Source organism: Parabacteroides acidifaciens, assembly GCF_003363715.1.
GTDB classification, from domain to species: Bacteria; Bacteroidota; Bacteroidia; order Bacteroidales; family Tannerellaceae; genus Parabacteroides; species Parabacteroides acidifaciens.
The window spans coordinates 61,749-144,054 of sequence record NZ_QREV01000007.1 but is presented as its reverse complement, the minus strand read 5'-3'; the positions used below and the strand labels follow the sequence as shown (position 1 = coordinate 144,054).

General features: G+C 45.1%; 56 protein-coding genes. 20 read left to right on the top strand and 36 right to left on the bottom strand.

Translation table 11 applies throughout. The features are described 5' to 3' along the window. The first annotated feature begins 155 nt into the window (after window positions 1-155). Complete coding sequence (locus DWU89_RS05050) at window positions 156-6,599, top strand: YDG domain-containing protein (protein WP_147292091.1); 6,444 nt, start codon at window positions 156-158, stop codon at window positions 6,597-6,599. Between the two features lie 295 nt (window positions 6,600-6,894). Here DWU89_RS05050 and DWU89_RS05045 read toward each other — a convergent pair whose 3' ends face one another. From DWU89_RS05045 to DWU89_RS05035, 3 genes are all read right to left on the bottom strand, one after another. After that, window positions 6,895-7,191: a helix-turn-helix domain-containing protein gene (locus DWU89_RS05045; protein WP_244205854.1), complete on the bottom strand. Its 297-nt coding sequence runs from the start codon at window positions 7,189-7,191 to the stop codon at window positions 6,895-6,897. Further along, the gene (locus DWU89_RS05040) at window positions 7,178-7,501 is read right to left on the bottom strand and encodes a type II toxin-antitoxin system RelE/ParE family toxin (protein WP_115498575.1); all 324 of its coding nucleotides are present in this window, start codon (window positions 7,499-7,501) and stop codon (window positions 7,178-7,180) included. The genes DWU89_RS05045 and DWU89_RS05040 overlap by 14 nt, the downstream gene beginning before the upstream one ends. A gap of 80 nt (window positions 7,502-7,581) precedes the next feature. Further along, window positions 7,582-9,123 (bottom strand): sulfatase, encoded by a 1,542-nt coding sequence (locus DWU89_RS05035; protein WP_115498574.1) that lies wholly within the window; start codon window positions 9,121-9,123, stop codon window positions 7,582-7,584. A gap of 226 nt (window positions 9,124-9,349) precedes the next feature. Between DWU89_RS05035 and DWU89_RS05030 the strand changes: the two genes are divergently transcribed. Together DWU89_RS05030 and DWU89_RS05025 are read left to right on the top strand one after the other, a co-directional pair. Continuing rightward, on the top strand, window positions 9,350-9,712 hold the full coding sequence (locus DWU89_RS05030; RefSeq protein WP_115498573.1) for a BlaI/MecI/CopY family transcriptional regulator: 363 nt from the start codon (window positions 9,350-9,352) through the stop codon (window positions 9,710-9,712). A 5-nt stretch (window positions 9,713-9,717) separates the two neighbouring features. Next, window positions 9,718-11,064 (top strand): M56 family metallopeptidase, encoded by a 1,347-nt coding sequence (locus tag DWU89_RS05025; protein ID WP_115498572.1) that lies wholly within the window; start codon window positions 9,718-9,720, stop codon window positions 11,062-11,064. Window positions 11,065-11,083: 19 nt separating this feature from the next. Here DWU89_RS05025 and DWU89_RS05020 read toward each other — a convergent pair whose 3' ends face one another. Both DWU89_RS05020 and nadB read right to left on the bottom strand, forming a co-directional pair. Continuing rightward, entirely contained in the window at window positions 11,084-12,199 is a 1,116-nt protein-coding gene (locus DWU89_RS05020; protein ID WP_115498571.1) for a DUF4221 family protein, read from the bottom strand. A gap of 15 nt (window positions 12,200-12,214) precedes the next feature. After that, a complete protein-coding gene (gene nadB, locus DWU89_RS05015; protein ID WP_115498570.1) occupies window positions 12,215-13,789 on the bottom strand; it encodes an L-aspartate oxidase in 1,575 nt (524 codons plus the stop codon). Between the two features lie 202 nt (window positions 13,790-13,991). Here nadB and DWU89_RS05010 point away from each other — a divergent pair, with 202 nt between their 5' ends. The 6 genes from DWU89_RS05010 (at window position 13,992) to DWU89_RS04985 (ending at window position 19,501) form a co-directional block, all read left to right on the top strand. Beyond that, a complete protein-coding gene (locus DWU89_RS05010) occupies window positions 13,992-14,693 on the top strand; it encodes a TapB family protein (protein ID WP_115498569.1) in 702 nt (233 codons plus the stop codon). 138 nt (window positions 14,694-14,831) lie between these two features. Then, window positions 14,832-15,251 carry a PH domain-containing protein gene (locus tag DWU89_RS05005; protein WP_115498568.1) on the top strand — a complete coding sequence of 140 codons (420 nt, stop codon included), beginning with the start codon at window positions 14,832-14,834 and terminating at the stop codon, window positions 15,249-15,251. Between the two features lie 29 nt (window positions 15,252-15,280). Further along, a complete protein-coding gene (locus DWU89_RS05000; RefSeq protein ID WP_115498567.1) occupies window positions 15,281-15,661 on the top strand; it encodes a hypothetical protein in 381 nt (126 codons plus the stop codon). A 10-nt stretch (window positions 15,662-15,671) separates the two neighbouring features. Beyond that, a complete protein-coding gene (gene lpdA / locus DWU89_RS04995) occupies window positions 15,672-17,015 on the top strand; it encodes a dihydrolipoyl dehydrogenase (protein ID WP_115498566.1) in 1,344 nt (447 codons plus the stop codon). Window positions 17,016-17,375: 360 nt separating this feature from the next. Next, window positions 17,376-18,920 carry a glycine--tRNA ligase gene (locus DWU89_RS04990; RefSeq protein ID WP_115498565.1) on the top strand — a complete coding sequence of 515 codons (1,545 nt, stop codon included), beginning with the start codon at window positions 17,376-17,378 and terminating at the stop codon, window positions 18,918-18,920. 5 nt (window positions 18,921-18,925) lie between these two features. After that, the gene (locus DWU89_RS04985; protein WP_115498564.1) at window positions 18,926-19,501 is read left to right on the top strand and encodes an FKBP-type peptidyl-prolyl cis-trans isomerase; all 576 of its coding nucleotides are present in this window, start codon (window positions 18,926-18,928) and stop codon (window positions 19,499-19,501) included. Between the two features lie 66 nt (window positions 19,502-19,567). Here the strand turns inward: DWU89_RS04985 and DWU89_RS04980 are convergent, their stop codons facing one another. Then, a complete protein-coding gene (locus DWU89_RS04980) occupies window positions 19,568-20,155 on the bottom strand; it encodes a DUF417 family protein (protein ID WP_115498563.1) in 588 nt (195 codons plus the stop codon). 274 nt (window positions 20,156-20,429) lie between these two features. Here DWU89_RS04980 and DWU89_RS04975 point away from each other — a divergent pair, with 274 nt between their 5' ends. The 7 genes from DWU89_RS04975 to DWU89_RS04940 all read left to right on the top strand — a co-directional run bounded on the left by DWU89_RS04975 (window position 20,430) and on the right by DWU89_RS04940 (window position 28,671). Beyond that, on the top strand, window positions 20,430-20,915 hold the full coding sequence (locus DWU89_RS04975; protein WP_115498562.1) for a pyridoxamine 5'-phosphate oxidase family protein: 486 nt from the start codon (window positions 20,430-20,432) through the stop codon (window positions 20,913-20,915). Window positions 20,916-20,949: 34 nt separating this feature from the next. Beyond that, window positions 20,950-21,879, top strand: coding sequence for a serine O-acetyltransferase (locus DWU89_RS04970; protein WP_115498561.1), 930 nt, complete (start codon window positions 20,950-20,952; stop codon window positions 21,877-21,879). 94 nt (window positions 21,880-21,973) lie between these two features. Continuing rightward, a complete protein-coding gene (locus tag DWU89_RS04965; protein WP_115498560.1) occupies window positions 21,974-23,566 on the top strand; it encodes a THUMP domain-containing class I SAM-dependent RNA methyltransferase in 1,593 nt (530 codons plus the stop codon). Then, on the top strand, window positions 23,550-25,751 hold the full coding sequence (locus DWU89_RS04960) for a S9 family peptidase (RefSeq protein ID WP_115498559.1): 2,202 nt from the start codon (window positions 23,550-23,552) through the stop codon (window positions 25,749-25,751). Before DWU89_RS04965 ends, DWU89_RS04960 begins: the two co-directional genes overlap by 17 nt. A 19-nt stretch (window positions 25,752-25,770) precedes the next feature. Beyond that, the gene (gene purD / locus DWU89_RS04955; protein WP_115498558.1) at window positions 25,771-27,042 is read left to right on the top strand and encodes a phosphoribosylamine--glycine ligase; all 1,272 of its coding nucleotides are present in this window, start codon (window positions 25,771-25,773) and stop codon (window positions 27,040-27,042) included. Window positions 27,043-27,223: 181 nt separating this feature from the next. Beyond that, the gene (locus DWU89_RS04945) at window positions 27,224-28,237 is read left to right on the top strand and encodes a hypothetical protein (protein WP_115498556.1); all 1,014 of its coding nucleotides are present in this window, start codon (window positions 27,224-27,226) and stop codon (window positions 28,235-28,237) included. Continuing rightward, window positions 28,222-28,671: a YqaA family protein gene (locus DWU89_RS04940; RefSeq protein ID WP_115498555.1), complete on the top strand. Its 450-nt coding sequence runs from the start codon at window positions 28,222-28,224 to the stop codon at window positions 28,669-28,671. The genes DWU89_RS04945 and DWU89_RS04940 overlap by 16 nt, the downstream gene beginning before the upstream one ends. Here DWU89_RS04940 and DWU89_RS04935 read toward each other — a convergent pair whose 3' ends face one another. Beyond that, window positions 28,672-29,388, bottom strand: coding sequence for a DUF5036 family protein (locus tag DWU89_RS04935; protein WP_115498590.1), 717 nt, complete (start codon window positions 29,386-29,388; stop codon window positions 28,672-28,674). It abuts the gene before it with no gap. Window positions 29,389-29,519: 131 nt separating this feature from the next. Between DWU89_RS04935 and DWU89_RS04930 the strand changes: the two genes are divergently transcribed. Together DWU89_RS04930 and DWU89_RS04925 are read left to right on the top strand one after the other, a co-directional pair. After that, complete coding sequence (locus DWU89_RS04930; RefSeq protein ID WP_115498554.1) at window positions 29,520-29,699, top strand: hypothetical protein; 180 nt, start codon at window positions 29,520-29,522, stop codon at window positions 29,697-29,699. Between the two features lie 6 nt (window positions 29,700-29,705). After that, on the top strand, window positions 29,706-30,020 hold the full coding sequence (locus tag DWU89_RS04925) for a hypothetical protein (protein ID WP_115498553.1): 315 nt from the start codon (window positions 29,706-29,708) through the stop codon (window positions 30,018-30,020). Between the two features lie 8 nt (window positions 30,021-30,028). Here DWU89_RS04925 and DWU89_RS04920 read toward each other — a convergent pair whose 3' ends face one another. The 4 genes from DWU89_RS04920 to DWU89_RS04905 form a co-directional block, all read right to left on the bottom strand. Next, window positions 30,029-31,282, bottom strand: coding sequence for a S28 family serine protease (locus DWU89_RS04920; RefSeq protein ID WP_244205857.1), 1,254 nt, complete (start codon window positions 31,280-31,282; stop codon window positions 30,029-30,031). 309 nt (window positions 31,283-31,591) lie between these two features. Then, the gene (locus DWU89_RS04915) at window positions 31,592-31,894 is read right to left on the bottom strand and encodes a GIY-YIG nuclease family protein (protein ID WP_167451631.1); all 303 of its coding nucleotides are present in this window, start codon (window positions 31,892-31,894) and stop codon (window positions 31,592-31,594) included. 76 nt (window positions 31,895-31,970) lie between these two features. Continuing rightward, on the bottom strand, window positions 31,971-32,582 hold the full coding sequence (locus DWU89_RS04910; protein WP_115498550.1) for a polysaccharide deacetylase family protein: 612 nt from the start codon (window positions 32,580-32,582) through the stop codon (window positions 31,971-31,973). Window positions 32,583-32,584: 2 nt separating this feature from the next. Further along, the gene (locus DWU89_RS04905) at window positions 32,585-35,824 is read right to left on the bottom strand and encodes a glycosyltransferase family 117 protein (RefSeq protein WP_115498549.1); all 3,240 of its coding nucleotides are present in this window, start codon (window positions 35,822-35,824) and stop codon (window positions 32,585-32,587) included. 2,116 nt (window positions 35,825-37,940) lie between these two features. Between DWU89_RS04905 and DWU89_RS04895 the strand changes: the two genes are divergently transcribed. Continuing rightward, window positions 37,941-41,270: a DUF6383 domain-containing protein gene (locus DWU89_RS04895; RefSeq protein WP_147292090.1), complete on the top strand. Its 3,330-nt coding sequence runs from the start codon at window positions 37,941-37,943 to the stop codon at window positions 41,268-41,270. A 309-nt stretch (window positions 41,271-41,579) separates the two neighbouring features. On the opposite strand, the gene DWU89_RS21010 is transcribed toward DWU89_RS04895, so the two are convergent. From DWU89_RS21010 to DWU89_RS04845, 8 genes are all read right to left on the bottom strand, one after another. Next, window positions 41,580-46,547: a family 78 glycoside hydrolase catalytic domain gene (locus DWU89_RS21010; protein ID WP_244205853.1), complete on the bottom strand. Its 4,968-nt coding sequence runs from the start codon at window positions 46,545-46,547 to the stop codon at window positions 41,580-41,582. 324 nt (window positions 46,548-46,871) lie between these two features. Further along, window positions 46,872-48,164 (bottom strand): tyrosine--tRNA ligase, encoded by a 1,293-nt coding sequence (gene tyrS / locus DWU89_RS04875; RefSeq protein ID WP_115498546.1) that lies wholly within the window; start codon window positions 48,162-48,164, stop codon window positions 46,872-46,874. Window positions 48,165-48,262: 98 nt separating this feature from the next. Further along, window positions 48,263-48,976, bottom strand: coding sequence for a TatD family hydrolase (locus tag DWU89_RS04870; RefSeq protein WP_115498545.1), 714 nt, complete (start codon window positions 48,974-48,976; stop codon window positions 48,263-48,265). A 3-nt stretch (window positions 48,977-48,979) separates the two neighbouring features. Further along, complete coding sequence (gene yidD / locus DWU89_RS04865) at window positions 48,980-49,201, bottom strand: membrane protein insertion efficiency factor YidD (protein ID WP_208642453.1); 222 nt, start codon at window positions 49,199-49,201, stop codon at window positions 48,980-48,982. Further along, a complete protein-coding gene (gene rnpA / locus DWU89_RS04860; RefSeq protein ID WP_115498543.1) occupies window positions 49,201-49,587 on the bottom strand; it encodes a ribonuclease P protein component in 387 nt (128 codons plus the stop codon). Before rnpA ends, yidD begins: the two co-directional genes overlap by 1 nt. Next, window positions 49,577-50,344 (bottom strand): uroporphyrinogen-III synthase, encoded by a 768-nt coding sequence (locus tag DWU89_RS04855; protein WP_187574917.1) that lies wholly within the window; start codon window positions 50,342-50,344, stop codon window positions 49,577-49,579. The genes rnpA and DWU89_RS04855 overlap by 11 nt, the downstream gene beginning before the upstream one ends. Further along, window positions 50,341-51,069: a DUF4271 domain-containing protein gene (locus DWU89_RS04850; protein ID WP_115498541.1), complete on the bottom strand. Its 729-nt coding sequence runs from the start codon at window positions 51,067-51,069 to the stop codon at window positions 50,341-50,343. The genes DWU89_RS04855 and DWU89_RS04850 overlap by 4 nt, the downstream gene beginning before the upstream one ends. A gap of 168 nt (window positions 51,070-51,237) precedes the next feature. Further along, entirely contained in the window at window positions 51,238-52,674 is a 1,437-nt protein-coding gene (locus DWU89_RS04845; protein WP_115498540.1) for a Gfo/Idh/MocA family oxidoreductase, read from the bottom strand. 197 nt (window positions 52,675-52,871) lie between these two features. Between DWU89_RS04845 and DWU89_RS04840 the strand changes: the two genes are divergently transcribed. Further along, window positions 52,872-55,688 (top strand): M16 family metallopeptidase, encoded by a 2,817-nt coding sequence (locus DWU89_RS04840; RefSeq protein ID WP_115498539.1) that lies wholly within the window; start codon window positions 52,872-52,874, stop codon window positions 55,686-55,688. A 742-nt stretch (window positions 55,689-56,430) separates the two neighbouring features. Here DWU89_RS04840 and DWU89_RS04830 read toward each other — a convergent pair. The 17 genes from DWU89_RS04830 to DWU89_RS04750 form a co-directional block, all read right to left on the bottom strand. Next, entirely contained in the window at window positions 56,431-57,327 is an 897-nt protein-coding gene (locus DWU89_RS04830; protein WP_115498537.1) for a YitT family protein, read from the bottom strand. A 63-nt stretch (window positions 57,328-57,390) separates the two neighbouring features. Next, entirely contained in the window at window positions 57,391-58,521 is a 1,131-nt protein-coding gene (locus tag DWU89_RS04825; RefSeq protein ID WP_115498588.1) for a glycoside hydrolase family 43 protein, read from the bottom strand. Window positions 58,522-58,531: 10 nt separating this feature from the next. Further along, entirely contained in the window at window positions 58,532-59,416 is an 885-nt protein-coding gene (locus DWU89_RS04820) for a hydroxypyruvate isomerase family protein (protein ID WP_115498536.1), read from the bottom strand. A gap of 27 nt (window positions 59,417-59,443) precedes the next feature. Further along, entirely contained in the window at window positions 59,444-61,219 is a 1,776-nt protein-coding gene (locus tag DWU89_RS04815; protein ID WP_115498587.1) for a hypothetical protein, read from the bottom strand. 12 nt (window positions 61,220-61,231) lie between these two features. After that, the gene (locus DWU89_RS04810; RefSeq protein ID WP_115498535.1) at window positions 61,232-62,044 is read right to left on the bottom strand and encodes an alpha/beta hydrolase; all 813 of its coding nucleotides are present in this window, start codon (window positions 62,042-62,044) and stop codon (window positions 61,232-61,234) included. A 180-nt stretch (window positions 62,045-62,224) separates the two neighbouring features. Continuing rightward, window positions 62,225-63,415, bottom strand: a complete 1,191-nt coding sequence (locus DWU89_RS04805; protein WP_244205851.1) for a polysaccharide pyruvyl transferase family protein — start codon at window positions 63,413-63,415, stop codon at window positions 62,225-62,227. An 85-nt stretch (window positions 63,416-63,500) separates the two neighbouring features. Next, window positions 63,501-65,324: an FAD-dependent oxidoreductase gene (locus tag DWU89_RS04800; RefSeq protein WP_115498534.1), complete on the bottom strand. Its 1,824-nt coding sequence runs from the start codon at window positions 65,322-65,324 to the stop codon at window positions 63,501-63,503. A 70-nt stretch (window positions 65,325-65,394) separates the two neighbouring features. Further along, complete coding sequence (locus DWU89_RS04795; RefSeq protein ID WP_115498533.1) at window positions 65,395-67,080, bottom strand: RagB/SusD family nutrient uptake outer membrane protein; 1,686 nt, start codon at window positions 67,078-67,080, stop codon at window positions 65,395-65,397. An 18-nt stretch (window positions 67,081-67,098) separates the two neighbouring features. After that, window positions 67,099-70,353, bottom strand: a complete 3,255-nt coding sequence (locus DWU89_RS04790) for a TonB-dependent receptor (RefSeq protein ID WP_115498532.1) — start codon at window positions 70,351-70,353, stop codon at window positions 67,099-67,101. A 183-nt stretch (window positions 70,354-70,536) separates the two neighbouring features. Beyond that, on the bottom strand, window positions 70,537-71,586 hold the full coding sequence (locus DWU89_RS04785) for a FecR family protein (protein ID WP_115498531.1): 1,050 nt from the start codon (window positions 71,584-71,586) through the stop codon (window positions 70,537-70,539). Window positions 71,587-71,643: 57 nt separating this feature from the next. Continuing rightward, window positions 71,644-72,195 carry an RNA polymerase sigma-70 factor gene (locus DWU89_RS04780; protein WP_115498530.1) on the bottom strand — a complete coding sequence of 184 codons (552 nt, stop codon included), beginning with the start codon at window positions 72,193-72,195 and terminating at the stop codon, window positions 71,644-71,646. 273 nt (window positions 72,196-72,468) lie between these two features. After that, window positions 72,469-73,488, bottom strand: a complete 1,020-nt coding sequence (locus tag DWU89_RS04775) for an MBL fold metallo-hydrolase (protein ID WP_233547819.1) — start codon at window positions 73,486-73,488, stop codon at window positions 72,469-72,471. Between the two features lie 134 nt (window positions 73,489-73,622). Then, window positions 73,623-74,690, bottom strand: a complete 1,068-nt coding sequence (locus DWU89_RS04770) for a metallophosphoesterase family protein (protein ID WP_244205850.1) — start codon at window positions 74,688-74,690, stop codon at window positions 73,623-73,625. A 166-nt stretch (window positions 74,691-74,856) separates the two neighbouring features. Beyond that, window positions 74,857-76,749 carry a RagB/SusD family nutrient uptake outer membrane protein gene (locus DWU89_RS04765; protein WP_115498528.1) on the bottom strand — a complete coding sequence of 631 codons (1,893 nt, stop codon included), beginning with the start codon at window positions 76,747-76,749 and terminating at the stop codon, window positions 74,857-74,859. 31 nt (window positions 76,750-76,780) lie between these two features. Further along, the gene (locus DWU89_RS04760) at window positions 76,781-80,197 is read right to left on the bottom strand and encodes a TonB-dependent receptor (RefSeq protein ID WP_115498584.1); all 3,417 of its coding nucleotides are present in this window, start codon (window positions 80,195-80,197) and stop codon (window positions 76,781-76,783) included. A gap of 285 nt (window positions 80,198-80,482) precedes the next feature. Next, entirely contained in the window at window positions 80,483-81,460 is a 978-nt protein-coding gene (locus DWU89_RS04755; RefSeq protein WP_115498527.1) for a FecR family protein, read from the bottom strand. Window positions 81,461-81,531: 71 nt separating this feature from the next. After that, a complete protein-coding gene (locus tag DWU89_RS04750) occupies window positions 81,532-82,116 on the bottom strand; it encodes an RNA polymerase sigma-70 factor (protein ID WP_115498583.1) in 585 nt (194 codons plus the stop codon). Window positions 82,117-82,306: the final 190 nt, after the last annotated feature.

Sequence of the window (82,306 nt, the reverse complement as noted above, 5' to 3'; positions counted from 1 at the left end):
GAACGTTTTTGGTCGTCAAAATACAGAAAGTCACATTTGTTAACTGCTATTTGTATAAAAAGATAGTATAGGGTAAGTTAATAAAGCGATTATAGGGTAAAACATTTTATATCATTCAATAAACTCATTATTAATGCTTTAATTAAGAAAACGTTATGAAAAAGAGATTACTTATGTTGCTCGCAGCCTTTATGGCGGTGACGAGTGTGGGTTGGGTACGTGCGGACAATACCGTCTATTACACAATCGGGAGTGCCCCAGGGGGTACAGGTACACAAGGCGCTCCAATTACAGGTACGTCTTTGGAGACTCTTTTAACTGCCGTAAATGCCAATACCACTGCGGACAGTATTGTTATTAATCTGCCGGATGGTGAATACACGGTAACATCTGGAACTTCTTTTTTAATTACAAAACCAGGAGTTAGTATTATTGGTACTGATTCTAATAAGGTTGTAATAAAATCACCATTTGATATCATACTTTCCCAAAAAGGAAATATATCCTTTGCTTCTTTGCAAATTGCAGCGACTACAAGCGTAGGGAGAGGTTTAGTTGATATTAAATCCTCCAATACAACCGTTTCCTTTAGGGAGACAAAACTTAATATTGAAGGTGCAGGTACTGCTGATGGTGGTCCTACAGTTTGCTTTGGTATTGTTTCTCAAATTGACGTAGATAATAATACGGTGAATTTTATAGATTCCCACATGTATATGTCGAAAGGCTATGAGAGAGGCTTATGCTTTAGAGATGGAGCAGGACACACGCTTAATATGGAAAATAGTAAGATTAACGGGCCGTCAGGTGGATCGGGATATCCGTATGTAATTGGTATCGGTGCTTGGCCAGGAGCGACTTCGGAAACAAAACCTATTACTTATAACATCAAAAACTCTATAGTTGATGTGAATTATTATGCAGTTTTTACTAACAACCAAACGAATATCCCGATTATCGTTAATATTGACAAAAGTGATATTACAGGCTGGTCTTCTCTTTATGTACGGGGTGATGGGGTTAGCGATGCTTCTTTTAAACATTTAATTACGATAAAAGAATCGACAATGACAGGGCGTTCTTTTATGAACGGCCCAAGTGATGGTTTTGGTTCATTGGTATTTGAAGTTTGTCCGGATGTCGACTTATCTATTGATACAAAGTCTAAGATTATAGCAAAACATTTGAATCCTCAACAAGTTCCGGCTATAAAAATGGATTTAATGGATATACGTAAATCGAAGATGAATATTGATTTTGTCGCAAACGGCAATTCAAAATGTTTGATGCAGGCATTCAATACGGCTTATACTCCTATTGCTTTTAATAAAAAGAGCGATTCAAATGTAACGATCAATCATATTGAAAATGTAGAAATATTAGATGGAAACAATCAAAGCTATATTGAATTATATAGTTCAAACGGCAGCTTTGATAATGCTGTAGCTGATGTTACCAGTCTCTTATCTGTTATAGAAGATGGAGATAAAGCTGTTTTTCCGGAAGGGACTTTCGAATTACCGGAAATTCTTCAAATGGATAAATCAATCACCATTGAAGGAGCAGGTACAGATAAAACCATTATTAAGGGTCATATAGAGGTCGCTTCTAAAGAAAACACTACTACTACTCTTACCGCAAATAATCTTACTCTTATCGGTAATAATAATTCAGCGAAGCATGGAGTTATCGGAATGATCGGAAAAGGGAAAGATATTGTGAAACTGACTAATTGTAAAATTGATGCAATTAAGAACATAACTGCTCAAACGGCGGCAGTAGGTGTACGTATGGAATCGGTCGGTGCAGAACTGACTATGAAGGATACGGATATTGATGCTTATTATTATGGATTAGGTGTTCGAAACAAAGAACAAAAGGTCGATATCACGAATGGAACTGTTAAAGGTTGGGCTGCTATAATGACAAGCGCTGGTGGCTTAGAAACGGGAAACGGAACATTGGCAAGTACAGGTACGACTATAGATATAAAGAAAGCTGTACTGAAATCTGCTACTGTTTCGAATGAAGACTATGGAGTGGTCGTATTACAAGAAAAATACAATGGAGTGACACTTATGATTGAAGGTTCTACTTTAGAAGCGACAGATGAGAATAAAGATTCTAAAGAAATAGGTGTAAAAGCGTTGTCTGCATTGGATATTCGTTCTTATGGGAATAAGGTCACAGTTAAGAATAGTACACTTTCATCTCTTTATGGAGAGAATTATATTCCGCTCAAGGACGATACATTACATGCGGCTGTTGTTAATTTAGGGTGGTATGGTTCTAATGACCAATCTACGCCGGCAGATAATATAATTGAGATTATTGGTTCCCAGTTAAAAGAAAAACCAGGAGAGAGTCTTGTTTATTCATATCGGGAGAAAGCAGAGAAAGCTTATGACAAACTGACGATAAATGGGACAGATTATGATCCTGCTTCCGGACTTATCTGTTATGGCAAACAGGATTTGCAAAGTAAGATCGATAATGCGATCACAAATGAAACGATCCTGTTGCCGGTTGGTAAGTATGAGCTAAGCAAACAGTTGAATATTACAGCAGCTGTGACTTTACAGGGTACGATTACTGATAAAGATTCTACTATTTTTGTAGCTGCAAGTAATTGGACAGGTTCGGATGGTAGTAGTAAACATCTTATACATATCCCGTCAAATGGTGTAACATTGAAGAATATAGTGGTAGATGGATCCCAATCACCTGCGGGTGGTACCGGCAGTGGTATTAATGTCTATACAGCAACAGGGGTCACATTAGATAATGTAATCTCAAGAAACAATAAGGCAGCCGGTTTGATCGTAAACGGCTCAAAGGTTACTGCCACTAATTTCCGTACTTCAGGTAATGCTTGGTATGGTGTGAATGTGGATAAAGGCCAAGATGTCACAAGCGAACCTGTCTTTACGATCGGTTCAGGTTGTAACTTTGCAGAGGCGGTTGCTATTGTATCAGACAAAAAAGATGCTCCGGCCAGCTATGTTGTCGGTAACGGCTGGTTCAAAACAACAAAAGGTGAGGCTTCTGTCTGGATCAACGGTGCCACCACCGGTCTGAACTTCGCCATTACTTCTGTTCCTTCTTCCGTCATTTACGGCCAAGCTAATCTACCGTTGCTGACGAATGTGGACAGTGCTTATATTAAAGCAGGCAAAGTGAAGATTACTATCGATAACGAGGCTGTTGCAAAAATCAGTAAAGATTCTTTGCAGATATTGAAGCCGGGTAAGGTTAATCTAACTCTGGCTGTAGGTGATACTACGGTTGTTCAGCCGTTGGAAGTTTTGAAAAAGACTTTGACTATCACAGGCATCACGGCAACGACAAGAGATTATAATGGCAGTGATGAGGTTACTTTGGTTACGGACAAAATGGAGGTAAACGGCCTTGTAGGAGATCATACTGCTAAAAATGTTATAACTGCTCCGACTAAGGGAACTGCCCTTTCTGCAAACGCAGGCGTGCAGCCGGTGACAGTGACAGCCGCTTTGCAAGGTGATTATGGTGACTATTACGAGCTGGCAGATATAACTGGTGTGATGGATACGATTAAGAAAGTGAAATTGACTTATAAGACTGCTACTCCGAGTGCAGTTGACTTTGGCAATGTTAGCACGACTTTCACAGCAGCTTTGGCAGATGGAACAGCATTTGTAAATGGTGAAGGTGCAAGTGTTTTAGGTGGCACACTCCAATTTGATTGCCCGGCAACCAATACATCCCTGGCTGGTAAGTATCCTGTAATGCCTTACGGTTATACTTCCAATAATTACGAGATCTCTTATAAAGCAGATTCACTTCAAGTGAATGCCGTTAAACCGGTAGCAGAAATCACAAGCGTAACAGTAAATGGAGTAGGCGATAAGGCTTCTATCTCTGTTTTTGGCCGTATCTTGTCCAATGGTGGTACACCGACTGCTCAGTTAGAAGCTACAGTTACACCGAAAATAAATGGATCTGGATCTGGAACAACTGTAAAGGTTGCAAAGGACGGTACTTTCAAAGTGGAAAATATAGGACTTACTGCTGAAACGTATACGGTGGAACTTACAGTGGCTGCAAGCGGAAGTCTTGTTTCTGAAGTAGTAACTTCCGGAGAAGTAGATTTGAAAGCAGCCCTGCAAAATGTAAACTTCACATCGGTTCCTGCTCGTATGACCTATGGAAGTACAGCTGGTATAGCGGCTGCAAGCACAGAAGCTGATGCTAAGCTTGTTTATAGTATTACAACAGGTGATGCTATAAAGTTCAATTCTGATTCGACAGAAGTAGAAGCTGTGAAAGCAGGTGAAGCCACTGTTACGATAACGGCTACCAAAAGCGAGTATGTAACAGCTATCGCTAAACAAACGATTAAGGTTGAACCTAAATTAGTAACGGTAAAAGCTGTTGCAAAGGATAAGGTATATGATGGCAAACTTGATGCCGAAGTTTCTTTTACGGCTGAAGGTATTCTGGAAAAAGATGCATCGGTTACTCTTACTGCTACAGGTGTAACAGGAACTTTTACAGATAAGAATGCCAGTGAGAGTGCGAAGACTGTAATTCTTAAAGGCGAATGTAAGTTGAATAATGATAATGGTAACTATGTCTTGGTTCAGCCGGCTAATCCGACAGCCAAAATATCAAAAGCCAAGATTACTGCCATTTCTGCATCTGACGTGCAGCGTAGCTACAAAACAACTTCATTGTCTTATAAACTGAATGTTGAAGGTCTTGTAAATGGTGAGCTGATTAGTACGCCGGGCTTATATACCGGAACGATCAGCGTGCAGGAAGCATCAGGTAAGTATGCAATTGTTATGAACGGCGTTACATTCCGTAATTATGATTATACTGGTGTTACACCTGCCGGAGGTGATGTTAATATCATAAAAGGTGTTCCGACTGTTGTAACCTATAATAAGGGGGATAGTAAGGGTGCTGCAGGTATGGTTGTCGATAACGGTGGCTGGGAAAACCTTGGAACACCAGATATCGTCGATGCTACAGAAAGCGGAAAAGTATATGCGAAGTTGGAATATCCTGAAGGAACCGTAACCGGTAATATTATCATTAAAGAAAAGCAAGCTCCTCCTGTAACAATTGACTTAAAAGATGTTCCTTCTGTTTCTTCATATTCTCGCAGAGCTTTGAATACGAAAGCTGTTGGTAGCGGGCTTAGTTATAATGAAGAGAAAGCTTTGACGATAGCTGTAGATGGAGGTTATAGTTATACAGTGGAATCAACAACTCCTTCAGTACTTACTGTATATAAGAAGGAAGATACTGGTCCATATTATGTAAAAGGAACAGGTGTCGGAACAGGTGCTATCTTGATTAAGGTGGGCGATGCCGTTGTTTCTAAGACAATTGATGTGGCTCCTGCTATCTTGAATGTAGCTGTATCCGGCCAAAATAAAGAATATGACGGAACGACGACTGCCAATATCGCTCTACAATTGGATGCCGCTGAAGGCGCTTCTCTTGATTTGGAAGGTGTATCGTTCAATTATGCAAGTAAAGATGCCGGTAGCAGAAACATTCTTCCGTCAAAGGATATTATCCTGAAAGGGAATAATGCAGATAACTACCAGTTGAAGGCCATGTCCCTGAATGGTGAAATATCTAAACGTACGCTGACTGTAACCAGCCAGGTAAGTAAATATTATGATGGAACCAATGCTATTGATTTGACAGATTATTCTGCGACAGGATTACTGACAGAAGAAGCTGCTCCGATAATAAAAGCAACATTTACTGACGATGCCAATGTCGGTCTGAATAAGAATATCAACTTAGAGTTGAAAGGTAATAATGGTAACTATACTTTAAAAGATAATACATCCAAAGGTAATATTTCTAAATCCACGTTGGAGGCAACTTTGCCGGATAAAGCGACAGATGCAACTAATTTGAAGAATAATATTACATATGTAGTTCGTGAATCAGGTGAGACGGTTAAAGCTAATGCTGGTATTAACCAATATGTAGAAGTTACAGGTTCTAATCCATTCTCTGTAAAAGCAACAGATAATGACAATTGCGTTATCATTGTGAATAATGCAGCTGTAACTAAGTCTGACCCTGTTACTCCTCCTTCCGGTGGTGGTGACGAAGGCGATGAAACCGTTACAATCACTCTGGATGCAACAATAAAGACGTTGTCGCGTACTGAAGAGTTCGTGCTGAAAGCAACTGTATCTCCTTCGGATAAGACCGTGACATGGAGCAGCAGCGATCCGACGATTGCCAGTGTGACAGCTAACGGAAACAGTGCAACAGTGAAAGCCCTGAAGGTAGGTACGGCAACGATTACTGCTAAGATCGGTGATGTAACAGCCACTTGCGAAGTCACTGTAGACTTTGCTACCGGCCTTGAAGAAGCCCTTGCCAATACACAGGTATATGCAAAACAGGGTAGTATTTATGTGAATCCGATTCAGCCGCTGCAGCTGACGATTGTGAACATGCTCGGCAAGACAGTTTACAATGCACGCATCAGCAGCTATGCGCAAATACCGGTAACAAATGGCATTTACATTGTGAAATTAACCAATGCCGGCAATACGATTGTTACCAAGGTAAATGTATACTAATCCATATATAAGAGAGTTTTAGTATTGAATGAGAAAGGGCGTCCGAGAGGATGCCCTTTTTTTGTTGTCTTTCCTTTCCCTAACGTCACAACAAACCTTACCTAACAAAAGGGGATGTGTCAAAAGTCCTATTTATAGCGTCTGTGTCCTGGCGGGCTTGACCCGCCATCTCATACTAATCATTGTAAATCAGTACAGTATAAGGTTGCGGGTCAAGCCCGCAATGACACGCTAAAGCGTTAGAACTTACTTTTGACACATCCCCTTTACAAACTTTATACTTATGAGATTTACATCACATCGGACGCAATTCCACTGTCAATCCCATTGCTGCGGCTATGCGGTATAGGGTTGAAACGGTGGGTATGGTCAATCCTCGTTCGATTCTTGAAATATACCCTTTGTCTGCTCCGATACGCCTGGCGAGTTCTGCTTGCGTTAATCTTGCATTCTTGCGGGCATCCAACAGGATTTGAGCATTGTATTCTTCCCATGCTTTTTCTACGGCTTTCTCCCGTTCAGGAGTGCCTACTTCTCCAAATTCTCTTACGAGTTCGGCACTTACATCATAGATTTCATCATTCTTGCTCATAATATTCATTTTTTAATTTGATCGCTTTTTCTATTTCGCTATTAGGAGTTTTCTGTGTTTTCTTCTTGAAGCAGTTGAATAACACGACTATTGTATCTCCGTCATAAATGAAAAAGATACGAAACTCATTATGGCCATAGTTTACCCGAAATTCATAAATTCCGTCTCTTATGTATTTGATGTAATGGCTTGGTATCTTATCTTCTGTTTCAAATAGCAATAACGCTTGCCTTATTTTTTTGCGTTCTTGTTCTGACAGCTTAGACATAAAATCCGGGTAATACCCTTTATATGCGATTATCTTTTTCATGGGCAAATATATGAAATGTTATATATAAATACAACTTTGATTGATTCTTTTCTTTGTTTTGTTACTGTTTTTCGACTTCTTTATCTCTCATCCGGCCAAGGGCAACTCTTTCCCGTTGCCTTGAAGGAAGGGCGTTGGGCGTCTACCTGGCGGAGGTAGGAGCCGAGTTTTTGGGAGAGGCGTTTGACGATTTCGGGGTGGCGGCCGCTGAGGTCGTTCTTTTCGCTGATGTCGGCGGGGATGTTGAAGAGCTCTTTTTTGCCGGTGGCGTAGTAGTAGATCAGCTTCCAGTCGCCGTCGCGGATGGCACAGTTGAAGTTGATGCCCGGGCCATCATTGCCCCAGTTGTTCGGCATGTTCCAGTAGAGGCAACGGCCGTCGGAGGGATCGCCTGTGCCGGTGATCAGGGGGACGAAGCTGACGCCGTCGATGGGTTGCACCGTCTGGTAATCTTTTACGCCTGCCATTTCCAGGATAGTGGGGTAGAAGTCTTCTATCAACAGATATTTGTCGCAGCGGGTATCCGGTTTGGCTACACCCGGCCAGCTGACGATCATCGGTTCGCGTATGCCTCCTTCGCAAAGGGAACCTTTCCCGCTCAGCAGCGGATAGTTTTGCGTATGCAACGGACCGTCACGCCAGCCCGATTCGGAGGCCAGGCCGCCGTTATCGCTCATGAAGATGATAATCGTATTGTCTGCCTCGCCGTTCTTTTCGAGCCAGTCCATGAGGTCACCCAGGCTCTTGTCCATTCCTTCGATCAGGGTGGCGTAGGCGGCTTCGTGGTCGGTCATTCCTTTCTTTTTGTATTTGTCGTAGAAACGCATGTCCTTGTTCAGCGGGATATGGATGGCGTAGTGCGACATGTAGAGATAGAACGGCTGGTTGTACTTCTTCGCTTTGTCGAGGGCCTTGATCGCTTCGAGTGTCAGAGCTTCGGTGGCGAATGTTTCTGTGCCCCAATATTTCTCGAGGCCGGGGATGGACATGAGGGAGGTCGGGCGGCCGTCCTTCGTATGCCCGTAGTTCTCTTCGCCTAAATAGCTTGCCAGTCCACCGGCGGCATGGCCGGCAATGTTGACCTCGAATCCCCAGTGGTGCGGGTCTTCGCCCGGAGTGTCGATGGCTCCGAAGTGGGCTTTTCCGCAGTGTATGGTGTGATAGCCGCTATTTTTCAGAAGCTGGACGAACGAGGTGCCGACGAAGGTGTTGTTGGTTCCGAGAACCTGGCTGACACCGTTGTAGTTCCAGTCAGGGATGTCCAGCAGGCTGTCTTTGCGATCGGTTGTCTTGTCCTTCTGAAGTGTCCAGTTGGTGACACGGTGGCGGGCGGCGTTCGTTCCGGTGATCAGGCTGCAACGGGACGGGGAACTGATGCTGCTGGCATAGGCTTGTGTGAACATGACTCCCTGTCGGGCAATGCGTTCCATGTTGGGAGTCTCGTACAATTCGTTATAATGTGTCTTTTCTGTCCAGAAAGGTAGGGAGGTGTCTTCCCAGCCCATGTCGTCAACCATAAAGAGGATGATGTTGGGGCGTTTGGCGGGTTGGTCGGCAGCCTGGATGTTTCCTGATTGGAAGGCGGGAAGGAGTGTCAGAGGCAGTAAGATTCGTTTGTCCATCTTTTTTGTGTTTTTCGGTTTATATTCCTGTGTATGTTGCTTGTATGGCAAAGATACGCTTTGCGGAAGAAATGGAAGAGGCTTCTGTTTGCTTTAGTAAATATTTACGATTAAAGCAATATATATCCAATTATTGCTAAATATAGTAGTTTAACTATTAATCATAGTTGCATTATTGCTCTTTATAGTTATCTTTGGGTATTCATCAGTAAATAAAGAACGAAACATGAAGAAACTGACTCCCAAAGAAGAAGACATACTGGGCTATTTCTGGACGAACGGCCCTTTGTTCATCCGCGAACTACTGGATTTGCAGGAGGAGCCTAAGCCGCATTACAACACGCTTTCTACAATAGTTCGCGTGCTGGAGGAGAAAGGCTATATCGGTTATCGTCCGTATGGAAACACGTATCAGTATTATGCACTGGTTTCAGAGGATGAATATCGCAATAAGACATTGAAGAATGTGGTCAGCCGTTATTTTGGCGATTCCTATACACGTGTGGTTTCTTCACTGATAGACCGTGACGAGTTGTCGGTGGAGGAATTGGAGGAACTGTTGCAGCAGATTAAGAACCGTAAAAAATAAATGATATGACGGCCTTTCTTCTCTATATGATCAAGTCGACCTGTTGCCTAACGTTATTTTACCTCGGCTATAAGGCGCTGCTGAGCAAAGAGACATTCTTCCGCTTCAATCGGATCGTGTTGTTGGTGGGGATATTGGTTTGCATACTGCTGCCGTTTGTCGGGATACGGACGGCTTCGCCCGGTGCCCTGCAGATGCCGTTGCTGCAATTGGAGGAGATGGGAGAGGCTGTTTCCCGACAGGTGGAGGCTCCGACGGAGGCGGCGGATGTTGCGCAGGCATTTGTTTCCTGGGGAGAGTTGATTGTCTATCTTTATTTTGCGGGGATTGTGATCGGGACCGGTCTGGTGGCCCGTTCGTTTATCAGTCTGCTGTGGCTGATCAGAAGCGGGAAAAAGGTTCGCCGGGAACATTATACGCTGGTCTTGGTGAACAGGGCGGTGGCACCCTTTAACTGGGGACGGTATATTGTTCTTTCCTTAAAAGACTATTCCGACTATCCGGATGAGATATTGACACACGAGCTGGTTCATCTTCGTAAGCACCATTCGCTGGATCTGATTTATGCGGAGGTCATCGTGCTCCTGCACTGGTTCAACCCGGCTGCCTGGCTATTGAAGCGGGAACTGCAGGAGATTCATGAATACCAGGCCGATACCGGCGTACTGAAAAGTGGCATCGATGCAACAAAATATCAATTATTATTAGTGAAAAAAGCTGTTAGCGCGAGCTCCTACACCTTTGCTAACAGCTTTAATCACAGTAAAATTAAAAAACGAATTACTATGATGTTAAAAGAAAAATCAAACAGTTGGGCCCGGTTGAAGCTCGTGCTTCTAATTCCGGTAGCGGCATGCAGCATGCTTGCTTTTGCCCGCCCGGATGTGAACCGGGAGTTGACAAACTTAGTCCAGAGCGAAGGTACGACAATTTCTTCGACTGACCAATCGTACACCCGCGAATTATTCGACAGGGAGATCGACCGGTATATCGAACAGGCCGGTGGCGGTAAGCTCTCGGGTGCGGCAAGATTCGAGTTTATGAAGGCTCATGCGAGGAAGGCCGACTTCTTTATCAATGCAAGGGATCAGATACTTTATAATAATAAATTCGCAGAAATGTCTGAAATGCCTGCTCTGCTGAAAACGACTTTGTCCGAATCTTCCGGCGGTAAGCCTGTGATGATCTATTTTCTGTGCGACAAGCATACGAGTGATGCTGCAGTAGAAAAAGCATTGGAAATAGCAGGAAAAGCCTTTGCCGGATACCAGGCAACAGAGGCAGGAAAGAATGTCCCGACTCTGTTTTTCTTCGGAGATCCACGCAAAGATTATCCGCCGAAAGGGAAATGATGTAGAATCGTTGGCAGCTTTATTCTTCTGCCAATTCAAACATCCGGAAACTAAGAATATCATCGCTGAACTGCGGATTCAGAAAATGGCTGTCGGAAATATATACCCCTTCGGGACGTACGAACATGATTCCGGGATTATAAGTATTGTCGGGGAAGAGTGTTTCTCCGACAATACGGAAATCCTTGTCGAGAATGATGATGCTGAAGTTCTTGCGACCGAATTGGACGAGTTCCATCGACCGGACGCCTTTATCTAAAGTCGAAGGCGGGTAAGCGATCCGGTAATACACTTCCCGGTAGGGATCGTACAGCAGGTTGTTATACCAGGCGTTTACGCAAAAGTCTTCAGGGCTTGCGGTAAGCTCGTCCGGCAGTTGTACCTTATCGAAGTATTTACTTTTGACCGGGACTTTCCGTATCGAGTCGTGTCCGGGAGTGGCAACATAGATATTCTCGTCGTAATGGAAGGAGTAAACGAAACGTTCGCCGTCATAGCAACGGCTGTAACTGCCTTCCATGCCATATTTCTTTAGTTTCACTTCCGATCCGGGATAGTCGGGATAGTCGAAAGGGAGCGCTTTGCTCTCTTTTGTATCCATATCGATTGCAACGGTGACACGATCATGTTCGATCCAACGGTTCGGTTCGATACAGGTATATAAAGTGCGCCCGAGGCGTACCGGCAGTTGGGCGGCGGTGGCCATGAAACAGGATGAGTTATGTTCCGGGTAACTTTGTTTGTCGAGAAGCACACAGTCTTTATTGATGAGATACAGCTCATGTTCAACCCAACTGAAGACATAGATACTGTCGAGGTTCTGGATATAATAACCGAATGTTCTCCCGACACCGTTACTGCCTTCCCGGGGCGGATTTATTCTAAATGCTTGCTTCTGCTGCTTCAGGTCGTAGAAGTGGATCGTATTGTTATCATAATTCTGGAACGTAAAATACTCTTTTCCGTCTTTGTCTTTATAGATCGAATAGATATTGAAGTTGTTTTTCGTGTCCGGATCGATCGGGAAAGACAAAGTCTTATCTGTCTGCTTTAGTTGGCAGGCTTCATACTTCTTCTCTGTTGAACAGGCAACAGAGAAGAGTAAAAAGAATAATAATAAATAGGGCTTTTCCATAATAGAAAGATGTGTTTAGTCCTTCTTTACCGGAGGATAGTCAATCGTATAGTGCAAGCCACGGCTTTCCTTGCGTTCCATCGCCTGGCGCGTAATCAGGTAGCCAACGTTGATCATGTTACGCAATTCGCACAGCTCTTTGGAAGCCTTGCAACGCTTGAAGAGGCTTTCCGTCTCTTCGTACAGAATATCTAAGCGGTTCCAGGCGCGGGTCAGGCGGGTGTTGCTGCGGACGATACCGACGTACGATTCCATGATCTGGTTCACCTCCTTCATGCTCTGGGTGATCAATACACGTTCTTCGGTCGAGATCGTACCTTCGTCGTTCCATTCGGGGATATCGGTGTTGAAGTCGTAGCGTTCGAGGACACTCAGGATATGTTTGGCGGCTGCATCGGCATATACGACTGCTTCGATCAGCGAGTTCGACGCCAAGCGGTTTCCTCCGTGCAGACCTGTGCACGAACATTCGCCGATCGCATACAGACGGCGGATGCTGGACTGGCCGTTCAGGTCGACACTGATACCGCCGCACAGGTAATGGGCGGCCGGAGCTACCGGGATATAATCTTTTGTGATGTCGATGCCGATGCTGAGGCACTTCTTATAGATATTCGGGAAATGTTTCTTCGTCTCTTCCGGGTCCTTATGCGTCACATCTAAATAGACATGATCATCACCCCGGAGTTTCATCTCGTTGTCGATGGCACGGGCCACGATATCACGCGGAGCTAAGGACAGGCGTTTGTCATATTTCTGCATAAACTCTTTTCCGTCCAGCGTACGCAGAACGCCGCCGTAACCACGCATCGCCTCGGTGATGAGGAAGCAGGGACGGTCGCCCGGATGGAAGAGAGCGGTCGGGTGGAACTGGATGAACTCCATGTTCTTGACAGCGCCTTTGGCACGATAGACCATTGCGATACCGTCGCCGGTAGCCACTAACGGATTGGTCGTGTTGCGGTAAACGGCTTCGCAACCGCCTGTTGCCATGACCGTCACTTTGGACAGGAAGGTTTCCACCTTGCCGGTGTCTTCGTTCAGCACGTATGCGCCATAGCATTTGATGCCCGGCGTGTAGCGGGTGACAATGATGCCCTGGTGGTGCTGCGTGATGATCTCCACCGCAAAATGATGGTTGAATATCGTGATGTTAGGATGTCTCTTGATTGCTTCGATCAGGCTTAGTTGTATCTCGGCGCCGGTGTTGTCCTTGTGGTGCAGGATGCGGAACTCGGAGTGTCCTCCTTCGCGGTGGAGGTCGAACTCGCCGTTCTCCTTCTTGTCGAAGTTCACGCCCCAGTCGATGAGTGCCTTGATCTGGTCGGGAGCGTTACGCACGACCATTTCCACGGCTTCCCGGTCGTTGATCCAGTCGCCGGCAATCATTGTGTCTTCAATATGTTTGTCGAAGTTGTCTACCAGCAGGTTTGTAACCGAAGCGATACCTCCCTGTGCAAAGTAAGTGTTCGCTTCCTCCAACTCTGTCTTGCAGATGATGGCTACTTTCCCCTTATCGGCTACCTTCAAAGCGAGGCTCATGCCGGCGATACCGGAACCGATCACTAAGAAATCGAATTGTTGTACCATAGTTTATATCCTTTGTGGCTGACAAAGTTAGGAATTAACTTATTTGGTTGTACCTTGAAATGGCTGCTTTCGTGCAAAATAGTCCGTATTACCGATTCTTTTGATATTTTAAACTTCCCGGCGTAAACATCTCAGAAAGGAACCCTGTTCTATTGGGGCATTGGATATCCTGCTAATTATTAATACTTAAACGTTTTAAAATATGAAGTCTAAAGTAATATTGAGTGCGCTGGCCCTGCTGTTTGCAGCCGGTGCGATGGCTCAGGATTGTACGTTCTTTTTCCCGCAGACCAAAGGCACGCAGCTCGTGAAAAAAGGCTATGATGCAAAAGGAAACCTGCAGAGTGTGATGACTTACACCGTCGACGAAGTAAAAAACATCCCTTCCGGCCTTGAAGTGGAAGCCGATTACGTGTTCCGGAACAATGCCGGGACAGTCTACGACAAGGGCGACCTGGAGGCTTTCTGCCAGAACGGCGAGTTCTTTATGGACATGAAAGAAGTCCTCTCCAACCCGTCCTTTGTCTCCACCGTGCAGTCTGATGTGGAGGCGACAGATGCCGTCCTCAACTATCCGAGTGTGGCAAACGCTCCTTCCGGCAACGCTGACGATGTCTATTTCGATGATGCCTACATCCAGATCTATTCGAAGAAGAACCGTAAGAATCGCAAGAACGTGTCCATCTACGACCGCGAATATGTGACAACGGAACAGGTGACGACGCCTGCCGGCACGTTCGACTGCACGAAAATAAAGTATAAAATCAAATCCCGCTCTCCGAAAGAAACGATCGAAGGCTACGGATATGAATGGTATGCGCCGAATGTCGGTGTCGTCAAGAACGAACAGTATAACAACAACGACCAGTTGCAATATTATACTGTCCTCGAAGTCGTAAAGTAAAGAAAAGATATATTCCTTATTTGGAATTGTTTGACCGGTTTAAGTGGATGCGCTGTTACTGAGAAGTAGCGGCGCATTTTCTATTCCCCCGATCGCCAAAAGAAATAAAATGATTATCTTTCGCCAAAATTCAGGATAATGGACAGAGTCTTTAAATCGAAAGTTGGTTGGTGGTATCATCTGATACTGTTTGTAATGGCTGCAAGCACTGTTTTTGCTTTTGTCGGCGGCAAGTCTCCCGTCACGATGATCGTGCTGCTGCTGTTTACGTTAGAGTGCGTGCATATGTTGTTGTCGACCTGGTATAAAGTGACTGACGATGGTTATCTGATTGCCCATTGCAGCCTCTTCCCGGAAAAACGGATTCCCATTTCGGAGATCAGTGCGGTGGAAGTGACAGTCATGCCCGTTTCGAGTTATGCCCTGTCGCTGGACCGGCTGATTATTTATAAGGGAGACGCGCAATGGTTGCTGATTTCTCCGGTAAATAAACAGGACTTCCTCAAGCTGTTGCGGAAGCATAACCCGGAGATCCGGATAAAGGAGCCGATGATTTGATTCAGGTGGTAATGTAAATCTAATCGAGTATGAAAGCTAAGTTTAAAAGAGATTTCAGGAATCCCATGGTGTACTGGTTGATTGTGCTCGCGGTTGTATTATGGGGCGCATGTCAGTTTATGGGTATTTGGTATGGAGACTGGCTGAGAGCATTCCTTTGCAGTCTGAGCATGCTTGCTCCTTTATTTATAGCTTGTACTCCATACTATATTGCAGATACCGGCAACCTGAATGGCATCATCCAAATATCTTTTATCACTCGTATAGAACAGCTTAGAAAAGGCGGTTACCGCATCTTCTATACCTGGATGGAGAATGGCAAGGAGAGAAGTAGTTGCTTTTATCCGAAAGAAGGGCAAGCATTTATCGATAAATTATTAGAAATTAATCCCAATATAAAACTTAATTAAATCTGAGAACATGAAATACGATGTTGCCATAATCGGAGGCGGTCCCGCCGGTTATACAGCTGCTGAAAAGGCGGCTGCAGGTGGTTTGTCTACCTTGCTTTTTGAGAAGAACGCGTTAGGCGGTGTTTGTCTGAACGAAGGCTGTGTGCCGACAAAGACGCTGCTCTATTCTGCCAAAGTGTATGATACGATTAAACACGCGCCCAAATATGCGGTGAGTGCGGAGAACCCGACTTTCGATTTTGCGAAGATTGTCGCCCGTAAGAATAAAGTGGTGAAAAAGCTGACGGCCGGTATCCGCATGAAGATGAAGGAACACGGCGTGGAAGTCGTCAGCGGCGAGGCCGAAATAAAAGGACGTGCAGCCGACGGAACTATCTCTATCGCCTGCGGAGAAACGGTTTATGAAGCCGCCAACCTGCTGATCTGTACCGGTTCGGAAACCGTTATCCCGCCGATTCCCGGATTGGCGGAGACGGAATACTGGACAAGCCGCGAAGCCCTTCAATCTAAAGAACTGCCCGCATCGTTGGTGATTATCGGCGGCGGTGTGATCGGCATGGAGTTCGCTTCGTTCTTCAACAGCATGGGAACGGAAGTGCACGTGGTCGAAATGCTGGATAAGATTCTCGGCCCGATGGACAGGGAACTGTCCGAAATGCTACAGGCCGAATACGCCAAACGCGGCATCAAGTTCTATTTAGGACATAAGGTGACAGCCGTAAGTGCCGAGGGTGTGACGGTCGAGAAAGACGGCGAGACATTCGTCGTCCGGGGAGAAAAGGTCCTGTTAAGCGTCGGCCGTCGTCCCGTAACCAAAGGATTCGGCCTGGAAACACTGGCGCCCGAACCATTCCGCAGTGGCATCAAAGTGAACGAATATATGCAGACTTCCATTCCGAACGTCTATGCCTGTGGCGATATCACAGCCTTCTCCCTGCTGGCGCATACGGCTGTTAGCGAGGCGGAAGTGGCTGTCGACCATCTTTTAGGCAAGAACCGCGGCATGAGCTATAAGGCGATACCGGGCGTTGTCTACACCAATCCCGAAATAGCCGGTGTCGGCAAGACGGAAGAAGAACTGCAAGCCGAAGGAACTCCCTACACCGTAAAGAAAATCCCGATGGCGTTCTCCGGCCGCTTTGTTGCCGAAAATGAACAAGGCAACGGCGTTTGCAAGCTGATCCTGGCCGAAGACGAAACGATCGTCGGTGCCCACCTGTTGGGTAATCCGGCCTCCGAGCTGATCGTGATTGCCGGTATCGCCATCGAAAAAGGCATGAAGGCGGACGAACTGAAGGCCATTGTCTTCCCGCACCCGACCGTAGGCGAAATCATCAAGGAAGCCCTTTGATAAATGAGTTCCGTCGGCATGAAATAAAAAGTTTCAGCCGACGGAACTAAAGTTTCTTGCCCGTGAAACAAAAGTTTCATGCCGATGAAACTAAAGTTTCAGCCCGAAGGAACAGGTGAAACTTTTTCATCTGTTTTCTCCCGGCCGGGGAGAAAAAGGCATCTCTTCTGTGACGTTTCATCATAAATATCTTTATAAGCGGCTGAAAATGCTACAGATTACCGAAAAAATCATTTACTTTGCAACCTTAAATAATATGCCGATGTGCCAATGTGCTAATATGCCAATGAGAATTGGCAGGTTGCACGGGATGGTTTTGATTGGCATATTGGCAAATTGATTAATTGGCAAATTATTATTATGGCACAAGAAGATGTATTTAAGAAGTTAGTTTCGCACTGTAAAGAATACGGTTTCGTATTCCCCTCTTCAGAGATTTATGATGGTTTAGGTGCAGTCTACGATTACGGACAGTACGGCGTAGAGCTGAAAAACAATATAAAGAAATATTGGTGGGACAGCATGACACTGTTGCACGAAAACGTTGTCGGCATCGACTCCGCTATCTTTATGCATCCGACTATCTGGAAAGCATCCGGCCATGTTGACGCATTCAACGACCCGCTGATCGATAACAAAGATTCGAAGAAACGTTATCGCGCCGATGTGCTGATCGAAGACCATCTGGCAAAGATCGAGGAAAAGATGAATAAGGAAGTTGCCAAGGCTGCCAAGAAATTCGGCGACGCTTTCGACGAAGCCCAGTTCCGTGCAACCAACGGACGTGTACTCGAACACCAGGCTAAGTGGAACGAAATCCACGAACGCTATTCAAAAGATATGAACGACTCCAACTTCGAGGACCTGCGCCAGCTGATCCTGGATTGCGAAATCGTTTGCCCGATCTCCGGAACACGTAACTGGACGGATGTGCGCCAGTTCAACCTGATGTTCTCGACCGAAATGGGCTCGACTGCCGAAGGAGCTTCCAAGATTTATCTGCGTCCGGAAACGGCACAGGGTATTTTCGTGAACTTCCTGAACGTGCAGAAGACAGGCCGTATGAAGATTCCTTTCGGTATCGCACAGATCGGTAAGGCTTTCCGTAACGAGATCGTCGCCCGCCAGTTCATCTTCCGCATGCGCGAGTTCGAACAGATGGAGATGCAGTTCTTCGTTCGTCCGGGCGAAGAGATGGAATGGTTCAAGAAATGGAAATCGACCCGCTTGAAATGGCATCAGGCTATGGGATTGGGTAACGAGAAATATCGCTATCACGACCACGAAAAGTTAGCGCACTACGCTAATGCCGCTACCGATATCGAATTCGAAATGCCGTTCGGTTTCAAAGAAGTGGAAGGCGTTCACAGCCGTACGAACTTCGACCTGAGCCAGCACGAGAAGTTCTCCGGCAAGAAAATACAATACTTCGATCCGGAACTGAACCAGAGCTATACGCCGTACGTAATCGAAACCTCTATCGGTGTCGACCGCGTGTTCCTGAGTGTGATGGCCGGTTCTTACTGCGAAGAAACGCTGGAAAACGGCGAAACACGTGTCGTACTGAAATTGCCTGCAGCGCTGGCTCCTATCAAGTTGGCCGTATTGCCGTTGGTGAAGAAAGACGGTCTGCCCGAAAAGGCGGAAGAGATCGTCAATATGCTGCGCTTCGACTTCCGTTGCCAGTATGATGAAAAGGATTCTATCGGTAAACGCTATCGCCGCCAGGATGCTATCGGAACCCCGTACTGTATTACAGTTGACCACGATACTTTGAAGGATAATTGTGTCACGATCCGCTTCCGCGATACGATGGAACAGGAACGTGTCAGCATCGACAAGCTGCATGACATTATCACTGAAAAGGTAAGCATGAAGAATTTATTAAAAAAGATAATGGAGTAAAACGAATGAAGAAATACCTGCATATCGCGTTGATGTTGTTCTGTGTTCTCGCTGTCTCTTCCTGTAAGGACGACGATGATGACAAGAAGGCTGTTGAGCAAGAGGCTTATAAACTGGAACAGGAAGCTGCTTTCCAGGCAAAAATAAACGAAGGATACGAAAAATGGGCTTCAGAAGATAATGACGGTTTTGTCTTTGCCAAACTGATAAAGAAAGGGGATGGCAAACAGGCTTACTTCAATAGCCTTGTTTCGGTTTACTATAAAGGCTCTTTGACGGATGGAACGGTCTTTGACCAGAAGTTGCTTGAAGACGGAACTCCGTTTAATTGTGCAGTAAGTCCTTACTATAGTACTACAATTACAGATCCGGTTACAAGTGTTAAAACCCAATATGGTTCGGTTATTACCGGTTGGGGAGTCGCTTTGCAGCATATGGTTGAAGGTGATAAATACGAAGTCTGGATTCCGCAGCAATTAGCTTACGGTGCAAATGGAAGCGGTAGTATTCCCGGTTATTCGACTTTGATATTTGAAATAGAACTTGTCTCGGTAGATGTACAGGCCGTAAAGCCGAGTTAAGCTAAATATTTCTCTGGCTATAAAAGCAGAAAGGGAGTTCTTGTCAAGAGCTCCCTTTCTGCTTTATTATCTTTTCTGTTTCAGTATTCTCTGTGCACAGTCTGAAAGTAACACGATTGCCCCGGCAATAATCGCCGTGTCCTTTATCACCAATCTGCCGGCCCCTGTCAAAAGAGGGAAGCCATGTTCTCCGCTTCCGAGGTCCGGAACCCATACTTCGGGCGTTGTGACGAGGAAGGAAAGCGTTCCGATTGTCATGATGATTGCCAATCCTGCGCCGACCAAACCGATTTTAGGGGAGAAAATACCCAGGAACGTAAGAATGCCGATCACCATAATCAGGATGCCCAATCCGTGCGAGAATCCGTATGTATTGTTTTCCACATGCCACTGGTGTTTTGCCTCGTTGAACTCTCCTTCTTTCAGCTTATACTCTTTATATTCGGGAGCACTTTTCGTATAGAAGAAACTCATGAACGGGCTGTTGGCTACAAACGGAACGATGCCTTCCGCCTCATAGTTATAGAACTTCAATCCTCCGATCCAGACGAAAATGATCAGGATCGCAACGCGGATCAGGTTAATACCCAGCTTCTGAGTAGAAGCCGCCATGTTCAGAAATGTGTAGAATAAGTTACTTAATTTAGTCATCATGTCTTTGCAGTTTTTATGTGTTATCTTTTATAATGCAAAGTACGCCCTCTTTTGTCTTGTAGCAAATGGCAATTATGCCGTATAAGTTATCAATTTTCCCTAATCTGCGGTATATATTGGGGCTCACCCGATAATCATTGGGGATAAATAAGTTCATTATTTGCCAAATATGAAACAACCAAGCCTCGCAGGGGCGGTTCACGAATAAACCGGAAAGAATTGATGGAAACGATAAAAACTTGTATGTTTGTAGACAGAAAAACGGAAATAAAAGATGAGAACATTAGTACATACTGACAAAGAGTTGATCGAAGCGATCATTAAGAAATGTGATATTTGCTATGTAGGGTTGGCCGATACGGATGGAACGCCTTATGTATTGCCGATGAACTTCGGCTATCGCGATGGTGTTATATATCTGCATTCGGCACAGGAAGGGCGGAGTATCTCTATCCTGGAGCGGAATCCGCGCGTATGCATTACGTTCAGTACCGATCATGACCTGGTCTTCCAACATCCCGAAGTGGCTTGCAGCTACCGGATGCGTTCCAAGAGCGTGATCAGCTGGGGTAAAGTCCGTTTTGAAGAAGATTTCGATAAAAAGACGGAAGCGCTGGATATCATTATGAAACAGTATTCGGATAAAGAATTCCGCTACTCTGACCCGGCCGTGAAGAATGTAAAGATATGGATTGTCGAACTGGATGAGGTGAGCTGCAAGGAATTCGGGGCACCGCATGATAAATTGAGAATTAATTAGTACTTTTGTTGCCAAATATGATTATTGCTGAATAATGGGATTGCAAAAGCATAGCAAGGTATTGAATGATACAGTTGAGATGCTCTCGGATGAGGGATCTTACCAGCAACTGTTTCATGCCTATCGCGATGAAGAAGCGTTACCCTCGGGTGAAGTACTGGAAGAGATCATCGATCTATGCCGGGCAATCCTTTTCCCCGGTTATTACGGGAATGCACGTATCAGCAAGCAGACGATCCGCTTCCATACCGGTGTAAACATCGGGACATTGCATACCTTGCTTTCCAAACAGATTTATGCCGGGCTTTGCTTTGCCGATACCAATTGCACGACTTGCCCGGAAGAAAAGATATTCACCGAAGCGGAAAAGCTCTCGGAAGCTTTTATCCAGTCACTTCCTGAAATGCGCAGCCTGTTGGCAACCGATGCCGAAGCTGCCTTTAACGGCGATCCAGCCGCACAAAACATCAATGAGGTCATCTTTTGCTATCCCGGTTTCCGGGCTATCTGCAACTACCGTATTGCACACCAGCTGTACCGGCTCGGCGTCCCTTTCATCCCCCGCATGATTACTGAAATGGCGCATTCGGAGACGGGTATCGATATTCATCCGGGAGCACAGATCGGGCATTATTTCTCCATCGATCATGGCACAGGCACTGTTATCGGCGAAACCAGCGTGATCGGTAACCACGTCCGTATCTTCCAGGGAGTCAGCCTGGCAGGAGAGAAACTGCCGCCTGACGAGAACGGGAATGCGATACGCGGCGTCTCCCGCCATCCGGTTTTAGGCGATCATGTCACGGTCTATTCAAATGCCACTTTACTGGGGCGGATTTGTATCGGCGAGGGAGCGACAATCTGCGGAAATGTCTGGATCACCGAAGATGTTCCGGCAGGAGCGACGATTCAATTGACAATTGATAATGGACAATTGACAATTGGAAGAAACGAGAATGTATAAACTAATAATATAATTATTAACGAGCAATGAGACAAAGACGATTCGTTTTTTTTCCGGCAAATTGTCAATTGTCCATTGTCAACTGTCAATTACAATGAGCGAGACTTTTGAAATGGTGGCCAAGACCCTTTACGGGTTGGAAGAAATACTGGCCGGCGAATTATTATCTTTAGGTGCCAACGACATACAGATTGGCCGCCGGATGGTGTCCTTTACCGGAGATAAGGAAGTGCTTTACAAAGCCAACTTTTGTTGCCGTACGGCGCTTCGCATCCTGAAGCCCATTTATCACTTTAAAGCCAAAGACGCCGATACCGTGTACAAAGAGGTGAAGAAGGTGAAATGGGAAAACTACATATCGCTGGACAAGACATTCGCCATCGACTCGGTTATCTACTCGGAAGACTTCAACCACTCCAAGTTTGTTGCCTATCGTACGAAAGATGCTATCGTGGATTATTTCATGGAAAAGGAACAAAAGCGTCCTTCCGTCCGTGTGAATAATCCGGATCTGTATATCAATATCCATATCTCGCACAACGACTGTACGCTGTCTATCGACAGTTCGGGCGAGAGTCTGCATAAACGCGGCTATCGTGTAGACCAGACGGAAGCCCCGCTGAACGAAGTATTAGCTGCCGGCATGATCCTGAAAACAGGGTGGAAGGGAGAATCCAACTTCGTCGATCCGATGTGCGGTTCCGGTACGTTGCTGATCGAGGCTGCCATGATTGCGCTGAACATCGCTCCGGGTGTGCACCGCAAGGAGTTCGCTTTCGAAAAATGGATCGACTTCGATCAGGAACTGTTCGACCGTATCTACAACGACGAAAGCCAGGAACGGGAATTTACATTCAAATGTTACGGTGCGGATATCAGTCCGGCAGCAATCGAGATTGCCGAAAAGAACATCCGCAGTGCCGGCCTGATGAAATATATCGACCTGAAAGTCCAACCGTTCCAGCAATGCGCTGAAGCGCCGAATCCGGGTATCATGGTGACGAATCCGCCTTACGGCGAACGTATTTCAAGCCGTGACCTGTTAGGGCTGTATAATATGATCGGCGAACGGATCAAACATGTGTTTACGGGATATAAGGTATGGATCCTGAGCTACAAAGACGAATGTTTCGATAAGATCGGCTTGAAACCGAGCGAAAAGATGAAGTTGATGAACGGTTCGCTGGAATGCGAATACCGTTGCTACGACATATTTGAAGGAAAGAACAAGGACTATAAAAAAGCGTTGAACGAAGAAGGCGAAGCGCGTCCGTCAGGTTTCGAACGCCCGGATGTTGCCGGCAAACACTCTTTCGAACGCCGTCCGGATCGTCCTTCCGATCGCTCATCAGACCGTCCTTCCCGTCCGAACTTCAAGACTGACCGGTTGGACCGCCCCGACCGCCGTTTTGCAGCGGCACATGCCGAGGATGACAGCGAACGCGCACCGTTTGTACCGGGCAAGCGTTATTTTGGCGATGATCGGGCGGATGGCCGTCCGGCACGCAAGGATTTCGTTGCCAAACGCCCTGTCAAGAAACGTTTCAAAGACGATGAAGTCTTTGGGGACAAAAAGAAATTCGGGGATAAGAAGTTTGGTGACAGGAAATTCGGAGATAAGAAGTTCGGAAACCAATCATTCAAGAAACCATTTAAAAGAAGAGATGACGATGATCTCGAAGATTAAATATTTAGCAATATGTTGTGCCCTGGCACTTACAAATCCGCTGTCGATGATGGGACAAGATAAGCAGTTCACCTTGCAAGACCTGATACCGGGAGGAAAAACGCAGAGTCGTTTTGTGCCCCGCAGCCTGAAACAGTTGCAGTGGTGCGGAGATACTTATCTGTATGTCAGGGGCGACAGCATGATGAGCGGCGAATCGACCAAGAACGAAAAAGTGGCCTTCACTCGCCAGCAACTGAACGATGCACTTACGGCAGCCGGACAGCAGACAGTGGGAAGTATGCCTTATTTCTCGGTTCCCTATCCGGATCAGCCTGTGCTAACATTCAATGCCAAGCGCCATCGTTACCATTATAATTTTGCGGAAAACAAGATTCTGAATACTTATAAGTTGGATGCGTCATGGGCGGATTATGATTTCTGCCCGGCTAACGGCTACCTGGCTTTTACGGAAGGGAATAACCTGCGGATTCTTTCGCCCGACAACACTGTCGGGATTGTTACGGATGAAACGGCGGACGGTATCGTTTGCGGAAAGTCTGTCCACCAGAACGAGTTCGGTATCCATAAGGGGACTTTCTGGTCGCCCGCCGGTTCGGCTTTAGCTTTCTACCGGATGGACGAAAGCATGGTTACGGATTATCCGTTTGTTAATATTACAACCCGCTGCGCAACGGCTGAACCGCATAAGTACCCGATGGCCGGCATGAAAAGCCATGAAGTGACTGTCGGCGTCTATAACTTGGAAACAAAAAAGACCGTCTGGCTGAAAACGGGATTGCCAAAAGAGAAATACCTGACTAATATAGCCTGGAGTCCGGACGAGAAAAGCATCTATATCGCTGAACTGAACCGGGAACAGAACGAGATGCATCTGGTACGCTATTCCGCCCTGACAGGGGAAAAGGAAGCCGACCTGTTCACCGAAACGGATGAACACTACGTGGAACCGCAACATCCGGTTCTCTTCCTTCCTAACAACCCGGACCAGTTTATCTGGCAGAGCGAACGCGACGGATATAACCACCTGTATCTATATAATACGGAGGGCAAACTGCTGAAGCAGCTGACGAAAGGCGAATGGGTCGTAAAGGATGTATTAGGCTTCGATGCAAAAGGGAAAGCCTTGTATTTCTCCTCTACCAAACCGGCGCTGCTCAGTTCCTTCGGCTATGGCGATGCCTTATATGTCGGAACATCACGGTTAGATTTGAAAAAGGGAACATCTTACGAACTGACTTCGGGCGGTTTGCAAGGTGTGCACAGTACGCAACTCAGCGCATCCGGCAAGTATCTGATCGATAATTATTCCGCTCCCGCTATCCCGCGTGAGATTTCGATTATCGACGGGCAAAAGAGAGAAACCCTGCGGACGTTGCTGATGGCAAAAGACCCATACGAGGGTTATGCCATGCCGGAAATCGTCACAGGAACGATCAAGGCGGCAGACGGCGTGACTGACTTGAACTATCGCCTGGTTAAACCCGTCGGGCTGGATGAAACAAAGAAATACCCCACTATCGTCTATGTCTACGGAGGTCCGCACGCCCAGTTGGTGACAGGCGGATGGAAGAACGGTGTAGGCGGATGGGATATCTATATGGCACAACGCGGATATGTGATCTTTACGCTCGACAGTCGCGGATCAGCCAATCGCGGACATGCTTTTGAAAGTGTGATCCACCGGAACTTAGGTGTAAACGAAATGGCGGACCAGGTGAAAGGTGTCGACTTCCTGAAGTCTCTTCCATACGTGGATGCCGACCGGATAGGCGTACACGGATGGAGCTATGGCGGCTTTATGACAACGAACCTGATGTGTTCTTATCCGGAACTGTTTAAGGTAGGCGTTGCCGGAGGACCGGTGATCGACTGGAGCAACTACGAAATCATGTACGGTGAACGCTATATGGACCGTCCGCAAGATAATCTGGAAGGATATAAGAATGCCAACCTCAAACTGAAAGCCGGCAACCTCAAAGGACATCTGTTGTTGATTCACGGAGATATCGATCCGGTAGTCGTTTGGCAGCACAGCCTCGGCTTCCTGAAAGCCTGTGTGGATGCAGACACCTATCCGGATTACTTTGTCTATCCCCGTCACCTGCACAATGTGATCGGCAAAGACCGCCCGCATCTGTATGAGAAGATAACACGGTACTTCGACGATTACCTGAAGAATTGAAAATTAAGAATTAAGAAATATGAACATCTTATTACTTGGCTCAGGCGGCCGCGAACACGCAATAGCCTGGAAGATTGCTCAAAGCCCGAAAGTGGACAAGTTATTCATTGCTCCCGGTAATGCAGGAACAGCATTGGCAGGCACGAATGTAAATATTAAGGCAGACGATTTCCCTGCTATCAAGGAGTTTGCTTTGGCAAACAATATCGATATGGTAGTGGTAGGCCCGGAAGACCCGTTGGTGAAAGGGGTTTACGACTTCTTCAAGAACGATTCCGCCCTGGCCGCTATTCCCGTTATCGGCCCGTCTAAAGAGGGTGCACAGTTAGAAGGGAGTAAGGATTTTGCCAAGGCTTTCATGATGCGCCATCACATCCCGACTGCCCGCTACAAAAGTATCTCGGCAGATAATTTAGCAGAAGGCTACGCTTTCCTCGAAGAACTGCAAGCTCCTTATGTGCTGAAAGCAGACGGACTGGCAGCCGGCAAAGGTGTGTTGATTCTCGATACACTGGAAGAGGCGAAGAAAGAGTTGGGCGACATGCTGGGCGGAATGTTCGGCGATGCCAGCAAAACAGTTGTCATCGAAGAGTTTCTGGATGGTATCGAATGCTCTGTGTTTGTCATGACAGACGGCAAAGATTATAAGGTACTTCCGGTTGCCAAAGACTACAAACGGATCGGAGAAGGCAATACCGGCCTGAATACAGGCGGTATGGGAGCTGTTTCCCCTGTTCCTTTCGCAGATGATGTGTTTATGCAGAAGGTGGACGAGCGCATTATCCGCCCGACCATCGAAGGACTAAAAGCGGAGAATATCGATTATAAAGGTTTCATTTTCCTCGGCCTGATCAATGTAAAGAACGAGCCGATGGTGATCGAATATAACTGCCGCATGGGTGATCCGGAAACGGAAGTCGTGATGCTCCGCATCCAGAGTGACCTGGTTGAACTGCTGGAAGGCGTTGCAGAAGGCAACTTAGGAAGCCGCACACTGACACACGACCCGCGTGCAGCTGTAACCGTTATGCTGGTCAGCGGCGGTTACCCCGAAGCCTACGAAAAGGGCAAAGTGATCAGTGGCTTGGATAAAGTCCCGGCAGAAAACATCGTTTTCCATGCCGGCACAAAGGCAGCCGACGGACAGATCCTCACTAACGGAGGCCGTGTCATCGCCGTCAGCTCATATGGTGCCAACAAGGAGGAAGCCCTTGCCAAATCCTTCGCCGGTGCCAAAATCATCGACTTCGACAAGAAATATTTCCGTAGCGATATCGGATTCGATTTGTAATAAACGTTTGCTCGTATTTACCGGACGCAGACGGGCGCAGACTACGCAGAGGAACGCAGACTTATTTTCTTTTAAAACAATAAATGATCTGCGTTCATCTGCGTCATCTGCGATATCTGCGTCCGGTAATACAAACATAGCGAGTCTCCGCTAAATCATCATCTATCTAATTTCAACTAACATGAGAGTAGCATACAATAAATACACCCGCCGGTTTGACTTTTCCGCGCCGCAGACCTTTATTCCGGTTCTGCTGGCGTGTATGGTCTGCTGGGTGGTGAGTTATCTGTATTCCGTAGGCTATCCCGTCTATGGCGAGGTTTCGGCTACTCCTCTTTGGAACGCTATCTGCCAGGCATTGCCCGGCAAAGAATTTACCTACATCATCGGGATGGTACTGATGGCAGGAGGCGCTTTCTTATTACATCGCGCCAATTATGTCTTGGTGTTGATCAGGGAAAAGACGATGTTGCCGTTCCTTTTTTATATCTTATTCATCAGTACGAACCCGGATTTCTTCCCGCTGAAATCTACGTCGGTCGGCGTTTTCTGCCTAATCCTGGCGATTTACCAGCTATTCACCTCCTACCACGATCCGGAAGCGAGGGAAAAAGCCTACAGTGCTGCCCTGTTGATCGGTATCGGAAGCCTGCTCTGGATTCACCTGCTCTGGTTCCTGCCCCTGTTTTGGCTCGGGATGTACAACTTCCGTTCGCTGACGCCGCGTACATTTATGGCATCTCTGCTCGGTGTCGCCACCGTGTATTGGTTCCTGCTGGGCTGGTGCGTATGGCAACGGGATTTTACGCCGTTCACCATTCCTTTCCATACGCTTTTCAAGATGCACCTGTTGGCTACGGACGGGATTGTGCTGGTTGACTGGATCAGTATCATTGCAATCGCTTTCCTGACAATTGTCGCGTCTCTGAATATCGTCATGCACGATACGGAGGATTCACTGCGTTCACGCCAGTTTCTTGCGTTCCTGATTGCGATGTCGGTGTGGGCTTTCAGCCTTTATTTCCTCTATGAGCAAGTCTCGGAAGAATTTCTGGAAACGGCTTGTGTACCTGCTTCCATCCTGATTGCCCACTTCTTTACGGTAACGCGAAGGCGGATTGTTTTCTGGTCGTTTTATGCAACTGTGGTATTCCTGATTGCCACCTTATTCATTCGTTTATGGAATTTCTTATAGAATACGGATATATCGGCGTGTTTATCGCCTCGTTCCTGGCCGCTACCATCCTGCCGTTCAGCAGCGAGGTGGTTCTGACCGGCGTACTACTGGCAGGCTCGGCCTACTGGCCTTGTATGATTGCCGCGACATTAGGTAACTTCCTGGGAGGTATGAGTTGTTACTGGTTAGGTATGCTGGGGAAAGTCGAATGGATAGAGAAATATCTGAAGCTGGATGCCGTGAAACTCCAAAAGGTCCAGGACTGGATAAAAGGGAAAGGCTCTTGGATGGGCTTCTTTGTTTTCCTTCCCGGCATCGGTGATTTCATCGCCGTAGCGCTCGGTTTCCTCCGTGCCAATATCTGGATCGTTGCGATCTCGATGTTCCTCGGAAAGGCGATCCGATATTGGGTTTGGATGGAATTTGTTTACAAGGTACAGGGAATGTTCTGATTATTCCACTCTGACATATACTTTCGTATATACCTCGTTATGCCGGGCATAGATGACGTAGTTGCCCCGGAGATTATCGCCCCACGAGACCCACAGGCTCATCTTCAAAACACCGCCATTGGTCGAAATCTGGAAGATCTCTTCCAGACTGCTGTCGTAGTAAAACTCTGTGTTCTTGGGAAACTCACAGACGATTTCCTCTCCATAACCGTTGCGTACTGTCCCGATCATGCTGTCATAGGCAGGTAAACCTTCTGCCTCGGGATTGATCAAGGCAAACCGCACGACAGCGCCTATTCTTTTTTCCTCTTTCATGATCTCCGAATCGACATAGAACTGATAGTAGTCTCCGGCCAGCGCTAATGCGAACTTCCCCGACGGGAACTGCATTACAGCTTCTTCCACGAAAGCCTGGTAGAGATGGCCCGGCGTTACGGCGACCTGAGAGACCAACCCGTCGCCGACCTTGGGAGGAATGACTTTTCCCAATCCTTTCGACGTACCGATTTCGGCAATCAGGCATCTGTTTGTCTGAAAATTGTTTGCAGCATTAATGTAAATGTCTGAATTTCCCAAACGGGTCGTGCCGTTCTCCGCATCGAGCATGTTCAAAGTGGTTGCGTTATTGATTTCCGGGGTGGAATCGTCATCCGAACAAGAGAAAGCCGGAAGCAGGAACGCCATTAACAAGAACTGAAATAATAGATTCTTTTTCATCATTTTCTTTTTTTAATTAAAATCCGTTTTACAAGTGAGAAAATAGGTTCACAAATGTATCCATATTATTCCGAAATCAAAGAGGGTTACCATAAAAAGTTTATATCTTTGAACCATAAATATGATTTCATATGAAGAAACAAAAAACATATCAAACACCGCCCACCCGTTCATCTGTTAATGAACCGGCAGCGGTGTACCATACTGATCTTCCTTTCCTGTCAAGGGAAGAGGCCTTGAAAACCGGCATGCTTTTAGCGGAATCGAAAAGAATCTTATTTGACAAGATTCGTCAAGACTTCAAAAGATAATACCGCATGGATGTAATTATTGACCAAGCCGTCCATGATGCCATAATAGATTTCTATGAAGCTTCAAAACGTTTACATATCACGCTTGACGAAGAAACCATCTCCAAAAAGATGAAACGCATCTATGACGAAATTGAAAACCTCGGACTATACGCTACCGCTTATAATACAGCTCGCCTTCGTAAGGATTGGATTCAGAAAGGATATAAAGAATGCGTGATCGAGGATTTTCATTTTGCATACCAGGTTTATCAGGATGAAAATGGAAACGCTTTTGTATATGTCCATGATGCCTGCCACAGTTTTCTTTATCGAGAATAACACATTTGTTATTCCGCCAACCACTTATTGATCTGTGTCAATATTTTTTCTTTCATCTCTTCCGGCATGTTGCTGATGCGGGAACGGTGGCTGCCTCCGGGCTGGATGTAGATTTGCTCGTTTACCTTGCCTTTGAAGGTGGGGACACGGGTTGCGCTCCAAGGGTCCACTTCACCGTAGATGAATATCATTTTCGGATCATTGTCCTTCAGGAAATCATAGACTTTATGATAGAGTTCCGGACGGTATTCCACGCGGTCGACCAGTTCACGGGGTAGCATGATGCGGTTCAGGTAACCACGACTGCTGTCGATTGTCAGAAGCTTACGGAACGGCTTTGTGTCATAACCATAATAGCCCAATTCACGGGCTGCCTGGACGAAAAAGGAGATGTTCGGCTGGCCCTCGGCAAAATAATCGGGGCCGCTGATGTCGGCTAAGTGGTAAAACAATGTTTTCGTGTCGGAAGAAAGGGGCGGAATAACGTTGGTCGGCGTTCCCCACTGCCAGAGGGCAAACGGGTATTCGAGCACGCAATAGTCCAGCACTTCGGCCATCGGAATGCGAAACTCCAGCTTTTTATCGCGACAGAAAGTCTCCAACATCGGGACGATTTCGGCTTTACGCTTCAGGATTTCGGCTTGGAACGCTTCGATCTTCCGGCGGTCTTTCTTCGTACCGACTTTACGCAGGAACGGTTCGTGGCGGCCGTCTTCGACACCCCGGTTCAAGGGAGCGACATAAGGGACGGAGAAATCGACATCGTCAGGGAAATAGGCGCGATACAGGCAAGTGGTCTGCCCACCTTTGCTGATGCCGGTGCTGACCCACTTGCCGGTGTAGAGTTGGCGGAAGGTCCGATTGACGTTATGGAGGTCATAAGCCGAGTTCTCGGCTGTCAGGTAATCCCAGTTACAGGGTTCCGGAGTGGATTCCAGAAAATAACGGTATTCCACAAAGACCATATTGGCGTCGAGCAGCTTCGACAGCTCTTCCTGGTAGCGGGGATTGAGGGCGTATGCAGCGCCATAGCCTTCGGTCACCAAGATTGTGGGACGGTCGAAACCTACATGGGCGACGATCACGCGCTGGGTGAATGTCCCGGCAGCAGGGTTCTTATGATCGACCGGTTGGGTAATGCGGACGACATATTTCTCGGCGTAATAGTCCGATTCCAGTTTTTCGATGCCGCTGATACCTTTCAGAGCGGCCAGTTTTTCCTGTAATTCCTGTGCACTGCCGGCAAAGGCGATGCACAACATCAATAGGAATGTAATGCTTTTCAATAGACGTTTCATGGTATTTAATCTTTTAAAGTTATTTGTTACAATTATATCGAACTTACCTCAAGAACTGCACTCATAGCGTCTGTGTCCTGGAGAGTGTATCCAAATAAGTCCTAACGCTTTAGCGTGTCATTGCGGGCTTGACCCGCCAGGACAGAGACACTATAAATGAAACTTTTGACATATCTTCATGACACGCTAAAGCGTTAGAACTTACTTTTGATATATCCACAATGACATGCTAAAGCGTTGATGATTACTCTTGACATACCACTATATACCAATTCATATATCCCAATCCAAAGATAAATCTTTCCATTCAGGATTCATACTTATTACAAGAACGTTTTTCCATTCTCTTTTCCAATTCTTCAATTGTTTCTCTCGAGCAATAGCTTCTTCTATTTTATTAAACTCTTCAAAATAAACAAGCTTTGAGCATTTATATTTACTGGTAAAGCCAGAGATTAATCCACTTCTGTGTTTTTGCATCCGACGTTCCAAATTATTGGTTACACCCGTATAGAGAACATTTCCGTGTACATTGGTGAGCATATATACCCAATACTGATGTATGTTTTTAACCATTATGTTAGTATGAGGTGGCGGGTCAAGCCCGCCATGACACAAGAGCAATCTTATTATCTGTATTTATGAGGATGTCCTATTCAAACAACTTGAACTCATATCCCTGCTCCTGCAACCACTCGATGGCGCGAGGCATGGCTTCGCGCATGTTGCTTTCGGCTTTCAGCGAATCGTGGAAGACGATGACGGAGCCGTTGCGCGTGTAGTTTTTGACGACGTTGAAGACTCCGTTCGGCGTCATGTGCGGACTGTAGTCGCGTGTCACGACGTCCCACATGATAATCCGGTAGTGCTTCCTGAGAAAGACCACCTGCGGAAAGCGCATATGGCCGTGGGGCGGACGGAAAAGGTTACTCTTGATGTACTCGGCAGCCTTCTCGACATTCGCCAGATAATTCTTTGTCCAGAACCGTATCCCCTGGATATGGTTGAACGTGTGGTTACCGACACGGTGTCCCCGGTCGAGCACCATCCGGTAGGTCTCCGGATACTTCCGGACGTTGTCTCCTACGCAGAAAAAGGTGGCTTTCACGCCATATTTATCGAGTATATCCAATACCCAAGGGGTAATCTCGGGGATAGGGCCATCGTCGAAGGTGAGATATACACACTTCTTCTTAGCCGGAATCCTCCAGATTACCCCTGGAAACAGGACCCTGTAGAACCAGGGCGGTTGTTCTATAAACATATCTATTCTTTGCGCACCGACTCGTAAGCCATACGGTAGTTGTCAAACTCTTCCTGATATTTCTTACCGAATTCGGGGTTATAATGTTTGCTAATTAACAAAACCTGATTGAGAGTTGCCAGATTATAATACAGCTCAGATTCTATCGAAGCCATCTGCGCCGGGCTCAAGCGGTAGAACCAGTTGAGGTTGCGCATCGCATTATCGGCAATGGCAGTAAAGACTTCTTCCGCCTTCTCTTTCTGCCCTAACACATAATACAACTCTCCGGTTGAAACGGCCGAATAATCCAACGGGACATTTTCCGGCGGCAATACCTGCATGGACTTGTCCAGTACGGCCAGCGCCTTGTCGTTCTTGCCTTCTCTCACCAACGCTTCCGCCAGTTTGTTGAACAACATCGTACGGTAGCTCTTACACATACGCATGACGTTCTCGTCGATGTAAACGCCCGGTTTGTCTACGCCGCCCCATTTGAATTTGTTCATCACGTTGTCATACATCTTGTCGGTATTGACCGCTTTGTTGGCTTCCTTCGGAACGATCTGATAAGCCAGACCGGTCTGTTCGAAATAGCCGTCCAACTTGATGAACTGGTCGGAATTAACCGTGATGGCATAATAGATCGGACGTTCGAAGTTATTGGTCTGCAACATATCGAGGATCGTCAGTTCCTGTTTGCCCAAAGCGTTCTTGCCTCTCAGGTCGATCATCATCTGGCTGACCATTCCATCCGTATTACCACCCAACACTTTGGCTCCGGCAACCGAATCGACCTTATAATAAAGTCTGTCGGCCGGGATATAATCCAGTTCCTGGTTGATGCCCGGAATCTTCTTGAATTTCGGATCATCGCTACGGACAAAATTCAACGCCACATTCAGGTCGATCGAGTCTTTTGTCAGCGGGAATACATAGGCTGCATCGCGCGTTCCCTGGATATACTGGTCGCGTGTCCAGGTGATCGGCAGCGGAGCGGACTCGTAAGCCTGTTTCTTCATCTGGTCGATATACCAGTCTGTTTGCAAATAGCTGGTGTTACATACACGGACGTCGGTACGGACTCCTTCGACCTCCTGGGCATACCACAGCGGGAAGGTATCGTTATCGCCATTCGTAAAGATCACGGCGTTCGGCTCGCATGATTCCAGATAGTTTGACCCGAAATCACGGCAGACATAACGGCCTGAACGGTCGTGGTCGTCCCAAGTCTGACTGGCCATCTGGACAGGCACGAACAGGCAAAGCAGAGTTGCCACCGAACCGGCGATTACCGGATTCAGCTTGCCGTAGCGCTCCAATCCCTTTGCCAAGGCTGCAACACCAAACCCGATCCAGATACAGAAGGCATAGAACGAACCGGCATACGCATAGTCTCGTTCACGCGGCTGGTAGGGTGTCTGGTTCAGATAGAGCACAATGGCCAGACCTGTCATAAAGAACAGGAAGAATGTAACCCAGAAACTCTGGATACCCTTCTGTCCGGAATAAGCCTGGAACAACAGGCCCAGAATACCCAACAGCAGGGGCAGCATATAATAGACGTTATGTCCTTTGTTATTGATAATATCGTACGGCATATCCTCCTGCGGGCCGACCAATACCTCGTCGATAAACGGAATACCGGTGATCCAGTTACCGTTCAGCACTTCGCCATTTCCCTGGATGTCGTTCTGACGGCCGGAGAAGTTCCACATGAAGTAGCGCCAGTACATAAAATTCAGCTGGTAGGAGAAGAAGTAGCGCAGGTTTTCCGCAAACGTCGGTTTCATCACGCTCTTGATCTCACCGCAATAGTTGTACTTCACCGGCTGGCCTTTCACCTGCGCCCATTCCTTATAGGCCTCGATATGGCGCGCATCGGTACTGAACATACGCGGGAAGAGCATATTCAGCTCGTCTACATATTTATAATCCTGATCGCGACGGGAAACGTAGTAACGGTCTTTCTCGTTCTTGTCTTTCTTGACCACACGGCTCCAAGTCGGTTCGCCTTCCGTCGTAACGGGGACGCAATTGCCTCCCTGGTTCTCACGTTGTACTTCGGAAACATATGTCTGTCCGTAGATAAGCGGTGTCTTACCGTATTGTTCACGTGCCAGATAAGTACGCAGCGTGAAGATGTCGCTCGGTGCGTTCTGGTTCATCGGCGTGTCGGCTGTCGCACGGATCAGTGTCAGTGCATACGAAGAATAACCGACAACGACTACCATCAGGCAAACCAGAATCGTATTCAACGTCTTGATATCAACCTTTTTGCTCCAGAACAGATAAAGGCTCAAGGCTGCCGTCAGAATAACAGCCAGCACATACCCGCTACCGATAAACGGAATACCGATCAGTACGATCGACAGGATAAAGGCAATCTTCATCCGTGTCGGATGAACCTCATCGCGCATCGTTTCCCAGATAGACCAGATCAAGACACCGGCCACTATAATCATATAAGCGAATACTCCGGAATTGTAAGGCATACCTAATACGTTGACGAACAACAGTTCGAAATAACCGCAAACCTCGACCAGTCCCTGCACCACCCCATACATCATCAGGGCAACGATAGCAAAGGAAACCAGCAGGGCGACAAGCGTCCCCTTCATGGTCGGATTCGGGAATTTCTTATAGTAATATACCAACACGATAGCCGGAATACACAGCAAGTTCAGCAAGTGGACGCCGATACTCAACCCCATCAGGTAAGCGATCAACACGATCCAGCGGTCTGCATGCGGTTTGTCGGCTACGGCCTCCCACTTCAAAATCAGCCAGAAAACGACTGCCGTGAAGAGGGATGAGTAGGCATAAACCTCTCCTTCCACAGCACTGAACCAGAAGGTATCGCTGAAAGTATAAGCCAATGCACCGACCAGACCGCTACCCATGATAGTGATCATCTGTCCCAAAGAGGCTTCTTCGCCGTCTTTCACCATGATCTTGCGGGCAAGATGGGTGATACTCCAGAAAAGGAACAGGATAGTCAGCCCGCTAAACAAAGCAGACATCGAATTTACCATCTTTGCAACTGTGGCAGAGTCGGATGCGAGTTGTGTAAACAGATTGGCCGTCAACATAAAGAACGGCGCTCCGGGCGGATGCCCTACTTCCAGCTTATAAGCCGAAGAAATGAACTCACCACAATCCCAGAAGCTGGCAGTGGGTTCGATAGTCATCAAATAGACGGTTGAAGCGATTGCAAAAACAATCCAGCCCAACACGTTGTTGATCAATTTATACTTTCCCATACTTTGTATAAAGTGTAATAATTAATTGTCTTAATTCTGTATCCTCACACGGACAGTCGGCCGCAAAGGTAAGCATTTACGTTTAATACCAACGCCCTGATACGCTATAAATTGTGTGGAAGAGATTAGAAATATATTAAAGAATTGCCTGAATAACAGAATAAAATCTGAAGATTTGCCGACATTTGGATGACAGGATACTGACATGGCTGTCATAATCATCCTTTATTGTTTCAAATATAGTAAGTTTTGAACCTCCTGTAAATAAGGAAATATACAATAACCCCCATTTTCGACTGTTTTTCTATTTCGTCCAAAATCTTGATCGATTTTGGATTGACTTTTTCACGGTTTAAGCTCCCCTTTCTGACAAAAGGAAAAACGAGGTGCGCAGTCCGTTCCCAAAAGCGTGCAATCTGATTACCGAAAACCGGAAACGCCGTCAAAGTGATAAAGCTTAACTCCCGGAGAATCGAATATTTGAAAATAAAACGGACGGCGTTCCAAATATCGCAAGGAAATTCAGGGGCTTTTTTGCCTTAAAGACGGTCCTCTTTTCAATTACGACCGTCCAAATCGCCATTACGACCGTCCTAATCTTCGCGAGGTGCCGAGTGCACTACACATTAGCACGGTCGCAATGGCAAAGAGGACGGTCGTAATTGTTGAAAATGCTCGAAAAAGGCGAAAAAGGCCCTTTTTGAGGTCAAAAAAGCGGATTAACATTTGTTTTGTTTCGGATGTCTCTTGGACTTGAAAAATCTGTTTTATACAATAAGCCCCCCTGCCGCAGGCTCTCTTTTGCCGTTGATTTCAATCAACGGGTTGATAAGTTCCCGGCTTTGCCGGATTCCTCTGTGGGTTTCAACCCCTTTCAAATATCTACAGGCAATCTCTATTAAAGGGGCTGAAGCCCACAGAGGAAGAAGCTCTGCCTCTAAGCTCTAAAACCGTTCGTTGAAACGAAACGGCAAAAGAGAGCCTGCGGCAGGGGACTTATTGTATAAAACGCATTTTTTGAGCTCGAAAGGCACCCTAATTCAAACAAATGCCAATCCACTTTTCAGCTGTCAAAAAGGAGCTTTTTCCTATGATCCGGCACCTTATCGCTGCGAAGAGGGACTTTATCGCTCTGACCCGGAACTTTGTTGCCCCGAAGTCAGACTTCATATAGCACGAAGTCAACCTTCAGAGCGACGAAGCGTTACTTCAAGGCTATTTTCTGCGCACCTCACGGCAACATCCCCCCCCCAATTTCCTTGGGATATTTGGAACGCCTCCGTCTTCGTCCGCAAATATTCGATTCTCCGGGAGTTAAGGTTTATCACTTTGCCGGCGTTTCCGTCTTTCGGCAATCAAATTGTACGCTTTTCGGTATGGGCTCGGCACCTCATTTCGTTTGTTGTCATCCGAGCAGGTTAAAACAGTGAAAAGAGTCAATCCAAAATCGATCAAGATTTCGGACGAAATAGAAAAACAGTCGAAACAGGGGGTTATTGTATATTTCCCAATTTACAAAAGGTCCAAAACGTAAGAAATAATGAACCATCCCGTTCCCGCGCTCCGACGCGGGATCGCAAAGGAACTGCCGTATTTTGGACCGATAAATCATCATTTTTATTTCCAAAACCTGGGGGATATGTTGCATAAACGGTATTGTTTTGTCCTGTAACCCACCTGTTTTGGAAAATTATGGGCGTTTTCCCTTGTTGATTCGGAAAACCTATTTACCTTTGCAACGATTCCGTAGTGGGCAGCGGCCTACGGAGCGCGGGATCAATTACATATTGTAAGCATTTTACGAAGATTATTCCAAACATAAAATCTGGTAAATTTTTAGTCTAACGGAATAATGGACAGTAAAAGCTTGCGCTGACTGCGTATTATAGAATATCTACCATTTTAGATGGGTGGATTATATATAATCGTATAGGCGCGGGCTATTGTTCTATTATTGTTAGACGGGCTTACCAGAGCCTTATGTTTAATAATAGACAATAGATCCGCGTTTTTTTATGCCCGTTCATAATCATTCGCGGGGAGTTGTTCTCCCCTTCGTGAAATTAGTTGTTGGATTTTTAAACACTATTTTATTAACAATTAATTATTAATGATTATGAACAAGAGATTTTCTACTCTTTTGGCTGCCGCTCTGGTGGCCGGTGGATTGTCTGCAAATGTGATGGCGGCAGATATTGTCACTACAGATTTGAAAGACGGTCAGTTCATCCATTTGTCAACGGCAACTGGTGGAACCACTTACCTGACAATGGATGCTAAAGGTGATTTTTCAACAGTAGTAGCATCAAGCTGGTCTGGTAATATTGACAAATTGCTGGGTTCTCTTTGGCAGGTTAAGTTGATTCCTCATACAACTCAAGCTGGAACAACTTATACTTATTCATTAACAAACCGCTTGTCTGGCCAATTGTTGTCAGTTAAGTTGCAATCGGATGTCGATGGTGGCGGACGCTCTGAAAATATTACTGCTAATGAAAAAGGTGGTAATACAGAATGGGCTTATGCATCAGGTAATGCTTTGTATGCAATAAAGGGTGATACAGTCTTCACGATTGGAATAGGTAGTAATGTATTAACTTTTGGTGCAACAGAGGATACATCAGCTCCTTCCAATACTTCATTGTACATGGGTGCAGTTTCCACAGCAGCTGTAACATTGAAAGCTTCTGACTTCAACGCATTGGTAAAAGCAAATGCCGGTCGTTTGTTCTTCACTGACGAAAATGTGTCTTCTACAGAAAAGAATGTGTTGACGGCTAATAAGTGGGAAGCGGTTGATGCAAAAATGACTGATGGTGCATATGCAAGTGGTGGAACAGATGTTCTTTTCCTGACTAACGGTAAAGAATATAAAAACCGTATGAACAATGCTATGACTGCCGCAGATCAAACACAGAAAGAATATCTGTTGGTAGACTATAACTTCTACGATCCAAGCAAAGAATTTAATGTGTTGAAGGCTGATACAATTGCTGTAGAACCGACTTCTGATGCAGTTTCTAATTTCGATAAACGTACAGTTATAGCAAAACATCATCCGGCAACAGCAGCATTCACTGTAACTTATTACATTCCGAATGATTCTATGGTGATTGCTCCGGCTTATGTTCAGACTTCTATTCCTGTGGCAACTACTTTGAAGGCTATGCATACTGCGTTGCCTACAAATGGAAAAGTTACAGCTGTTGAAACAGCTGTCAATGCATTAGAAGCAGCTGTTGCTTCTTTCTATACAACTTATGATGGTACTCCAACATCAATGCCTGCAAAGGGAGATAAGTTTGCTGAAGCAGACTTTGCAACAACAGGTGGAGCTTGGCAAGCAAGTTCAAGTGAATCAACTATCACCGGTGAAGAATTAATCGAAGCTGTAAAGACAGCAATAAAAGGTATTACTTATTCGACTACAGCTGCAACAGAAAAACTGGAAAAAGCTTATGTGGCTAAAGTGAATGCTTATTTATCAGCTTTAAATGGTTTGGAAATAGCGGACCTTGCAACAACTGGTGGTCAGGCTGCAAATTATGCAAAAGTTTCTACTTCTGCCATCAAAGACGGTGCAAACTACGCAGATGGTTTGAACTCTCTGACAGTTAATGCCGTTACTTCAAAGCAAGTCGTAATCCGTAAACTTTCTAATACGAAAGTTCTGACGATCGGTGGAGATCCTGCTGTTGTTGCTAATGGTAACTTGGTTGCTACAATCAAAACATCAGACAAAGACGCAACTATCGGTGGTGACGCAACAATTGCTGAAGGTCTGTATTATGTGATCGACGCAATGAAAGAAGATGACGGTGCTGAAAACAAATATTACGGCCTGTACTTCGATGAAAGCCCGGTTAATGCTGCTAATTATGTAGCAAAAGCTCAGGCATTCAATCCGTATGCTCAGTTTGTTGTTACTAAAGCTGCCGGTGTAGACAAAGGTAATTACGCTATTGAAAACCGTGCAACAGCAAATGCTAAATGGCAGGGTGTAACTAACGTTGTTGATAAAGACAACAAGATCTACACAATCGGTAACGATACAATCCAATTAGTAGCCGCTGACGACGTAGACGAAGACAACGCTTATATCGGCTTCAAATATATCACAGCTAACGATGCAAAGAACAATAAGTTCACCATCACTTCTGCTGCTGAAATGCTGGCTGGACAGACGATCGTAATGGTAAAAGACTCCAGCTTGAAGATCGCTGAAGGCGAAATGCTGTTTACTTTGACTCCGAGTGAAGAAACTGAATATGGTGTAAACGAAGACTTGATCAATGTTTCTTACACGATCTACAACGATGCCGACTCAACTTATCTGGTGAAAGACGACGCGAGCGATAACTATCGTTTCATCCACGAATCCAACATCGCTCCTTCAGCTATCACTAAGTTCTACATGATCGCTGTCGATACTGATTCTACTTATGTTTTGGCTGACGGTTTAGACGATGCTACTAAAATGGTTATCAGTACTCAGTACAAGACTATCTCTGCTAAAGATTTGGACGAACGTAACGACATGTTCATCGTTAAACCGCAGGCTGCTCCTGCCTCTTACAAATCTCTGCCGAAACACGTACGCATCCAGGCTATCAACGGCGACTATGCTGCCGTTAACGCTAAGAACCAGGGCATCGCTGTCCGTGAAGGTGATTTGAAGGCTGATGCTTATGACAACTTAGACTTTATCTTCTGGTTGGATACAGCTCATTATGAAAATGCTGCTCCTTACACTTACTACATCACGAAGGGTGTAAAAGAAACAGAAGAAGTGGCTGCAAGCAGACTGTATATGTGGAACTCTTATGACTCTGCAAAAGTAAAAGATGCAAACAAAGAACTTCCGTATGTCTATGGTGCAGGTGCAAACCGCGTAATGTTCCGCACAGCTTCTATCATGGCACAGGATACACTGTTAGTTCCGACTATGGATGCTGCTGCTAAGATCGACACTGTATCTATCGCTGCTAAGCCTGCCGGTTCTGCCGATGGCTTGAAGCACAATGTTAAGGCAGGTGTTAAGAACTTCCAGTTCAGCTTTGAATTTGCAAGCAAAGATGCAGATAACGAATACAACATCGTATGCCAGAATAACAACGGTAAGAACTATGTTCATAACATCAACGGTGTATTGGCAATGGGTCCGAAAGAAGACGCAGTTGTCGTAAACGTTCTTAACGTAACTCCGGAAGACGAAGCTGCAACAGGTAACGAAACGATCAACGCTGAAGGCGTGAAAGTGATCGCTGCTAACGGTGGTGTTCAGATCATCGGTGCACAGGGCAAAAAGGTTGTTATCACGAACATCCTCGGCCAGACAGTTGCCAACACAGTTCTTTCTTCTGACAACGCAACAATCGCTGCTCCTCAGGGCGTAGTCGTAGTTGCTATCGAAGGCGAAGAAGCTGTAAAAGCAATCGTAAAATAAGAATGAATTTATAATCAAATAATTCTAAAAACCGACCGCGCGGGTTTGTAGAGACGGACGGCCGTCCGTCTCGATCAACACCAATTACCCTGTGACAGGCGAACAAGCGGTCAAGTTTAATATTAATAATACTAAAGTAATTGAATTAAAAGTTCAATGTAGTCGGTAGCCCTGTGAAGGACGAAAGCATACAAAAGATTAGTCCCGGAAGATGGTAACACTTCCGGGGCTTTGTCGTTTTATAGGGCTACCGCTTCTTTGTCCCTGTGTTTGGCGCGCTGTATGTCACAGTAAGGAAAACCGAACCGGTCATTGAGTCTTCACTTCATTTTTACCACCGGCAAGTTTTATCTCCTGTCCACCCCAGACGAATGTACCGGTCAGGGAGGCCGGCAAAGTGACCGTACCGGAAAGTCCTTTTCCGCTCTTCTTCAAACTGACTTCGATGATGCCTGCCGGATGAGGGATTTTTCCTTCGATTTGCTTCAACGATCCCAAATGAGGAGCGACACGCACCGAGCGGAATCCCGGTTCGGCCGGCTCCACACCACAGACGGTAGCCAGGAAATCATAGACAGGGCTTGCGCTCCAGGCATGACAGTCCGAACGGGTCGGTTCCGGGTTTTCCGCAAACGTAGTCAATCCGATTGCCAGCATATCCTGCCAGGGTTTCAACATTTCCGTGTAGTGGTCTGCCAATCCGACCTTTTTTAGAGCACGGAACAGGTAAAAGCGATAATAGAAAGTCGCCTGTATCAAAGAAGGGTCCGTATTCAACTTATTGAACAGCGCCTGTTGCTTCTCCTGCGGGACGGCATCCGAAAGGATGCCCATGATATTGGCGTGCTGGCTGTAACTTGCTTCATCCGGATCATCCGCAAGCATCTGTTTTCCTTCATTCCAACATTTATCCCAAGTATGACGACATAAGGATTGATAGACTTTTTCGTAAGAACGGGCCAAATCGGTTTCGCCAAATTCTTTCAGCAACTCGATCGCATCCTTCAAGGTATAAGCCAGTTGAAGGGAAAGAATGGAAGAACCACCTGTAATAGCAGCTTTATGAGTCCCGCCAAGCGGCTGGTCATTGTTCCAGGGCCACTGCTTCGGCCAGTCGATGAAGTTCCAGTGAGGCACCGGTCCCAGGATACCCGTTTCCGGATCGATCTTGCTTGTAAACCATTCTAACACGCTCTTGACACCCGGCATACAGTTTTTCACAAAAGCAGGATCATCCCTGTACATCCAGTAATCGTGCACCATATTAATCCAATAGAGCGAGAAAGGCGGGATGTATTGCGGCACCCGGCTCGGATAGCGGCTGGTCGTAATCCCCTCATACGAACGGGAATAGTCGAACATTTTGATCGCCTTCCGCATCAACCGGTCGTCCCCGTCGACATAGAGGGAAATCAATGCCTGGATGCGTGTGTCGCCCACATATTGCAGTTGTTCGTAATACGGACAATCGTAATAGGTTTCGTTCGCACACAACCGGGCTGTACGCCAACCGACCTCCCATATCTTCTGCAAATCCGGCTGGTCGCTGGCGAAGCTGCCATTCTCCTTGAACGGATAGGCGGTGTACATTCCATAAATATCCAATAACGTAAGCGGTTCCCCTTTCGTCTCGATTTCGATTTGCAGGTAACGGTAGGTACGGAACCACAACGGACGGAACACCCGGTCACGTCCTCCATCGGGATAGAATTTATCCGTAAATCCACCTACCTCGCGCCCTTCTATATCGTTGCGGTTTCCTTTCTGCCCGTCCTTATACAATGCTTCACTATACCGCATCCGTATCTCGCTGCCCTTGCCCCCCGACACTTTCAGTTCCGGATAAGCATTCGTCAGATAGGACTGGTCGATCAGCAGCGTGACTTTCCGGTTAGCCGGAACCGTCATCGGGGCGTTTCCCTTTAGAAATGCAGAAGAAACAGTCAATCCTTCCGAACGCCGGATTGTCTGCATCCGCACCAAGGAGTCTTCCATCAGAGGGATATCGCGCCGGCACAACACCCAGTCATACCCAGTCCCGACCCCGTAAGGCTGCCCGCGTCCCAACGACACAACCTCTTTCCATGCACTGTCATCATAGTCCGCCGTTTCCCAATTCCAAGGATATAAAGAGGCATCCACAATATCGGCGCAACCGACATCCTGCCGGTTCTCAACAGAAGGGGTATAGGCCGGATTCTGATAGACTTTCCAGCCCCGACCGGTATTGACAACCGCTTCACGGGGTGTATTTCCCTGCACAATCAGGCCGGTCTTCAACGTCATTTGCGCCCCCGGCGTATAACGTCCAGCATTCCAGACAATCGCGGCAAGCGTATTTTTTCCTTCTTTCAACAGAGAAGAGATATCTATCGTTTCAAAATACCAGTGGTTCAAATCTCCGCGTGCCGGTCCATAGCAGACAGGCGTCCCGTTCACAAAAAGCCGGTAACGGTTGTCCGCCGAGACATTTATCACAAAGGATTCCGGTTTGCTATCCAGCTGGAAGCTCTTCCGGAAATGATAAACCCCATAATCATAAAGAGAAACCTGTGGACAGGATATCCAGTTAGCATCCCATTTACGGGCCAGAAGAGAGGCATCGGGAGCCACTTCCCGCACACCATTATTATCCACTGCATAGCCAAAAGCCGTAAACCGATGAACTCCCGCCCCGATATCCGGATATTTCTTTCCATCGGGAAGGATAACTGTTGCAGTTGCATTCACCGGCACCTCGACCGTCAATTCAAATTTCCCCTCCTGGATCCGCCAGTCGGAACAGACCTGTCCATAAAGGGATTGATATGTGCCCCGGCAATAAGTAAGATCGCCTGCAGGTTGGGGAGCTATAATAATATGCTTCATCCCCGGCTTCGTTTCATCATAACGGATACCGGCAAGCGTATTATAGAACCAGGCTACCACGCTTCCGAACATAGGATGGCAACGGGAGGCTTTTCCTTCCCACCGTTCCCACAGGCAAGAGTAACGGTCGTCCATCACATAACCGAATCCCGGTATATCCCGCTGGTTCATCAAACGGAACGCGATATCGCTACGCCCGTTATCTGTCAGGACCTGCAACAATAAAGGAGTCGCCATAATTCCCGTATCGAAGTGATTCCCGATACTTTCCAGATGGGCAAGCAAGGCGTTGAACACAGCCTCCTTCTTCTCTTCCGGGACCATCCCGAAAGCCAGCGGAAAGACATCTGCCCCCTGCCTGCCTTCCCAATAATGATTGGTCACGGGATTGAAAAAGACGGCATTAAAATCTTGTTTAATCTTCGTACACAGCCGGTCAAAATATTGTTTGTCTTCTCCTTTTCCTAAAGCTGCCGCCACTTTCGACATCAAGGATGCCGAATGATAATAGTAAGCCGTATTAACCAGGGCCTCCGGAAGTTCCATCTTTTTCCCCGGTGCGCACCAATCCCCCAAGCACCAGCCGTCCGGCTCTTCCCGGACGACGATTCCCCGCTCATCCGTTCGTGTGCCGAGATAGGAAACCCATTGTTTCATTCCTCCATAATGCCGGCTTAGCAAAGCAGTGTCACCGTAATAGCAATAATAAGCCCAAGGCATAATCACATAGGCCGAGCCCCATGCCGGACCACCGCCACCGCCTCCAAACGGGGCGGTATGCGGGACATAGCCACTCTTTCTGTTCCGGGCATCTTCCATATCGTCAAACCATTTCCGATAGAATTGAGTCATATCGAACGAAAGAAGGGAACTTTCCACGACAACTTGTGCATCTCCGGTATAAGCCAAACGTTCCCGGTGCGGACAATCACTGCTGATACTGCCATGAAAGTTGTTCGTCTGCGTCCGCAGATAGACTTCGTTTATCTTGTTGAACAACTCATTCGAGCAACTGAAACTACCGGCAGGCTTCGCATCCGTATGTACAACCTTCGCAATCAGACTGTTTTCATCTATCTTGACCCGGCGGGATGTAACTTCGATATAGCGGAAAGTATGCCAGGTAAAACGCGGTTCCCATTGTTCTTTCCGGTTCCCCCGCAAGGTATAGGAGTCCACTTGTCCAAAATCATCATTCTCTTCTCCTACAAAACGGAGCTTGACCTGATCGCCGGCATTCCCCTCCACATTAATCTGCGCCCAACCGGAAACCATTTCCGGAAAAACAAACCAATAAGTGGAATCGGTTTTCTGTTCACAACGTACCGGTTTCAACGTCCTGACAACTCTGTCATAAGGGGCAAGCTGGGCATGTAAACGACCTGTCGGCGCTCTCATTATAAGAACATTCTTCCAGGAAGAATCATCATATCCGTTCCGGTTCCAGCCATCGAGTTCCAGGCGGGCATCATACACTTCGCCGGTAAATATGGCATCATGCAATAAAGGGCCGGCAGTTGTTTTCCAGCTACCATCCGAGCCAATCATTTCCGCCGAGCCATCGGCATATTCTATTTCCAACTGGCATAATAAACGAGGCGTATCGTACCACATACAGCCTTCCACCGTCCGGTCACGCTGGTTATACCACCCGTTTCCCAACAGGACACCGACCGTATTGTCTTCTTTCTGCAACAAAGAAGTAACATCGAATGTATTATAAAGAACCCGCTGTGCAGACTGGTCGTCAAAGAAATAAAGCATCTTCTTTAGCGGACGGCGATCATAGTTGGTAACGGCGGGAGCCAATACCTGATCTCCCACTTTTGTTCCATTGAGATACATCTCATAGAACCCCAATCCACAGATATAGGCTTTTGCCTGTTTGACCGGCTTGCTGATCCGGAATCCTTTACGGATATAGGGGGCGGGATAAGTCAAAGTCGAATCAGGGTAGCGATCTTCCTGACTTCCGATCCAACAAGCTTTCCAGTCGGAAGGTTCCAACAGCCCCATCGTCCATTTCCCCGTACCGCTCCACGAAGATGGTTTCCCTTTCTCATCCCAAACCATTACTTTCCAGTAAAGCGTCTGCCTCGATTCAAGAGATTTACCCTTATACTCGATCTGATTGGAAGATGAAGAAATCACTTTCCCGGAATCCCAGAAGTCGGCTTGCTTATCCGTAAGTAGCGATGGAGAGCTTGCCACCAGAATACGATAGGCTGTCTGGCTTTTTGCCTGTTCCGACGACTGTAACTGCCAACCCAGCAAAGGCTTTTCATTCTCTACCGCAATCGGCTCTTCCAGATATTCACACCGAAGATTACAGACGGACATTCTTTCCTGCCCGGAAACAGAAGCGGCAAATCCTAAAAGGAAAGAGAGTAGCAGACAAAAATACTTCATAACATTAAGATTAACTGAGTGTTCATGATATCAATCGTACAAATATATCGATATCTATCCATCTGTCACTTACAAATTTGGGAATTAAATATGCAGAAATGATACAGGAAAGGCATTCCTGTTGCCAGAAAAGAAAAAAGGTTCGAAACTTCCGTTCCAAACCTTTTTCTTTCTGTGTGTTGTCTCACGAGGATTCGAACCTCGACAGACAGAACCAAAAACTGTAGTGCTACCATTACACCATGAGACAATCCGGCGCTTTATTTAAAGCGATGCAAAGGTAAGAATAAAATCTTACCCTGCAAGCGTTTTTGTACGAAAATCTTATTTTGCAATCAGCAAATAGTAGTTCTTCTTGCCTCTCTGAACCAATAAATATTTCTCATCCAGCAGGGAAGAGCAGTCGATCACCATATCCTGGTCTGCCAACTTTTCCTTATTTACACTGACGCCACCGCTCTGAACAAGCTTGCGCATTTCACCTTTAGAAGGGAAAATGGCTGCTTTTTCAGTAAACAGGTCGATAGCCTTCACGCCGGCGCTCAGTTCGTCACGTGAAACCTCAAACTGGGGAACACCGTTGAACACATCCAACAAGGTCTGTTCGTCCAGGTGTTTCAAAGCTTCCGAAGTAGAGTTTCCGAACAGGATGTTGGAAGCCTCGACCGCAGCATCGTAATCTTCCTGGGAATGAACCATGACAGTCACTTCCTTTGCCAGACGTTTCTGCAACGGACGGAGATGCGGAGCTTCTTCCTGCTCTTTGATCAGGGCCTCGATTTCATCCTTAGGCAGATCGGTAAATATTTTGATGTATTTGGCAGCATCGGCATCGCTTACGTTCAGCCAGAACTGATAGAATTTGTAAGGAGAGGTATAACGACGGTCCAGCCATACGTTTCCGGACTCGGTCTTACCGAACTTGCCACCGTCGGCTTTCGTAATCAACGGGCAGGTCAAGGCAAACGCTTCACCGCCTAACTTACGGCGGATCAACTCCGTACCGGTCGTGATGTTACCCCACTGGTCGGTTCCTCCCATCTGCAGGCGGCAACCTTCGTGTTCGAACAGGTACATAAAGTCGTATCCCTGCAACAGCTGGTAAGAGAACTCCGTGAACGACATACCGACAGACGATTCGCGGCTCAGACGTTTCTTTACGGATTCCTTAGACATCATATAGTTAACGGTAATATGCTTACCGATATCACGGATAAAGTTCAGGAAAGAATAATCCTTCATCCAGTCGTAGTTGTTTACCAACTTAGCAGCATTAGGCGCGTCCGAATCGAAATCCAGAAACTTAGCCAACTGCTTCTTAATGCTATCCTGGTTATGACGAAGTGTCGCTTCATCGAGCAGGTTACGTTCAGCCGACTTCATTGAAGGGTCGCCGATCATACCGGTAGCTCCGCCGACCAGGGCAATCGGACGGTGTCCCGCACGCTGAAGATGTTTCAGCATCATAACCGACACCAGGTGACCGATATGCAATGAATCAGCCGTCGGGTCGATACCTACATAAGCAGAAGTCATCTCTTTTTGCAACTGTTCTTCTGTTCCGGGCATCATATCAGCAATCATGCCCCTCCATGTTAATTCTTCAACAAAATTCATCGTTTTAGATTATAGTATTAATTGAATGGCGGCAAAGGTACGACTTTATAATTGAAAATGGAGAATTGAAAATTGAAAATTAGGGGAATAAGAGGGATTTATGATAGATGCAGGACGGAATGGACGTTGTCGGAGACTTGCGCGGCAAACTGCTCCAACGGAAGATTCAGGGAGGCTGAGAGGTTATCGTAGACGGTGCGGATATCGATTTCACGGTCGTCGGTTTCGGCAAATAAACGGTCCGGCCAGGCTATGCGCACGGCTGCCGGATTGAAGTGCTCGCCGAAGGAGAGGTAAAAACCTTGACGGATCAGTTGCCCGGCCAATGCGGCATTACCGCGAAAACCGTGGATAACCCAGGGCATACGGGGCTTGAGCTCTTTCTTCAGGGCGATCAGCTCGTCCCAGGCTTTGACACAGTGGATGATTAAAAAGACACCGAGACTTTCGGCCAAAGCTGCCGATGCTTTGAAGACTTCCAGCTGACGCTCCAACGGCGCTTCCGCCAGCTTGTCCAAACCGGCCTCGCCGATTGCGACGGCACCCGGAAGCATGGCCTGCTGTTCAAGTCCGGCAAGCTGTTCCTCTACATTATATATATACCAGGGATGAATGCCGACGGAATGGAGTTCCCCCTTTCCCGTGCTTGACGCGGGATCGCTCAAACAACCGGCTGTATCCTCTTTTCCGAATGACGATATGGCCTTTTCCGGATGCGATCCCGCGTCGAGCGCGGGAACGAGGCAGTTGACAATCGCGACATCTTCCGGATGAACCGATGGGCGGTGAGTATGTATATCGTAATAAACCATTGCCTACGGAACAGGATCATAGCCGCTACCGCCCCAGGGATGACAGCGAAGAATACGTTTGACTGCCAGATACAGACCTTTTATGGGACCATGTTTCTTGAGAGCTTGCACGGCATATTCGGAACAAGTAGGTGTGTACCTGCACGATGCCGGCGTCATGGGAGAGATACAATATTTATAGAAATAGACCGGCAACAACAGAAGGGTGGTAAAGAAACGCTTCATTATTCTTTGTTGCGAAGTACATTCAATGCTTTCGTCATCGCTTTCTCTATATCGGCAAAAGGATGAATCTCCTTATCCAGATACAGGAATGCCACCAGCATACGCTTGTTTTTTTCTGTCAGCGGATCGATCAGGTCATATTTACGCACCCGGTAGGCCTCGCGCACCTGACGCTTGATCAGGTTTCGCTTGACGGCGCGTCTGAATTTCTTTTTGGGGACACTTATCATGATGGAGACGGGAGCCAACGCCTCCTCTTCCACCGGTAAATAAACGACCCGCAGTGGAAACGCTACAAACGATTGCCCTTTTTCAAACAACAGGTCAATGTAACGTTTCCACGACAGGCGCTCTTCTTTTGAAAGGGTGTACCTTCTATTTACCATTCTTTTTGTTACTACCCATCTCTTTTTTCAGATACAATTCCAGGGCAGCCGTCATCGACGGAGCTTCGGTAGTCGGTGCTTCCACATCCAGACGCAAACCGGCGTCTTTTACCGCTTTGGCTGTCGTCGGGCCGAAACATCCGATCTTTATATCTTCTTGCTTGAAGTTCGGGAAGTTTTTCAACAAAGAGGATATTCCGGAAGGACTGAAAAATACCAGCATATCATAGTCAAACTTCTCATCTTTCGAGAAGTCATTGCTTACGGTGCGGTACATAACAGCTTTCGTGTAGTTAATCTTCTTTGCTTCCAACATAGTCAACAAATCATCTTTATGCACGTCTGAAACGGGCACAAGATACTTTTCTTTTGCATGCTTGCCGATAACAGTAACCAGATCATCCAGCTTGCCGCTCTGTCCAAAAAAGATCTTACGCTTTCTATACACAATATACTTCTGCAAATATACTGCGATAGCTTCCGTCATACAGAAATACTTCATCGTTTCAGGAATAGTAACGCGCAATTCTTCACACAAGTGGAAGAAATGGTCGATTGCCGTACGAGCCGTAAAAACAACAGCCGTATGATCCAGAATAGAAATTTTCTGCTGTCTGAACTCCTTAGACGTAAGGGGTTCTACTTTGATGAAAGGACGGAAGTCGATCTCTACTCCATACTTCTCTGCGATGTCGAAATACGGGGACTTCTCGGATGCAGGCTTCGGTTGTGATACCAGCAACTTTTTGATGTTCAATGCCATAGAGTACTTGTCTCGATAAAGTTATACAAATAAACCATACCTTCGTACAAAAATACCAGAGGTAAAATTTCTTGGGTGCAAAGGTACAAACTAATATATAATAAACCAGTGCTTTTCTTGTGAAATATCCGTATTGTCTTATAAATTATTACAAAACGACACAAAATATAAAGAATACAAAACATAACTACAGGTATTGTCACGTGAGTCCCGACAAACACTAACCACAGCACCGGGACGTACAGAGAGACGCCCCAAATCCCCATTATGGCATTATAACTTGTTTTCCATAGCCGGTATTTATTCGGATCGGCAAACACGCTGCCCAACAAAAAGTAACAACTTTGCTTAAACTGATAGAACAGGAACAGCACGCAAAAGATCGTGCAGAATGTCCACAAGACTTCCCTCCATTCCACATAACTGACAATCCCGTATATCCGTCCGATGGCAATCAGGGCAATGCTGCAAAGAAATAAAACCTGGAACGTCATAAAGTTGCGGAAAAAGAAATCGCTTTTCCCGGCTACGCCATCAAACAGGTTCTGTCTTTCCTTCACCAGGAAAGCGTCTTTCAACATCTTCACAAACAGTTGGAAATTCAGCCGGAACACAAAGGCAAAAACAATAAACAGGAATAGGAGCAGCGAGAAGATCACATCGTCCACCAACTGCCCGTCCCATAACCGAATGCCCACGTATCCTTCAAATATACTCATGTTCCCTATGCGTATTACGGGTGCAAAGATAGATGACAATTGACAATTGACAGTTGACAATTGACAATTATTTCATCTCTGTACAAAAAAGAAAGGCAAGCTTACCCGACAAGCTTGCCTTCTCAAAAATAATCAACCGTTAATAATAACGATCTTAGAAACTATCTTTTAGATATTATAGTATTCTTCCCAACCCTGGCGCGGCATATCGCCAACCAGCATCTGGTTCATGACGGGATCGTTCACGATCTGTTTCAGGTCGCGGTCGAATACGATCTTACGGTTCATGCGCTGTGCCAATACACCCAAGCAGAATACCTGGCTCAACGGACCGGCGATATGGAACGGAGAACGGGTCTGTTCCTTACCCTGGCAAGCCAACAGGAAGTTTGCGTAGTGATTGGACGGACTCTTCTGATATTCAGGCAATGTCGGATTCATATCCTTAGCTACCTTATCAGGAATTACAGACAATGTGCTACCGTGAGAACCACCCTTGAATGTTAATGTCTTTGTATAGATTTCCTTACCCGGGTTCAGTTTAGTCAGCTGCAGTTTACCACCGGCAACAGTCGGGATATTCGGGTCTACATCCGAAGAACCATAGTTTTCAGGAACAGGAGGAATATTGTCCAAACCGTCATACCAGGTAACATCTACGCTCGGCATATCTTTTCTTTCCGGGAAACGGAAGAGGATACGGGAAGACATCGGATAGAAGAACGGATTGTGATCTTTCAGATACAGCGGGTTGATTTCCGTCGGCAAGCCGAGATCCAGGAATTGATGGGCCGTATCGAGGATGTGAGCTCCCCAGTCACCCAGCGCACCCATACCGAAGTCATACCAGCAACGCCACTGTCCCAAATGATAATCGTGGTTATATTCGTGGAACGGACGAACACCTAACCAAGTATTCCAATCCAATGTTTCGGGAACCGGTTCGCCCATCGGCATATGCTTGATGTTCGGGTTCCAGTTATGCCAGCGGCGCGGAGAGTTCATGTGAGCCGTGATAGCCGTTACGTCTTTGATCAGGCCGGCTTCTTTCCATGCTTTAAACTGGAAGTAGTTAGCTTCGGAGTGTCCCTGGTTACCCATCTGCGTAACGACACCGAATTTCTTTTCGGCCTTCATCATCAGTTCGATTTCCTGGAAGGTGCGGGCCATCGGTTTTTCTACATATACGTGTTTTCCATGAGCCATTGCCTCGATTGTGATCGGGAAATGGGCGTGGTCAGGCACACCGACTGTCACAGCGTCGATCTTATCAGCCATCTTGTCGAACATCTGGCGGAAATCCTGGAAGCGCGGAACCTTCGGGAACATGGAAATAAGTTTCTGGGTATGAGGTGCACCCATATCCACATCGCAAAGGGCTACGACTTCGCAAAGACCGGTTTTATACAGTTCTTGTGCGATCTCGCCTCCACGATTACCGATACCGATAAAAGCGATTCTTACTTTTTCGTTAGCGCTAACGAAAGGAACACCCGGCATTCCATTGGCTTTCGACGGAATCCAGAAAGAAGGAATTGCTGTAGCAGCAGAAAGAGCAAATGCCCGTTTCAGAAACGAGCGGCGTGAAATGTCATCTGATTTCATGGTAAATATATTAGATAAATTATTAATGTTTGCGTGCACATTAAAACAACAACCTCACAAAAATAGATATTTTTTTCTTACAGAAAAGCATTCTTCCCAGTTTTTTCCTAAATAAAGGCAAACGTTTTCAGTATTATGTCTGTTGTAATAAAAAACTGTTACATTTGTCGCCTCTTGACAATAAGAAAATAAGTGATATGAAGATCAGACAGATTCTCTCCATCGGATGTCTCCTTTGGATACTCGCCGCCTTCCAACTGGCAGCCCAGCAACCGCAGCTCCAGCCGTTACCCGTAGACCCGAAAGTCAGATACGGGAAGTTAGATAACGGACTAACCTATTATATCCGCCACAATGCGCAGCCGAAAGACCGCGCGGATTTCTTTATAGCCCAGAACGTAGGCTCCATCCTCGAAGATGAAAACCAGCGCGGACTGGCACACTTCCTCGAGCATATGGCGTTCGACGGGACCCTGAATTTTCCCGGCCATGGCATGGACGAGTTCACCGAGAGCGTCGGGATGCGCGGAGGCGAGAACTTCAACGCTTACACGAGCTTCGACGAAACAGTCTATATGATCATGAACGCTCCGGTCACACGTGAGAGCGTCGTCGACTCCTGCCTCCTGATCCTGCACGACTGGTCGGGCTTCATCACGCTTGCAGACACGGCCATAGAGAAAGAACGCGGCGTGATCCGGGAGGAATGGCGCACGCGACAGGACGCACAGGCGCGTATCTGGGAACAGCAGCTTCCGAAGATGTTCCCCGACAATAAATACGCACACCGGATGCCGATCGGGACAATCGACGTCATCAATAACTTCAAACCGGACGAGCTCCGGGCTTACTATAAGAAATGGTACCGTCCGGACTTACAGGGAATCATCATTGTGGGCGATATAGACGTTGACCAGGTAGAGGCCGCCGTAAAACGCATCTTCGCTGATATCCCCGCTCCGGTCAACCCCGCCAAGCGCGAATACACAGAGGTGGCGGACAACGACAAACCGCTTGTCTCCATCGCTAAAGATAAGGAGGCTTCCAATATCATCCTCTCCATTTTCTACAAGCATGACAAGATGCCGCGCGAATTGTATGCGACAGCCGCCGGACTGATGAAAGATTACATGGAAAATGTGATCGAAACAATGATAAACGAACGCTTTGCCGAGATGATGCAAAAGGCGAATCCTCCTTTTGTCGCTGCACAGGCTTCGGACGGCGACTTTATGATCGCCAAGACAAAAGGCGCCTTCACGGTTGCCGCCTTAGTAGAAGAAGGCGGCCTGAAAAGAGCGCTCGACGCACTCGTGACGGAGACGGAACGGGTGAAACGTTATGGCTTCACGGCCTCCGAATACGACCGCGCCCGCATCAATGTACTGAAACAATACGAATCGCTGTTCAACGACCGCGACAAACAGAAGAACCGTTCCTTCACCAACGAATATGTCCACCATTTTACCGACGGAGGTTATATTCCGGGCATTGAAACGGAGTACCAGCTGATCAGCGGAATCGCTCCGCAAATACCGGTTGAACAGGTCAACCAGTACGTAAAGGATCTGATCGGTGACAAAAATATTGTAATCGGCCTGACCGGTCCGGACAAGGAAGGCATGAAATACCCGACCGAAGCACAGCTGCTCGAAGACTTCATGCAGGCACAACAGCTACCAGTCGAACCTTACGAAGAGACGGTTTCCAACGAACCGCTAATTCCTGGGCTGCCCGCACCCGGACAGATCAAGGAGACGAAAACAGACCCGCTGTTCGGCGCAACTGTCCTTACACTCGGCAACGGCATCAAAGTCGTACTGAAACATACGGAGTTCAAGAAAGACGAAATCCTGATGACGGCAACCAGCCCCGGCGGCAGCACCTTGTTCGGGGCAAAGGACATCGATAACCTGAAGGTATTCAACGACGTGATCACGCTCGGCGGAGTCGGCAACTTCTCGGCAACCGACCTGAACAAGGTCCTGGCGGGAAAGAAAGTCTCTTGCTCTCCTTCCATCGGCCTGAATACGGAAAACGTAAACGGCTATGCCGCCCCGTCCGACCTGAAGACGCTGTTCGAACTGGTTTACCTCAACTTCACGGCGCCGCGCATGGACGAAGAGGCCTACACCTCTTTCGAAGGCCGTATGATCGCACAGTTGAAAAACCTGCAATTGAACCCGATGGTCGCATTCAGCGACACGCTGACAGAGGCCATTTACAAGAATAATCCGCGTGCAGCCCGCATCACGGCTGACGACTTCCGCAACATCAGTTACCCGCGCATTATGGAGATGTATAAGGAACGGTTTGCAGACGCTTCCGACTTCGTCTTTACGTTTGTCGGCAACATCGACATGGACAGCATCCGTCCCTACATCGAACAATACCTGGCAACACTGCCCGCCAAAGGACGCGTCGAGAAAGGCAATCCCGCCGAAGTCCCGGCCATCCGCAAAGGCGAGTATACGAATATCTTCAAACGTCAGTTAGAGACACCGAAAGCATCGGTTGTCAACTTCTGGTCCGGACAGATGGATTACAACCTGGAAAACATCCAGACGGCTACCATGCTGAAACAAATCCTCGATCTCGTGTATATGGAAAAGGTACGCGAAGACGAAGGCGGCACCTACGGCGTACAGACTTCCGCACAGATCTCTTCCTTCCCGGAAGGACAAACCTTCCTGCAGGCCTATTTCGATACGGACCCGGCCAAACGGGAAAGGATGAACGAGATCGTCCGCACCGAACTGACAAACATCACCGAGTCCGGTCCGCGTGAAGAAGATTTCAGGAAGAGCCAGGACAATATCCTGAAACGGCATGCCGAGAACCTGCAGGAAAACGTCTACTGGCTGACGACTCTGGACAATTATTATTTCCGCGGATTCAACGGCGAAACGCAATATGTCGAAACACTGCAAGGCATCACACCCGCCAAGATTCAGGCATTTGCCAAGAAGTTGATCGGACAGGGCAACCGGATCGAGGTGGTCATGGAACCGTAACACAACGGGGATGTGTCAAAAGTCCTATTTATAGCGTCTGTGTCCTGACGGGCTTGACCCGCCATCTCATCCTAAACAGATTTACTGTGATTAGGATGAGGTTGCGGGTCAAGCCCGCAATGACACGCTAAAGCGTTAGAACTTACCTTTAACATATCCCCTACAATCGTCCAAAAGATACCGTTTCCCATCTTCTGCTATCATCTTGCTTCAAATCCGCCCCCTCCGCTAACACGCCTTCTTACCCAAGCGCCCCTTCCAGCCTCCCCCGGCAGGCAATTTCCATTACATGCAGACCCATTTCCGATTACATGCCGATCCATTTGCCAACGGATGCCCACCCATTTGCCAAAAGACAGGCATCTTTTTCCACAAACATAAGCACTTTTTCCCCCGAAGGTACCTTCTTTTATACCCGAAAGCCACTGCTTTTATGCTAAGAAGTCACTATTTTCGGAGAAATAAGTGACTGTAACCGTGTTGTTTTCTCTGGAAGGCTTCTCCCGGCAGTCCTTTCCAGATTATCATTTTGCCGGATATCAGAACAGATAATGACCACGCCTTCCAACCGCATGCCTATGAAAACCGTTCCCCGAAGCAAAAAGATATCCGTTCTCCCATCCCGGTAGCAGAATGTCAAACCTTAAGTCCGCGAGAATCGATTATACAAAAAAATCCGGCAGATTCCCTGCTACACGCAAAGGAAACCCTGCCGGATTTGACTTTTTGACAATCTGTCAATTTATGATTTACTCTTTACTTTCAAATGGTCGAAGCCTTCGCCATACACACCGATAACGGCACTCTGGGAAATAAAGGCCCGCGGGTCGATATCATTGATGATCTGAAAGATCGTATTGGACTGGCTCTTTTTTGCCAACACGAACATCATCTTTACCGATTTCCCTGTGTAAAGCCCTGTCCCGTCGATCACAGTCACGCCACGGTGCAAGGCATTAATCTCCCTTCCGATCTCTTCATATTTATTGGAAATGATAAAGAACTGGACCGACTGGCGGGAGCTGTTGACCACCTGGTCGATCATGTAGCCGGTGACAAACAGCGTCACATAACCGTAAACCACCTTCTCCAAATCGTGCAACACAAAATAACTGGATGCAATAATAATCATATCGCAGAACATAATCATACGTCCCAGGCTGACATCCCGGTATTTGTTGACGATCGCCGCAATGATATCCGTTCCGCCCGTACTGCCGTTCGACGCGAAAGCGACACCGATACCGCCACCACAAAAGATAGCGCCCAGAATACAAGCCATAAAGGGCTGGTTCTGCAACAGTTGGAGTCCGGCAGTCAATTGTTGTATCACGGAAAGGAAAAACGTCAGAACAAAAACCGCAAACACTGTCTTCACGCTGAACTTCCATCCTAAGATCTTCAACGAAAGCAACAGTAAAAAGCCGTTAATGGCAAAGTAAGTGTACTGTACGGGCAAACCTGTCCCCCAGTAAATAATAGAGGCGATACCCGGAACAGCTCCCGATGGCAAATCGTTCGGCAACAGGAAAACAGTCCATCCTATACCGTACAAAATCATACCTAAGGCAATGCCCAGGTAATCCTTTAATTCTCTAACCGAAAAAGGGTTAGACTTAATTGACAATGTTGGTTTCATTCTTGTTTGTTTTATGCGGCTGCAAAAGTAGTGAAAGTTTGAATGCAGCCGCACAAAACATATCTAATATTTCCAGCTATCCTTCCATTCGATAACAGGCTGATCACCTTCGAAGCGGATAGGGAGCCAGATGTAGCGGCCGTCTATGGCGTTTTGGGGTGTCCAGCGGTCGCCCATATAGATGAATTGTCCGGGTTTTCCGGGAACAGGCAGCACATATGTGCTCTGTGAATGGAAAGAGGTTTCCGAATCGGCGCCCACAAAGGGATTGGCCAGCTCTTCCCAAGGTCCCCAGATAGAGGAAGCGACAGCGGAACGTCCCGGATTCGGCGCCCAACCGGTGCAACCGGACATGATCAGGTAATACTTGCCGTCTTTCTTGAACATGGCAGGCGCTTCCATAAAGCGACCGACAAAGAAGCGGGCGTAGTTGCCGGAACAGGCCGTGTAATCGTCCGTCAGTTCGGAAATATGCAGCGTGCTGTTATCCTCCGAAGCATAGATATGATAAGCCTTCCCGTCATCGTCTACAAACAGGTTCATATCGCGTGCCATCTGTCCGTTCTCGAAGTCGCGGCCTAACAGGTTCAGCGTATCGGGATGCGCAGGCAGGTCGCCGCCACCGAAACCGTTTTTTGCCTCTTCGGGCACCTTGCCTTTATGGATCTCCAGCACGTTCTTCGGCCAGAAGCCGGCATTCGGACGGTCGGCGGAAAGCAGCGTGTAAGGTCCTGTGACCTTGTCGCTCACGGCAACGCCGCTCTTGGCTCCTGCATAGCCCGCACCTTTCGGCTCGAGGTGGAACCACATCACATATTTGCCTGTCTTCTTATTAAAGATCACCTTCGGACGTTCCAGGATACAGCCTTTTACAATCGGGCTGGATTCATCTTCCGAGACAGACAAGGCGATTCCCTCGTCTTTCCAGTTATACAGGTCTTTGGAAGAATAGCAGTGCACACCGACTAAAGCGCGGTTGCCCGCTTCACCTTCCGTCTTATGTTCGCCAAACCAATAATAGGTGTCGCCCTGCTGCAACATTCCGCCTCCGTGGGCATTGATATGCACGCCGTTATTGTCCGGCCAGATTTCTCCGGGCTTAAAAGCGTTCTCCACCGAAGCGGTATCCGTCTTTCCTTTACACCCGCACAAGGCGAAGATCAGCAATAGGGGATAAATAGCAACTCTCTTCATATTCATTCGTTTATACATCGCAAATACGGATACATTTTTCAAGTGAAGCGATCTTGTCTTCCTGCTTCGGGACAAACTCCTGTCCGACGAAACCTTTGTAACCGGTTTCCACAACCGCCTTCATGATGGCGGGATAGTAAAGTTCCTGCGTTTCGTCGATCTCCGCACGTCCGGGATTGCCTCCGGTATGAATGTGGGAGAAGTATTCGTGGTATTTGCGGATATTCTCGATGATGTTCCCTTCCATGATCTGCATATGGTAAATATCATACAGCAGCTTGAAGTTGGGAGAGCCGACACGGCGGCACAGCTCAACGCCCCAAATCGTATGATCGCACTGGTAATCCTTATGTCCTACGCTATTGAGAAGCTCCATCGTCAGCACGACATTGTGCTTCTCTGCCAACGGCATCAGGCGCTTCAACCCTTGCGCACAGTTTTCCCATCCTTGCAAGTCGGTCAGGCCGTTGCGGCGTCCGGAGAAACAGATCAGGTTGGTCAATCCAGCCTCAGCCACCATCGGAATCACTTTCTCGTAGCTGGCAACCAGTTCGTCATGCAACTTCGGATCGTTGAAACCGCGGTCGATGCCTAAGCCAGCACCCTGGCACATGGCAACAGTCAAGCCATGCTTCTGCACCACAGGCCAGTCCTGCGGGTCGAGCAGTTCGATCGATTCGATCCCTATATTCTTACATATCTCACAAAATTCATCCAGAGGATAACTGCCGAAGCACCATTTACTCACGGAATGGCGGATATTGCCTTTCAGCGGTTCGGGTTTCTCCACTTTCTTCTTCTTCGCGGGAGCGGCTGCTTCCATACCGGATACGGCCATTGCTGCACTGCCTGCCAATACTGTCTTGATGGCGGTTCTTCTTGAAATGTTTTTCATACTATTCTTGTTCTTTCGTTAATTCAATTATTTAATCAGCTCCCATTTACCCTGCAAATAAGCTTTGTCAATCACACCAGCCAAAGCCTTGTCGTTTGTCCGTTCGGCCAAATCCTTCAGGTCATTATACAGATAGAACTGCAACCAGAAGCCGTAATGATAGCGTTCGCGGGTAGACTTCGGCTGTAACATCAGGGCATACCATTTCGTGTTCAACTTCTTGGCTTTCGCTACTTCAATCGCTTTTTCAGCATTCTTCCACATATTGTCGGAGACTTGGGACTGAAGATCAAGGAAGTCTTTATACTTCATGTCAGCGGTATTGATGATCGGACAACGGTCGTCCAATCCCAGTTCCTTCATGGAAATGCGCTGTTCGAAGACCTTGTCACCATCCAGATCGAACTCCATCAGGTCGAAGAAACCGTTATTATCCGTATCCGTATATTTCACGGTTGGGAATACTGTCGGTTCAGTCTCGATACGTTTCGGACCGTAACCGTCATAGATTCCACCCATTCCCTGGTAGAACTTGGCGTTCTGGTCTATGCGCCAGCAGCCCCATTCGGCTCCGTAAAGATGAATCTTTCCGTCTATCGGGCTGACGTACAACTGGCCGTGGCCGGAGTTATCCAAGTCCCATTCGCCCCGGTCACCTGCCGGGTCCGACTGGCCGTTATTATCGATACCGCCTTGTCCTTTACCGACCTTGAAGGGATCGAGCGGCTGATAAAGTTCGACACGTTCCCAGCGGTTGCAGTCGTCATCCTCGTCATACGTGAACCAGGCTTCATCCCATTTTCCTTTCTTAAATGTAAGATCCCAGGCGGCATCATGATCCGGATACAGCAGTTCCGGCAACTGGCGCCAGCGGGCATCCATAAAGAAAGTATCGGCTTCGGGAAGTCCGCGCAGATTCTTGTTGATATGTTTCTGGTCTTTGTAGCTGAAACCGGGACCGGTGAAGCGGATCGTCATATCCAGGTCGAACTCATTGCCCGGACCATTATCATTATCCATATCTATCGAGATGGAGGCCCAGTCGATACTTCCGGCAAGGACGGAATTTGCCTGCCCGTCTTCCTTCACAATCTTAGGCGTATCACAGAAACGGATTGCCATTTCCGTCAGCCCGTCGTTGTCGGGATCATAAAACAGGAAGGGATTCTCCCAGTTCATACGGACATCGTTTACGCGTTCGGTCGAGCTGTGTATCTTCATGAAAGCGCTCTTCCCGTGATAATCTTCGTAGAAGTCGCTGATTCCGTTATGTATCCAGCAGCGGAGCGTAAAGGTATTCCAGTCGACGTAGTTGAACACGTCATCTTTGTCCGTGTCGATCACCCACATATAATGGCCGTTACCGGTCTTCATCCGATCTGCCTCGGGGATGTTATCGACAACGACCTGCATAGCCGGATTGCCATCCTCATCTTCGCCTACCCAATCGATAATCAAGTCGCCATAACCACCGTAAATGCCATCCCTGTTGCGGTCGATCATCAGGCAGTCGTTATCGGTATCGCCTTCCAGATCACCATATTGCATATCATCGTCATCATCGATCCATTGCACAGGAATACCGTTAGCCGTCACCGTACGCAGAATATCCGGATCGCCGTCTCCGTCCAAGTCGATATAAGTCGGCTTATATCCGGCCGGGGCAGGCGGCAGGCGATACGGGATCAGCAAGGTATTTGCATTCCAATAGTCCTTCTTCACGGGTTTATCCGTCTGCGCAGAAACGCCTTGTGCACTCAGCAGCAACGAACCGGCTGCCAGTAATAATGTAATCGGTTTCATCATGTATGTGGATTAATCGGTGATTTTTATATGTTTAAGCCATTTCTGTATCAGGTCTTTCACTTCCTGGTAATATGTAAAGTTATACCGGAAGCCCCATCCGTGCCCTCCGTCGGGAAACATATAGAGGGAAGCGGGAATATGATGTTCGTTCAAAGCCGTATAATAGAGAATCGAGTTCAACGGCGGAACGCTCTTATCGTCATCACTCAGCAGAAGCAATGTTTTCGGCGTCTTGTCATCCACCTGTTTCTGGAGTGAGTAGCGGTCGATCAACTCCTGGTTGCCGATATCATTTCCCAGCAGGTTCTTCTTGGAACCGCCGTGCGTATTCATTTTATCAAAGCTGATCACCGGATAATAGAGGATCGCAAAGTCCGGCCGGTTGGCATCCGCAGCTAATGTACTGAGAGATGCGGCCAAATGTCCGCCGGCAGACGAACCTATAACGCCAACTTTATGGGTATCAACATTCCATTTGGCTGCATTTCCCCGGATAAGGGACATCGCCTTCTCAGCATCACTCAACGGAATCGTATGCACGCCTTTCGGCATCCGGTATTTCAGAACAACTCCCACAAAACCGTTCGAAGCATACCACTTCGCCATATCGTGCCCTTCATGGTCCATCGCCAGCCCTGAATATCCGCCGCCCGGGCAAATCAATACCGCCGGCGCCGCCTTCCCGCTCTTCGCCGGATGATAAACAAAGATTTCCGCCTCACTGGCTTCCGGCTTATCCGGCCAGAGCTTAAATTGTTCTACCTGCTGCGCCCAAACCACCGGAGCAAAAAAAGACAGGAGCAGTAAAAGAAAGTGTTTCATAAGGTATTATTTCTTAATCATTAACCGAGTTATTAAAAACAGGTGCTAATGTAACGAAAAAAACTAAATGCACCTATTATCTGGGTTAAAAAGAAATAAGACCATACTATGTGTTAAACAGAAAACTTACATGTTTGAAAGCAAAAGCTTACGCCTTTGCTTTCAAACATGTAAGTCTTTTCATAAGAATTGAGAAACAATTTTTATTCCCACATCAAATGATTCGGAGGCCTTATCCATACCCTGTTTCCGATATGCCTGCGCATTATCATAGTTAGAATAAACATTCATAAGACAATCTGCAATCTGTTCACCTGTCGTATCATTAATCTCAAACACCCATTCATCAAAGCCCAAATCATAATACATCTGCCCTTTTATCGTATCTTCCGGCTGGCGAAGATAAAAAGCAGGTGTCCCATTTCGCAGAGAGATAATAGGTGAATGACATTCAAAGCTAAGAACACAAAAAGCTTTGCTATAGAGAGACGCCGCCTCATCAGGCAACCAATATCCCCGCTTGACGACATTTTTTTTGACATCATCCGGTAGAGGATCAATCAAAAGTTCATCCATTATATCGACTTGATAAGTCATTTCCGGACAAATAAGAACTTTATTTCCTGTTTTCCTTACCCAGCGAATGATTGCTTCCCGGGCTTTGGCATGGTCGACTTCCTTCCACTTATTGTTCAATGCCGTTGTCTCCTCTATTTGTCTCTCCGTATAACTCTCGCGCCGAATCAACCAATAAGGCGTCTTTCGCAAACGGGGAATCACACAAATAAATTTACGGTCTTCCAAGTCGTTAGTAATTAAAAAAGCACGAGCACTTTCTTCATCATAAATATTCAGAGCGAAGGTTGCATCAGGTACGAAGCGGATTTCAGGCTTCGTGATCCCTGCTTCCTTCAGTTTCCCGATTGAAGCTGTCTCACGGGTGAAAACAAATGAAGCATCTTCCAACAGATTTTTCAGAGAAGGTGATATCTCCTGGATAGTTGTTCCGTAAATTCCGAAAGGTTTATCCGTGATTTTACGCCAAGCCTCTAAACAGTTAGCCGCAACAACCGACGGCCCTGAACCGTGAATAAAGACATCCGCACGATCAATGGCCTCCAATAATCTGCCGTCTGTAATCGTAAAATCTTTATCCGGATTACCATAAAGAATATCTATCTTAGGAAAATTCTTTTTGAGCAAAGCCTCTACCTTTTCGTTCTTGCTCCGTTTCCACAAGGTAATAGTTGCTTCTGGCAGATATGTTTGCAGAATATGCAGCAAACCTGGCGTATGGGCAATATCCCCAATATTCACATCCTGCCAGCCAGAAACAACCAACAAATATGGATTTCTCTTCTCTTCCTTCACCTTGTTCAAACAGGATGGCAGAAATATTGCAGCCGAAAAAATGCCTGCTTGCTTTAAGAAAGCTCGTCTGTTCATCATAGTTTTCCTATTTTAATGAGTCTAATAATTCTTTCAAATGTTTAATATATACTTCACGCGGCTGGCAATTATATTTCTTGCAAAGAATAGCTGCGGCAGCAACCACTTCCCCCATCATCCCGGTTGTATTTTGTACACGGGTAGAAGATAATGCAATATGCGAGACACTGATGTTCCGCCCTGCCATAAACAAGTTATCGACATTAACAGAATAGAGGCAACGGTAAGGAATACGATAAGGAGGTGGAACCTGGTCATCACGCAAATAACGGCGGGGAGTTCCCAGATCATTAAAATAATGTTTCATTGTTGAAATAAATTCCTCTCCCGGGAAAAAGAATGTATTTTTAGGAGTCGGGAAATGTTGGTCTATCGAATAGGTTCCTATTACAACAGCGTCATCATACCTTACATACTCCTTCTCTATATCTTGTTGTACAAAGAATACATCTCCTACCAGACGACGTGATTCCCGTTTTCCGGCAATGTAAGTCATCATGTCCAGTTCCCGGTTTGCATATTCTTTCTTAAACTTACTGTCGTTTTTCAGGAAAGCCCAGTTTCCATAGATAGCGCGGAACAGATAATCCCGGATATATTCTGCATCATTTACTTGGTCATAGCGGAAACCGCTTTCCCACCAATTACTACCGGAAATAACCTTTTCACAAGATTCATCATTAAACTGTATCGCCCATTCGCATCTCGGAAATGATACTTCAGCCGGCATCACTTTGCTTTTCCATGAAATTGTCGCACCCAACACGATATTATCCGGCCTGTCCGGAGCTAATGTTTCTCTTGTTTCCTGCCTCATCTCGCGCCCCACACGATATTCGGCACCCGCCAGATAACCTAAGTTGCCATCTCCGGAGCAATCGACAAACAATGGGGAAAAGAACTCTATCTCTTTTCCATTCTCAATATGTTTAGCGGTCACAGACTTTATCTGCTTGCCTTCCTTGGAAGCTGCAAACACATGCATATTCGGGAAATAGGACAGCGTTTTCTCCGCTTGTATCATTTCAATAACCTGATCTTCCTTACTATATACATTCCGTATTTCTCTGATTACATTTCCTAAAGCAGTATACGGTTTTACATTCATCTCCCCGCTGGCAACCACCCTTATCTCAGTACTGTTGTTTCCTCCCGGAACAGGACGGTTATTAATCAACGCTACTTTCAAACCTTCCCGTGCCCCTTTGATAGCAGCACTCAACCCTGCTGTACCGGCTCCAACTACAACGAGATCATAATGGCCTCCATCTTCCGGTTTAACCGGGATATTCAACAGTTGTTTTCTGAACACCGACAAATCGTCTTTCCGGTTGGGGATAGCGGAATTTTTGTTCTTTGTAAAAAGGATCGCATCACATCGTCCCTCAAATCCGGTCAAGTCTTTCAATGTAACAATATTGCTCTTTTCTTTTATCTCGACACTTCCGGCATATTCCCAATCCCATTGTGTTCCCATTCCCAATTCATTATCAAGAACCACCCCGTTTACAGCAATTTTAAATTTACCCGGAGCCTCTTTCGTCTTCCACGGGGAACACCAATTCCATGTACGGGCATATACATGCCAAGTTCCTTTTCTCGGAATCATCACCTCCGTCGAAGCATCTTGTACCGGCTTTCCTATACCGTGAGCCAACAGGAAAGGAGATCCCATCTGATCCATGAACTGCTGGTCCAATACCCATCCACCTTTTTCATTAAAACTCTCTGCTTCAACCAGTACAAAGTCCTTTTTCTGCGCAAGAAGCGAAAAAGAAATAAAAGCCTGGCACATAAGCATCATATAAATAAGTCGAAATACTTTTTGCATACCTATTATTATTAATCGTGTTACAAACTATGAGGAAGCAGGAAAGCTCCCGCTCCCTCACTTGTATTATTTACTCGGCAGCTCCGGGGTAACCGGGATTTTGTAATAATTTTGCACCCGTATTCGCATCAATTGCTGTTTGAGGAATTGGCCATAATTCATGGTAAGGTTCCATATTGTCCTTAACCCTGAAATTATATTTCATCGTTCTTTCATATAATTTATTCAGTCGAACCAAAGTCTTTCTACGCGGTTCTTCAACAACTAATTCGCGCATACGTTCATCCAGAATATAATCTAACGATATTTGACCAGGCTGAACGGGTTTAGCTTGTGCTCTTCCTCTGACAACATTAATATCATTTGCAGCATTTGCCAAATCTCCTTTATGGAAATAGGCTTCCGCCCTTAACAAATAAGTTTCAGAAAGACGCATTATGTACCGATCATTAGGTGTCCTTCCAGCCATAGCCCCCCAAGGCATTTCCCCTTCTATCTTACGGAAGTAAGGATAACACACTCTAAATGTATCAACCGATTTATCCGTTATTGTTCCATCAGACAAAGTAATATACATTTTGCCATCATCCTTCTTTGTCAGAACTAATTTTTCCCCATTATACTTAGAATCAGGATTATTCATATAAAAATCTTTCTTAAAGTTATACGGAGAGTAACGCATATCGTTCGGATCATCCCATATCTCATAATTAGCATGATTTAAAGGGCGAATAATCCCCTGCATACGTCCTACTGTGTCACAAACCAGAATCTTTTTACCATCAGGATAAGTTACATCTTCTATTTTAGGTCCCCAAAGACGAAGTTGTGCATTGTTAGCTTCTTCGGCTCCCGGAGTCAAATATTCGAACTGTACGACCCATATCCCCTCTTTATTGCCTGAGGCTCTATTTTGTTGGTTAGTCCAAAACAAGTCAGAATAATAATCTCCCGGACGGCTTGTATCACCAAAACGGGATTTCACGAGTGCGTATTCTCCACAACTACCATCAATAACAGCAGTCGCAGCGGCTATCGATTTATCATAAAATGACTGATCTCCTGTTTCTTGCCCTAAACTAATGTATACTTCTGATAACAGATGGTTTGCCGCAGCTCGAAAAATACGTCCATCTTGTGAAGCATCAGATGTAACAATCGGTAAATATTGGGCTGCAAATTCCAAGTCCTTCTGGATAAACTCAAGAACTTCTTTCCGTGAAGCACGTGTATAATCAAAACGAGGACTCAGTTCTTCTTTATCGACAATAGGCACACCTCCAAAAAGATTCACTAAAATATTATATGTATAAGCCCGAAAAAACTTAGCCTCTGCTACAATTGCATTTTTTTCGTCTTCTGTCCAAGAGACATTTGGATTCTCTGCCCTGGTAACAACAAGATTAGCATCTTTCAACATTTTCTGATAAGCCCAGTTCCAATAGAACTTGGGGGTTGCATGCTCCGGTAGAATCAGACTGTAATCATTAAAGAAACGACCATCTGTGACACCGCTGCATGCCACATCTGTCCCGGTATTCATGACATCTTCATTATTCGACTGAAAAAGTCCGCTACGAGCAAAATTATGTAAGGAGTAAATTACTGTCTCAAATCCCTTTTTAGAAGTCAATAAGTTTTCCGGACTGAATTTATCCATCGGCTTCTCTTCCAAGTAGCTATCGCTACATGACACCTGTGTTCCCAACAATAAAATAAGCGTAGAGAACAAAACTATGTATCTTGATTTTTTCATCTTTACTACGTTTTTTAATTATAAACTGATCTGAAGTCCCAAAACCCATGATTTTATCAATGGACCATTCTTGGAAGCTCTCCCTCCGGAAGCATGTTCCGGATCCCATCCATGCCAACCAGTCCAAGTTGCAAGATTTTTTCCACTAACATAAACTTTTACATTATTCAATGTTAACTTTTGAATTAGTGATTTTGGAAGACTGTACGCCAAAGAAACATCCTGCAATCTCAAATAAGTCAACTTTTCATAAAATCCATAACCACGCGGATTGGAATAACCAACACTGGGGCGATCATTTAAAGGATTTTCCGGAGTCCAATAAGGTAAATCCAACTGATTACAACGATTATAATATTCTGTTCCCGGATTTATCCAATTATTTGCAGCATATCCACCACATCTCAAATCCAATAAAAAGGATAACGTAAAATCTCTATATATGAACATGTTATTCATACTCATTGTAAATTTCGGACGGTTATTATGCAAAACCATACGATCTTCCGGACCAATCGAACCATTGCCACTAATATCCTTAAACTTTATATCGCCCGGTTTTGCAGATTTGTCAATAGAAAAATCATCCCCTTCCTGCCATATTCCATCAAAAACATAATTATAGTTTGATCCCATAGAATATCCGATAAAACGACTTTTCCCTATATCGTCATCTTCTTTTCCATCACCATCCAAATCTTCCCCTGAAAGATGAAGAATCTTATTCGCGTTAGCTGAAAAATTCAATGAGGTACTCCATGAAAAATCTTTCGTACTGATGTTTTCGGAATTTAAAGTCAGTTCAATTCCTCGGTTTTGAGTTTCTCCAATATTAGTCAAATACTTATCATAGCCCGTCATGCTTGGTATACTAACTTCCAACAAAAGATCAGTCGTTTTTGTACTATATAAATCGATATTACCGTTCAAACGACTATTAAACAAAGTAAAATCCAAGCCTAAATTATAAGACTGTGAGGTTTCCCATCCTAACAAAGGATTTGCCATAGAAGTAGGATAAAGTCCGACTGAAGTGTTTCCTCCATCACCAAATACATATCGGGCCAAATCCATCGTACTTAATGATTCGTAACTGCTAATTCCACGATTACCATTCTTACCCCATGATAAACGTAATTTCAAAAAATCTAACCAGGAAATATTTTTCATGAACTGTTCCTGAGAAAGAGCCCAACCTAAACCAATAGAAGGGAATGTTCCATATTTACGATCACTACCAAAAGCAGAATAGCCATCTCGTCTAACAGTCAAGTTTACCATATACTTATCAGCAAAACGATAACCGACACGTGCCATACTTGATACGGCGGCAGATTTCCCCGCTGTCGTACTTACCGTATGATTTTCACCAATGCCTAATCCATTAAATCCCAAAGCATCATTAAATATATTATTACTGCTTAATGTTGATTTATTTGCACTACTATATTCGTAACCATACATCAACGTTACATCCACATTATGCTTTTCTGCAAACGTATTATTATATTTGACGATATTTTCAAAAATAAGATCATGGGTAAACTGATGCTCTTTCGAGCCGCTTCCTAACCAAGACGAACCGTCACGATTATACGCTGGTGTATAGTTGTTTACATCCTTAAATCGCAAGTTGTTAGATAAGTTCATCTGATAACTCAAACCCTTCAATGGAAGTTTAATTATCATATAGTTATTATTAAACACTCCATACGAAATCTCCTTATTATCTTTCATCTCCACATTCCACAGTGGATTCTGAACCATACCATCACCATAGGGTAAGCGACGTAATGTCCCGTCGTCATCATATCGAATAGACGAATATGGACTTATTCTTGCAGCATCTCCCCAGTTGGCCTCAGCTCCTGAATAGTCTTTTGTCGCAAAACTGGAATTTGTTCCAATTTCAAGCCAATCTGTAACATGAAGATCAAAATTGGCTCTCACTGATAATCTTTTAAATTGGTCTCCGACTAAAGGTGATTTCTGAGATGTAAAAGAACCAGAAAGATAATAGGTCATTTTTTCTCCCTTTCCAGAAATGCTCAATTCATGTTCAGTCATCGGAGCATCCTGCTTAATCACATCCCAAGGATTAATAGTTCGGCCGGCTGCTATATTTTCTTCTTCAATCGTTTGAAAAGGCAACTCTTGGTTCATATAAACCTCGGCATCTTTACGCAATTGCTGATATTGTTCACCACTCATAAGTTTCGGCATATTGGCAAAATCAGAAAAACCGACATAACCATTATAATTCAGCTGAGGTTTCGACGTTTTACCTCTTTTAGTCGTGATCATAATAACGCCATTAGCACCACGAGAGCCATAAATAGCTGTAGAACTGGCATCCTTAAGAACATCAATCGTTTCAATATCATTCGTATTAATATCCGATAAACGTCCTCCTGAAAATGGAACACCATCCAATACTATCAGCGGATCATTACTTGCAGTTATAGAGGTCGTCCCTCTAACCTGTATCGTTCCATCTGCTCCTGCCATACCTGTATCAATAACCCGAACCCCTGCAACACTTCCCCGCAGAGCTTGTACCGGGTTAACATTAGGAATAGTTGATTTTTCGGTAACATCTACACGCGTTAATGCTCCTGTTACATCCTTTTTACGGGCAGAACCATAACCAATTACTACAACTTCATCCAACGTCTTCGTATCCTCTTTTAACTTTATGCTATACGAGTTCTTTTGTGTTATCGGAATATTTTGAGTATTATAACCGATATAAGAAACAATCAACACGGCTCTATCTGCAATGTCTAAAGTAAAACGTCCATCAGCATCTGTAATTGTTCCGTTTGTCGTTCCTTTTTCTACAACATTAGCCCCTGCAATCGGCTCTCCATTTTCATCCGTGACCACTCCTGTGATCTTTCTTGAAGCTTGAGAGTTGACCATTGCTTTTGTTATAATAATATGTTTCCCCGTAATTTTGTAAGTCAGATTATTATTCTTCGTGATTTCATTAAATATTTCCGATACGAGTTTATTCTTTGCATTCAGGTTGATACGTTGGTCATTATCAATCTCTTCACTTTTATAGAAAAACATAAACTCGGACTGTTTCTCTATCTGTGAGACGACATCGTAAAATGTTCCATTTTCTACTGAAACTGAAATACGATGCTCCTGGGCATAAGTTGTCGCGGAGATTTGGAGTATTCCTACTAATATGAGCATTAGCGTGATTTTCATAATACGTGTTATTTTTAGTGACAGTAAAGCACTATCATCTCGTTCTTTTTTCATACATTTGGATGTTTTTATTATTAAATTGTCTCATTCGCAGAGTTTTCCAGACAAGAGCGAAGGAGAACGGTTAACTAATTAAAAATAATTTTTGAATCGGGAAATGTTGCAACCATTTTCCGATTCTACTTTTAAATGACCGGGAATTTATGCATAGGCAGTTATATTTAATAGTTATACAATTTATTTACTTGTTATGAATATTTCCTTTTTCACCCGCTTAAAAGTGAACTGTTTTTCATAATCGATGATTCGAAGTACATCCAGAATATCCTGATCCAGTGAAAATGTACCTGTATATTTTATCTGTTCCAGACGCTTATCGTCCAGATAGATCTTTACATTATAATAATTCTCGAGACGTTTAACAATGGAAGACAACGACGCATCCTTAAATTTATACTCTCCGTTAATCCACGCATTTGACAGGGATGCATTTACGTCTTGTAGAGAAACAGAACCCATTTTATTATCCGATAGCGCTTTCTGATCAGGCTTCAAATACATACGACTCATAGATTCTCCCTTTTCATTGAATGCTTCCAACAAAATCTGCCCACTCAAAAGTGTTATTTCACTATATAATTCATTACTATAAGCTTGTACATTAAATGTCGTACCCAACACTGTTATGTCCTGCTTATTCAGCTTAACGACAAATGGCTTTTCTTCATTTTTAGTTACTTCGAAATAGGCTTCCCCATCCAGATAAACCTGGCGGTTTTTCCCGTTAAAACTGGCCGGATATTTTAGTGTTGTTGCTGCGTTCAGCACAACTTTCGTTCCGTCAGACAAAATCACCGTATTGGCACGCCCACCTTTTTGAACATGTATTTCATTATATACGATACTTTCTTCCGCCAAATAAGACGATTTTGCATTTCCATAAAACGCATGGACTCCCCAGCCTAATCCGACGGCCAATACCGCAACTGCAACATATTTTACCAGCGAAAACCATAAACCATATGTCTGTGATTTTGCAAGAGAAGACACCGTTTCATAGCGTTTTTCCATACGGGCATGCATTTTCTGCCAACTTGCCTCATTCACATCTTCTCTCGAAAAGAAAGGACGACGGCTGGAATCTGATATACATTTCAGATCAAAGAAATAAGATTTGTGTTCCGCATCTTCCTCCAGCCAGGATTCCAGGTAACGGAGTTCTTCCTCATTTATATCCTGCTGCAGAAAACGGATTATCAATTCTTCTATGTTATATTTCTCAGACATTCCAATGCTTGTTTATATTATACACGATTAACTTTCCGGATATACTTACGCCAAGTCTCAGAATTTTAAAAGAAAGATCAAAAAACCTGCTAAAATACCCCGTAAAATCTTTAGTGCCTTATAAAGCTGCGCTTCCACCGTCCGGGTAGATATGTTGAGCAACACGGCTATTTCTGCAGTCTTTCGCTCTTCCAAATAAGACATGGTAAAGATTTCACGGCATTTTCCAGGTAACTTGTCCATCTCATTGTAGATAAGCTCCAAACGTTCATCTTCCGCAAAAAGAGATTGCGGATCATCATTATAATAAATCTCTTCTACTTTCAATTTAGTTGTGACGGTACTGATATAATCACCTTTTACCTCCTGATGCTTCAGATAATCCAGACAGGCATGCTGAACCGAACGATATAGATAAGTCCTTATCCCTTCTTTTAAAAACAAGAAAGTCCTCTTCTGCCAAATTTTAAGAAATACATCCTGCACCAAGTCTTCGGCAGTAGTAGCATCCACATATTTCCCGGCATAAAAAATCAGTATCGGAGCATTCGATTTATATAGCTCCTTAAACTGAATCAACTCTCGATCTTCCTCTTTCGGTCTATTCATAACGTACGCTAACAAAGAAACGTTTCTACAAGTATAGACGATTTATCCGGGAAAACTACTTACGGAAAGGTTATATTTTTATTTAGAGGGGGCTTTTTAACGATTGAAAGGAGAAGATTTACTTTTGTATTGAGTAGAGCGAATCCCTCTCAAGAATAGATGTCGCTTTTTCTTGGACACAACAAGCTTTTTTCCACCTATTTGACTGTCGTCGTAGCGATTGGATAATGTCTCATTTTTCTGCGTATTTAGTTTTAATTGGAAATTAGGCTGTTATTTATACCAATAGACTTCTCCCCACGTCATTAAGCAACTGGAGATTCTAACATCTTCTAATTTAATAAATGAAGTCCAATAAGATTCGCGATGATCAATCGTATGTCCCAATTCATTTTCATGTCCTGTAATCACGAGTTTTGGATTGAACCCTTCAATCGTATCGGACAAACGGTTCGCCCAACAATTAATCAATAAAATATCCAATGCAGGAATTTTTGTTTTCACATCAAATAACCACTCCAAATCATCTTCACTATATTGATCACCCGTCTGTGCGAAAGTAAAACCTTCAGGAGTCGTCACCACATGGATATTGTTAATCAGTTCACTTTGATGCCCCGGCAATATTTTTACATCCAGCTTGCCCCCTCTTGTTTTGAATGTTTTATCAATAATCTGCTCCGAACGAATATGAGTTACCGATTTATTTCCAACCAAACTATTGTCCGGAGCAACCACCTGTTTTCCCATATCTGTAAACATTTTTACGACAACCGGATCTATATGGTCCGGATGATTATGAGAAAGGAACATAATATCGCACTGTTCAACAATAGCTTGCATCGTTTTATCTGAAATCAAAGAAGGAGATTCCTTCATAGCTCCCCCACGATACAAGTCAAAAGCAACAGTAACACTTTTTGTCTTTACGATAAATCCGTCATTATAGAGTTTATACACTTTAATACCCTCTACCAATGGTTTCTGCATATCTTCCAAAAGCACGCCCAAACGAGATTCCATGAATCGGGAGAGAGTTCCGCTACCATCCAAACGCGTATCATGAAATACACCATCCAATAATTGTAATGCCGCTTTACGAGCCAATGTCGGATTACCAGAGGAAGGAGGGTTATCTTTTAAGAGAGCATCTACCAGATGAAAAGTTTTTTCAGTTTGATTAATCAGATACACTTCTTGCTTTCCCCAAAAAGGCACCATTTTTTCCTGCGCTTGTAACAACATATACAATGGCAAAACAAACAATAATAATAAAAATACACTCTTTCTCATTTGAATAATTATTTAATTTTCGCTCGTGAAATTTTACTGATTATAGCAGGGTAAGGGAAATTGGCATACGCCAAAATATTACCCTACTCTCGCGTCACATTCAATAAAACTATATTTGGATGAGTACGCATTTATCACCTCAACTCGAAATGTTTACTAATCTCCTTTGAATTACCAGCGTAGAAATCGATAGTTACATGCTGGTCAGAAACATTCATTTTATAAGAGCCTGCCGAAGTCGAACGGATATAGGTTTTCAAACCGGATTTATATTCATTCAACAGCTCAATGTCGTCCTCATATTTGGATCCGTCCTCTTTTCTCTTGGATTTAGCCATTTCGTGAATATTACCGTAATCCCGCGGCTGATCCGACGTACAAGAATAGGTCCCTAACTCCGGTTTAGACCAGACGCTATTAACCGTCATTTGTGTAATGCGGCCACCATCCCCATACCAATCTGCCAATTCAGTCGTATGAATGTGTCCACAGATACACAAGGCGTTCCGTTGGGCAAATATTTTACGAAAATGTCTACGTGCAGCAGTCTCTTCAACCGACTTACCTCCATGGAAGAACCATCGGCAGCTTCCTCCGTCATAGGGTAAAATCGGACCGTGAGTCAATATGAACGTATGTCGGGCTCCTTCACACTCTTTTAGCATCTGATCAATGAGTGTATCATCCGGGTCATTGAAATCCAGTACAATATAAGCATCACTACCGATCGTGAAGAAAAAGTTCGTATGAATAATGGATTTTCCTAATTCCTCAGACATCCGTTTCGGCATATAGGTATGATAAGCCTCTTTTGCGTTCGTTCCTCGGATATCATGGTTACCCGTCACAGTCACAAAGGGCAAACCATGAAGTTCTGACTTGAAGCGGTTCATCACGTCTTCTAACATTTTTTTGTGGACCTCCGGATTACCGCAATCTCCTTGAATCAAGTCACCCAATTGAAATACCATTTTGGTGTCAGCACCAATCAGTTGGGCAGCCCGTTTAAGTAACAAAGGACAACGCTCTCGCCACATCTCCCCATTACGGGCAAATTCAGCACGTTGTACTCGGTTTAACCATTCTACCGGTTCATTATAGTCTGCATGATACACACTGGCCGGTTCCGTATCAAAGTGTGTATCACCTAACAATACGATTGAATATTTTTTCTCCAGGTTCGATTCAGATAGATAGGACAATCGGCTTCCGAATACTAAACCTGCAAGCGATGTTGCACTGGTTGTTAGAAATGCTCTTCGTTTCATGATATAGATATTTATATGATGTAAATATAATATAGTTTAAGATAAGAGGTATAAACCTTTCATTTTATACCTCTTATTTTCATTATTCACATTTTACAGATTAATCCTGCCAGCCCGGATTCTGCGTAAGATTTGAATTCATCTCTCTTTCCTTTGCAGGGATCGGCCAAATCTTTATTTGTTCACCAACGCTAAGATGCTTGTAAGTAGTCTCACCCCAAATCTGCATCAAACCATTCGTATTAAGTTCTCCTACCTGTCCGGAAGAATGATCTTTAAACTTCCTGTCGTACCATGTACCCCAGCGAAGCTCGTTAAAGAACATAGAGTCTTCACCTCCAAGTTCAACATAAAACTCTTTACGAATACGTTGCCGCATATCCTCTTGTCCACTCACAACAGTCGCAGGATAAGCCTGATCATTAAGAAGAACATGCCCAACACGCTGTCTTACTTTATTTACAAAAGCAACAGCCTCACTCGTCCTGCCTAACTCATTCAAGCATTCAGCCCGCCTAAGAAGAATTTCAGCATAACGACAGAGTATAATATCTTCGGAATAGACCCAACGAGTCGTACATTCATCATTCTCTGTTACATATTTCCTCCAAAGATAATAAAACTTAGAATTTGTATCTGTACGGATGTCATAAGGTTCTCCAGCATCCAGAATGTACGGCCAACGGAGCGTCCAGGTATGATTTCCTACACCTGCCTGATTCCCGTCATAAGTCGAGTAAGGAGTTATAATCGACTGCATCAGACGCGGATCACGATCTTCATATGCCTGACGTATTCTTGCCTCATTTCCTTGATCCAAATATTTGCTCATATCGGCACCATAAGAAACCATATTATTATAAAGAGCCTGATAATTAGAGGTCGCTTCTGTTGTACCCCATTCTCCTTTACCGGATTGAAGTCCGTCACGCAGAAAGAAAGCAACTCTTGCCAAGGGAGTCATCGAATGCCATCCGGGACAATATTTTTCCCAATCAAATTCAGATCCGTCCGCACACTCGTACATTTCCACAAAAGCTGGATTCGGGAGATAATTGTTCCAAGCAGAACCACCCGTACAACGATTACCATAATTGATTCCTCTCGGATTCCCCATACCACTTGTTTCAACACATTGTATTGAAAAAATCATCTCATCGCATTGCTCGTTAGCCGGTTTAAAGAGCTGAAAGAAATCTCTGTTTCCTTTTACGCCATTACTCGGACTGTAAAGTGAATATCCAAGCCCTTCAATTGCTTCAAAGTCTACAAGGGCTTTAGCATAATCTCCCATAAACTGATAAGCATAACCTCTGAAAGCATAAGCAGCACCTTTTGTTATACGTCCATAACTACTATTACCTTGAGCATATTTACCAGGAAGATTAGGCTCATTAATACAATCCGTAAGATCTGAAAGAACTTGCTCCCATACCTCGGCTTCCGATGAACGCGCTTTGGTTGCTTCCGAACTCTCCACATTTTCCGTATAGATGGGAACACCTCTCCACAGGACATTCAAATGATAATATGCCCAAGCACGCAGAAATTTACATTCGGCTTTCAGTCGCGCTTTCTCGTTGTCCTCCATTTCCGGGACATTGTCAATGTTGTTAATAACATCATTAGCCCTATATACAATCGTATAATAATACTTATAATGATTACCGACATTTCCATTCGAAGGTGTACAAGAACCGGAAATCACAAAACAATTATTTTTCCAGTTCATATCAATATCCATTACGGACGACCAGGCATCAAACGGAATGCCGATAGAAGGGCTATCGTAATTTTTAGAGAATTTTTCATACAGTTCATTATATACACCCATCACAGCTGCACGGGCCAAAATAGGGCTGGTCCACACATTAGAACTTGAGAAACTATAACTTGGAGATGTATCAAGAAGATCGCCGGCACATCCTCCTAAACCGAATAACATACCCGATAAAGTTCCGATGATAGCTATTTTTCTGAATAATTTTTTCATATTTTCAATATATTAGCTGTTTCCAAAATAATTAAAATGTTAAATTTATACCGAAGGCATACTGACGCATAGTAGAATATCCCATGCTAACACGCATTTCAGGATCCATACCAGAGAAACCGGTAATCGCAAAAAGATTTTCCCCGGAAGCATAGACACGAAGTCTTTCAACATAAAACTTTTTAGAAATACTTTTAGGCATTGTATATCCTAAAGTCAAATTTCTAAGTTTAATGAAATTTCCTTTCTCCAAATGAAGAGAAGAACTTGCTGAGCTCTGAGCCCCCGACACATTAACCAAACGAGGTTGTTTTGAAGACAGATTGGTTCTCGGATCCGATGGATTTTCAGGATCATAGAAATAATGATCATCCGCTACCGCATCTGGAATTGCATAGCCATAAGTTGTTTCACTTGAATTTCTTGCCCTACCATAGTAGTAAATACTAAATCCGGCAGATCCTCCCCAAGTCATAGAAAGATCGAAATCTTTCCAGTTTGCACTGGCCTGAATACCAAAATTATATTTTGGAGTGGTTGAAGTTCCCTGAAATTCAGAATCATATGAATTACCATAAATTCCATCTCCATTCGCATCTGCATAAATATACTCGCCATACCAAAGTGCATTTTTAGCAATATTATTATAAGGTTGGAAAGTATAACCTGCCGCTTGCATGGCCTGAAGCCATTGCATATCGTTTTCCGTACGGATCATACCATCTTTAGGACCACCATTTATATTGACCGTACCGTCCGCATTGAAATATGAACCGTTACCATTATAAACATTAGGAAGATAAAATTCATTAATCTGATGTCCTTCGATAACTCTTGTAGTACTACCGGTAGAAACATCTCCTATATTGGTAGAATATTCCGTATGTTCCTCATTCCATCCTTTTTCCAATTTACCTTTATATTTGCTGACAAAGTTTTTATTAAAAGAAAACTGACCTTTAATGCTATAGCTGAAATCCTTGCCGATATTATCTCTCCATCCAAGCTCCAATTCAACACCCCTGTTCGTAACTTCCGCAATATTCGCTTTCGGAGCAGTCGCATTCCCCATCACCATATACATATCAGGAGTATATAAAATTCCGGTAGTCAACTTATTATAAACATCTATATTTCCGTTCAATTTATTATCAAAGAAACCAAAATCAAGCCCCACATTGGTAACGGCTGTCTCTTCCCAAGTAAGAGCGGCATTGGCAATAGAAGTGATGGCAATACCACTTGTCAAAGCTTGACCGGTAGAATAATTTGCTGCCGAATATACAGACTGCCAATCATAATTGCCGATTGCATTGTTGCCCAGCTTACCCCAAGAAGCACGAAGTTTCAAGTTTGTCAACCACTGTACTGGTTTAAGCCACGACTCTTCATTCATACGCCAGCCAGCCGAGAAAGAAGGGAAAGCTCCCCAGCGATAATCAGGAGAGAACCTCGAAGAGCCATCATAGCGTAAGTTAAACTCAAGCAAATATCTGCTTTTATAAGCATAATTCGCACGTCCGAACACCGAGCGGGCGGCATATTCAGTCCCATAACCAGCCGTCGAGTAAGGTGTTGTAGCGGCATCAAGATCATTTACAGCGGCATCTGTAAGTCCTAATTTACTCACATTCGTCTCCCTATAACCATACGTTTCTTCCTCATAGCCAATCATAGCCGACACATCATGAACGCCAAAAGACTGGTTATAATTAAGTAAATGATTCAACTTCGTGCGATTCGTTCTTGTATAATACATACGCGTATAAAGAGTTGAGGGGTCATCAGCTCCTGTTGAATAAGCCCCCTTAGAAAAACTGAACTTTCCAACGGAAGCGTCCGAGACTTTTCTCTCACGGCGAAGATCTTGATAGTAAAAATCAAAGTTATATGTAAAATATTTCAGAAACTTGACTTGAGCATACCACTCCGTATAAAGTTGTGAATATTTGTCAAACCCATTCAATACATTATCCCAAAGCCCGTTATGCGACTGCGGATCCTCTTCGGGTCCTTCCGGCGCACCATATTTTCCATCATAATACGGATATATACAAGGAACCATCTTCTCCGTGTTCATGGAATTGATATGACTGCTCCCATTATAACTGGTAACACTGACTTCTTGATCGGTAACATTTCCCGATGTACGAGTTCCAACCCGCAGCCAGTCGGTAATGTCAGAATACAAGTTCACACGCCCCATATAGCGATTATATCCCGTATTCTTCATGATACCCGGATTATCTATATAGGAAAAGCTCATTGAATAACCTGTTTTCTTCTCCTTGCCGTTGAGTGAAATCGTATGTTTCTGCATCCATTGCTTCGTATAAATCTCATCCCACCAGTCTGTATTGGGATAAGCGACATAGTTCGGATAACCCGAAGCAGAAATTCCGTTAGGATCAGCTTTTGCTGCTTCCCAAAGATCAATAGAACTCTGAGAAAACATATCGGAGTTTCCCAAGTTATTAGATGATTCATTCATCAATTTCATATACTGGACATAATCCGAAATTGTATGAACAATTTTGAAAGGTTCATTATATGAGACTGTGCCATCATACGTCACACTAATTTTACCCTCCGTACCGTTTTTGGTCGTGATAAGGATAACACCGTTAGCACCGCGATTTCCATATATGGCACAAGAAGCCGCATCTTTAAGGATGGAAACATTGGCTATATCAGAAGGATTGACCATACTGATGCTTTGTTCCATTCCATCAACAAGAATAAGAGGGCTGGAAGAATTCAATGTCCCGACGCCGCGAATATTATAAGAAAAACTCTCTGCATTAGGTTGCCCAGAACTTTGCATGATCTGAAGGCCAGGTGAGGCACCGCTAAGCGCTTGAGAGGCATCAGTAACGGGCCTTGATGACATTTCTTCAAAATTGACAGTGGAGACCGAGCCAGTCAGGTTTACTTTCTTCTGGGTACTATAACCAACGACAACTACCTCTTCCAATGCTTGCGTATCCTCTGATAATGTAATATCAACAACGGAACGATCTTTAACTTGAATTTCGATTCTATTATATCCTATATAAGAAGCTACCAACACAGAATTTCCAGAAACGGATAAAGTGTAATTCCCATCGACATCGGTAATAGTCCCATTAGTAGGATTTCCTTTTTCAATGATATTGGCACCGGGGATCGGTTCTCCGTTTTTATCCGTTACTACGCCTTTTATATTTATCTTTGCTTGTAAAGTAGCTTGCTTGTCGTTTCCTTTATATAAGGCAATATGCTTGTCGTTTATCACATAATGGATATTCTCTTTTGCAAATAGTTCATCCAACATTTCGGGAACTGTCTTATCCTTAAAGTTGACAGTTACCTTACGAGTTACTTTTACCTGTTCTAAATTATAAGTGAAATAGAAACCACTTTTTTGTTCAATAGTAGCGAGGACCTCCTGTACTGTCGTATTTTCCATATTCAATGACAATTTCACCGACTGTGAATAGCTCAAATTAGCAAAAGACTGTAAGGTTCCCAATAGTATGAATAATATAACACATCTCATAATATTTAGACTTTTTCGAAGCCATGACGATTTATATACACCGCATGGCGTATTTTTCATAATATAATGCATACATTTGTAAATGATTAGTTAGTAATAAATTTAGGTTCACTAAAGCGTTACTCGCTTAATCCCGGCTGAAGATATTGCCGTATCTTCAGCCTTCGTTTTTATAAATCCTTTCCCATAGGCTTTTTATTTTAATGGTTTGAAAATCCGTATTTGTTCCCCTTCAAATGAATAATCCAATCTCCGGGTTTCTTTCAGCAAATGTAAAACCTGTTCAATCGTAGCTGTTTCCTTAAAGCGGCAAGTAAAAATCTCAGAACTTAAAGAATGATCTGTTATAATTATTTTCACATCAAATTTCCGTTCCAAATCACGGACAATATTATCAAGTCGGCATTGGATGAAAGCGCCTTCTCCGTTCATCCACAACTTAACCGTATTCGTATTGATATTTTTTTCCAATGTCAAACCGGAACTTTCCGAATATGAAATCTGTTCGTTTGGTTTAAGAGTCAATTTATTTTTACAGTCGTTTGTTTCCACTTCAACTTTTCCCTCTGCTAATGTGACAACGGACTTTTCGTTCAAGTAAGCTTTTACATTAAATTTCGTACCCAATACCTTTATTGCCAGCAAAGGTGAATGAACGACAAAAGGAAGATGTTCCTTATGGGACACTTCGAAAAAAGCCTCCCCTTCAAGCCGGACATTCCTTTCCTTGTCAGAAAATTGTGTCGGGTAAATAAGTTTACTTTGGGAATTCAACCAGATCCTTGTTCCATCGGAAAGCATTAGAGATGCTCTTTGTCCTTTGGGTACTTCAACCGTATTCTCGCCTACAGTTGCCGGTTGAACCATTTTATAAAGATTCAATCCTAATAATCCGATGATGAGGACAGCTGCCACATATTTTAATATTGAATATAGGTAAAAATGCTGAACAGCATTTTTACCCTTTCCCAGGGAAAGGGTAAAACGATTATATGCCTCCTCTATCTCCTTTTTATCTGAAAATCGTAGCTCATCTTTCAAACTCCAGACACGTTCCATCTCAAACAGCCAATCTGCATTCGCTTTATTGGAAGCAATCCACCGGTCGACTAACCGGAGGTCTTCCGGAGTACAAGTGTGAGTGAGGAATCGTATGAGTAATTGTTCGTCCATCTTTTTATTGTGTTTATACAAAGAAGACAACTAAGACGAAACAAACTACGTAGTCAAATATGAGGAAAAATTCAATTTATGTTACAAAGCATGAAAATAAGCATAAAAAGTCCTTTCAGGTCTTCCCGGAGAAAAATAAGCGCCTGCCTGATATGCCCTTCAACTGTTCGCGAAGATATTCCCATAATTTCGGCTATTTCTTTATGACTGATATCATGGAAGTAGGCCAATCGGAAAGCCTGTGCACATTTAGGAGGTAATTTATTAACGGAAAGCTCTATTATATCACGCAAATCTTGATTTATAACAGACTTAAGGACTTCATTGGCATCGCTGGTTTCACCTAAAAAAGCAATACGCGCCTCTGCAATACGAACACGCGATTCATATTCGTCGACTACCATTTGATGTTTAATATGATTCAGACAACTATTTTGTAGCCATTTAAAGAGAAAAGATTGAATATTATCCGGTTGTATCATCTTTTTCTGCTCCCAATAAGAAGCGAAAACCTCTTGCACCAAATCTTTAGCCACTTGCTCATCTACAAAACGACAAGCAAGTGCCATCAATTTAGGATAGAAACATTCAAAGAAAGTTTTAAAAGCAACATGATCCCCTTTCCTTATTCTTTCAATGTCAATTTTCGCTTCCATATTTTCGTCTCCTTTCAATCTGTGGTAAAAAAGCGCGGAGCCCATTGACTATTACGTTTTTCTTTATATTTCCAGACAAAGATAATTTTATTTTCGATAAAAGGCTTATTCGTTAGCAATTAATTTTTATTAGAAACACAGCAGTACTAATTAACACTTCAACCATTGATAATTTGCGGGGAAGCCGTAC

Bases quoted from the DNA above. Each gene is read 5' to 3' on its own strand.
- DWU89_RS04965 (WP_115498560.1), top strand. From the start codon at position 21,974: ATGAGCGAGACTTTTGAAATGGTGGCCAAGACCCTTTACGGGTTGGAA.
- DWU89_RS04815 (WP_115498587.1), bottom strand. From the start codon at position 61,219: ATGAAACCGATTACATTATTACTGGCAGCCGGTTCGTTGCTGCTGAGT.
- yidD (WP_208642453.1), bottom strand. From the start codon at position 49,201: ATGAAGCGTTTCTTTACCACCCTTCTGTTGTTGCCGGTCTATTTCTAT.
- DWU89_RS04780 (WP_115498530.1), bottom strand. From the start codon at position 72,195: ATGAATAGACCGAAAGAGGAAGATCGAGAGTTGATTCAGTTTAAGGAG.
- DWU89_RS04960 (WP_115498559.1), top strand. From the start codon at position 23,550: ATGATCTCGAAGATTAAATATTTAGCAATATGTTGTGCCCTGGCACTT.
- DWU89_RS04985 (WP_115498564.1), top strand. From the start codon at position 18,926: ATGAAGAAATACCTGCATATCGCGTTGATGTTGTTCTGTGTTCTCGCT.
- DWU89_RS04940 (WP_115498555.1), top strand. From the start codon at position 28,222: ATGGAATTTCTTATAGAATACGGATATATCGGCGTGTTTATCGCCTCG.
- lpdA (WP_115498566.1), top strand. From the start codon at position 15,672: ATGAAATACGATGTTGCCATAATCGGAGGCGGTCCCGCCGGTTATACA.
- nadB (WP_115498570.1), bottom strand. From the start codon at position 13,789: ATGGTACAACAATTCGATTTCTTAGTGATCGGTTCCGGTATCGCCGGC.
- DWU89_RS04825 (WP_115498588.1), bottom strand. From the start codon at position 58,521: ATGAAGAGAGTTGCTATTTATCCCCTATTGCTGATCTTCGCCTTGTGC.
- DWU89_RS05000 (WP_115498567.1), top strand. From the start codon at position 15,281: ATGAAAGCTAAGTTTAAAAGAGATTTCAGGAATCCCATGGTGTACTGG.
- DWU89_RS21010 (WP_244205853.1), bottom strand. From the start codon at position 46,547: ATGAAGTATTTTTGTCTGCTACTCTCTTTCCTTTTAGGATTTGCCGCT.
- DWU89_RS04765 (WP_115498528.1), bottom strand. From the start codon at position 76,749: ATGAAAAAATTATTCAGAAAAATAGCTATCATCGGAACTTTATCGGGT.
- DWU89_RS04970 (WP_115498561.1), top strand. From the start codon at position 20,950: ATGGGATTGCAAAAGCATAGCAAGGTATTGAATGATACAGTTGAGATG.
- DWU89_RS04800 (WP_115498534.1), bottom strand. From the start codon at position 65,324: ATGCAAAAAGTATTTCGACTTATTTATATGATGCTTATGTGCCAGGCT.
- DWU89_RS04820 (WP_115498536.1), bottom strand. From the start codon at position 59,416: ATGAAAAACATTTCAAGAAGAACCGCCATCAAGACAGTATTGGCAGGC.
- DWU89_RS05025 (WP_115498572.1), top strand. From the start codon at position 9,718: ATGACGGCCTTTCTTCTCTATATGATCAAGTCGACCTGTTGCCTAACG.
- DWU89_RS05020 (WP_115498571.1), bottom strand. From the start codon at position 12,199: ATGGAAAAGCCCTATTTATTATTATTCTTTTTACTCTTCTCTGTTGCC.
- DWU89_RS04870 (WP_115498545.1), bottom strand. From the start codon at position 48,976: ATGGTTTATTACGATATACATACTCACCGCCCATCGGTTCATCCGGAA.
- DWU89_RS04840 (WP_115498539.1), top strand. From the start codon at position 52,872: ATGAAGATCAGACAGATTCTCTCCATCGGATGTCTCCTTTGGATACTC.
- DWU89_RS04760 (WP_115498584.1), bottom strand. From the start codon at position 80,197: ATGGAAAATACGACAGTACAGGAGGTCCTCGCTACTATTGAACAAAAA.
- DWU89_RS04990 (WP_115498565.1), top strand. From the start codon at position 17,376: ATGGCACAAGAAGATGTATTTAAGAAGTTAGTTTCGCACTGTAAAGAA.
- DWU89_RS04750 (WP_115498583.1), bottom strand. From the start codon at position 82,116: ATGGAAGCGAAAATTGACATTGAAAGAATAAGGAAAGGGGATCATGTT.
- DWU89_RS04910 (WP_115498550.1), bottom strand. From the start codon at position 32,582: ATGTTTATAGAACAACCGCCCTGGTTCTACAGGGTCCTGTTTCCAGGG.
- DWU89_RS05045 (WP_244205854.1), bottom strand. From the start codon at position 7,191: ATGAGCAAGAATGATGAAATCTATGATGTAAGTGCCGAACTCGTAAGA.
- DWU89_RS04915 (WP_167451631.1), bottom strand. From the start codon at position 31,894: ATGGTTAAAAACATACATCAGTATTGGGTATATATGCTCACCAATGTA.
- DWU89_RS04830 (WP_115498537.1), bottom strand. From the start codon at position 57,327: ATGAAACCAACATTGTCAATTAAGTCTAACCCTTTTTCGGTTAGAGAA.
- DWU89_RS05050 (WP_147292091.1), top strand. From the start codon at position 156: ATGAAAAAGAGATTACTTATGTTGCTCGCAGCCTTTATGGCGGTGACG.
- DWU89_RS04850 (WP_115498541.1), bottom strand. From the start codon at position 51,069: ATGAGTATATTTGAAGGATACGTGGGCATTCGGTTATGGGACGGGCAG.
- DWU89_RS04980 (WP_115498563.1), bottom strand. From the start codon at position 20,155: ATGATGACTAAATTAAGTAACTTATTCTACACATTTCTGAACATGGCG.
- DWU89_RS04975 (WP_115498562.1), top strand. From the start codon at position 20,430: ATGAGAACATTAGTACATACTGACAAAGAGTTGATCGAAGCGATCATT.
- DWU89_RS04895 (WP_147292090.1), top strand. From the start codon at position 37,941: ATGAACAAGAGATTTTCTACTCTTTTGGCTGCCGCTCTGGTGGCCGGT.
- DWU89_RS04755 (WP_115498527.1), bottom strand. From the start codon at position 81,460: ATGGACGAACAATTACTCATACGATTCCTCACTCACACTTGTACTCCG.
- DWU89_RS05040 (WP_115498575.1), bottom strand. From the start codon at position 7,501: ATGAAAAAGATAATCGCATATAAAGGGTATTACCCGGATTTTATGTCT.
- DWU89_RS04920 (WP_244205857.1), bottom strand. From the start codon at position 31,282: ATGTTGTGCATCGCCTTTGCCGGCAGTGCACAGGAATTACAGGAAAAA.
- DWU89_RS05030 (WP_115498573.1), top strand. From the start codon at position 9,350: ATGAAGAAACTGACTCCCAAAGAAGAAGACATACTGGGCTATTTCTGG.
- tyrS (WP_115498546.1), bottom strand. From the start codon at position 48,164: ATGAATTTTGTTGAAGAATTAACATGGAGGGGCATGATTGCTGATATG.
- purD (WP_115498558.1), top strand. From the start codon at position 25,771: ATGAACATCTTATTACTTGGCTCAGGCGGCCGCGAACACGCAATAGCC.
- DWU89_RS04785 (WP_115498531.1), bottom strand. From the start codon at position 71,586: ATGTCTGAGAAATATAACATAGAAGAATTGATAATCCGTTTTCTGCAG.
- DWU89_RS04945 (WP_115498556.1), top strand. From the start codon at position 27,224: ATGAGAGTAGCATACAATAAATACACCCGCCGGTTTGACTTTTCCGCG.
- DWU89_RS04930 (WP_115498554.1), top strand. From the start codon at position 29,520: ATGAAGAAACAAAAAACATATCAAACACCGCCCACCCGTTCATCTGTT.
- rnpA (WP_115498543.1), bottom strand. From the start codon at position 49,587: ATGGTAAATAGAAGGTACACCCTTTCAAAAGAAGAGCGCCTGTCGTGG.
- DWU89_RS04845 (WP_115498540.1), bottom strand. From the start codon at position 52,674: ATGAAATCAGATGACATTTCACGCCGCTCGTTTCTGAAACGGGCATTT.
- DWU89_RS04925 (WP_115498553.1), top strand. From the start codon at position 29,706: ATGGATGTAATTATTGACCAAGCCGTCCATGATGCCATAATAGATTTC.
- DWU89_RS05035 (WP_115498574.1), bottom strand. From the start codon at position 9,123: ATGGACAAACGAATCTTACTGCCTCTGACACTCCTTCCCGCCTTCCAA.
- DWU89_RS04905 (WP_115498549.1), bottom strand. From the start codon at position 35,824: ATGGGAAAGTATAAATTGATCAACAACGTGTTGGGCTGGATTGTTTTT.
- DWU89_RS05005 (WP_115498568.1), top strand. From the start codon at position 14,832: ATGGACAGAGTCTTTAAATCGAAAGTTGGTTGGTGGTATCATCTGATA.
- DWU89_RS04795 (WP_115498533.1), bottom strand. From the start codon at position 67,080: ATGAAAAAATCAAGATACATAGTTTTGTTCTCTACGCTTATTTTATTG.
- DWU89_RS04810 (WP_115498535.1), bottom strand. From the start codon at position 62,044: ATGAAACACTTTCTTTTACTGCTCCTGTCTTTTTTTGCTCCGGTGGTT.
- DWU89_RS04935 (WP_115498590.1), bottom strand. From the start codon at position 29,388: ATGAAAAAGAATCTATTATTTCAGTTCTTGTTAATGGCGTTCCTGCTT.
- DWU89_RS04775 (WP_233547819.1), bottom strand. From the start codon at position 73,488: ATGAGAAAGAGTGTATTTTTATTATTATTGTTTGTTTTGCCATTGTAT.
- DWU89_RS04790 (WP_115498532.1), bottom strand. From the start codon at position 70,353: ATGAAAAAAGAACGAGATGATAGTGCTTTACTGTCACTAAAAATAACA.
- DWU89_RS05010 (WP_115498569.1), top strand. From the start codon at position 13,992: ATGAAGTCTAAAGTAATATTGAGTGCGCTGGCCCTGCTGTTTGCAGCC.